At 69.6% G+C, this 110,442-nt stretch carries 114 protein-coding genes, 1 tRNA gene and 1 other RNA gene (2 of these 116 cut by a window edge); 70 read left to right on the top strand and 46 right to left on the bottom strand.

Translation table 11 applies throughout. The annotated features are described in order from the left end of the window. Positions 1-814, bottom strand: the 5' portion of a protein-coding gene (locus JX005_RS04440) for a cytochrome ubiquinol oxidase subunit I (RefSeq protein WP_214466226.1). 632 nt of this gene lie to the left of the window's left edge; only the first 814 of its 1,446 coding nucleotides appear in the window; the start codon lies at positions 812-814; its stop codon lies beyond the left edge, outside the window. A gap of 235 nt (positions 815-1,049) precedes the next feature. Here JX005_RS04440 and moaA point away from each other — a divergent pair, with 235 nt between their 5' ends. After that, positions 1,050-2,138 (top strand): GTP 3',8-cyclase MoaA, encoded by a 1,089-nt coding sequence (moaA, locus tag JX005_RS04445; protein ID WP_307858489.1) that lies wholly within the window; start codon positions 1,050-1,052, stop codon positions 2,136-2,138. A 5-nt stretch (positions 2,139-2,143) separates the two neighbouring features. Then, entirely contained in the window at positions 2,144-3,004 is an 861-nt protein-coding gene (fdhD, locus tag JX005_RS04450; protein ID WP_214466227.1) for a formate dehydrogenase accessory sulfurtransferase FdhD, read from the top strand. 4 nt (positions 3,005-3,008) lie between these two features. Here fdhD and JX005_RS04455 read toward each other — a convergent pair whose 3' ends face one another. Further along, the gene (locus JX005_RS04455; RefSeq protein WP_214466228.1) at positions 3,009-3,626 is read right to left on the bottom strand and encodes an ArsR family transcriptional regulator; all 618 of its coding nucleotides are present in this window, start codon (positions 3,624-3,626) and stop codon (positions 3,009-3,011) included. Positions 3,627-3,848: 222 nt separating this feature from the next. Then, entirely contained in the window at positions 3,849-4,214 is a 366-nt protein-coding gene (locus JX005_RS04460; RefSeq protein WP_214466229.1) for a hypothetical protein, read from the bottom strand. Positions 4,215-4,355: 141 nt separating this feature from the next. On the opposite strand from JX005_RS04460, the gene JX005_RS04465 reads away from it, so the two are divergent. After that, positions 4,356-5,594, top strand: coding sequence for an MFS transporter (locus tag JX005_RS04465; protein WP_214466230.1), 1,239 nt, complete (start codon positions 4,356-4,358; stop codon positions 5,592-5,594). A 21-nt stretch (positions 5,595-5,615) separates the two neighbouring features. On the opposite strand, the gene JX005_RS04470 is transcribed toward JX005_RS04465, so the two are convergent. From JX005_RS04470 to JX005_RS04480, 3 genes are all read right to left on the bottom strand, one after another. Further along, the gene (locus JX005_RS04470) at positions 5,616-6,563 is read right to left on the bottom strand and encodes a phosphotransferase family protein (RefSeq protein WP_214466231.1); all 948 of its coding nucleotides are present in this window, start codon (positions 6,561-6,563) and stop codon (positions 5,616-5,618) included. 86 nt (positions 6,564-6,649) lie between these two features. Continuing rightward, a complete protein-coding gene (locus tag JX005_RS04475; protein ID WP_214466232.1) occupies positions 6,650-11,014 on the bottom strand; it encodes a family 43 glycosylhydrolase in 4,365 nt (1,454 codons plus the stop codon). A gap of 188 nt (positions 11,015-11,202) precedes the next feature. Continuing rightward, entirely contained in the window at positions 11,203-11,790 is a 588-nt protein-coding gene (locus JX005_RS04480) for a Dps family protein (RefSeq protein ID WP_372447323.1), read from the bottom strand. Positions 11,791-11,962: 172 nt separating this feature from the next. Between JX005_RS04480 and JX005_RS04485 the strand changes: the two genes are divergently transcribed. Then, positions 11,963-12,523: an NYN domain-containing protein gene (locus JX005_RS04485; protein WP_307858490.1), complete on the top strand. Its 561-nt coding sequence runs from the start codon at positions 11,963-11,965 to the stop codon at positions 12,521-12,523. A gap of 82 nt (positions 12,524-12,605) precedes the next feature. Beyond that, positions 12,606-13,079, top strand: coding sequence for a VanZ family protein (locus JX005_RS04490; protein ID WP_307858491.1), 474 nt, complete (start codon positions 12,606-12,608; stop codon positions 13,077-13,079). 8 nt (positions 13,080-13,087) lie between these two features. On the opposite strand, the gene JX005_RS04495 is transcribed toward JX005_RS04490, so the two are convergent. Both JX005_RS04495 and JX005_RS04500 read right to left on the bottom strand, forming a co-directional pair. Beyond that, the gene (locus JX005_RS04495; protein WP_214466234.1) at positions 13,088-14,218 is read right to left on the bottom strand and encodes a sensor histidine kinase; all 1,131 of its coding nucleotides are present in this window, start codon (positions 14,216-14,218) and stop codon (positions 13,088-13,090) included. Beyond that, positions 14,205-14,882, bottom strand: a complete 678-nt coding sequence (locus JX005_RS04500) for a response regulator transcription factor (RefSeq protein WP_214466235.1) — start codon at positions 14,880-14,882, stop codon at positions 14,205-14,207. Before JX005_RS04500 ends, JX005_RS04495 begins: the two co-directional genes overlap by 14 nt. 87 nt (positions 14,883-14,969) lie before the next feature. On the opposite strand from JX005_RS04500, the gene JX005_RS04505 reads away from it, so the two are divergent. Beyond that, the gene (locus JX005_RS04505) at positions 14,970-15,563 is read left to right on the top strand and encodes a M15 family metallopeptidase (protein WP_214466236.1); all 594 of its coding nucleotides are present in this window, start codon (positions 14,970-14,972) and stop codon (positions 15,561-15,563) included. A gap of 24 nt (positions 15,564-15,587) precedes the next feature. Here JX005_RS04505 and JX005_RS04510 read toward each other — a convergent pair whose 3' ends face one another. Next, positions 15,588-17,102 (bottom strand): SulP family inorganic anion transporter, encoded by a 1,515-nt coding sequence (locus JX005_RS04510; protein ID WP_214466237.1) that lies wholly within the window; start codon positions 17,100-17,102, stop codon positions 15,588-15,590. 285 nt (positions 17,103-17,387) lie between these two features. Between JX005_RS04510 and JX005_RS04515 the strand changes: the two genes are divergently transcribed. Both JX005_RS04515 and JX005_RS04520 read left to right on the top strand, forming a co-directional pair. Beyond that, on the top strand, positions 17,388-18,134 hold the full coding sequence (locus JX005_RS04515) for a sulfurtransferase (RefSeq protein ID WP_214466238.1): 747 nt from the start codon (positions 17,388-17,390) through the stop codon (positions 18,132-18,134). After that, on the top strand, positions 18,131-18,541 hold the full coding sequence (locus JX005_RS04520) for a DUF3054 domain-containing protein (protein WP_246533553.1): 411 nt from the start codon (positions 18,131-18,133) through the stop codon (positions 18,539-18,541). Before JX005_RS04515 ends, JX005_RS04520 begins: the two co-directional genes overlap by 4 nt. A 63-nt stretch (positions 18,542-18,604) precedes the next feature. Here JX005_RS04520 and JX005_RS04525 read toward each other — a convergent pair whose 3' ends face one another. The 4 genes from JX005_RS04525 to JX005_RS04540 are packed head-to-tail and all read right to left on the bottom strand — an operon-like array spanning position 18,605 to position 21,770. Next, a complete protein-coding gene (locus JX005_RS04525) occupies positions 18,605-19,519 on the bottom strand; it encodes an ABC transporter substrate-binding protein (RefSeq protein WP_214466239.1) in 915 nt (304 codons plus the stop codon). Positions 19,520-19,546: 27 nt separating this feature from the next. Then, positions 19,547-20,278: an ABC transporter permease gene (locus tag JX005_RS04530; RefSeq protein ID WP_214466240.1), complete on the bottom strand. Its 732-nt coding sequence runs from the start codon at positions 20,276-20,278 to the stop codon at positions 19,547-19,549. Next, positions 20,275-20,949 (bottom strand): ABC transporter permease, encoded by a 675-nt coding sequence (locus tag JX005_RS04535; protein WP_214466241.1) that lies wholly within the window; start codon positions 20,947-20,949, stop codon positions 20,275-20,277. Before JX005_RS04535 ends, JX005_RS04530 begins: the two co-directional genes overlap by 4 nt. After that, on the bottom strand, positions 20,946-21,770 hold the full coding sequence (locus tag JX005_RS04540) for an ABC transporter ATP-binding protein (protein ID WP_214466242.1): 825 nt from the start codon (positions 21,768-21,770) through the stop codon (positions 20,946-20,948). Before JX005_RS04540 ends, JX005_RS04535 begins: the two co-directional genes overlap by 4 nt. A 178-nt stretch (positions 21,771-21,948) precedes the next feature. On the opposite strand from JX005_RS04540, the gene JX005_RS04545 reads away from it, so the two are divergent. Further along, entirely contained in the window at positions 21,949-23,388 is a 1,440-nt protein-coding gene (locus JX005_RS04545; protein WP_214466243.1) for a dihydrolipoyl dehydrogenase family protein, read from the top strand. Here the strand turns inward: JX005_RS04545 and JX005_RS04550 are convergent. Continuing rightward, the gene (locus tag JX005_RS04550; protein WP_214466244.1) at positions 23,373-23,975 is read right to left on the bottom strand and encodes a flavodoxin family protein; all 603 of its coding nucleotides are present in this window, start codon (positions 23,973-23,975) and stop codon (positions 23,373-23,375) included. The two genes, JX005_RS04545 and JX005_RS04550, sit on opposite strands and share 16 nt — an antisense overlap. A gap of 113 nt (positions 23,976-24,088) precedes the next feature. Between JX005_RS04550 and JX005_RS04555 the strand changes: the two genes are divergently transcribed. Genes JX005_RS04555 through JX005_RS04565 form a run of 3 tightly spaced genes read left to right on the top strand, consistent with a single transcriptional unit; the run spans position 24,089 to position 25,732 of the window. Next, complete coding sequence (locus tag JX005_RS04555) at positions 24,089-24,589, top strand: DUF427 domain-containing protein (protein WP_214466245.1); 501 nt, start codon at positions 24,089-24,091, stop codon at positions 24,587-24,589. 34 nt (positions 24,590-24,623) lie between these two features. Continuing rightward, positions 24,624-25,241: a GyrI-like domain-containing protein gene (locus JX005_RS04560; protein WP_214466246.1), complete on the top strand. Its 618-nt coding sequence runs from the start codon at positions 24,624-24,626 to the stop codon at positions 25,239-25,241. Next, a complete protein-coding gene (locus tag JX005_RS04565; RefSeq protein WP_214466247.1) occupies positions 25,238-25,732 on the top strand; it encodes a metallophosphoesterase family protein in 495 nt (164 codons plus the stop codon). The genes JX005_RS04560 and JX005_RS04565 overlap by 4 nt, the downstream gene beginning before the upstream one ends. Before the next feature lie 166 nt (positions 25,733-25,898). Here JX005_RS04565 and JX005_RS04570 read toward each other — a convergent pair whose 3' ends face one another. Beyond that, on the bottom strand, positions 25,899-26,432 hold the full coding sequence (locus JX005_RS04570; RefSeq protein WP_214466248.1) for a gamma-glutamylcyclotransferase family protein: 534 nt from the start codon (positions 26,430-26,432) through the stop codon (positions 25,899-25,901). Here JX005_RS04570 and JX005_RS04575 point away from each other — a divergent pair. After that, positions 26,431-28,005 carry a molybdopterin-dependent oxidoreductase gene (locus JX005_RS04575; RefSeq protein WP_214466249.1) on the top strand — a complete coding sequence of 525 codons (1,575 nt, stop codon included), beginning with the start codon at positions 26,431-26,433 and terminating at the stop codon, positions 28,003-28,005. The genes JX005_RS04570 and JX005_RS04575 overlap by 2 nt on opposite strands. A gap of 27 nt (positions 28,006-28,032) precedes the next feature. On the opposite strand, the gene JX005_RS04580 is transcribed toward JX005_RS04575, so the two are convergent. From JX005_RS04580 to JX005_RS04590, 3 genes are all read right to left on the bottom strand, one after another. After that, on the bottom strand, positions 28,033-28,506 hold the full coding sequence (locus tag JX005_RS04580) for a DUF2510 domain-containing protein (RefSeq protein ID WP_214466250.1): 474 nt from the start codon (positions 28,504-28,506) through the stop codon (positions 28,033-28,035). Between the two features lie 106 nt (positions 28,507-28,612). Continuing rightward, positions 28,613-29,692: a DNA polymerase IV gene (locus JX005_RS04585; protein WP_214466251.1), complete on the bottom strand. Its 1,080-nt coding sequence runs from the start codon at positions 29,690-29,692 to the stop codon at positions 28,613-28,615. 101 nt (positions 29,693-29,793) lie between these two features. Then, positions 29,794-29,997 carry a cold-shock protein gene (locus tag JX005_RS04590; protein WP_214466252.1) on the bottom strand — a complete coding sequence of 68 codons (204 nt, stop codon included), beginning with the start codon at positions 29,995-29,997 and terminating at the stop codon, positions 29,794-29,796. A gap of 392 nt (positions 29,998-30,389) precedes the next feature. Here JX005_RS04590 and JX005_RS04595 point away from each other — a divergent pair, with 392 nt between their 5' ends. The 4 genes from JX005_RS04595 to JX005_RS04610 all read left to right on the top strand — a co-directional run bounded on the left by JX005_RS04595 (position 30,390) and on the right by JX005_RS04610 (position 34,525). Then, positions 30,390-30,959: a PadR family transcriptional regulator gene (locus JX005_RS04595; protein ID WP_214466253.1), complete on the top strand. Its 570-nt coding sequence runs from the start codon at positions 30,390-30,392 to the stop codon at positions 30,957-30,959. Between the two features lie 52 nt (positions 30,960-31,011). Continuing rightward, positions 31,012-32,685 (top strand): ABC1 kinase family protein, encoded by a 1,674-nt coding sequence (locus tag JX005_RS04600; RefSeq protein ID WP_214466254.1) that lies wholly within the window; start codon positions 31,012-31,014, stop codon positions 32,683-32,685. 99 nt (positions 32,686-32,784) lie between these two features. Then, positions 32,785-33,930, top strand: coding sequence for a zinc-dependent alcohol dehydrogenase (locus JX005_RS04605; protein WP_214466255.1), 1,146 nt, complete (start codon positions 32,785-32,787; stop codon positions 33,928-33,930). Between the two features lie 19 nt (positions 33,931-33,949). Further along, the gene (locus JX005_RS04610; protein ID WP_214466256.1) at positions 33,950-34,525 is read left to right on the top strand and encodes a hypothetical protein; all 576 of its coding nucleotides are present in this window, start codon (positions 33,950-33,952) and stop codon (positions 34,523-34,525) included. Between the two features lie 45 nt (positions 34,526-34,570). Here the strand turns inward: JX005_RS04610 and JX005_RS04615 are convergent, their stop codons facing one another. The 4 genes from JX005_RS04615 to JX005_RS04630 form a co-directional block, all read right to left on the bottom strand. Beyond that, positions 34,571-35,389 (bottom strand): cytochrome c oxidase assembly protein, encoded by an 819-nt coding sequence (locus JX005_RS04615; RefSeq protein ID WP_214466257.1) that lies wholly within the window; start codon positions 35,387-35,389, stop codon positions 34,571-34,573. Further along, positions 35,386-35,880 (bottom strand): DUF2243 domain-containing protein, encoded by a 495-nt coding sequence (locus tag JX005_RS04620; protein ID WP_214466258.1) that lies wholly within the window; start codon positions 35,878-35,880, stop codon positions 35,386-35,388. Before JX005_RS04620 ends, JX005_RS04615 begins: the two co-directional genes overlap by 4 nt. 97 nt (positions 35,881-35,977) lie before the next feature. After that, on the bottom strand, positions 35,978-36,556 hold the full coding sequence (locus tag JX005_RS16015) for a DUF2510 domain-containing protein (protein ID WP_246533554.1): 579 nt from the start codon (positions 36,554-36,556) through the stop codon (positions 35,978-35,980). 38 nt (positions 36,557-36,594) lie between these two features. Next, positions 36,595-37,098: a winged helix-turn-helix transcriptional regulator gene (locus tag JX005_RS04630; protein ID WP_214466259.1), complete on the bottom strand. Its 504-nt coding sequence runs from the start codon at positions 37,096-37,098 to the stop codon at positions 36,595-36,597. A 75-nt stretch (positions 37,099-37,173) separates the two neighbouring features. Here JX005_RS04630 and JX005_RS04635 point away from each other — a divergent pair, with 75 nt between their 5' ends. Further along, positions 37,174-37,785, top strand: a complete 612-nt coding sequence (locus JX005_RS04635) for a dihydrofolate reductase family protein (protein WP_214466260.1) — start codon at positions 37,174-37,176, stop codon at positions 37,783-37,785. Positions 37,786-37,853: 68 nt separating this feature from the next. Here JX005_RS04635 and msrA read toward each other — a convergent pair whose 3' ends face one another. After that, positions 37,854-38,408, bottom strand: a complete 555-nt coding sequence (msrA, locus tag JX005_RS04640) for a peptide-methionine (S)-S-oxide reductase MsrA (protein WP_214466261.1) — start codon at positions 38,406-38,408, stop codon at positions 37,854-37,856. Positions 38,409-38,593: 185 nt separating this feature from the next. Between msrA and JX005_RS16355 the strand changes: the two genes are divergently transcribed. Then, positions 38,594-39,553, top strand: a complete 960-nt coding sequence (locus JX005_RS16355) for an NAD(P)-dependent alcohol dehydrogenase (RefSeq protein ID WP_214466262.1) — start codon at positions 38,594-38,596, stop codon at positions 39,551-39,553. Positions 39,554-39,588: 35 nt separating this feature from the next. Here JX005_RS16355 and msrB read toward each other — a convergent pair whose 3' ends face one another. Both msrB and JX005_RS04655 read right to left on the bottom strand, forming a co-directional pair. After that, on the bottom strand, positions 39,589-40,056 hold the full coding sequence (msrB, locus tag JX005_RS04650; RefSeq protein WP_214466263.1) for a peptide-methionine (R)-S-oxide reductase MsrB: 468 nt from the start codon (positions 40,054-40,056) through the stop codon (positions 39,589-39,591). Between the two features lie 127 nt (positions 40,057-40,183). Then, positions 40,184-40,333 (bottom strand): hypothetical protein, encoded by a 150-nt coding sequence (locus tag JX005_RS04655; RefSeq protein ID WP_214466264.1) that lies wholly within the window; start codon positions 40,331-40,333, stop codon positions 40,184-40,186. A gap of 104 nt (positions 40,334-40,437) precedes the next feature. Here JX005_RS04655 and JX005_RS04660 point away from each other — a divergent pair, with 104 nt between their 5' ends. The 3 genes from JX005_RS04660 to JX005_RS04670 all read left to right on the top strand — a co-directional run bounded on the left by JX005_RS04660 (position 40,438) and on the right by JX005_RS04670 (position 43,344). Continuing rightward, a complete protein-coding gene (locus JX005_RS04660) occupies positions 40,438-41,295 on the top strand; it encodes an SDR family NAD(P)-dependent oxidoreductase (RefSeq protein ID WP_214466265.1) in 858 nt (285 codons plus the stop codon). A 9-nt stretch (positions 41,296-41,304) separates the two neighbouring features. Further along, positions 41,305-41,778 carry a hypothetical protein gene (locus JX005_RS04665; protein ID WP_214466266.1) on the top strand — a complete coding sequence of 158 codons (474 nt, stop codon included), beginning with the start codon at positions 41,305-41,307 and terminating at the stop codon, positions 41,776-41,778. A 294-nt stretch (positions 41,779-42,072) separates the two neighbouring features. After that, a complete protein-coding gene (locus tag JX005_RS04670) occupies positions 42,073-43,344 on the top strand; it encodes an HNH endonuclease signature motif containing protein (RefSeq protein ID WP_246533555.1) in 1,272 nt (423 codons plus the stop codon). A 139-nt stretch (positions 43,345-43,483) separates the two neighbouring features. Here the strand turns inward: JX005_RS04670 and JX005_RS04675 are convergent, their stop codons facing one another. Together JX005_RS04675 and JX005_RS04680 are read right to left on the bottom strand one after the other, a co-directional pair. Beyond that, complete coding sequence (locus tag JX005_RS04675; protein ID WP_214466267.1) at positions 43,484-44,125, bottom strand: hypothetical protein; 642 nt, start codon at positions 44,123-44,125, stop codon at positions 43,484-43,486. A gap of 82 nt (positions 44,126-44,207) precedes the next feature. Then, positions 44,208-45,203: an aggregation-promoting factor C-terminal-like domain-containing protein gene (locus JX005_RS04680; RefSeq protein ID WP_214466268.1), complete on the bottom strand. Its 996-nt coding sequence runs from the start codon at positions 45,201-45,203 to the stop codon at positions 44,208-44,210. Between the two features lie 177 nt (positions 45,204-45,380). Here JX005_RS04680 and JX005_RS04685 point away from each other — a divergent pair, with 177 nt between their 5' ends. Genes JX005_RS04685 through JX005_RS04695 form a run of 3 tightly spaced genes read left to right on the top strand, consistent with a single transcriptional unit; the run spans position 45,381 to position 47,603 of the window. Further along, positions 45,381-46,130 (top strand): NUDIX hydrolase, encoded by a 750-nt coding sequence (locus JX005_RS04685; RefSeq protein WP_214466269.1) that lies wholly within the window; start codon positions 45,381-45,383, stop codon positions 46,128-46,130. 22 nt (positions 46,131-46,152) lie between these two features. After that, positions 46,153-46,503 carry a DUF2200 domain-containing protein gene (locus JX005_RS04690; protein ID WP_214466270.1) on the top strand — a complete coding sequence of 117 codons (351 nt, stop codon included), beginning with the start codon at positions 46,153-46,155 and terminating at the stop codon, positions 46,501-46,503. Next, positions 46,503-47,603 carry a DNA glycosylase AlkZ-like family protein gene (locus tag JX005_RS04695; RefSeq protein WP_214466271.1) on the top strand — a complete coding sequence of 367 codons (1,101 nt, stop codon included), beginning with the start codon at positions 46,503-46,505 and terminating at the stop codon, positions 47,601-47,603. Before JX005_RS04690 ends, JX005_RS04695 begins: the two co-directional genes overlap by 1 nt. A gap of 18 nt (positions 47,604-47,621) precedes the next feature. On the opposite strand, the gene JX005_RS04700 is transcribed toward JX005_RS04695, so the two are convergent. Next, positions 47,622-50,372 (bottom strand): ATP-binding protein, encoded by a 2,751-nt coding sequence (locus JX005_RS04700; RefSeq protein WP_214466272.1) that lies wholly within the window; start codon positions 50,370-50,372, stop codon positions 47,622-47,624. A 119-nt stretch (positions 50,373-50,491) separates the two neighbouring features. Between JX005_RS04700 and JX005_RS04705 the strand changes: the two genes are divergently transcribed. The 4 genes from JX005_RS04705 to JX005_RS04720 are packed head-to-tail and all read left to right on the top strand — an operon-like array spanning position 50,492 to position 54,113. Beyond that, positions 50,492-51,568: a class I SAM-dependent methyltransferase gene (locus JX005_RS04705; protein ID WP_214466273.1), complete on the top strand. Its 1,077-nt coding sequence runs from the start codon at positions 50,492-50,494 to the stop codon at positions 51,566-51,568. Between the two features lie 32 nt (positions 51,569-51,600). Further along, the gene (locus JX005_RS04710; protein WP_214466274.1) at positions 51,601-52,851 is read left to right on the top strand and encodes a glycosyltransferase; all 1,251 of its coding nucleotides are present in this window, start codon (positions 51,601-51,603) and stop codon (positions 52,849-52,851) included. Continuing rightward, positions 52,851-53,735 carry an alpha/beta fold hydrolase gene (locus JX005_RS04715; RefSeq protein WP_214466275.1) on the top strand — a complete coding sequence of 295 codons (885 nt, stop codon included), beginning with the start codon at positions 52,851-52,853 and terminating at the stop codon, positions 53,733-53,735. The genes JX005_RS04710 and JX005_RS04715 overlap by 1 nt, the downstream gene beginning before the upstream one ends. A gap of 9 nt (positions 53,736-53,744) precedes the next feature. Continuing rightward, the gene (locus JX005_RS04720) at positions 53,745-54,113 is read left to right on the top strand and encodes a bleomycin resistance protein (protein ID WP_214466276.1); all 369 of its coding nucleotides are present in this window, start codon (positions 53,745-53,747) and stop codon (positions 54,111-54,113) included. Here JX005_RS04720 and JX005_RS04725 read toward each other — a convergent pair. Continuing rightward, positions 54,110-55,141, bottom strand: a complete 1,032-nt coding sequence (locus tag JX005_RS04725) for an LLM class flavin-dependent oxidoreductase (RefSeq protein ID WP_214466277.1) — start codon at positions 55,139-55,141, stop codon at positions 54,110-54,112. The genes JX005_RS04720 and JX005_RS04725 overlap by 4 nt on opposite strands. 142 nt (positions 55,142-55,283) lie before the next feature. Here JX005_RS04725 and JX005_RS04730 point away from each other — a divergent pair, with 142 nt between their 5' ends. Both JX005_RS04730 and JX005_RS04735 read left to right on the top strand, forming a co-directional pair. Then, the gene (locus JX005_RS04730) at positions 55,284-55,775 is read left to right on the top strand and encodes a bifunctional nuclease family protein (protein WP_214466278.1); all 492 of its coding nucleotides are present in this window, start codon (positions 55,284-55,286) and stop codon (positions 55,773-55,775) included. 106 nt (positions 55,776-55,881) lie between these two features. After that, positions 55,882-56,295: a CBS domain-containing protein gene (locus JX005_RS04735; protein ID WP_214466279.1), complete on the top strand. Its 414-nt coding sequence runs from the start codon at positions 55,882-55,884 to the stop codon at positions 56,293-56,295. An 8-nt stretch (positions 56,296-56,303) separates the two neighbouring features. Here JX005_RS04735 and JX005_RS04740 read toward each other — a convergent pair whose 3' ends face one another. Genes JX005_RS04740 through JX005_RS04750 form a run of 3 tightly spaced genes read right to left on the bottom strand, consistent with a single transcriptional unit; the run spans position 56,304 to position 59,624 of the window. After that, the gene (locus JX005_RS04740; RefSeq protein WP_214466280.1) at positions 56,304-57,266 is read right to left on the bottom strand and encodes a carbohydrate ABC transporter permease; all 963 of its coding nucleotides are present in this window, start codon (positions 57,264-57,266) and stop codon (positions 56,304-56,306) included. Further along, the gene (locus tag JX005_RS04745; RefSeq protein ID WP_214466281.1) at positions 57,263-58,240 is read right to left on the bottom strand and encodes a carbohydrate ABC transporter permease; all 978 of its coding nucleotides are present in this window, start codon (positions 58,238-58,240) and stop codon (positions 57,263-57,265) included. Before JX005_RS04745 ends, JX005_RS04740 begins: the two co-directional genes overlap by 4 nt. Before the next feature lies 1 nt (position 58,241). Continuing rightward, on the bottom strand, positions 58,242-59,624 hold the full coding sequence (locus JX005_RS04750; protein WP_214466282.1) for an ABC transporter substrate-binding protein: 1,383 nt from the start codon (positions 59,622-59,624) through the stop codon (positions 58,242-58,244). Positions 59,625-59,938: 314 nt separating this feature from the next. On the opposite strand from JX005_RS04750, the gene JX005_RS04755 reads away from it, so the two are divergent. The 6 genes from JX005_RS04755 (at position 59,939) to JX005_RS04780 (ending at position 64,653) form a co-directional block, all read left to right on the top strand. After that, entirely contained in the window at positions 59,939-60,688 is a 750-nt protein-coding gene (locus JX005_RS04755) for a hypothetical protein (protein WP_214466283.1), read from the top strand. Beyond that, positions 60,666-61,079, top strand: coding sequence for a phage holin family protein (locus tag JX005_RS04760; RefSeq protein ID WP_214466284.1), 414 nt, complete (start codon positions 60,666-60,668; stop codon positions 61,077-61,079). Before JX005_RS04755 ends, JX005_RS04760 begins: the two co-directional genes overlap by 23 nt. After that, positions 61,076-61,651 (top strand): DUF3618 domain-containing protein, encoded by a 576-nt coding sequence (locus JX005_RS04765; protein WP_214466285.1) that lies wholly within the window; start codon positions 61,076-61,078, stop codon positions 61,649-61,651. Before JX005_RS04760 ends, JX005_RS04765 begins: the two co-directional genes overlap by 4 nt. A gap of 73 nt (positions 61,652-61,724) precedes the next feature. Next, a complete protein-coding gene (locus JX005_RS04770; protein ID WP_214466286.1) occupies positions 61,725-62,222 on the top strand; it encodes an SRPBCC family protein in 498 nt (165 codons plus the stop codon). Then, complete coding sequence (locus tag JX005_RS04775) at positions 62,219-63,703, top strand: phytoene desaturase family protein (protein WP_214466287.1); 1,485 nt, start codon at positions 62,219-62,221, stop codon at positions 63,701-63,703. Before JX005_RS04770 ends, JX005_RS04775 begins: the two co-directional genes overlap by 4 nt. Further along, positions 63,700-64,653 (top strand): SDR family NAD(P)-dependent oxidoreductase, encoded by a 954-nt coding sequence (locus JX005_RS04780; protein WP_214466288.1) that lies wholly within the window; start codon positions 63,700-63,702, stop codon positions 64,651-64,653. Before JX005_RS04775 ends, JX005_RS04780 begins: the two co-directional genes overlap by 4 nt. On the opposite strand, the gene JX005_RS04785 is transcribed toward JX005_RS04780, so the two are convergent. After that, positions 64,643-65,140, bottom strand: coding sequence for a MarR family winged helix-turn-helix transcriptional regulator (locus tag JX005_RS04785; RefSeq protein ID WP_214466289.1), 498 nt, complete (start codon positions 65,138-65,140; stop codon positions 64,643-64,645). The two genes, JX005_RS04780 and JX005_RS04785, sit on opposite strands and share 11 nt — an antisense overlap. Positions 65,141-65,249: 109 nt before the next feature. On the opposite strand from JX005_RS04785, the gene JX005_RS04790 reads away from it, so the two are divergent. The 3 genes from JX005_RS04790 (at position 65,250) to JX005_RS04800 (ending at position 67,724) form a co-directional block, all read left to right on the top strand. Next, positions 65,250-65,642, top strand: a complete 393-nt coding sequence (locus JX005_RS04790) for a DUF7882 family protein (RefSeq protein ID WP_214466290.1) — start codon at positions 65,250-65,252, stop codon at positions 65,640-65,642. A gap of 143 nt (positions 65,643-65,785) precedes the next feature. Beyond that, positions 65,786-66,961, top strand: a complete 1,176-nt coding sequence (locus JX005_RS04795; RefSeq protein ID WP_214466291.1) for an alcohol dehydrogenase catalytic domain-containing protein — start codon at positions 65,786-65,788, stop codon at positions 66,959-66,961. Between the two features lie 25 nt (positions 66,962-66,986). Then, a complete protein-coding gene (locus JX005_RS04800) occupies positions 66,987-67,724 on the top strand; it encodes a DUF72 domain-containing protein (protein WP_214466666.1) in 738 nt (245 codons plus the stop codon). Here the strand turns inward: JX005_RS04800 and JX005_RS04805 are convergent. Next, entirely contained in the window at positions 67,721-68,443 is a 723-nt protein-coding gene (locus JX005_RS04805; RefSeq protein WP_214466292.1) for a GAF and ANTAR domain-containing protein, read from the bottom strand. The genes JX005_RS04800 and JX005_RS04805 overlap by 4 nt on opposite strands. A gap of 250 nt (positions 68,444-68,693) precedes the next feature. On the opposite strand from JX005_RS04805, the gene JX005_RS16240 reads away from it, so the two are divergent. The 3 genes from JX005_RS16240 to JX005_RS04815 all read left to right on the top strand — a co-directional run bounded on the left by JX005_RS16240 (position 68,694) and on the right by JX005_RS04815 (position 69,726). Continuing rightward, positions 68,694-68,819 carry a hypothetical protein gene (locus JX005_RS16240; RefSeq protein ID WP_281422018.1) on the top strand — a complete coding sequence of 42 codons (126 nt, stop codon included), beginning with the start codon at positions 68,694-68,696 and terminating at the stop codon, positions 68,817-68,819. A 1-nt stretch (position 68,820) separates the two neighbouring features. Then, positions 68,821-69,498 (top strand): DUF6766 family protein, encoded by a 678-nt coding sequence (locus JX005_RS16020; RefSeq protein ID WP_246533556.1) that lies wholly within the window; start codon positions 68,821-68,823, stop codon positions 69,496-69,498. An 81-nt stretch (positions 69,499-69,579) separates the two neighbouring features. After that, positions 69,580-69,726, top strand: a complete 147-nt coding sequence (locus JX005_RS04815) for a hypothetical protein (RefSeq protein ID WP_214466293.1) — start codon at positions 69,580-69,582, stop codon at positions 69,724-69,726. A gap of 48 nt (positions 69,727-69,774) precedes the next feature. On the opposite strand, the gene JX005_RS04820 is transcribed toward JX005_RS04815, so the two are convergent. After that, on the bottom strand, positions 69,775-70,479 hold the full coding sequence (locus tag JX005_RS04820; RefSeq protein ID WP_214466294.1) for a spermidine synthase: 705 nt from the start codon (positions 70,477-70,479) through the stop codon (positions 69,775-69,777). Between the two features lie 79 nt (positions 70,480-70,558). Between JX005_RS04820 and JX005_RS04825 the strand changes: the two genes are divergently transcribed. Further along, entirely contained in the window at positions 70,559-70,726 is a 168-nt protein-coding gene (locus JX005_RS04825) for a hypothetical protein (RefSeq protein WP_214466295.1), read from the top strand. A 35-nt stretch (positions 70,727-70,761) separates the two neighbouring features. Here the strand turns inward: JX005_RS04825 and JX005_RS04830 are convergent, their stop codons facing one another. From JX005_RS04830 to JX005_RS04845, 4 genes are all read right to left on the bottom strand, one after another. Continuing rightward, positions 70,762-71,169, bottom strand: a complete 408-nt coding sequence (locus JX005_RS04830) for a hypothetical protein (RefSeq protein ID WP_214466296.1) — start codon at positions 71,167-71,169, stop codon at positions 70,762-70,764. A gap of 364 nt (positions 71,170-71,533) precedes the next feature. Then, the gene (locus JX005_RS04835; RefSeq protein WP_214466297.1) at positions 71,534-71,971 is read right to left on the bottom strand and encodes a PIN domain-containing protein; all 438 of its coding nucleotides are present in this window, start codon (positions 71,969-71,971) and stop codon (positions 71,534-71,536) included. Next, positions 71,972-72,832: a hypothetical protein gene (locus JX005_RS04840; RefSeq protein WP_214466298.1), complete on the bottom strand. Its 861-nt coding sequence runs from the start codon at positions 72,830-72,832 to the stop codon at positions 71,972-71,974. 779 nt (positions 72,833-73,611) lie between these two features. Continuing rightward, positions 73,612-74,289 (bottom strand): hypothetical protein, encoded by a 678-nt coding sequence (locus tag JX005_RS04845; protein ID WP_214466299.1) that lies wholly within the window; start codon positions 74,287-74,289, stop codon positions 73,612-73,614. 627 nt (positions 74,290-74,916) lie between these two features. Here JX005_RS04845 and JX005_RS04850 point away from each other — a divergent pair. The 11 genes from JX005_RS04850 (at position 74,917) to JX005_RS04900 (ending at position 84,571) form a co-directional block, all read left to right on the top strand. Next, positions 74,917-75,324 (top strand): helix-turn-helix domain-containing protein, encoded by a 408-nt coding sequence (locus tag JX005_RS04850; protein WP_214466300.1) that lies wholly within the window; start codon positions 74,917-74,919, stop codon positions 75,322-75,324. A 254-nt stretch (positions 75,325-75,578) separates the two neighbouring features. Continuing rightward, entirely contained in the window at positions 75,579-76,133 is a 555-nt protein-coding gene (locus JX005_RS04855) for a hypothetical protein (protein WP_214466301.1), read from the top strand. Positions 76,134-76,303: 170 nt separating this feature from the next. After that, on the top strand, positions 76,304-76,867 hold the full coding sequence (locus JX005_RS04860; RefSeq protein ID WP_214466302.1) for a hypothetical protein: 564 nt from the start codon (positions 76,304-76,306) through the stop codon (positions 76,865-76,867). A gap of 140 nt (positions 76,868-77,007) precedes the next feature. Next, complete coding sequence (locus JX005_RS04865) at positions 77,008-78,120, top strand: peptidoglycan-binding domain-containing protein (protein ID WP_246533557.1); 1,113 nt, start codon at positions 77,008-77,010, stop codon at positions 78,118-78,120. Further along, positions 78,117-78,857, top strand: coding sequence for an ABC transporter ATP-binding protein (locus tag JX005_RS04870; protein ID WP_307858492.1), 741 nt, complete (start codon positions 78,117-78,119; stop codon positions 78,855-78,857). The genes JX005_RS04865 and JX005_RS04870 overlap by 4 nt, the downstream gene beginning before the upstream one ends. Next, positions 78,854-79,954, top strand: a complete 1,101-nt coding sequence (locus JX005_RS04875; protein WP_307858493.1) for an ABC transporter permease — start codon at positions 78,854-78,856, stop codon at positions 79,952-79,954. The genes JX005_RS04870 and JX005_RS04875 overlap by 4 nt, the downstream gene beginning before the upstream one ends. A 520-nt stretch (positions 79,955-80,474) precedes the next feature. After that, positions 80,475-81,656, top strand: coding sequence for a S1 family peptidase (locus JX005_RS04880; RefSeq protein WP_214466303.1), 1,182 nt, complete (start codon positions 80,475-80,477; stop codon positions 81,654-81,656). A gap of 2 nt (positions 81,657-81,658) precedes the next feature. Next, positions 81,659-82,084, top strand: coding sequence for a hypothetical protein (locus tag JX005_RS04885; protein WP_214466304.1), 426 nt, complete (start codon positions 81,659-81,661; stop codon positions 82,082-82,084). Positions 82,085-82,597: 513 nt separating this feature from the next. Then, entirely contained in the window at positions 82,598-83,128 is a 531-nt protein-coding gene (locus tag JX005_RS04890) for an RNA polymerase sigma factor (protein WP_214466305.1), read from the top strand. Next, positions 83,121-84,113, top strand: coding sequence for a hypothetical protein (locus JX005_RS04895; protein WP_214466306.1), 993 nt, complete (start codon positions 83,121-83,123; stop codon positions 84,111-84,113). The genes JX005_RS04890 and JX005_RS04895 overlap by 8 nt, the downstream gene beginning before the upstream one ends. Then, positions 84,110-84,571 (top strand): hypothetical protein, encoded by a 462-nt coding sequence (locus tag JX005_RS04900; RefSeq protein ID WP_214466307.1) that lies wholly within the window; start codon positions 84,110-84,112, stop codon positions 84,569-84,571. The genes JX005_RS04895 and JX005_RS04900 overlap by 4 nt, the downstream gene beginning before the upstream one ends. A 228-nt stretch (positions 84,572-84,799) precedes the next feature. Here JX005_RS04900 and JX005_RS04905 read toward each other — a convergent pair whose 3' ends face one another. Further along, the gene (locus JX005_RS04905) at positions 84,800-84,988 is read right to left on the bottom strand and encodes a helix-turn-helix domain-containing protein (RefSeq protein WP_214466308.1); all 189 of its coding nucleotides are present in this window, start codon (positions 84,986-84,988) and stop codon (positions 84,800-84,802) included. Positions 84,989-85,116: 128 nt separating this feature from the next. On the opposite strand from JX005_RS04905, the gene JX005_RS04910 reads away from it, so the two are divergent. Then, positions 85,117-85,698 (top strand): helix-turn-helix domain-containing protein, encoded by a 582-nt coding sequence (locus JX005_RS04910; protein WP_214466309.1) that lies wholly within the window; start codon positions 85,117-85,119, stop codon positions 85,696-85,698. A 578-nt stretch (positions 85,699-86,276) separates the two neighbouring features. Then, positions 86,277-86,939, top strand: a complete 663-nt coding sequence (locus tag JX005_RS16465; protein WP_281422030.1) for a site-specific integrase — start codon at positions 86,277-86,279, stop codon at positions 86,937-86,939. A 399-nt stretch (positions 86,940-87,338) separates the two neighbouring features. Here JX005_RS16465 and JX005_RS04920 read toward each other — a convergent pair. The 4 genes from JX005_RS04920 to JX005_RS04935 form a co-directional block, all read right to left on the bottom strand. Further along, positions 87,339-87,423: transfer RNA gene (locus tag JX005_RS04920), tRNA-Ser, on the bottom strand. A gap of 26 nt (positions 87,424-87,449) precedes the next feature. Then, positions 87,450-89,723, bottom strand: a complete 2,274-nt coding sequence (locus tag JX005_RS04925; protein ID WP_214466311.1) for a transglutaminase TgpA family protein — start codon at positions 89,721-89,723, stop codon at positions 87,450-87,452. Continuing rightward, positions 89,710-90,957, bottom strand: coding sequence for a DUF58 domain-containing protein (locus tag JX005_RS04930; protein ID WP_214466312.1), 1,248 nt, complete (start codon positions 90,955-90,957; stop codon positions 89,710-89,712). Before JX005_RS04930 ends, JX005_RS04925 begins: the two co-directional genes overlap by 14 nt. A gap of 7 nt (positions 90,958-90,964) precedes the next feature. Next, entirely contained in the window at positions 90,965-91,969 is a 1,005-nt protein-coding gene (locus tag JX005_RS04935) for an AAA family ATPase (protein WP_214466313.1), read from the bottom strand. Between the two features lie 143 nt (positions 91,970-92,112). Here JX005_RS04935 and ffs point away from each other — a divergent pair. The 8 genes from ffs to JX005_RS04975 all read left to right on the top strand — a co-directional run bounded on the left by ffs (position 92,113) and on the right by JX005_RS04975 (position 102,744). Beyond that, an RNA gene (gene ffs, locus JX005_RS04940) (signal recognition particle sRNA small type) lies at positions 92,113-92,209 on the top strand. Between the two features lie 61 nt (positions 92,210-92,270). Continuing rightward, positions 92,271-94,406: a phosphate acetyltransferase gene (pta, locus tag JX005_RS04945; protein ID WP_214466314.1), complete on the top strand. Its 2,136-nt coding sequence runs from the start codon at positions 92,271-92,273 to the stop codon at positions 94,404-94,406. A 2-nt stretch (positions 94,407-94,408) separates the two neighbouring features. Then, positions 94,409-95,635, top strand: a complete 1,227-nt coding sequence (locus JX005_RS04950; protein ID WP_214466670.1) for an acetate/propionate family kinase — start codon at positions 94,409-94,411, stop codon at positions 95,633-95,635. Positions 95,636-95,655: 20 nt separating this feature from the next. Beyond that, positions 95,656-96,429 carry a beta-phosphoglucomutase family hydrolase gene (locus tag JX005_RS04955; protein WP_214466671.1) on the top strand — a complete coding sequence of 258 codons (774 nt, stop codon included), beginning with the start codon at positions 95,656-95,658 and terminating at the stop codon, positions 96,427-96,429. After that, entirely contained in the window at positions 96,426-98,942 is a 2,517-nt protein-coding gene (locus JX005_RS04960) for a glycoside hydrolase family 65 protein (RefSeq protein WP_214466315.1), read from the top strand. Before JX005_RS04955 ends, JX005_RS04960 begins: the two co-directional genes overlap by 4 nt. 43 nt (positions 98,943-98,985) lie before the next feature. After that, positions 98,986-101,115: a DNA polymerase III subunit gamma and tau gene (locus JX005_RS04965; RefSeq protein ID WP_214466316.1), complete on the top strand. Its 2,130-nt coding sequence runs from the start codon at positions 98,986-98,988 to the stop codon at positions 101,113-101,115. A gap of 3 nt (positions 101,116-101,118) precedes the next feature. Further along, positions 101,119-101,712, top strand: a complete 594-nt coding sequence (gene recR, locus JX005_RS04970; protein WP_214466317.1) for a recombination mediator RecR — start codon at positions 101,119-101,121, stop codon at positions 101,710-101,712. A 78-nt stretch (positions 101,713-101,790) separates the two neighbouring features. Beyond that, positions 101,791-102,744 carry a DMT family transporter gene (locus tag JX005_RS04975; protein ID WP_307858495.1) on the top strand — a complete coding sequence of 318 codons (954 nt, stop codon included), beginning with the start codon at positions 101,791-101,793 and terminating at the stop codon, positions 102,742-102,744. A gap of 20 nt (positions 102,745-102,764) precedes the next feature. On the opposite strand, the gene JX005_RS04980 is transcribed toward JX005_RS04975, so the two are convergent. Then, on the bottom strand, positions 102,765-103,253 hold the full coding sequence (locus tag JX005_RS04980) for a hypothetical protein (protein ID WP_214466318.1): 489 nt from the start codon (positions 103,251-103,253) through the stop codon (positions 102,765-102,767). 149 nt (positions 103,254-103,402) lie between these two features. Here JX005_RS04980 and JX005_RS04985 point away from each other — a divergent pair, with 149 nt between their 5' ends. Then, a complete protein-coding gene (locus JX005_RS04985; protein ID WP_214466319.1) occupies positions 103,403-104,689 on the top strand; it encodes an aspartate kinase in 1,287 nt (428 codons plus the stop codon). Between the two features lie 22 nt (positions 104,690-104,711). On the opposite strand, the gene JX005_RS04990 is transcribed toward JX005_RS04985, so the two are convergent. Further along, on the bottom strand, positions 104,712-105,293 hold the full coding sequence (locus JX005_RS04990; RefSeq protein WP_214466320.1) for a TetR/AcrR family transcriptional regulator: 582 nt from the start codon (positions 105,291-105,293) through the stop codon (positions 104,712-104,714). A gap of 96 nt (positions 105,294-105,389) precedes the next feature. On the opposite strand from JX005_RS04990, the gene JX005_RS04995 reads away from it, so the two are divergent. The 4 genes from JX005_RS04995 to JX005_RS05010 all read left to right on the top strand — a co-directional run. After that, positions 105,390-105,959: a dihydrofolate reductase family protein gene (locus JX005_RS04995; RefSeq protein ID WP_214466321.1), complete on the top strand. Its 570-nt coding sequence runs from the start codon at positions 105,390-105,392 to the stop codon at positions 105,957-105,959. Positions 105,960-106,063: 104 nt separating this feature from the next. Further along, positions 106,064-107,134, top strand: a complete 1,071-nt coding sequence (locus tag JX005_RS05000; RefSeq protein WP_214466322.1) for an aspartate-semialdehyde dehydrogenase — start codon at positions 106,064-106,066, stop codon at positions 107,132-107,134. Positions 107,135-107,239: 105 nt separating this feature from the next. Further along, positions 107,240-108,760, top strand: a complete 1,521-nt coding sequence (locus JX005_RS05005; RefSeq protein WP_372447318.1) for a malate:quinone oxidoreductase — start codon at positions 107,240-107,242, stop codon at positions 108,758-108,760. A gap of 49 nt (positions 108,761-108,809) precedes the next feature. Next, positions 108,810-110,442 carry the 5' portion of a DUF2207 family protein gene (locus tag JX005_RS05010; RefSeq protein WP_214466323.1) on the top strand. 407 nt of this gene lie beyond the right edge of the window, so 1,633 of the gene's 2,040 nt are visible here — the first part of the coding sequence; it begins with the start codon at positions 108,810-108,812; its stop codon lies beyond the right edge, outside the window.

Raw genomic sequence — 110,442 nt, forward strand, 5'->3', positions numbered from 1 at the left:
ACGAGGCATCCGCACCGCACGCGCTGTCGAAGATCGCCTCGGCGGCGGCCATCTTCATGGGCTGGGTCGAGACCATGACGAGGCTGAGCTGGTCGCCCGATATCGCGACGCCCGCGAAGGCGACGATCATGCCCCACAGCCCGTAGCGCAGCGAGGAGCGCATCATCTCGACGTTCTGGCCGCGCATGAGCTGCCAGGCCGAGATCGAGATGATGACGCCGGCGGTCATCATGAACGCCGCGAACAGTGTGTGGGGGAGGGCGGCCAGGGCGACCGGGTTCGTGAGCACCGCGAGGAAGTCGGTCATCTCAGCGCGTGAGCCGTCTTCGGCCATCCGGAATCCGACGGGATTCTGCATGAACGCGTTGGCCGCGAGGATGAAGTACGCCGAGAACCACGCGCCGATCGTCGCGATCCAGATGCTCGCCAGATGCAGCGCGCGCGGCAGGCGGTCCCAGCCGAAGATCCACAGGCCGATGAACGTCGCCTCGAAGAAGAACGCCATGAGCCCTTCGAAGGCGAGCGGAGCGCCGAACACATCGCCGACGAAGCGGGAGTAGGCCGACCAGTTCATGCCGAACTGGAACTCCTGCACGATGCCCGTGACCACGCCCATGGCGAAGTTGATCAGGAAGATCTTGCCGAAGAACCGCGTGAGGTGGAGCCACTTCACGGTGCCGGTGCGGTGCCAGGCGGTCTGGAAGATCGCGACGGTCAGCGCCATGCCGAGTGTCAGCGGCACGAACAGGAAGTGGTACAGCGTCGTGAGGCCGAACTGCCAGCGGGCGAGCAGCAGAGGGTCCAGCAGATCCACGAGGCGTTCTCCGATCGCTCGAGAGGATGTGTGGTCTGACCACACTAGCATGTGGTCAGACCACAAGGGCGTCGGTCCGTCGACGGCGGCCGCCCTGCGCCCAGAGTCCCAGTTCACGCCGCTCGCGCGCCGCCCCTCCCGCCGTGAAAAAACAATGACTCGCGCGGCCTCGCCGCCGCCCGGCGGGCTACCCTCGAACCATGGCGACACAGTCGGGGCGGCGGGGGATGCCGGCGTGAGCGCCATCCCCGTGACCATCGCGCCCCGCGCGCCGCAGGCCCGAACCGACGCGACGAGCACCGCCGCCGGCGGAGTCGGCGACCCGCTCGTCGACACCCACGGCCGCGTCCACCGCGACCTGCGCATCTCGCTCACCGACCGCTGCTCGCTGCGCTGCACCTACTGCATGCCCGAGCAGGGCAACGAGTGGCTCGCGCGCTCCAGCATCCTCTCGACCGACGAGATCGTGCGCATCGCGACGATCGCGGCCGCCGACGGCATCACGACGTTCCGGCTCACGGGTGGCGAGCCGCTGCTGCGCACCGACATCGTCGACGTGGTCCGCCGGCTCGCCGCGGTCGCCGCGCCCGACGGGCGCCCGGTCGACATCGCCATGACCACCAACGGCATCCGCCTCCGCGAGCTGCTCCCCGATCTCGCCGCTGCCGGCCTGCGCCGCCTCAACGTGTCGATCGACACGATCCGGCGCGATCGCTTCCACGAGCTCACCCGCCGGGACCGGCTCGACGACGTACTCGACGGGATCGCGGCGGCCGCGGCATCCGCTCTGCGTCCTCTGAAGCTCAACGCAGTGGCGATGCGCGACGTCAACGACGATGAGCTGGTCGACCTCGTCGAGTTCGCGGTCGCGCACGACGCGCAGATGCGCTTCATCGAGCAGATGCCGCTCGACGCCGGGCACACGTGGGACCGCTCGCGCATGGTCACGCAGGATGAGATCCTTGCGACGCTCGCGACGCGGTGGTCGCTGACTCCGGTGCCGGGCCGCGGCGGTGCGCCCGCGGCGCGCTGGCTGCTCGACGGCGGTCCGCACACGGTGGGCGTGATCGCCTCGGTGACGGCGCCCTTCTGCGGCGACTGCGACCGCCTGCGCCTCACCGCCGACGGCCAGCTGCGCAACTGCCTGTTTTCGGCGACGGAGTACGACCTCCTGCCGATTCTGCGCGAGGAGGCAACCGCGCCCGTCGACGACGGCATCGACCGGATGCTGCGCGCCTGCGTGCACGGAAAGCTCCCGGGTCACGCGATCAACGACCCCAGCTTCCTCCAGCCCGCGCGCGGCATGAACGCGATCGGAGGCTGACGACCGTGGGCCGCCTCACCGTCCACCGGCCGATCGTCAAGGTCGTGAGCTCCGACGACGGCATCGGCGAGCGCCGGCGCAGCGACACGCTGGCCGTCGAGGAGCCCCTCGAGATCCGCGTCGCCGGCGCACCACTCGCCATCACGATGCGCACGCCGGGTCACGACGTCGAGCTCGCGGCCGGATTCCTCGTCTCGGAGGGAGTCATCGCGCGCGGCGACCAGTTCCGCTCGGCCATCCACTGCGGCGGGCCGGGCACCGGCGCGGTCGGCGTCGCGGGCAGCGCCGAGAACACCTACAACGTGCTCGACGTCGCCCTCGCGCCGGGCGTCGCGCCTCCCGACCCCGACCTCGCGCGCAGGTTCTACACGACGAGCTCGTGTGGGCTGTGCGGCAAGGCGTCCATCGACGCGGTCGAGACCGTCTCGTCCTATGAGGTGGGGACGGATGCCGCGTCCCTCGGCGCTGAGGAGCTTCTGGAGCTTCCCGACCGTCTGCGGGAGGAGCAGGCCGTGTTCGGGACGACCGGGGGCCTGCATGCCGCGGCGCTGTTCGACGCGAGCACCGGCGAGCTGCTCGTCGTGCGCGAGGACGTGGGCCGCCACAACGCGGTCGACAAGGTCGTCGGCTGGGGCGTGCTCAACGACCGCCTGCCGCTGCGGGGAATGGTGCTCCAGGTCTCGGGCCGGGCGAGCTTCGAGCTCGTGCAGAAGGCCGTCATGGCCGGCATCCCGATCCTGTCGGCCGTCTCGGCGCCGTCGTCGCTCGCCGTCGAGCTGGCCGAGGCGTCCGGTGTCACCCTCGCGGGCTTCGTGCGGGGGTCGTCGATGAACCTCTACACGCGCGCCGACCGCGTGCGGCGCTGAGCGCTCAGGCCGAGCGCGCCTCCTGCGCCGTGAGGTGCACGACGCACTGAGCCGGATCGCACGAGGGTGCAATGCCGTCCACCTTCAGCGGGCCGCCCGCCTGCGCGAGCACGGCGTCCATGAGGCCGACGTGGACGTGGCAGAGGGTGCCTCGGTGGTCGGCGGCAGGGGAGTGCGGGCAGGGGGTGAGGTCGACGGTGAGGGCGTCCTCGTCCACGAGCGGGTCGAAGCCGGCCGCCGCCAGGTCGTCGACGAGGGCGTCGAGCTGGTGCAGCGCGTCGGGGTGGAGGCGCTCACCCGAGTTCTGCGGGTAGACGCGGCGCATCAGGTCGCCCCGGCGCGCGGCATCCTTCGCCCGCTGCGCAGCGACCGGGCTGGATGCCGCGGCCCCGCCCGTCGCCGCCGTGTACAGCACGCGCGGCCGGCCACGCGTGGTGCGACGCTCGGTCTCGGCGATGACATAACCGGCTTCGATCAGCCGCTGCAGGTGCTCGCGGACGGTGTTGGGGTGGAGTCCCGTGGCCTCGACCAGTTCGGCGATCGCCCGTCGCGGCCGCTCCTGCACGAGGTGCATGATCTCGACGCGCGAATAGCTCGAGATCGCGCTGTAGCCGGCCGCCATGATCCCATTATGACGGGGGGCTGCCGTCGCGCCCGCGGCCCGCGCCTGCGCCCGGCCCGCGCCTGCGCCCGGACTGCGCCCGAAACGTGTCGCACAACCTGCGGGCCACCCGGCGTTCCGCTGCGGCTTCTGAGACACGCCGGAGCGACGGGTCGCAGAAGTGGTGTCATACGCGAGGCGAAGCCGCAGGTCCTGCGACGCACCCCCCGCGGAGGCGGGGCGTCAGAAGACGAAGAGCTGCCCCATGATGAGGATCGCGATGAAGAAGACCGCGAGGATGGCGCCGACGATCGCGAGCGTCTTGCCCGAGAGCTTGGCGACCGCCCAGCCCACGAGGAACGGCAGCGCGAAGAGCAGGATCGCGACAGTCCACCAGAACGCCACGTAGCCGCCGGTGGTGGCCGCCTCGAGGCGGCCGCCGAAGAGCTGCTGCGAGGCCGGGTGCGTCGCGAAGCGCACGGCTGCCGAGATGGGCACGGCGACGAACGCGAAGATGATGAGTCCGAGCAGCGCGCCCCAGAGCGCGGGGCTGCCGTTTCCGCTGAGCACGCCGCCGTGCGGCTCCTGCTGGTGGTGTCCTGATGCCATGCCTCGAACACTATCGGGCGCCCCCGGGTCGCCCGCGTCATCCGAAGAGGATGACACGCGAAGAGATACGCCCGCGGTCCGTCTCGGGCGCCGGCATCCGCTCGTCTGACAGGGTGGATGCAGGAGCGAACAGGGAGATCCATGGGCGAGCGTGAGGACGGGCTCTTCGCCCGCCCGGCGTTCGTGCGGTACTTCTCCGCCGTCGCGGTCGGCGCGCTCGGAACCGCCCTGACGGCTGTCGCCCTGCCCGTGCTGGTCGTCGATGTGCTCGACGCGAGCCCGTTCGAAGTGGGTCTCGTCTCTGCCGCGCAGTTCGTCCCCTACGCGCTGCTGGGGCTCTTCGCGGGGGTATATGTCGACCGCTGGAGGCGTCAGCGCGTCCTCGTGTGGGCGAGCATCGGCCGGGCGGTCTCCTTGGGCTTGATCCCGGTGCTGTGGATGGCGGGAGCGCTCGAGCTCTGGGTGCTCATCGCGCTCCTGCTGCTCTTCGGCTCGTTCGCCGTGTTCGGCTTCGCCGCGACGCAATCCCTCCTGCCGCAGATCGTCGAGCGCCGCGCGCTCCTCGCCGCCAACGCGCGGCTCGATCAGGCCGAAGCGGCGGCGCAGACCGCGGGGCCGGCACTCGGTGGGGCGCTCGTGGGGCTGCTCGGTGCTCCGCTCGCGCTGGCGGTCGACACCGTCACCTACATCGCTGACGCCGTGCTGATCGCCGGTGCGCGCATCACGGAGACGATCGACCGGACGCGGGCGAAGCGCTCGCTGCGGCGCGAGGTGGCGGAGGGCGTGCGCTGGATCTATCGGCACGCGACCCTCGCACCCCTCGCCTGGTCGACGCACGTCTGGTTCTTCGCCAACGCCGCCGCGCTCACAGTGCTCGCGGTCTTCGCACTGCGCAGCCTCGAACTCGGACCCTTCGCCTACGGTCTCCTGTTCGCGACCGGCGGCGCGGCGACCCTGCTGGGGGCGAGCCTCGCCGCGGTCGTCGGCGGGCGCATCGGCGCCGGCCCGGCGATCATCGCTGCGCGCGGGCTGTATCCGATCGCATGGCTGGCGATCGCCCTGCTGCCCTCCGGCGACGCCGACCCCGTCGCGCTCGCCCTGCTGTTCGGCGCCTTCGCCCTGCAGGGACTCGCCGCGGGCGTCGAGAACGCGAACGAGATGAGCTACTGGCAGACGGTCACGCCCGACGCCCTGCTGGGCCGTACCAACGGCACGCGTCGCTCGGCGAATCGCACGATGGCGGTCGTGGGCGCACTGGCCGGAGGTGCGGCGGCGAGCGTCTTCGAGCTCAACGCGGTACTGCTGGGCGTGGCGGCGATCTTCGCGCTCGCGTTCCTGATCGCCCTTGCTTCGCCGCTGCGCACCGCCCGCGCCGACTGATCGCGGACCGCTGCGCCGGTGTCAGGCGAGACCGGCCTCGATCCGGATGCGGAGCCAGCGGGCGGCGACCACCCCCTGCGCGCGTTGGAAGTCTCGCAGGGCAGGCAACTGCGGGATGAAGGGGAGAACGGCTGAGCACAGGAAGTAGCTCGACATCGCCGCGAGCACCGCGGTGACGTCGGCGGCAGGAGCGGACGCGGACAGAGCGGACTCCCGGAACACCGACTCGGGTGACGGGGTGTCGGGGAACAGGCAGACGCTCGGCACGGCGAGCACCCAGTCCAGCCAAGGTGCCGCGACGCAGACCTCGGTCCAGTCGACGATCACCACGTCGTCGCCCGACAGCAGCATGTTGTCGGCGCGCAGATCGCCGTGGATGAGCGAGGCGCCGGCAGAGGCATCCCGCCACCGGGCAGCCAAGGTGCGAACCAGGTCGAGATTCCCGGCGACCCAGGGATCGATCTCGACGGCCGGATCGCCTCGTTCGACGCGGTTCCACCCGTCGAGATCAGCACCGACGGCGTCGGCGAACGTCCTCGCGGCGATCGGCGAAGGAGTGAAGGATGCCGCGGCCTCCTCGAACGCCCGGATCATCCTTCTCCGCTCGTCTCTCACGGAGGGGATCGGCGCTCTCCCCGGCACGTGCTCGAACACCACGACGACCCAATCGCCGTCATCATCGGCGGCGATCATGTGCGACGTGAAAGGGCGATTGCCGAGTCGCTCCAGGTTCTCGCGCTCGCGGCGGAGCAGATCGGCGCTGCCCGGTCCGGTCGCGGTGCCGACCGCCTTCACGAAGAGGGTGCGCCCGTCCGAGAGCGTTGCACTCGATGCGAAGCCGGGGGAGAAGCCGCCGTCGGCCGTCGTCGTCGTCGTCACCGGAGCCCCGACGAGTCGCTCGATGCGCGCGCGGATGTGGACCGGCAGGTCGGCCCAGCCGAGGCGGCTCCGGCCGCCGTGCACATCCATCGCCTCAGCGTAGCGGCGGCGGGAACGAGCGACGGGCCGGGCGCCGCCTTCGCGGCGGCACCCGGCCCGTGATCATCCGTGCGAGATCAGCCGCAGGTCTGCAGCCCGTACGACGCGTCGGTCACCGAGGTCACCGGCTCGCCGTCCCGCGTGGCGTTCGCCGTCACCGACACCGTGCCGGCCTCGACATCAGCCAGGCGTGTGGTGAAGGCCTGCGACGTCGACTTGCCCGGCTGGAGCGTGATGCTCTTGCTGCCGTACGCCGTCTGGATCGCCAGGGTCGCCGCGAGGTCGTCGACGTTCTTCGCCTGCACCACGAGCGTCACCTTTCCGCCGATGCAGCGCGAGGTCGTGGTGACCTCGATCTGCGGTCCGGTCTCGGGCAGCTCGATCGTCTGCGGACCGACGCTCTCGAGCGTCGGGACCACCGGCTTGATGAGCCCGTCGGCGCCGAACTCCAGCTTGTCGATCGTCGTCTCGCGGTGGTTGCCGTGGCCGCCGGGGATCGCGAAGCGGTGGTAGGCGATGTACCAGTCGTCGGTTCCCGGCACGTTGATGATCGAGCTGTGACCGGGCCCCTTGATGCCGAGCGAGAGGTCCTTCTGCAGGATCACCCCGCGGTACGTCCACGGCCCGTTCATGCTCGTGGCCGTCGCGTAGCCGACGCGGTAGTTCTCCGAGCCGGTGTCGTCGATCGCGTACGTCAGGTGGTACAGCCCCTCGCGGTAGTTGAAGAACACGCCCTCGCGGAAATCGGTGAGGCCGTTGATGCGCTGGTACGTCCCCGCCTTCAGCGAGATCATGTCGTCGCTCAGCTCTGCGAGCACCGCCGCGTTGCCGCCGTTGCCCCACCCGAGGTACCACTTGCCCGACACCGGGTCGTGGAAGGCGGCCGGGTCGATCGCCTGGCCGGACGTGACCTCCTCGTTGTTGAGGATCATCGCGGTCGGCTGGGCGACGAAGGGGCCCACCGGGCTGTCGGCGACGGCCACGCCGATCGTCTTGCGGTTGAGCGCGGCGTTGTGTCCGCTGAAGTAGAAGTAGTACTTCCCCTCCCGCTCGATGATCGTGGGCGCCCACGCGTTGCCCGTCGCCCACGGCACGTTGCCGTTGGCGCCGTCGAGCGTGAGGAACGGCTCGTCCGAGCGCTCCCAGTCGACGAGGTTCTTCGAGCTCCACACGTAGAAGTCCTTGCCGCCCCAGCCGGCGTAGCCGTCCGACGTGGCGTAGATGTAGTACGTGTCGCCGAAGACGGCGATGTTCGGGTCGGCGTAGAGGCCCGGCAGCACCGGGCTGTTCACGACGCGCGCCTCGATGGTCCACGACGTGGTGGAGCCGTCGGGCTCGGACAGCGTGTACGCGACCGGCTCGCTCAGGTCGACCACCGTCCCCGAGGCCGGCGACACCGTGACGCCGGGAGCCGTGCTGAAGGTCGGCGCCAGCGCGGTGACGTCGGTGCCCTTGACGACCGGCACCACGACCGTGTGAGCCGTGCTGTCGACGATCGGCGCCACCTTGAGCTTCGACGGGTCGGACAGCGACACCTCGAGCAGCTGGTCGGTGACTCCCGCGTTGGCGAGCACCTCCGCTGCCGACAGCGCGCGGTTGTAGACCCGCACGTTGTCGAACCAGCCCTGGAAGTACCCGTCGGCCGCGTACAGCGACTTGCCGAGATAGCCCACCAGGTTCGATCCGAGGTCGGTGACCGTGGCCGCCAGCGCCGAGTTCTCGCCCAGCTTCACGCCGTCGGAGTACACCGTCATCTTCGCGCCGTCGAACACCACGTCGACCCGGTGCCACTGACCGCTGCTCACCGTTCCGGTGACGGCCGACTCGTTCTGCCACGAGGTCTGCGTGATGGCGCTGCGGACGTCGCCGCCGCGGACCCGCAGGAAGTAGTACTTGTCCTGGCCGGCGCCGAACGCGAAGGTGAAGAAGTTGCCGCTCGTCTTCTCGGACTTGACGTCCATTGACACCGTCATGGTGCTGCGGCCGTCGAAGAACCCGGTCGGGAACGCGGCGAAGCCGTTGGTCGTGCCGTCGAGCTTCAGCGCCTTGCCCTGCACGGCGTCGGTGGCCACGGCCGCCGTTCCGCTGGCAGTCAGGTCGGCGCTGCCGACGGAGTCGGCGAGCGTGCCGTCGTCGAACGTGTACTCGGCGATCGGCTCCTCCTGCGGCTCCTCCGGCTCTTCGGGGTCGACCGGCGCATCGCCGTACGCCTCGAGGAGGCGCTCCTCCTCGGAGGCAGAGAGCCGCAGCACCGAGCCGTGGCGGAAGCGCTGGTCGAACGAGTACTGGTCGGGGCCGCTGCCCACGGTCAGCTGCCGGAACTCCAGGCTCTCGAGCGTGTCGGCGATGTGGGCGAAGTAGCCGCTCTGGTCGCCCATCGCCGCCCAGCGCCCGTCAGGCAGCTGGTACACCGTGAGCCCCTCCATCGAGGCCCGCAGACCGTGAGCGGATGCCTCGCCCCGAGCGATCTCGCGGGTCCACGGTCCGTCCAGACTGGGGGCGGTGTCGACGACCGTGTGCCAGTCCGACGTGGAGAAGCGGTAGTAGGTGTCGCCCTCCTTCGCGATCGTCGAGTCGATGATGTTCGGCCCGGTCAGCCCGTCGCCCTTCTCGTTGAGCGACGTCCAGATCTCGGGCTCGGTGAACGTGACGAAGTCGCGCGTCTTGGTGAGGTACATCCGCAGGGCCCAGTCGTTGGTGCCGTCGTCGGTGCGGTCACGCGCGGCCCAGTACACGTAGTACTCGCCGGTCGCCTCGTTGTACGTCGCCTCCGGGGCCCACACGCAGCCTGCCTGGTCGAAGCCGGCGAACACGATGCGCTGGTCGCTCCAGTTGACCAGGTCGGTCGACTCCCACACGACCAGGTTCTGGCTCGCGTTCAACTGGTCCCAGCCGGAGCCGCCTGCCCCGCCGCCCTCGGCGTGGAGGTCGGTGCCGATGATCCAGTACTTGTCGCCGTCGGGGGAGCGGACGAGGTGCGGGTCGCGCACGCCGAGGTCGCCGCCGAGGTTGGCGAGGATGGGCTTGTTGTCGTTGAGCTTCGACCAGTGCAGGCCGTCCTCGCTGTAGCCGTAGAAGATCTTCTCGTACCCGCCCTCGGCGGCGAAGTGGGTCCACAGGTAGCCGGCCGTGTAGTCGGTGTCGAGGCCCGCGGGAGCGGCGGTCACGGTGACCGGGATGCTGCGGGTGGCCGTGGTTCCCGGCACGGTCGCGGTGAGCGTGACCGCGGTGTCGACGGAGCCGCGCGTCACGACCCCTGCCGGCTTGCCGCCCTGCGGGCTGGTCGTGATGACGCCCGTCGGCGCAGCGGCCCAGGTGATGTCGCTTCCGTTGACCGAGCCCGCTGCGGGCAGCGTGATGTTGCCCCGCACGTCCTGTGCGCTGGGGATCGCGATCGCGTCGAGGTCGGCCTGAGCGAGCGCGTCGCCGCCGGGGAGGGGCAGCACCGTGGCGGTGAAGGCGCGGGTCGCGGATGCGGAGCCGCGCGCGAGCGTGGCGGTCAGCGTGACCTCGGCCGGCGTCTGACCGGCAGCCGGTCGGGTGACGGCGCCGGTGGCGGAGATGACCGCCGGGTCGCTGGAGCCCCACGTGATCGCGGCCCCGTTGGCGCCCTTCGCGGGGAGGCTGAGGTTGGCGGTGAGACCGCTGAGGTCGCCGAGGGAGAGGGCCGCGGCATCCCGCTGCAGTCGTGTCTCGTCGGTGGGTACCAACGCCGAGACCTCGGTGGCGCTGAGCGCGGCGTCGTAGATCCGCACGTCGCGCAGGCTGCCGGCGAGTCGCTTGTCGGCGTCGTAGACCGATCGACCCAGGTGGTTCGCCGTGGTCACGCCGCCACCGATCGACCCGGGCGTGATGGTGACAGCGGTGTTCTGCGCGACCTGCACGCCGTCGAGGTAGACGCGGGCGGTGTCGGTCGCGTCGTCGAGCGTGTACGTGATCGTCTTCCAGACGTCCCGCTCGAGGTTCGCGCTGCTGTTCGCGGTCTGCTCGGTCGACCAGTTGCCCGAGGCGATCGAGGTCTTGTACGCGTTTCCGGTGGAGTAGAGGTAGCCGTTGCCCACGCCGGCGGCGTCGGTGTTGCCGAAGCCGTAGATGAAGTACGGCGTGCCCTGGGCGGCACGCACCAGCACCTCGGCGCTGATGGTGATCGACGTCAGGCCGGCGAGCAGATTGTCGGGCAGCTTCACGTGATCGTCGGAGCCGTCGAGTCGCACTCCCTCACCGCCGGTCAGCGCGGGCGCGCCGACATACGTGCCGTCGCGGCCCGACCCGCTCGCATCGACCGCAACCGTGCCGCTGGTCTCGGTGAGGGGGAAGTGGGCCACGAGCGTCGCGGCGGCCTCGGCGGCCGCCGCCGGAGCGCTTGCGGCGATCGCACCGGTCAGGCCGAGGGCGATCGCAGTGAGGCTCGCCAGCGTGCGTCGGACAAGGGGCTGCTTCATCGCACATCCTTCGTTCGCCGCATCGGCACGGCGGTGGTGAGGGGTTCGTCTGCGATGTTAGCGCTCACGCAACGGGCGTAGCAAGGTCGGCGTTACCGCTCACACGCTGCGAGCGAGGACCGCGCCTCAACGTAGCGCTGCCCACCGTCCCGGAGGAGAGGTGGGCAGCGTCGAGCGCCTGTTGAGGGTCACCGCTTCGGCGTGCGGTTCTCCGCGCTCACCATCCACGAAAGCTGCTCCACGCGTTCAAGGATCGCGTGGAGAATGTCGGCGCTCGTGGGGTCTTCTTCGTCGACGTCGTCGTGGACGTCGCGGCAAGTCGTGGCGACGGCATCCAGTCGCTCCGTCATCAGGTCGACCACCTCGGTGGTCGCGATCTCACCCTGGGGGAACTCGGGCAGCGTGGTCGTCTGGGCGACCAGGTCGCTGCGGCCGTCGGGGAGAGCGTGCAGCGACCGCATGCGCTCGGCGACGGTGTCGGCGAACTCGCGGGCCGACTCGATGATCTCGTCGAGCTGCAGGTGGGTGTCGCGGAAATTGCGGCCGACGACGTTCCAGTGAGCCTGCTTGCCCTGGAGAGACAGCTCGATGAGGTCGACCAGAACCTTCTGCAGGTTCTCGCTCAGGGACTCGGATGCCGTGAACCCCTGCTCGGCGTTCTGCTCGTTGGTCAGCTCCGCGCCGGCTCCGCCACGTGCGGCGCGCCGCTTGCTTCCCGACGCCGTCGCGCCGGTCTTCGTCGAGGCGGGCTTCTTCGCGGTGGTCGTGGCCACGATGTCTCTCCTGTCGTCGGAACACTTCGAAACTAACCACAGCCCCCGTTCCACGCTCGGGGATTGCACAGCCCGCGACGAAGTGCTACCCCGCCCGTCGGCATGCGGCGTTCCGGTCGCGCACGTAGGATCGTGCTCGGGTGACCGACCTCTCGGGCCCGGTGAGGGGGCGTCGGTGGGCGACGACGGACGGACGACGTGGATCCTGGTCGACGGCGAGAACATCGACGCGACACTCGGCGGATCGATCCTCGGCCGCCGGCCTCAGCCCGACGAGCGCCCACGGTGGGATCGGCTGATCTCGTTCGCGTCCCGCACGTGGCGTCAGCCCGCGCAGGGACTGTTCTTTCTCAATGCGACGACCGGCATCCCGATGGCGTTCGTGCAGGCGCTCAAGGCGATGGACTACCGCGTCGTCCCGCTCTCGGGCGCGCCCGACGAGAAGGTCGTCGACATCGCCGTGCAGCGCACGCTGCAGGCTCTCGCCGGACGCGCCGACGACGTCATGCTGGTGAGCCACGACGGCGACTTCCTCGACGATGTGTCCGCCCTGATCGACGGCGAGCGACGCGTCGGCGTGCTCGCGTTCACCGAGTTCCGCAACGCCGGCTTCGCAGCGCTGCCCGGCATCGAGAAGTTCGATCTCGAGTACGACGCCCAGGTGTTCGACGCCCCGCTTCCGCGCGTCCGCGTCATCCCGATCGACGAGTTCGATCCCGCGATGTTCCTGCGCTGACGCGCACCGCGCATACGCTCCCGCAACATCGGTCCCGCTGGACTGGACCCGCCGGTCCGACAGCCGGCGGGAAGCAGGAACCGTGACGCACAGCGTCCCGACCGCGCGCAGCCGCGCCGCCAGAACGGTCGCGGCGGTGCTCGCCGTGGCCGCCGTCGCCGCTCTGACCCTGGGTCCTCGCGCGCTCGTCGCGCCGGCCCGCGGCGAGTTCATGCGGGTGATGGATGCCGCGGCCGCACCTCTCCTCGCCGCGATCCCGTACGGCGATCCCGAGCGCACGCTCAACGTGGTGATGTTCGTCCCGCTCGGCGCGACGATCGCGCTGCTCCTCCGGCGGCGGTCCTGGCCGGTCGCGATCCTCGCGGGCTTCGCGCTGTCCGCGTGCGTCGAGTACGCCCAGGGGTCGATCCCCGGTCGCGTGCCCGATCCAGCCGACATCCTCTGGAACACGGTGGGCGGCGCGATCGGGGTGGTCGTCGTCACGGTCGTGCGGCTGGTCGGCGCTGCGGTGCGCGGCCGCACGAAGGCGGGTCGGATGCCGCGACCCGCGCCGTGATCGCCCGCTCAGTCCTCGCGGGCCACGCTTCGCGGAAGCTCGACGCGCACGAGCAGCCCGCCGCCCGGTCGCGCCGAGATGTCGAGCGTGCCCGCGTGGGCGCGCACGATGGCCGCCACGATCGCGAGGCCGAGCCCCGAGCCGCCCGCCGATTCGGCGCCGCGCGCGCGTCCGCCGCCGCGGACGAACGGCTCGACGAGCGTGCCGGCGCGGGCCGGGTCGACGGCGGGTCCGGTGTTCGCGACGACGAGTTCGGCCGCGTGCGCGGTGCCGCCCGTCGTCACCGAGACCCAGCCGCCGGGTTCGTTGTGGACGACGGCGTTGTGCACGAGGTTCGCCGCCAGCCGGCCGAGCAGTGTGCGATCGCCTCGTGCGGGCGCCGCGGTGAGCGAGGTGTCGATCCGGATGCCGGCGGCCGCGGCATCCGCTCGCTCCTCGTCCACCGCCTCGGCGACGACCGCCGCGAGATCCAGCGGCTCGAGCGTCCACGTGCCGCCCCGGCCCGCGCGGGCCAGGGCGAGCAGAGCTTCGGTGATCGCGATGGCGCGGTCGTTCGTGCCGGCGATGCGCCGCAGCACCTCGTCGACGTCGCGGCCGTCGGGGTCGGCGCGAGCGACCTCGACGATCGTGCGGATGATCGCGTGCGGCGTGCGCAGCTCGTGCGAGGCGTTGGCGGCGAAGCGGCGCTCCTCGTCGAGCGTCTGCTGCACCCGGCCGAGCATCGCGTCGAACGCATCGGCCAGCTCGGTGAGCTCGTCGCGGGCACCGGGAAGCGCGATGCGGTGGTCGAGAGAGCCGTCGCGCGCGCGGCGTGCGGCGTCGGTGATGCGGTCGAGCGGCTGCAGCATCCGCCCGGCCAGCAGCCAGCCGCCCACGAGGCCGAACACGAGCAGCCCGGCGAGAGCCCACCAGGAGTACCGCACGAACACCTCGATGAGGTTCGTCCGATTCGGCGCCCAGCCGCCGCCGACGACGTACACGTTCCCCTCCGGCACGAACCTCAGCAGCAGGAAGCCGACCGCGAAGAGCGCCGCCCCTGCGACGAGGAGGAAGCCGGCGTAGCTCAGCGTGAGCTTCACCCGCACCGACAGGCCGTGCGGGCGCGCCGATGGGGGAGCGGATGCCTCAGCCCGCGGCATCCGTCACCTCGCTCACGCGATAGCCGACGCCCGCGACAGTCTCGATCGCCCACGGCTCGCCGAGGCGCTTGCGCAGCGTCGAGATCGTGATGCGCACGGCGTTGGTGAACGGGTCGGCGTTCTCGTCCCACGCACGCTCGAGAAGGTCTTCGGCGCTCACGACCCCGCCCTGCGCGGCCAGCAGCACCTCGAGCACGGCGAACTGCTTGCGGGTGAGCGCGACGTAGCGCCCGTCGCGGTACACTTCGCGGCGGAACGGGTCGAGGCGGAGCGGTCCGAACTCGAGCACCGGCGGAGCCCCGGCGGCCGGCCGGCGGCCGAGGGCCCGCAGGCGGAGCACGAGCTCGCGCAGGGCGAACGGCTTCGTGAGGTAGTCGTCGGCGCCGCTCTCGAACCCCGTCGCCTTGTCGTCGAGGCGGTCGGCCGCGGTCAGCATGAGGACGCGCGGCCCGGTCGGCTGCGTCGCGAGGCGGCGGGCGATCTCGTCGCCGTTCGGACCGGGGATGTCGCGGTCGAGCACGACCACGTCGTACTGGTTCACCGCGAGCTGCTCGAGGGCGGTGTCGCCGTCGCCCGCGAGGTCGGCGGCGATCGCCTCCAGCCGGAGTCCGTCGCGGATGGCCTCGGCGAGGTAGAGCTCGTCCTCGACGATCAGCACCCGCATGCCGAACAGCCTAGGTCGCGGCATGTATCGCCGGTGTATGCGAACGCGTGTACGCCGTCGCAACAGGCGCCCGCGTGGGATGGTCGCATGTCACTCCTCACCGCAGCCCCGGTCGGGCCGTCCCCGCGACGACGACGCGTGTCCTTCGTCGCGATCGGCGTGCTCGCCGCCGCCCTCCTCGCCGCCGGCGCCGCGACGGCGGCGTTCCTCTGGAGCCCCGCGTTCGCGCTGTCCGCGCCCTTCGTGCCCAGCGCGGCCGCCGGTGACCTCGCCGAGGCGGCCTCGATCGACGACGACTCCCTCCCCGCCATCGCGAACCTCGATCCGGCGCTGCGCGAGGCCGTGCGGGACGCCGCCGCAGCGGCCGCAGCCGACGGTGTGGTCTTCGAGATCACCGGCGGCTGGCGCAGTCGCGACTTCCAGCAGTGGCTGCTCGACGACGCGATCACGACCTACGGCAGCGAGAAGATCGCCCGCCAGTTCGTGGCGGCGCCCGACCGGTCCCATCACGTGACCGGCGACGCCGTCGACGTCGGCCCGATCGATGCGCAGTTCTGGCTCATCGAGCACGGTGCCCAGTGGGGACTGTGCCAGATCTACGCGAACGAGCGCTGGCACTTCGAGGTCGCGACAGCGCCCGGCGGGACGTGCCCCGCGCTGCTGTCCGACGCCGAGGGCTGAGTACGCGCCCGGCGGCGGGTCCGCTCAGGCGCCGGGGAGGCCGCCGCTCAGCCGTCGGTGGAAGGCGGTCGTCGCGGCGTTCATGCCCACGAGCTCGACGGCGGTGCCGCGCTGCTCGTACTTGGTGACGATCGCGTCGAGAGCGGCGACGGTCGAGGCATCCCACACATGCGAACGGGTCATGTCGATCACCACGTGAGCCGGATCGGACGCGTACTCGAACTGCGTCGTGAGGTCGTTGCTCGACGCGAAGAAGAGCTCGCCGTCGACGCGGTAGCGCGCCGTGTCATCGTCGACGGTGCGGGTGACCGTCGTGAAGTGCGCCACGCGACGCGCGAAGAGCACCATCGCGGTGAGCACGCCGGCGATGACGCCGATGGCGAGGTTGTGCGTCCAGACCGTGAGCCCAACGGTCACCAGCATCACGGCCGTCTCGCTGAGCGGCATCCGCTTGAGAGTCGAAGGCCGGATGCTGTGCCAGTCGAACGTCGCGACCGAGACGGCGATCATCACCGCGACGAGAGCCGCCATCGGGATGATCGCGACCACGTCGCCGAGCGCGACCACCAGCACGAGCACGAACACGCCCGCCATGAAGGTCGAGATGCGCGTGCGCGCGCCGGACGCCTTCACGCCGATCATCGTCTGGCCGATCATCGCGCAGCCGCCGGTTCCGCCGAAGAACGCCGACGCCAGGTTGGCCACGCCGAGGCCCCACGCCTCCCGCGTCTTGCGCGAGTGCGTGTCGGTGATCTCGTCGACGAGCTTCGCCGTCATCAGCGACTCCAGCAGGCCGACCAGCGCGACGGCGAACGCGTATGGGGCGATGATCTGCAGCGTCTCCCACGTGAGCGGGACGTTCGGGACCAGCAGCTCCGGCAGGCTGCGGGGCAGCTCGCCCTGATCTCCGACATTCGGCACCGAGATGCTGAAGACGACGACGACCGCCGTCAGCAGCACGACCGTCACGAGCGGTGCCGGCACCGCTCGAGTGATCCTCGGCCAGAGGACGAGGATGCCCAGCCCGACCGCGACGAGCACGTAGACCGCCCACGGCACGTCGATCAGCTGCGGGAGCTGCGACACGAAGATGAGGATCGCGAGCGCATTGACGAACCCGACCATCACGCTGCGGGGGATGAAGCGCATGAGCTTCGCGACGCCCAGGACGGCGAGGAGGATCTGCAGGACGCCGGCGAGCACCACGGTCGCGATGAAGTAGTCCATCCCGTACTCGCGCGCGACGGGGGCGATCACCAGGGCCACGGCGCCGGCGGCGGCGGTGATCATCGCAGGCCGGCCGCCCGTGAACGCGATGACGACGGCGAGCACGAAGGACGAGAACAGCCCGACCCGCGGATCGACGCCCGCGACGACCGAGAAGGCGATCGCCTCGGGGATGAGCGCGATCGCGACGACGAGGCCGGCGAGCACCTCGCGGGTGAGCAGGCGCGGACTGCGCAGCGCCTGGAGGACCGTCGGCTCGATGCGATAACGCGACGGACTGTCGGGAGTGGTGACGGGTGCGGCGGACGACATGGCTGTGCTCCGGGAGTCGGGGTGCGGGCGCTCACCGTTGCGCGCGTGAGCCGGGCGGATCCGGCGCGAGGGCCGCGAGCGCGGCGGGCCGAGTCTACCGGCCGCTCCTGGCCGCCCCCCTTTCGCCGTTCCTCGGCCGCGCCCTTCGTTGAGTGTCCAGGACGCGCCGTCGGGCAGGCGTGGGTCGCGGCGCGTCCTGGACACTCAACGGAGGGGGGTGGGGCGCGGGAGGGAGGGGGTGGCGCGCGGGAGGGAGGGGGTGGGGCGGAACGTAGGCTTGTGGCCGTGGCATCCGTCCTGAACATCTCGGCGTATCTGTTCACGCGGATCGATGACCGCGAGGAACTGCGGCCCGTGCTGCGCGCACGCGCCGAGTCGGCCGGGATCAAGGGCACGATCCTGCTCGCCGAGGAGGGCATCAACCTCTTCCTCGCGGGCGATCCGGCCGCCGTCCACGGCTTCGTGGACGATCTGCGCGGCGAGCCGCGCTTCGCCGCCCTCACCACCCGGGAGACCTGGTCGGACGCGCAGCCGTTCGGTCGCATGCTCGTCAGGCTCAAGCGCGAGATCATCCGCATGGATCACCCGGCCATCCGTCCGGAGGCGGGCCGTGCTCCGGCCGTCGCGCCGCGCACACTGCGCCGCTGGCTCGACCAGGGTCACGACGACGCCGGTCGCGAGGTCGTGCTCCTCGACACGCGCAATGCCTTCGAGGTCGACTACGGCACGTTCGCGGGTGCGATCGACTGGCGCATCGAGCGCTTCACGCAGTTCCCGGGCGCCGTGGCATCCCACCGCGACGACCTCGCCGGCAAGACCGTCGTGAGCTTCTGCACCGGAGGCATCCGGTGCGAGAAGGCGGCGATCCACCTGCGCGAGGAGGGCGTCGACGCCGTGCAGCTCGAGGGCGGCATCCTGGGCTACTTCGAAGAGGTGGGCGGCGCGCACTGGAACGGGGAGTGCTTCGTTTTCGATGAGCGGGAGGCGCTCACCCCAGACCTCCAGCCGCGAACCGAAGGCGTCGCATCATGACGACGGACGAGCGGATGCCGCGACCGGCGCGGCGGCTCGTCGCCGGGTCGTTCGTGCTGGACGTGGTGCTCGTCGTCGCGTTCGCCGCCGTCGGCCGCGCGAGCCACAGCGAGGCGGTGCTCGTCGGCCTGTGGATCACGGCGTGGCCGTTCCTCGCGGGACTGGTGGCGGGCTGGCTCGCGACCCGGGCGTGGCGGGCGCCGGCGGCTCCGGTCCGCACAGGTCTCGGCGTGTGGGCGGCGACGGTCGTGGGCGGGATGCTGCTGCGCGCGGCATCCGGTCAGGGAACCGCCCTCCCGTTCATCGTCGTGGCAACGGTGACGCTGTGCCTGTTCCTCGTCGGCTGGCGAGCCATCGCGTACCTGGTGTCGCGCGCGCGAGCACGTCGGCAGTCGATTCCGCGCTGAGGTCGGCCTGCGAGACGCGAAAGGACCGGGCGGAAGACCGCCCGGCCCTTTCGCGCGGTCAGATCAGTCGAGACCGTTCTCGGCGAGCCACGCCGCCGCGATGTCGTCGGACGACATCTGGTCGACCGTCGACTGCACGTTGAGCGCGACTAGGCCCTCGGGGGTCAGCGCGGCGCTCACCGCGTTGATGACGTCGGCGATCTCGTCGGCGACGTCGGCGCCCACGACCGGCACGACGTTCGACGCGAGGAAGAGGCCCTCGGGGTCTTCGAGCGTCACGAGGTCCTGCGTCTCGATGAGCGGATCGGCGCTGTACACGTTCGCGACCTGGATGTTGCCGGCGACGAGCTCGTCGACGGTGGTGTCGCCGGTGGCCTGGAAGGCGACGGTCACGCCGTAGACCTCCTCGAGTCCGGAGGGGCCGTACGGGCGCTGCTCGAGCTCGGGCGCACCGCCGAGCACCAGACCTTCGATCCCGGCCAGGTCGCCGATGGACACGAGGTCGTTCTCCTCGGCGAAGTCCGCGGTCACGTTGTACGAGTCCTGGTCGGTCGCGGAGGACTGGTCGAGCACGGTGATGCCCTCGGGGAGGGCCTCCTGGAGCGCGGCGTAGACGTCGTCGGACGTCGTCGCCGTCGTGTCGGGCTCGAAGAACTGCAGCAGGTTGCCGGTGTACTCGGGGAAGAGGTCGATCGACCCGTCCTCGATCGACGGCATGTAGGCGTCGCGCTGGCCGATGTTGAAGTTGCGCTCGACCTCGAATCCGGCGCCCTCGAGCGCCTGGGCGTAGATCTCGGCGATGATCTCGTTCGAGTAGTACGCCTGTGAGCCGATGGCGATCGGCGACGTGCCGCCGGGCTCTTCGGTGTCGCCGCCGTCACCCGTGAGGGGATCGCTCGAGGCGCAGCCGGCCAGCGCGAGGGCGGCGATCGCCGTCGCGCTGAGGGCCAGCGCGAGGCGCGTGCGTGCTGTGGACATGTGGGGAACCTCCGGTTGTGGTGAGGGTCAGGCGGGTGTGCTCGCGACGGCGCGCGTGCGCACCCCGGGGGAACGTTGAGGGGTCTGGAATCTCGCCGCGACACCGCGCGGGACGACGACGCGCTGCAGCAGCGCGAAGACGCCGTCGAGCACGAGCGCGAGGGCGATGACGACGATGGAAGCGCCGAGGATCTGCGGGAAATCGCGCAGGGGGATGCCCTGGAGGATGTAGTAGCCAAGGCCGCCCAAGCCCACGTAGGCGGCGATCGTCACCGTCGCGACGACCTGGAGCGTGGCCGTCCGCAGGCCTCCGATGAGCAGCGGCAGGCCGAGCGGCACCTCGACCTTCCACAGAATCTGCCATGGCGTCATGCCCATCGCACGGCCGGCGTCGATCACCGTGCGGTCGATCGCCTCGAACCCCGCGTACGCGCCGGCCAGCAGCGAGGGGATCGCCAGGAGCACGAACGCCGTGACCGCGGCCTCGGTCTTGAGGGAGACCCCGAACACGAGGTAGAGCAGCACGATCAGACCGAGCGAGGGCAGCGCGCGCGCGGCGCCCGACAGGAAGACCGCGAACTCCCGGCCGCGGCCGGTATGGCCGATCGCCCAGCCGGCGGGGATCGCGATGACGGACGCGATCAGCACCGAGCCGAATGTGAAGGCGAGATGCTGGACGATCGCGGTCGGAAGGGGCAGCGAGCCGCTCAGCCGCTCGGGTGAGAAGATCCAGGCGAAGGCCTCGATGAAGAAGTTCATGCCGTCACCGCCCGCAGGGCGCGCTCGGCGCGCGTCGGCCGTCGCCGGTTCCAGGGCATGAGGAGCCGGCCCGCGACGACGAGGAGCAGATCGATCACGATCGCGATCACCACGACGGCCACGACGCCGGCGAGCACCTCCGGGATGATTCGGCGCTGCGAGCCGTTCGTGAACAGGTAGCCGAGGTTCTGCACGCCGATGAGGATGCCGACGGTGGCGAGGGAGATCGTGGACGACGCGGTCACCCTCAGGCCGGCCAGCAGGACCGGGCCGGACAGCGGGAAATCGACCGTCCAGAAGCGGCGCCACGGACCGAACCCCACGGCCACCGCGGCTTCGCGCGTCACAGGGTCGACCGACGCCAGCCCGTCGGTCACCGAGCGGGTCATGATGGCGACCGCGTAGATCGTGAGCGCGACGATCAGGTTCGTCTCGGACAGCAGGGGGATGCCGAACGCGGCCGCGAGCACCGCGAAGAGTCCGAGCGACGGGATCGTGTAGAGCAGGCCGACCGTGGCCAGCGTGGGCCCGCGCACCGCGCTGTAGCGGAACGCCGCCCAGCCGATCGGCACGGCGATGGCGAAGCCGAGGACGATCGCGATGAGGCTCTGCCGGAGGTGGTCGAGCGACAGGCTCCAGATCAGGTCGATGTTGTCGAGCACCCAGCTCACGAGCCGTCCTCCACGAGCACCCCCTGCGTGCGCCCGGACTCGTCGACCACGACCGCGCCGCGCGGGGTCTCCTTGCGGCGGAGGGCCCGGGTTCCCTTCTCGGCCCCGATGAAGCTGGCCACGAAGTCGCTGGCGGGGTTCTCGATGATCTCGTCGGGAGTGCCGACCTGGGCGATCTTCGCGCCCTTCTCGAGGATGACGACCTGGTCGCCCAGCAGGAAGGCCTCATCGACGTCGTGCGTGACGAACACGATGGTCTTGTCGAGCTCGCTCTGCAGCCGCAGCGTCTCGGTCTGCAGCTCTTTGCGCACGATGGGGTCGACGGCGCCGAACGGCTCGTCCATGAGCAGGATGTTCGGGTCGACCGCGAGCCCGCGGGCGACGCCGACGCGCTGCTGCTGACCGCCCGACAGCTGGCTCGGATACCGGTCGGCCAGTGAGCGGTCGAGGCCGACGACATCCATCAGCTCGAGTGCCCGCCGGCGCGCGGCGCTGCGCGCGACACCCGAGAGCACCGGCACCGTCGCGATGTTGTCGACGACCGTGAAGTGGGGGAGCAGGCCCGCGTTCTGCAGCACGTACCCGATGCCTCGCCGCAGCTTCACGGGGTCGCGGCCCGAGATCGGCTCGTCGTCGATGGCGATCACGCCGCTCGTGGGCTCGACGAGGCGGTTGATCATGCGCAGCAGCGTCGTCTTGCCGCACCCCGAGGAGCCGACCAGGACGGTCGTCTTGTGAGCGGGCATGACGAGGCTGAAGTCGTCGACCGCGAGGGTGCCGTCGGCGAACCGCTTGGAGACGGATCGGAACTCGATCGCCATGCTGTCCTTTCGGCGGGTTTCCCAGCCAACCACAGGTCTGCGACATCGGGGCGGAACGGGCGGAACCTCGTTCCTTGCAGTACTCTCCAGTGTTCGGCGCCGCCGGGGAAGCGGATGGGTCCCGCACGAGATGCGACCGCTCTCGCCCACCGTCCCGGGGCGCCGCTAGCGTGGGCGCATGGCAGCTCGGGAATTCGATCTCATCGTCATCGGAGCAGGACCCGTCGGCGAGAACGTCGCCGATCGCGCGAAGCAGGGCGGACTCTCGGTCGTCGTCGTCGAGAGCGAGCTCGTGGGCGGAGAGTGCTCCTACTGGGCGTGCATGCCGTCGAAGACGCTGCTGCGCAGCGGCGCGGCACTGCGGGCGGCGCGCGACGTGGACGGCGCGAAGCAGGCGGTCACGCGCGGTGTCGACGTGGCTGCGGCGCTGCGCCGCCGCGATGCGATCGTCTACGACTGGAACGACACGTCGCAGGTGGAGTGGCTGCAGGGAGCCGGCATCGAGCTCGTGCGCGGCCACGGCCGCATCACCGCGGAGCGCGAAGTGACGGTGGAGGCCGCCGACGGCACCACGACCGACCTGATCGCGAAGCACGCCGTCGTCGTGTCGACCGGATCCGCCGCCCTGCTGCCGGACATCCCGGGACTCGCGGATGCCGCGCCCTGGACGAGCCGTGACGCGACCGCGGTTCGCGAGGTGCCGGCGTCGCTGGCGATCCTCGGCGGCGGAGTCGTCGGCAGCGAGATGGCGACGCTCTTCACCTCGTTCGGCACGCGGGTCACGCTCGTCGCCCGTTCGGGCCTGCTCGGCGGCATGGAGCCGTTCGCGGGCGAGACGGTCGCGGCCGCGCTGCGCGGGGCCGGCGCGGACGTGCGCACCGAGGTCGAGGTCGAGCGGGTCGAGCGCGAGGCAGGCGGTGACGTCGTGCTGAACCTCTCCGACGGCTCCGAGGTGCGCGCCGCCGAGCTGCTCGTGGCCACCGGCCGGGTGCCGCGCACCGGCGACGTCGGGCTCGAGACCGTCGGTCTCGCGCCCGGCGAGTGGCTCGACGTCGATGACACCCTGCGCGTCCGCGGCGTCGACTGGCTGTACGGGGTCGGCGATGTCAATCACCGGGCGCTCCTCACGCACCAGGGCAAGTACCAGGCGCGCGCGGCGGGTGACGTGATCGCCGCCCGAGCCCTCGGCCGCACGGTCGAGGACGCACCATGGGGGGCGCACGTCGCCACCGCGGACCACTCCGCCGTCCCGCAGGTGACCTTCACCGATCCGGAGGTGGCGTCGGTCGGCCACACCGAGGCGTCCTCGAAGCAGGCCGGCCTCGGCATCCGCGTGATCGATTACGACCTGTCGTGGATCTCCGGCGCGAGCACCTACGCCGACCACTATCGCGGCCGCGCTCGGGCAGTCATCGACACCGAGCGACGCGTGCTCGTCGGCGCGACGTTCGTCGGGCCGGACGTCGCTGAACTGCTCCACTCCGCCACCATCGCGATCGTCGGCGAGGTGCCGCTGGAGCGACTGTGGCACGCCGTCCCGTCGTACCCGACCGTGAGCGAGGTGTGGCTGCGCTGGCTCGAGGAGTACGGGCGCGCTGAGGCTCAGGGCGCCGGGTAGGGCTGATCGCGGAGCACCTTCGCCAGGTGGGCTGCGTGTCGCGCCAGCGTCTGCGTCGTGCTCGCGACCTTCTCGGGGGTCTCCGGCAGGTCCTTGTAGTCGGTCGTGTGCATCGCCTCGCCGTTCCAGTACACCCCGCCCTGCGACGGGATGCTGAAGCCGACGTCGCCGAGAGCCTGGTAGGTGTCGGCGATGATGGCGTGGGCACCGTCCTCGTTGCCGAGGACCGCCACGACGGCCACCTTGCCGGCGAGAACGGGGCGGCCCTCGTCATCGGTCGCCGAGAGCTCCGCGTCGAGGCGCTCGAGCACCCGCTGGGCGACGCTCGACATGTGGCCCATCCAGGTGGGCGTCGTGAACACGAGGATCTCTGCGGCCATGATTTTGTCGCGGATGCCGGGCCATTCGTCGCCGTCTCCCATGTCGGCCTCGACACCGGGCTTGACGTCGAAGTCGACCACGCGGACGATCTCGCCCTCGACGTCGTACGGCGCCAGGGCGTCGAGCACCTGCCGGGCCATGAGGTCGCCGCTGGATTCCGCGGGGGAGGGCTTGAGAGTGCAGTTGAGCGCGAGCGCACGGAGCATGATGGTCCCTTCGTCGATCCTCGCAGGCTATGTGCGGCGGACGCGCGGGCGGCAGGGTCTTGACGTCCTCACCGGCGACCCCTACCCCGCTCTGCCGCGCTTACGCTGAGTCGATGACCCGTCACCCCGCACCTGCTCCCGTCGCGCCCGGCCAGGAATCGGTGTGGGAATATCCGCGTCCGCCCCGGGTAGAGCGGGCCGCGCATCGTGTGGTGATCCGGTTCGGAGGCGCCACGATCGTCGACACCGACGACGTGGTGCGCGTGCTCGAGACCAGCCACCCGCCGGTTTACTACCTGCCCATCGCCGCGTTCGCCGACGGAGCGCTGGTGCCGACGTCGGGCGGCTCGTTCTGCGAGTTCAAGGGTGGCGCGCGCTACTTCGACGTGATCGGCGGCAGCGCCGCCGCGAAGCGCGCCGCCTGGAACTACCCCGACCCTGCGCCGGGCTTCGAGCTGCTCGCCGATCGGGTGGCGGTGTACGCCCGGCCGATGGACGCGTGCGAGGTCGACGGCGAGCTGGTCGAGCCGCAGCCGGGCGGCTTCTACGGCGGGTGGGTGACGTCGCGTGTCGCCGGACCCTTCAAGGGCGTCCCGGGGTCGATGGGCTGGTGACCGCGTCGGCCGCCGCGGCTACCCTGGTCGCGACATGAAGACCGACCTCAAGAAAGAGCTCGCCGCCTACTCCGCACGCCGCGGGGTGTTCGACGTGATCGACGTGCCGGCGCTCCGCTACCTCATGATCGACGGTCACGGCGATCCGAACGATCAGCCCTACGCCGACGCCGTCTCGACGCTCTTCCCCGTCGCCTACAAGCTCAAGTTCATGAGCAAGAAGGAGCTCGACCGCGACTACGTCGTGATGCCGCTCGAGGCGCTGTGGTGGTCCGACGACATGGCGTCGTACACGAGCGACCGAGACAAGTCGCGCTGGGACTGGACCGCGATGATCCTCGTCCCCGACTGGACGACGTCCGACCACTTCGACCGAGCCGTTGCGGCGGCATCCGACGCTCCCGCCATCGACCGGCTTCGGCTCGAGACGCTGGAGGAGGGGCGGTGCGTGCAGACGCTTCATCTCGGACCCTTCGACGAGGAGGGCCCCGTCCTCGAGCGCATGCACGACGAGTTCATCCCGGCGCAGGGCCTGCGCATGACCGGCCGTCATCACGAGATCTACCTGAGCGACATCCGGCGCACTGACCCGTCGAAGCTGCGCACGATCCTGCGCCAGCCCGTCGCCGACGCGGCGGGCGGCGGCGCGTGACCACGCGGCTCCTGCTCGTGTCCGACACCCATATCCCCGGCCGGGCGCGGACTCTGCCTGCCGCGCTCCTGCGCGCCGCGGACGCGGCCGACCTCGTCGTGCACGCCGGCGACTGGGTCGCGGCATCCGTCCTGGACGATCTCGAGCAGCACGGCGAGGTTCTGGGCGTCTTCGGCAACAACGACGGACCCGACCTGCGGGAGCGGCTTCCGGAGGTCGCGCGACGCGAGATCGAGGGCGTGCGGTTCGCCGTCGTGCACGAGACAGGCGACGCCCGCCGACGGGAAGTGCGCATGGACGACGCGTATCCCGACGACGACGTCCTGGTGTTCGGGCACAGCCACATCCCGTGGGACACGACGACTCCGCGCGGCCTCAGGCTGCTCAATCCGGGCTCGCCGACCGATCGCCGCCGCCAGCCGCACCACACGATGATGACGGTCGTGGTCGATGCGGGCGCCCTGCGCGACGTGCAGCTCGTCGTGCTCTGAGCCCGGGTGGTTCAACCGCGCCATTGTGCGGGCCAGTGAAGGGGCGCTGCAAGATTCGGCGCGGTTGACCAGGGGGTGGGATGCCTCGACCGCGCCGTTCCGCGATGCCTGGGTGCGCCGGGCAACCATTCGGCGCGGTCGAGCGGCGGATGCGGAGCCGCGGCGGCTAGGACCGCTCCGCGGTCGCGCGCACGAAGTCGCCGTGGGGGATCTCGGGGCCGAGCCCCGTGGCGCGGTTCCACACCAGCACGAGGGCCTCGCGCTCGCCGGCATCCGTCGCGACCGGCAGCCAGCGGGCGTCGTAGCCGTACCGCAGCTCCTCGTCGACGATCACGCGGTTCACGGCGTCACCCGGCCGCAGGGAGAGCACCTCGCCGTGCACGACACCGCCCGCATCGTCGAGCACGAGCACCGGCCATTCGCCGCCGGCGTCCCAGAACAGGCGTCCTCGCAGCGTGGCCGGGTGCGCCTCGATCACGTGCTCGCTGATCGCACCCCACAGCGCCATGTCCGGACGCAGGCTGCCGTACACGAACAGGGGCACGGCGGGCGGCGGGAACGTCATGGCACCCACCGTAGTCAGGAGAGCGGATGCCGCAGCCCGGCCACCACTCGCGATGGACGTGCCCGCGCAATCCGTCTTGCCCGTCGCGCCGAACAGTGCGTGCGGGGACGGCCCCTGCGCGTGAGGAGCAGTCATGTCGGATCGACGCCGCGCCGCAGGGCTCCTGGCGCTGAGCGCCCTCGCCGGCATCGTCGGCGCGGGCGTGTTCCTGGCGGTCGCCGAAGTCGCGGCGCTGGTCGTCGCGCGGGAGAGCAGCCCGATTCTCGCCGTGGGCTCGTTCGTCATCGACATCGTGCCTCAGCCGCTCAAGGAGCTGGCCATCTCGACGTTCGGCGAGTACGACAAGATCGCCCTGCTCCTCGGGCTGGCGCTCGCCGTCGTCGTGGCCTCCGCCGTCGCGGGCGTGCTCCAGTATCTGCGCCCGCCGCTGGGCGTCATCGCCTTCGGGGTCGCCGCAGCCCTCTCGATCGCGGCCATCGTCACGCGGCAGGGCGCCTCGGAGCTCGCGTGGCTTCCGCCGCTCCTCGGAGCGGTCGCCGGGTCGGCCGTCCTGGTGCTCGCCGTCGGCCGGCTCCGCCGCTGGGCGGCCGCAGCCCAGGCCCCCGAGACCCTCACCGACTCGTCGTCGCGGCCTGAGAGCATCGATCGGCGCCGCTTCTTCCAGATCATCGGCGTCGCCGGAGCGGGGGCACTGATCGTCGGCATCGCGGCGCGCGCGACGAACGTCGCCGTCTCGTCGATCGCCGCGGTGCGAAAGGCTCTCCGGCTGCCCGAACCGCGATCGACGGTCACGGTTCCGGAAGGCGCCGAGTTCGACATCCCAGGACTCTCGCCGCTCTACACGCCCAACGCCGACTTCTACCGGGTCGACACCGCGCTCACGGTTCCCGCCATCGACCCGTCGGCATGGCGCCTGACGATCGACGGAATGGTCGGCGAGCGGGTCGAGCTGAGTTTCGACGACCTGGTCGGGATGGGGCTGGACGAGTACTCGATCACCCTCACCTGCGTGTCGAACGAGGTCGGCGGGGACCTGCTCGGCACCGCGAAGTGGCTCGGCGTTCCCGTGCGGGACGTGCTCGCCCTCGCCGGCCCGCAGGCGGGAGCCGACATGGTCCTGTCGCGGTCGATCGACGGGTTCACGGCATCCACTCCTCTCGAAGCGCTGACCGACGCGGGACGTGACGCGATCCTGGCGGTGGCGATGAACGGCGAGCCGCTGCCGCTCGAGCACGGCTTCCCTGTGCGCATGGTCGTTCCCGGCCTCTACGGGTACGTCTCCGCGACCAAGTGGCTGACGGAGCTGAAGGTCACGACCTTCGCGGCCGACGAGGCGTACTGGACGCCCCGTGGCTACAGCGCCCAGGCTCCGATCAAGTTCTCGTCACGGCTCGACACGCCCCGCACCGGCGAACCCGTCGCTGCAGGGGCGGTCGTGCTCGCGGGCGTCGCGTGGGCGCAGACCGTGGGCATCGAACGGGTCGAGGTCAAGGTCGACGACGGCGACTGGCAGCGCGCGACGCTCTCCTCCGCGGTCAACGACGACACCTGGGTGCAATGGTTCCTCGAGTGGGACGCCGCGGAGGGCAGCCACGACATCACCGTGCGAGCCGTCGATCGCGCAGGTGAGCTGCAGGTCGAGGAGCGCGCGCCGATCGCGCCCGACGGCTCGTCCGGCTGGCAGCGCACGCTCGTGCGCGTCACATGAGACGAGCGGATGCCGCGCCCCGGCGCCTCACCCGGCGAAGCCGTCGAGCAGCCGGAAGATCAGGACGCTCAGCAGCAGTGACGAGGCGATCAGGGCGACGATGGCCACCGCCTTGCGCGTGGGTCGCTGGATCGAGATGACGAGCGCCGCAACCGAGAGGGCGAAAGCCAGCGTCACCAGAAGCCCGTTGACCACGGCGAGCACGGTGATCGCCGAGGGGTCCAGTCCGCCGGTCAGCCAGATGCCGGCCGCGAGCGCGAGCGCGCTCAGCACGACGAAGAGCATCGCCGCGGTGGCGGCGGCGTTTCTCGACGACGGTGCGCCCGAGTACGCCACCCCGCCGGCGGGCATCGGCGTGTAGGCGGGCGAGGTGCGCACGACGGGATCGAGCGGCTTCACGAGGTCGGTCCAGCGCGCGCCGTCCCACCACCGGGTCCGCCCGGTCTCGGCGTCGAAAAGCCAGCCTGGCGGAACACCCTCGGCAGAATTGCGGTCGCTCATAGTCTCCCCAGTACGAGTGATCCTTCGCGGTTCCCCAACCGCTCTGAAATGGAGAGTAGCGGATGCCGCCACCCCGCGTCTCGTCCCGCGTCGACGCGCGACGCCCTCACCAGCCGCTGCGCGTCGGCGTGTGCCCTTCTCTCGCGTCGTCCGGCATCTGCATCTCTGCGCGCACGCCGAGCAGCCGCAGCGGGCGCCCGGGTTCGATGCGCCCGACGAGCCGGAGGATCTCGGCCACGACGGTGTCGCGGTCGAACGTCGTGGGGATCTTGTGCACGAAGGTCTTCGTGAGGAACGGCGCGTAGCGGACCTTCAGGCCGACGCCCACGACGGGGCGCCCTTCGGCGACGACGTCGTCGAGGACCTGCGCGGCCAGCTCGCGTGCCGCCTGCTCGATGTCGGCGGGCTCGACGATGTTCTGCTGGAAGGTGGTCTCACGCCCGTGGCCGCGCGCCACCCAGGGGGTGTCGTCGACCACCGCGGAACCGTCGCCGCGTCCGAGCTGGCGGTACCACGGCCCCATCTTGGGACCGAACTCCGCGGCGAGCACCGCTTCGTCGGCGCGTGCGAGGTCGTCGACCGTGACGATGCCGTGGGCCGCGAGGCGCTTGGAGATCTTGCTGCCGACGCCCCAGAGCTCGATCGTGGGCCGGTGGCCCATCACCTCGAGCCAGTTGTCGGCGGTGAGACGGAAGGTGCCGCGCGGCTTGCCGAAGTCGGTGGCGTTCTTCGCGCGGACGAGGCTGTCGCCGATTCCGACGCTGCAGTGCAGCGCGGTGCGGTCGAGCACCGCGCGCTGGATGGCGGCGGCGTACGCCTCGGGGTCGTCGGTCGTGACGCCGACGAAGGCTTCATCCCAGCCCAGGACCTGAACGACCGCTCCGGGCTGTGCGCGGAGAGTCGCCATGACCTGCTCCGATGCCTCGGTGTAGGCGGGGGCGTCCACGGGCAGGATGACGGCGTCGGGGGCTTTGCGGGCGGCGACGCGCAGCGGCATCCCGGAGCCGACTCCGAACGCTCGCGCCTCATAGGACGCGGTGGACACCACGGCGCGTTCAGTGGGATCGCCCCGGCCACCGACGATGACGGGCAGGCCGGCGAGTTCGGGCCGCCGCAGGATCTCGACGGCAGCGATGAACTGGTCGAGATCGACGTGCAGCACCCACGGGTGGTGCGGGTCGCTCATGCGCTCCAGTGTGGCGCGCGGTTACGACGTTCGGCGAGCCCGAATGGATCAGGGCCGCCTGGCCGGCCGGGACGCGTGACGCGCCCCGGCTGACCGGTGGATCAGAGGGGCCGGATGTTGGCGGCCTGCATGCCCTTGGGGCCGCGCTCCGCCTCGAACTCGACCTTCTGGTTTTCGCGGAGCTCCTTGTAGCCCTCGCCGGTGATCGCGCTGAAGTGCGCGAACAGGTCGGCGCCGCCATCATCGGGAGCGATGAAGCCGAAGCCCTTTTCGGAGTTGAACCATTTCACGGTGCCAGTGGCCATCGTGTCTTTCCTTCTACTTTGCGGGCCGCCCGGAGGCGACCGGTGTGCCGCTCCGACGTGTACGGAGCGGACGGGTGGGGGTCGGGATGACTCTCGCGGAGGCGAGGAGCCGAGTGCTGAGGCGAGCGGTGAACGTTCGCGGGTGGAGGGAGGCCATCGGACGTCGGAGACGATCCGGGCGTCAGGCTGTTGCTGCTGCGCGGTGAGGCAGAGTGGAAATCGACGCATGACCCGAGTGGGCGACTCACCATAGCACGGCGAATCTCTCACATGCTGACCATACGTTCCTCTGGCCAGGTTCGGAAGCGTGCGGAGGCCTGGTCGCCGAGCGCTCAACGATATATCGTTGAGTATCGCCGGTATATCGGTGACGCCATTCCAAGGAGGTCGTCATGAGCGATTCGTTCACGGGAGATTGGTTCGGTCCGCGCGAGCGCGGCCAGGGCGGAGCCCGCTCGGGCGGGGGACTGTTCGAGGCCATGGACCAGCTGCGCGAGATGTTCGAGCAGCGCGTGGGCCCACGCATGGGGCGCGGCGACGTGCGCACTGCGGTGCTCGCCGTGCTCGCCGAACGGCCGATGCACGGCTACCAGATCATCTATGAGATCGAAGAGCGCAGCGGAGGCACGTGGAAGCCCAGTCCGGGCTCCGTCTACCCGACCCTGCAGCTCCTCGCCGACGAGGGCCTCATCACCGCCGAGGAGGCGGGCGGCAAGAAGACGTACTCCCTGACGGAGGCGGGCCGCGCCGAGGCAGCAGAGGCCGAGGGCAAGTCCGCACCGTGGGAGAGCTCGAGCCGGCGTGATGCCGCCCGCTCCACCGCGCTGCCCAAGGCGGGTGCCAAGCTCGCGCAGGCCGCCGCCCAGGTGGCGACGAGCGGGTCTCCGGAGCAGGTGAAGCAGGCGGTCGACATCCTCGACGAGGCGCGTCGTAAGCTCTACTCGATCCTCGCCCAGGACTGACCGGATGCCGACGGACCGTCGGCCCGGGTCCGTCCCGACACAGGGAGCCTCGATGGCCGACGCCGGCACTTCGCGCGCCCGCTATCGTCGCATCCTGCGCTTCGCCGCCCGCTACATGGTGCAGGCGTGGTGGTTCGAGCTGTTCCTGCCGCGGATCGGCCTCTCGCGGTTGGCCGCACGTGGCCGTGCCCAGAGACTCCGCGTGCTCGCTCGTCGCTTCCACACCCTCGCGGTGTCGCTGGGCGGCCTCATGATCAAGGTCGGCCAGTTCATGTCGTCGCGCCTCGATGTGCTGCCACCCGAGATCACGAAGGAGCTCGAGGGCCTGCAGGACGAGGTGCCGCCGGTCGACTTCGCCGCGATCCGCGCGCTCGCCGAAGCGGAGCTGGGGGCGCCGCTCGAGAGCGTGTACGCCTCGGTCGATCCGGTGCCGGTGGCCGCGGCATCCCTCGGTCAAGCACACCGCGGTCGGCTGTCGCCGGACGACGCTGCGGACACGGGGTTCGCCGACGTCGTCATCAAGGTGCAGCGTCCGGGCATCGAGGCGATCGTCGACGTCGATCTGGCAGCGCTGCGCCGCGTCGCGCGATGGCTCGACCGAGTGAAGGTCGTCGCCGACCACGTCGATCTGCCGGTGCTCATCGAGGAGTTCGCCGCGACGAGCCGCGAGGAGATCGACTACCTGCACGAAGCGCGCAATGCCGCCCGCTTCGCGGAGAACTTCGCTGACGACCCGCGCGTAGGGGTGCCCGAGATCGCGTGGGAGCGCTCGACGCGGCGCGTGCTGACCCTCGAGGACGTGACCGCCGTCAAGATCAACGACATCGACGGACTGCGCGCCGCCGGCATCGACTCCTCGGAGGTCGCGTCCGAGTTCGCGACCGTGATGCTCGATCAGCTGTTCCGCGACGGCTACTTCCACGCCGACCCGCACCCCGGCAACATCTTCGTCACCCCGACGCCGGGCGCGGATCGGCCCTGGCAGCTGACGTTCATCGATTTCGGCATGATGGGCGAGGTCCCCGACCGGCTGCGGCATGACCTCCAGGCCGTCGTGATCGCGGTCGCGTCGCGCAACGGCAAGCAGCTGATCGACAGCATCCGCGATGTCGGCATGCTGCTGCCGTCCGCCGACACGGCCGAGCTCGAGCGGGCCATGACCGCCCTGTTCGCCCGCTTCGGCGGCATGGGCTTCGCCGAGCTGCAGAAGGTGGATCCGCGCGAGTTCCAGGCGTTCGCGACGGAGTTCGGCGACGTCATCCGCTCGCTGCCGTTCCAGCTCCCCGAGAACTTCCTGCTGATCGTGCGCGCCGTCTCGCTCACGTCCGGCATGTGCAGCTCGCTCGAGCCGGAGTTCAACATGTGGGATGCCGTCGAGCCCTACGCGGCACAGCTCACCCGCGACGAGCGGGGCAACGTCGTGCGGGCCGTCGCGAGCGAGGCCGCGGCGGTGGCCGGCATCGCCGCCCGGCTTCCCCGCCGACTCGACGACGTCGTCACGCGGCTGGAGGAGGGTCGGCTGAGCGTCGATTCGCCGAAAGCCGAGCAGCGGATGCGCGCGCTCGAGCGGGTGGTGCGGCGCGCGGTGTCGGCTGTGCTGTTCGCGGGGCTGTTCATCGGCGGCGCGGTGCTGCGACCCGATGAACCGGTGGCCGGGACCGCCTTGATGGTCGTGTCGGTGCTGCCGCTCCTGCACGCGGTGTTCTCGGGCTTCGGGCGGCGGTAGCGCCTCGTCTGCCAGGTTGCCCGCTCGCGCGCAACCCCCTCGGCAGGATCTTCCCCGGGGGAGAAGGTGGCCTTTCACGATTTTCTGTGGAGGCGACGCATGAAGGCCATGACCTATCGCGGACCGTACAAGCTCCGCGTGGAGAGCAAGCCCGAGCCGGTGATCGAGCATCCGAACGATGCGATCGTGCGCGTGGAGCTCGCCGCGATCTGCGGATCGGACCTGCACCTGTACCACGGCTTGATGCCCGACACGCGAGTCGGCCATACGTTCGGCCACGAGTTCGTCGGGACGGTCGTCGAGGTGGGCGGCTCCGTGCAGAGCCTCTCGGTCGGTGATCGCGTGCTGGTCCCGTTCAACATCTACTGCGGCTCGTGCTTCTTCTGCGCGCGCGGGCTGTACTCCAACTGCCACAACGTCAACCCGAACGCGACGGCCATCGGAGGGATCTACGGCTACTCGCACTCCACCGGCGGCTACGACGGCGGCCAGGCGGAGCTCGTGCGCGTCCCGTTCGCGGACGTCGGACCCGCGGTCATCCCCGACGACATCTCCGATGAGGACGCGCTCCTGCTCACGGACGCGTTCTCGACCGGCTACTTCGGGGCACAGATCGCCGATATCGAAGAGGGTGACACCGCCGTGGTGTTCGGAGCGGGTCCGGTCGGGCTGGCCGCGGCGCGCTCGTGCTGGCTCATGGGCGCGGGACGCGTGATCGTGGTCGACCACCTCGACTATCGCCTTCGCAAGGCGGAGGAGTTCGCGTACGCCGAGACGGTCAACTTCGGACAGGTGGGGGACATCGTGCGCGACCTCAAGTTCCTCACCGAGGGGCTCGGCGCCGATGTCGCCATCGACGCCGTGGGCGCCGAGGCAGATGGCCACGTGCTCCAGCACGTGACCTCGGCGAAGCTCAAGCTGCAGGGCGGCTCGCCCGTGGCGCTCAACTGGGCGATCGACTCCGTGCGCAAGGGCGGCACGGTATCGGTCATGGGCGCCTACGGGCCGATGTTCAGCGCCGTGAAGTTCGGCGACGCCATGAACAAGGGCCTCACCCTGCGCATGAACCAGGCGCCGGTGAAGCGCCAGTGGCCGCGCCTGTTCGACCACATCCGCGCCGGCTACGTGAAGCCGAGCGACCTCATCACCCATCGCTTCCCGCTCGACGACATCGCCGAGGCGTACCACGTGTTCTCGGCGAAGCTCGACGACATCATCAAGCCGGTCGTCGTCCCGGCTTCCTGATCGGACAGAGGAGAAACCCATGCCGTACACCGCACAGAAGCCGGGCGGGCACCACGACCCGGAGGAGCTCCGCGCACGCATCCCGGGGTGGGGAGCCGACGTCGATCCCGAGGACCGGCCCGCGTTCCCGCGCGAGCAGCCGGGAATCGCCACGGGTGCCCACTGGACGATGCCGGAGCAGCAGAACTGGACCTCCGAGCGCGAGAAGTCCGTCGAGCACGAACGCCTCACGCCCGTCTTCGGCACCGCGCAGCCGCTGCGCGGCGTCTCGGGCGCGATCCGCCGCTACGCCTACGACCGCTACAGCGAGGGCCAGGCGGCTCACTGGCTGCTCCTCCTCGCCGGCGACCGCGTGGAATCCACGGGCGCCCACCTCCGGTCGTTCCTCACGACCCGCCCCGACGATCCCGTGACGCAGTCCGGCATCTTCGGCGAACGCGGTCGCCATCCCATCTCGTCGAGGCTCCGCCCCGGACGGGTCGACATGAAGCACGCGTGGCTCGACCCGATCCTCGTCGTCGGACCATGGGTGCTGGCCGCCGGCCTGGTGTTCCAGGCCGTGCGGATGGTCGCACGCCTGGGCCGGCGCTCGTAGCGACCGGAGCGCCCCCGCGGCACCCCGCCGCGCTGTTTCGACCCGTCAGCCGCGGGCCACGCCGGGCGCCGACGCGGTGACCCCGGCACGGGCGAGGCGCACACCGGCGTCGCGATACCAGCGCGCGCAGAACATCACGATGACGACGGCCTCCGCCCACGCGCCCGCGTAGTACATCAGCTGGGCGCCGGCGTGGACGTCGGCCATGTCGAATCCGGGAGGGGGAGAGGCGTAGAGGTGCTTCGCGAGGATTCCGTGCGCGGCGAGCGCCAGGACGAGCACCACCGCGGTCAGCTTCGGCGACGCCGGCCGCGGATGCGGATCCACCCTCAGCACGGCCGCGGTGAAGAGGAAGCCGGCCGCGAGCAGATGCGCGTGCACGGCAGCGTGAAGGAGCACCGACTCCTGCATGGCACCGAGCACCGGCGTCACGTAGATGAGCCACAGGCCGCCGGCGCTGATCACGAGCGCGGGTACCGGATGCGTCAGGAAACGGGCCGGGGCGCTGGTCAGCAGTCGGGACAGCCGGCGGGCGGGCGTCACCGCCAGGGCGCGGAGGGCGAGCGTGACCGGCGCCGCGCACACGAGAAGCAGCGGCGCGACCATGCCCGCGAGCAGGTGGGTGGTCATGTGCGCCACGAAGCTGTCGTGCGCGGCGTGTGCGGGCGGACCGATGACGGATGCCGCGCCCGCGCCCACTCCGGCGCACCACAGCACGGTTCGCGCCCAGGGCCACGGCCGTCCGCGGCGACGGGAGACCGTCACGCCGATGAGGTACGCCAGTACCGCTGCCACGGCGATGCCCACGAGCAGAGCGTCGAGCACCCCCGCGCCGTCGGACGTGTGGACCGAATGCGCGGTCATCCGGCCGCGACCTCCGGCGCCGGTGCGGGCGCGCTGTGGCGCGTCCGGACCGCGATCACCACTCCGGCCACGATCATCGCGACGGCGACCGCCATCCACACCACGTCGTACACGAGGAGATCATCGACGTAGCGGATCTGGTGGATGCCCAGCAGCTTGTGCTGCACCACGCCGTCGTAGAGCTGGAAGACGCCGGCGCCGAGCAGCACGCCGCCGATCCAGCGCGGCCAGTGCAGCGCGCGACGCCGACGCAGGTCGGCCAGGAGGAAGAGTCCCGCGATCGTGGCGAACCAGCTCAGCGCATGGAAGAGCCCGTCCGAGACCAGCCCGATGTCCGTCGTGGAGAGGTCGTAGAAGTGGTGCCAGTGCAGCAGCTGATGGAACACCGCCTCGTCGACGAACGCGATCGCGCCCACGCCGAACAGCACCCCCGACCACAGATTGCGCGCCGGCAGCGGCCGGGGCGCGGCATCCTTCCATCGATCTTCCATCGCACCGTCCTCTCCAGAATGATCTCGTCAGTACAGCACTCGATCAGCAGGGTCGAGATGGGCCTTGCGTGCGGGAGATGTGCACGTTAGGGCGGGGTCAGCGGTAGCGGTAGTGGTCCGACACGGTGTTGATCCAGGTCGCGAAGCGTCCGGCGGCGGCTTCCTGCCCGGCGGGCACGGTTGCGAGCCACACCTCACCAGCCGCCTGGACGACGAGGTAGAGCGCCGTCAGCGCGACGGCGCGCTTGAGGAGGCGAGGGGTGATCGGGCCGAACGGTCCGAGCAGGGTGCGAGCGGTCGCCGGCGCGGCCAGGCTTCCGCGCCTCAGCAGGTCCGCCCCCGTCGCGCATTCCGCGCGCGCGCCGGCGACGGGCTGGCTGGACGCGCCGAAGTGCATCCAGCGGCCGTCGACCACGACGCCCGCGAGCGACTCCTCGTCGCCACTGAAGCGCGCGGCATCCGTCCAGCGCGTGCCGTCCCACCAGCGGGTCCGGCCGCGCCCGTCGTCGTACCACCCGGGGGCCGACGCCGTGCTCACCGGGGGAGCGGCGTCGGTGTGCAGCTCGATGTCACGCTCGCCGAGGTCGACGAAGTGCTCCGTCCAGCGCGTGCCGTCCCACCAGCGCTGTCTGCCCGTGCCGTCGTCGTACCAGCCGGCCTCCGCCTGCGTCGCCATGGCAAGAGCGTACGTGGACCGCCCCTGCCGGGCGAGGGTCAGGCGGTCTTCGCCCGGTCCGCCTCGGCGCGGTAGGCGGCGGTCAGCTCCTCGAGCACGGAGCGGGCGCCCGGCACCGGACGAGCGCCCAGGTGCTGCACGCGCAATTCGTCCATGAAGGCATCCCACATCTCGAGACCGCCGCGCTCGAGCAGCTCGGCGCGGATCGAGAGCTCGCGGGACGCAGGGCGGTGCCGGCGACCCCACGACCCGAGCGCCGCCATCACGGGCACGAGCTGGATAGCCGGCTCCGTGAGCGAATAGACGACCTTCTGCTTGTGCGACGGGTCGGGCGTGCGCGTCACGAGCCCGGCTTCGGTGAGCCGCTGCAGACGGTCGGCGAGGATGTTCGACGCGATGCCCTCCTCGGAGCCGTTGAGCAGCTCGCGGAAGTGCCGGCGATTGCCGAACATCATGTCGCGCAGCACGAGCAGGGACCACTTGTCGCCGATCACCTCCACCGTGAGGTTGATCGGGCATCCGGAGCGCTGTGTGTCGGCCATACTGCTTGCACTCTACAACCGGATGGTCCTATGGTGGGAAAACCAGTTGCAGATCACAATCAGTCGGAGGTCGTCATGTCAACTGTCATCGGGACCATGTCCCTCTCGCTCGACGGCATCGGGGCGGGGCGCAACCAGACCGAGGAGCGCCCGTTCGGCGACGTCCCCGAGAAGGCGCTGCACCGCTGGATGTTCGAGACGCCCGAGGAGAGCCGCGCCGAGATCGACGACATCGTGTCGGCGGGGGCGTACGTCATGGGTCGCAACATGTTCGGCCCGGTCCGCGGTGAATGGGATCGCGACTGGCGCGGCTGGTGGGGGTCCAACCCGCCGTACCACACGCCTGTCTTCGTGCTCACGCACCATCCGCACCACTCCATCGAGATGGAGGGCGGCACGACGTTCCACTTCGTCACCGACGGGATCGAGAAGGCGCTCGACCGCGCGCGCGACGCCGCAGGCGATCGTACGGTCCACATCGCGGGCGGGGTGAGCACCCTGAACCAGTACCTGAGGGCCGGGCTCGTCGACGAGCTCATGCTGCAGATCTCGCCGTCCATCCTGGGCGAGGGGCTGCGCCCGCTCGAAGGGCTGTCCGGCATCGCGCTCGAGCAGATCTCGGCGCGGCCGGTCTCACTGGCCACCCACGTTCGCTATCGCGTCCTGCGCACCGGCATCGGCGGCTGACGCCGGGTCGACAAGACAGCGGATGCCGCGACCCGAGAGGGCCGCGGCATCCGCTGTTCTTCGCTCTTTTACGCCGTGGTCTCGGCGCGCTTGGGCAGCACCCATCCCGCGCGGGGGAAGTGGCAGGTGTAGCCGTTCGGGTACGTGATCAGGTAGTCCTGGTGCTCGGGCTCGGCCTCCCAGAAGGGTCCGGCGGGCTCGATCGAGGTGACGGCCTTGTCCGGCCAGAGTCCGGAGGCGTCGACGTCGGCGATCGTCTCGCGGGCGATCCGCTCCTGCTCGGGGGAGAGCGGGAAGATCGCCGAGCGGTAGCTCGAGCCGATGTCGTTGCCCTGACGGTTGAGCGTCGACGGGTCGTGGATCTGGAAGAAGAACGCCAGGATGTCGCGGTACGACGTCTCGTTCGGGTCGAAGACGATCTCCACGGCCTCGGCGTGGCCGGGGTGCTTGCGGTAGGTCGCGTGGGCGTTCTCGCCGCCGGTGTAGCCGACGCGCGTGTCGAGCACGCCCGGCTGACGGCGGATCAGGTCCTCCATGCCCCAGAAACAGCCGCCCGCGAGGACGGCGGTCTCGGCGCCGGGGGTGCGGGTGATCTCTCCCGTGTCGAAAGGTCCGCTGGTCATGTGAAGCTCCTTCGTGGAGTGGTGCGTGGGCCCGAGACAAGTGTCTCAGGGATCCGACGGACGCGGCTGGCTGCGGCGTCATAGAGGTGAACGGCCGGGTGGTCCGTTTTGGTCCCGGCAAGCTGGGAGCGGGCCGTGAGTTCCCGCGCCGCGCGCCCGCGACGGGCCCTCCGTAGAGTGGGCGCGTGCGTGCGATCGTCTACGAGCGGTACGGCGGGCCTGAGCGGCTCGAACTTCGGGACATCGCTGTGCCTGTGCCCGCGCGAGGTGAGGTTCTCGTGGAGGTCGTCGCGACGTCGATCAACCTCTCGGATTGGGAGGGCCTGCGCGGAAGCCCGGGATACGCCCGCATCGGCGGGCTGTTCCGACCCAGACGGAAGGTGCTCGGATCGGACGTCGCCGGCAGGGTCGTGGCGGTCGGCGACGGCGTCGCGGAGTTCGCGGTCGGCGACGAGGTCTTCGGCGACAACCTCTCGAAGATGGGCGGGTTCGCCGAGTACGTGGCGGCCCCCGAGTCGGCGCTCGCGCGGAAGCCGCCCGAGTTGTCGTTCGCGGAGGCGTCGACCGTGCCCCAGGCCGGGGCGATCGCCGCCCAGGCGGCAGCGCTCGCCGCGCGCGGTTCGCGCATGCTCATCAACGGGGCCGGCGGAGGCTCGGGATCGTTCATGGTTCAGCTCGCGAAGACCGAGGGCGTGCATGTCACGGCCGTCGACAACGCCGGGAAGCTGTCGTTCCTGCGTGCGCTGGGAGCCGACGAGGTGCTCGACTACCGGCAGGTCGACTTCACTCGCACCGGCCCCTACGACCTCATCGTCGATCTCGTCGCGCACCGGTCGGTGTTCGCCTACCGCCGGGCTCTCGCCGAGGGCGGGCGATGCGTCGTGGTCGGTGGGACGAGCCGCACGGTCCTGCGAATGGTGACGATCGGCGCGCTCCTCGGCAGGTTCACCCGCCGGCACCTCGGGCTGCTCATCGTGCATGAGGGGCCGGCGGGCTTCGCGCGGGTGGCCGAGCTCGCCGCCGCCGGTGCGATCGACATCCACATCGATCGCGCGTTCCCGCTCGAGCGCGTCCCGGAGGCGCTCGCGTGGCACGGCGAGGGTCACGCGATGGGCAAGGTCGTCGTAGCGGTCCGCGGCGAGTGAGGGCCGCCCCGCTGGGCGGGACGGCCCGGGATCGGCTACGCCTGCGGGCTCGAGGTCTCCTCGAAGAGCGTGAGGTACGCGCCGTACCCCTGCTCGGAAAGCTCGGCCACCGGGACGAATCGGAGGGCGGCGGAGTTCATGCAATAGCGCAGGCCTCCGGCATCCCTCGGCCCGTCGTCGAAGACGTGCCCCAGGTGGCTGTCGGCGCCTGAGGAGCGTGCCTCGGTGCGGGTCATCCACAGCGTCCGGTCCGTCTTGGTCGTCACGGCGTCGGGCTCGATGGGCCGGGTGAAGCTCGGCCAGCCGGTGCCGCTGTCGTACTTGTCGAGAGACGAGAACAGCGGCTGACCCGAGACGACGTCGACGTAGATGCCGGGCTCGTGGTTGTTCCAGTAGGCGTTGCGGAAGGGCGGCTCGGTGGCGTCGCTCTGCGTCACGCGGTACTGGGTGTCGGTGAGGCCGCTCAGGGCCTCGGGGGTCTTGCGGTAGTCGTGGGCGTCCATGGGTCCGCTCCCTTCGGTTTCGGCGTCGCTGGCTGCGGCGTCAGTGAAGAGAACCGCTGGAGGGGCGGGTTTGGTCCCGTGAAGCTGGGAGCCGGCTAGGAGTTCGGGCGGATGGTCGAGGGGGCCGTCAGGCGGGGGTGTCCTCCACCCGGTCCTCCTCGATCATGACCGGGGCGTCCTCGGGATCGAGTTCGTCGTCGATGTCGTCCGCCTCGGCGGCGTCGGTCGTGTCGGGCTCCGGGTCGGGTTCGTTGGGTGGCAGCGTCGCGTCGGTCATGACTCCATCCGACGCGAGCCGCGGAGTGCTGTGAAGGGGGTTGACCGGCTCGCGCCGCCCGCCACGACGCGGGACTAGCCTGAACGGACGAGCGAGGAGGCCATGTGCCACGCACCATCGTCATCACCGGAGCCAGCGACGGGATCGGCGCCGCGGCTGCGCGGCAGTTGCATGAGGCGGGGGAGCGCGTGGTCGTGGTCGGCCGCAGCTCCGAGAAGACCGGGGCGATGGCGAGCGAGCTGGGAGTGGACGGACTCGTCGCCGACTTCGCCGAGCTCGCCCAGGTGCGCGCGCTCGCCGCGACCCTGCTCGCCCGCTATCCGCGGATCGATGTGCTCGCCAACAACGCGGGCGGCATCATGGGTGAGCGCCGGGTGACCGTCGACGGGTTCGAGCAGACGTTCCAGGTCAACCACCTCGCGGGGTTCCTGCTCACGAACCTGCTGCTGGACCGCCTCAGCGAGAGCGGCGCATCGGTGATCCAGACCTCGAGCGAGGCGTCGCGCTCCTTCGCGCGATTCGACATCGACGACCTGCAGGGGGAACGCCGGTACTCGGCCGGCGGAGCGTACGGCAACGCCAAGCTCGCCAACCTGCTCTTCACGAAAGAGCTCCACCGCCGCCGCTCGCGTGCGGGGGTGAATGCTGTCGCGTTTCACCCGGGGGTGATCGGCAGCGGGTTCGCGGGCACGTCTCGCGGCGTCATCCGCTGGTTCTACACCAGCCGGCTGACGCGGCCGCTGCTCGACTCCCACGAGGTCGGCGGTTCGCGCCTGACCTGGCTGGCGCTCGGCACACCCGGAGTCGACTGGGAGCCGGGGGCGTACTACGCGAAGAACCGCATCGCGCGCACGACGGCCGCGGCATCCGATCCGGTGCTGGCCAAGCGCTTGTGGGACGAGAGCGCGGCCATGGTCGGGTTGTCGGGCGCGAGCGGCCCGAGGCCGGATGCGTCTGGGTAGGGTCGGCGCATGGAAGCGGCATCCGATCCGACTGGTGAAGGCGTCATCATGGGTTGGAACCCCGGCCTATGGGATGAGTGGCCGGGATCGTACGCGGCGGTCGTGGAGCGCGTTGCCCGTGGCGAGCCCTTCGTCACGCAGTGGTCGGTGGGAGCGCGGCGCACCGTCGCGCCGGGAACGGATGCCTGGCTGCTGCGCCAAGGCGGCTCCTACGGGATCATCGGCCACGGCACGGTGCTGACGGACACCTACGAAGACGTGCACTTCGCCGATCCCCGGCGCACCGCGAACTTCGTCGACGTGTCGTTCGACGCGCTCGTCGTCGAGGAGGACCGGATTCCGCGCGAGCTGCTCGAGGTGGTGGTGCCGGAGATCGCCTGGAGGTTCCAGTTCCGCTCGGGCAACCGTGTCTCGCGCGACGCGAACGCGCGACTGCACGACCTGTGGGCTCACGCGATGGGCGGGCCGGCCCCCGGTCGTTGAGCGGAAACCCGATTCCCGGGGTCGTCCAGTTCGGGTCGTTGAGCGAGGGAGCGCAGCGACCGAGACGAAACGCGTCTCCCGTGTGAGGGGCGTTTCGTCTCGCTTCGCTCGCTCAACGACCCGGGGGTTCAGGTCCTGCGGGACTTTCGGGTCGTTGAGCGAGGGGGCGCAGCGACCGAGACGAAACGCGTTCTCACAGGGCTCAGCCAGGGGGGAACAGATCTACGACGCTGCCCGTTCAACAGCGCTCATCAGTTTCGTTCGAATGTCGGGGGTTCGCGATAGCTTCTAACCATGGACGACGACCTCGACGGCTTCTACGCTCCGATCCCGGATGCCGTCGATCGGGTCGTCGAGGTCGCCGGCATGATGGACGTCTTCGCCGCCCAGCGTCTGTGGAGAGTTGAGGCGATGCGCCAGGAAGCGCTCGAAGACGCGCATCGGCACGGTCGTGCGCTCACCGACGTGATCGAGCGCGGGGTGCGCCTCGAGTTGGCGGCGGCGCTGCGCATCACCGAGCGGGCAGCCGGCGAGATGATCGCTCGAGCAGCCGCCATGGTGCAGCGGTACCCGGCGGTCCTGGATTCACTCGGTCGCGCTCGAATGACGGAGCGGCACGCCGAGATCCTCGTGGACCTCGTCGATGAGGCCGAATCCGAATTGCGCGGTGCGCTCGTGCCGCAGGCGATCCAGCTCGCCGAGCAGCATCCGGTCGGCTCGTTCCGTCGAATGCTCCGGCGCCTGATCGATTCAGTCCGATCGGTGACCCTCGCCGAGCGGCACGAGGCGGCGCTCGGGCGGCGTCGCATGGCGGTCGAACCGGACGAAGACACCATGGCATGGCTGCATGTGTATCTTCCGGGGGTCGAGGCGCAAGCCATCTTCGGCCGTACGACGGCCATGGCGAAAGTGATCGTCGCCAGCGAGGGTGAGACGCGCACGCTCGACCAGGTGAGGGTCGACGTGCTGTGCGATCTGCTCATCGAAGGTGACACCGCATCGCTTCCCGCCGATGCACGAGGCATTCGCGCCAGCGTGGTCGTGACGGTGCCGGCTCTGGCCTTGCTCACAGCCGGCGAGAAGGAGCGCCACGACGCGGGTCTGGCCCCCGCGACCGTGGAAGGCGTCGGTCCGGTTCCGCTGGCTCGCGCACGCGAACTGTGCGGAGGCGATGGCGGGTGGATGCGAGTCCTCACGCACCCCGACTCCGGTGCCGTGCTCTCGGTGGGGCGCGAGCTGTACCGTCCTCCGGCCGCACTCGCGAGGCTGGTCAAGTGGCGCGGCGACCGCTGTATGGCTCCCGGCTGCGGCATGCCGGCCTCACGATGCGAGATCGATCACACTCTGGCCTGGGAGGACGGCGGGACCACCGGCCTCGACAACCTGGCCCCGATCTGCCGTGGTCACCATCGCGTGAAACACCACGGGGGCTGGCGAGTCAGACAAGTCCCCGACAGCGGCGGTGAGATCGAATGGACGTCGCCCTCGGGCCGTGAGTACACCGTGAAGCCAGAGCGCCGGTATCCGATGTTCCATCCGTCGTCGGCGGCTGACGCACCGTTCTGACAGGGCTGCGCGGCGGCGAGCCATCTCCGCAGGTTTCAAGGCAGAGGGCGTGGCGGACGGGAATCTGCGACCGTGGTGCGGTTCGCGCGCGCCGCGGTCGAAGGCGGATCTGACCTGACCGTTCGACCGCGGATCGCCGTCAGTCATCCGGCAATTGTCCGGCCCGGACGAACTCGCGCAGGACTGAAGGGACCTGCCACGCGCCGTCGTCGGCCCGGTCTAGACCGAACACCGACATCAGTTCGTACCAGTCGTTCAGCGCGGCTGTGAACGCCGCTCCATTGAGCGGGTCGCGTTCGAGTTCCTGCGTCGTCCGGCGGGGCGGTGTCAGCGCAAGCCACGGCTCGCTCTGATGGTCGGCTAGCCGCCCCGACTCGGGGACGCCGTCTGCGTTCTCCCAGCCGGAGAGCGTCGCCGAGCCGTCGCGGCAGTTCGACACCGCGACGTCGCGGGCCGCCTTCGCGATCACGTCGTGCCAGCTCATGCCCTCGATCGACGGACAGCTGCATTCGCGCACGCACCGCGCTCCGCCCGGGTACTCGGTGTCGTAGTCCGGATAGTCGTCGTAGCCCCGATAGCCCGTGCATGAGTCCCACGGCCTCAGCTCCGTTGCGCGGATCAGGGCGCTCGCGTCGGCCGCGCGCTGCAGACCCGCGGGACCGTCGGCAAGACTTCCGTCGGCGATGGCGAGCAGGAGCAGGTCGAATGCGGCGCCGGTGCTGCTTCCGGCCACGCCGTGGGCGAGCATCGACCAGACGTCCTCGCACCCCTGGTCGCGCACGGCTCGAACGCAGTCCGCCCCCTCCACCCGGTTGGGGAGGAGAGGGCGGTCCGCGAAGCGCTACAGGCCGTTTGGGCGCGGGTCAGTACCAGCCCACGGACTGGGAGTGACCCCACGCGCCGCAGGGGGTGCCGTAGCGACCGGAGATGTAGCCGAGGCCCCACGCGATCTGGGTCCGGGGGTTGGTCTGCCAGTCGGCGCCGGCGCTCGCCATCTTGCCGCCGGGCAGGGCCTGCGGAATCCCGAAGGCGCCGCTGGAGCTGTTGTAGGCGCGGTAGTTCCAGCCGGACTCCTTGTTCCACAGCGAGACGAGGCAGCCGAACTGATCATCGCCCCAGCCGTAGCCGCCGAGCATGGCGCGAGCGGTGGCCTGCGCATCGGCCGGGCTGGTGCCGCCCACGGCGCCGCCCGAGGCGAACACCGGAGCCGGCGCGGAGGACTGCTGGGGGCTGGCGGACTGCGCGGCGGCGGCAGCGGCGGCGGCTTCAGCCTCGGCCTTCGCCCGGGCCTCGGCTTCTGCCTTCGCCTTGGCTTCCGCCTCCTGCTTGGCCTTGAGCGCCTTGGCGGCGTCGAGCTTGCCGCGCAGCTCCGCGACGCGCTCGTCGACCGCATCGGCCAGGACAGTGACGTCCTCGACGATCGAGGGCAGCAGCAGCGTCGGAAGCGCGTTCGCGCCGTCGAGGCGGTCGACGGCGGCCGCGAGCTCAGCGGTGTCGACCGTCGTCTCGGGATCGCCGATGTCGAGCTTCGACGCCGTGATGTCGGAGGTGACCGTCGCGGCGGCGTCGATCGAGGCATCCGCTGACTCGACGGTGGCGCGCGCAGCGGACAGGGCCTTCGACTCAGCCGTGGTCGGCGCAGCGGCCAGAGGCTGCGGAGCGGTGAAGGAAGCCAGTGCGAACGTCGGAGTCGAGCCGGATGCCTCGGCCACGCTGGCCGGCGTCGTCGCGGTCATCCCGGCGGCGACGATCAGGCCGAGCGACAGGCCGGCGACGGCCAGAACGGGGCGGCGGCGGAGTCGTCGCGCGGCGGCGCGGCTGTTGCGGCGGGCAGGATGGGCAGACGTTATCGAGCGCATAGAACCGGTTTCGTATGGGGCAGAGGCGCCGACAGCGCGACGCGAGAGGTCCGTTCGGGCGGACACAAGTCCCCGAGTCTGCCCAGGTGCCCTGGACGGTTCCGGTGCGTTACCTGAACGTTACATGGGAGCCCACCCGGCGCCGACGACGTCGCCGCCCCCGCGTAACCTGGACGGATGCCTGCCGAGTCGACCACCGAGAGCGCCCGCGCGCAGCTCGCCGCACTGGTCGAACAGGTCGCCGCAGCGGGCCCCGATCATCAGGGATTCCGCCAGTTCGCCGGCCTCACCGCGACGCCGGATGCGCGCCCAGCGGCCGTCCTCATCCTCTTCGGAATCCTCGACGGCCTGCCCAGTGACCACGACGCCGCGGCGCGGGCGGTCTCGCGCGACCTCGACGTCCTTCTCCTCTCGCGCGCGTCCACCCTGCGGTCGCACGCCGGCCAGGTCGCCTTTCCCGGAGGTCGCGTCGACGCCGCCGACGACGACGCCGTCGCGGCCGCGCTCCGGGAGGCGTATGAGGAAACCGGGCTGGACCCGGCCGGGGTCGAGGTGCTGGGCACCCTCGAGAACATCCCGCTCGTGTACTCGCAGCACCTCGTGACACCGGTGCTGGGCTGGTGGCGGCATCCATCGCCCGTCCGAGTGGTCGACGAGGCCGAGTCCTCGGCGGTGTTCCGTGCCCCCGTCGCCGATCTGCTCGATCCCGCCAACCGTGGCTCGACGGTCATCCGCCGCGACGGACAGGAATGGCGCGGGCCGGGATTCCTCGTACCGCACCCCGGCGGCCATCACCTGGTGTGGGGCTTCACCGGAATGGTGCTCGAGGGGCTGTTCGACCGGCTCGGGTGGACCGAGCCATGGGACGCCGACCGCGAGCTGCCGCTCGCCGGCGCCGGGCTCGCCGAATCCGAGGCGACGGCGTGACGCGAGGGTTACGCTGGCCCTCGTGCACCGGATCTACAGCCTGAGCTTCGCGAAGCTCTACTCCCTCTACGTCGCGAAGGTCGAGAGGAAGGGGCGGACGACCGCCGAGCTCGACGAGGTCATCGAGTGGCTGACGGGCTTCGACGACGCCGAACTCCGACATCACCGCGAGTCCGAGACGACGCTGCAGGACTTCTTCGCCGACGCGCGCCTCAATCCCAGCGCCTCGCTCATCACGGGGGTCATCTGCGGCATGCGCGTCGAGAACATCGAAGACCCGCTCATGCAGAAGATCCGCTACCTCGACAAGGTCGTCGACGAACTGGCCCGCGGCAAGGCGATGGAGAAGATCCTCCGGCAACCGGTCGCGTGATGACGGCGCGCGTCCTCTCGAAAGACGAAGCGCGCCGCATCATCGTCCGCGCTCAGCTCCTCGACGCCGATCGGCCCGGCGATGTCGTCGAGGTCGCCGAGCAGCTCGGCTACATCAAGATCGATCCGACGGCGGTGATCGCCCCCTGCGAGCACACCGTGCTGTGGTCCAGGATCGGGTGGTCGTACGAGGCGACGCAGCTGCGCAAGGCCGTCGAGGACGACCGGCTGCTGTTCGAGTTCGACGGGGCCTTCCGGCCCGTCAGCCTGCTGCCGCTCATGCTGCCCGACATGCGCACCTGGCCGCGGCGCGAGAGCAGCCGGCAGTGGCTCGATGCGAACGCGAAGTTCCGTGCGGACATCCTCGCGCGCCTGCGCAGCGAAGGACCGCTGCTCACCAGCGACATCCCCGACACCGCGCAGGTCGATCGCGCACCCGACGGCTGGTACGGCCGCAACCAGGTGCCGCACATGCTCGACTTCCTCACCCGGCAGGGCGAGGTGGCGATCATCGGACGCGAGGGACGCCACCGCCGCTGGGACCTCGCAGAGCGCGTCTACCCCGCCGACATGCCCGAGTACGGCGAGGAGGAGGCGGCCGAGCTCCTCGCGGAACGCCGGCTTCAGGCCGCAGGCCTCGCGAAGCAGAACTCGCCGTGGTCGCGCACGGGCATGGCGGGCGAGCCCGTGAGCGTCGAGGGCAGCAAGTGGCGGTTCCGCGTCGACCCGGCGGCGCTCGCCGCCCTCGATGACACCGGCGGCATCGACGACGCCGGCCGCGTCGCGTTCCTCAACCCCTACGACAGCCTGCTGTTCGACCGCCCGCGGCTGACCGAGGTGTTCGGGTTCGACTACGTCCTCGAGCAGTTCAAGCCCGCCGCGCAGCGCCGCTACGGCTACTTCGCGCACCCTATCCTGATGGGTGATCGCTTCGCCGGGATGCTCGACGCCGAGGTCGACAAGAAGAACGACGTGCTGCAGGTCAACGCGATCCACGAGCTCCTCCCGTTCGAGGCCGAGGAGCACGAGATCGTGCGGGCTGAGCTGGACGAACTCGCGGAATGGCTCGGGATGCCGCTCACCGGCGTTCCCGAGCGCTGAGCGCCTGCTCCACCGGCGTCAGGTCGCCGGCTCGCCGCCCGCCAGCGCCTCCGCCAGTTCAGCCCGTGAGCCGATGCCGAGCTTCGCGTACACCTTGCGGAGGTGGTACTCGACGGTCTTCGGACTCAGGAACAGGGCGGCCGCAGCCTCGCGGGTGGTGCGCCCCTCCACGAGCTGCAGGCACACCTGCAGTTCCTGCGGCGTGAGCGCGCGCATCGGATCCTCACCCGGCGGGTGCACGTGCTCGCCGGTCGCCGCCAGCTCGGTGCCCGCGAGGTCGCGCCACCGCGCGGCGCCGAGCTCGGAGAAGGTCTCGAACGCCTCGCGCAGTCGTGGCCGGGCATCCACGCGGCGTCCTGCCCGACGCAGCCGTGACCCGTACGCGAGCCGTGTGCGTGCGTCCTCGAACCGGTCGAGCGTCTGCGCGTGCCACCGCAGGGCGGATTCGAACCACGCCTCGCAACCGTCCCCGACGACCAGGCCGACGGCACGGTCTGCGCGGGCCCGGGCCCAAGGCTGTCCCTTCACCGCCGCGCGTGCGTGGAAGTCCTGCGCGACTGCCGTCGCCTCATCGCTGCGCCCCATGCGCACGAGCGCGTCGACGAGCTCCGGCGCAGGCGAGAGATCCGCGTCGTCGAGATCCAGGCCGTCGAGCAGCGCGATCAGCACCGCGAATCGCTCCGCCGCCTCCGCGGCACCGCCGAGCGACAGCTCGAGGTCGCCGACGGCGTGAGCCACCCAGACCTCGCCGACATGGATGTCGCGCGCCGAGCAGAGGGCCAGGGCCTCCTCGCCATGTGCTCGGCAGGCCTCGGCCCTGCCGGCCCGCGAGTCGAGACGCGTGAGTCCTGCGAGTGACATCGCGCGCTCGGTCTCCTGCCCCGTCTCGGACGCGAGGCGGATCGCCTCGGCGAAGTCCGCCTCCGCCCGCGGCCAGGACGCGCCGGTCGTCGCCTCGTCCACGGCGACATGGAAGAGCACGGCGGGAAGCGCGCCGACATCGGCGGCCCCGCGGACTTCGTCGACGAGGGCGCGCAGACGCTGTCCGCTGGAGGAGTCGCGAAGGTACAGCGGCGCCAGCAGCAGCCACGAGAGTCGCCGGGGATCGCGGCGCAGTTCGGCATCCGACTCGAGCAGCGGCACGGCGGCACGGATGTCATCGGCGCCACCCCGGCCCGCCAGGGTGCACGCCATGCCCGACGCCATGAGCCCCAGCGCTCGGGCCGTCGGGGTGACGGCCGCGGGCAGGAGGGCGGCGATCCGATCGGCGAGCTCCGATGCGGTGCGCGCATCGCCCAGGTAGTAGGTCGCGTGCACGGCGTCGGCCAGGGAGACCAGCGTCTCGTCGGCCGTACGCCTGCTGTCCGCCGCCGTCAGCAGCAGCTCGAGAGCGGTCCGGACCGACCCCGTGCGCGCGGCGATCGATGCCCGCAGCTCGAGATCCTGTGCATCGGCGGGGTCAGGACCGCTCCGCGCGCGCTCGTCCAGCAGGCCGACGGCGCGCCGGCCGTCGCCGGCCGACCACGCCGTGTCGGCGGCGCGGAGCAGCAGCTCACTGCGAGCACCCTCATCGGGGGAGAGATGCGCCGACCGCTCGAAGGCGCGCGAGCCCACGCCGTGGGCGCCCCGGGACACCGCGTTGCCTGCGGCCACGGCGAGGAGCCCGGCGACCTCCGCATCGGGATGCCACGTCGCCTCCGCCAGGTGCCACGCGCGCCGGTCGACGTCGCCCGGTCGTGTGGCCGACGCCGCGGCGCGATGCGCGGCGTGACGATCTTGGGCGGTCGCCTCCGAGTACACGGCGGCGCGCAGCAGCGGATGCCGGAACTCGACGCGCCCTCCGTGCACCGCGACGAAGCCGCGGTCCTCGGATTGCCCGAGCAGAGCCGCGTCGACGCCGAGCCTCACGCACGCATCGGTGATGAGCCGCAGATCGACGCCGCAGACGGCGGCCGCCAGCAGGGCCGTGCGGGATCCGGCATCCAACTCCTCCAGCTGCCGGCCGAAGGCGCGCGTCACCGCTCGCGGCACCCGAAGCGGCAGCCCCGTCTCGACGCTCTCGGCCACATCGATATCGGCGGTGTGCAGCTCGAGCAGGGCGAGCGGGTTGCCGGCCGTGGCGCGGTGCAGCGCGCTGAGCTGATCGTCGGCGATGTCGGCGCCGCCGGCCGCGTACAGAAGCTCCCGCGCCGATGCGAGATCGAGCCCTCCGATCCGCATGGCGGGCAGACCCGCGACGGCGTCGTCGCCCTCCGGTGACCGAACTCCGAGGAGCACGACGACCGGGTCGGCGGCGAGGCGGCGCGCCGCGAACACCAGGGCTTTCGCCGAGGCCGCATCGACGAGGTGCAGGTCGTCGACGACCGCGGCGACGGGGCCGTCCTCGGCGAAGCGGCACAGAAGACTCAGCACGGCGGCTCCCACCGTGAACCGGTCGCCGGCGTCGCCGCGTTGATCGCTCCTGGGCCTGCGCGGGAGGGCGAGCGCACCGGCCAGCGCGTCGGCCTGTCGTGGGGGGATCCCGTCGAGCACCCCCAGGGCGGGTCGCAGCAGCTGGAGCAGCCCGGCGTACGGCACCTCCCGCTCCGACTCGTGCCCGATCGCGCGCAGGAGGCGTGCCTCGGTCAGCCGAGAAACCGCGTCATCGAGCAGCGCGGTCTTGCCCACCCCGGCCTCACCGCTGATCGCGAGCACGCCGCTCGTTCCCAGGCGTGCGGCTGCCGCGAGCCGATCCAGCGCCTGCTGCTCGGCCACCCGACCCACCAGCATGCCCCGATCCTACGAGCCGCGGAACGACTAGGGGGGTCCCCGGATGCGATCGCCGTGCGCCGGTTCCTACGGTCGAGGCATCCGCTGATCCTCCAGCGCGAGACCGAAGGAGAAGGACCATGTCCACCATCACCGAACCGGCCGCGATCGACACCGACAAGCTCATGAGCTTCGTGTTCCGCGCCGTCGACGAAGTCGGAGCGACTCTCAACGCCGCGCTCGTCGTCATGGGCGACAAGCTCGGCTACTATCGCGACCTCGCCGACCACGGGCCGACCACTCCCGCGCAGCTCGCCGAGCGCACCGAGACGGCAGAGCCGTACGCCCGCGAGTGGCTCAATGCCCAGGCGGCAGGTGGCTACGTCACCTACGACCCCGCCACCAAGCGGTACACCCTCCCGCCGGAGCATGCGCTGGCGATGACCGATCCCGACAGCGCCGCCTTCCTGCCGGGGTTCTTCCAGATCGCGCTCGGGACTGTGCACGACACCGGTCACATCATCGACGCGGCCCGCAGCGGCGCCGGGTACGGCTGGCACGAGCACGACACCGACGTGCACATCGGCTGCGAGCGGTTCTTCCGCCCGAGCTATCACGCCAATCTCGTCGACGCCTGGATCCCGGCGCTCGACGGGGTGCGCGAGAAGCTCGAGACCGGCGCGCTCGTGGCCGACGTCGGCTGCGGCCACGGGGCATCCACCATCCTGCTCGCGCAGGCCTTCCCGAACTCGACGTTCGTCGGCTCCGACTACCACGCCGAGTCCATCGAGACCGCCCGGGCCCGCGCCGCCGAGGCGGGCGTGGCCAACGTGCGCTTCGAGGTCGCGTCGGCGCAGGACTTCGCGGGCGAGGGCTACGACCTCGTGGCGATGTTCGACAGCCTCCACGACATGGGCGACCCGGTGGGCGCGGCCCGCCACGTGCGCGACGTGATCGCCGACGACGGCACCTGGATGATCGTGGAGCCGATGGCGGGCGACCACGTCGAGGACAACTTCAACCCGGTCGGTCGCGCCTATTACGGATTCTCGACCCTCCTCTGCACGCCGTCGTCGCTGTCGCAGGACGTGGGCCTGGCGCTCGGCACGCAGGCGGGGCCTGCGCGCATCCGCGACGTCGCCTCGGCGGGCGGGTTCACCCGGTTCCGCAGCGTCGCCGAAACGCCGTTCAACCGCGTCATCGAGGCGCGGCCCTGACGACCGGGGACGGGCAGGAGCAGACTGGGGGCATGGCAATGCCGGGTCGCAGCCACACCTGGGTCCGGGCGCAGCGGCGTCCGAGGCGGGCGCTGTTCCTGTCCTCCCCGATCGGGCTCGGGCACGCGCGGCGGGACGTCGCGATCGCACAGGAGCTGCGCCGGCTCCATCCCGACCTGCAGATCGACTGGCTGGCGCAGCATCCCGTCACGCGTGTCCTCGCTGATGCCGGAGAGACCGTGCACCCGGCATCCGCATTCCTCGCCAACGAGTCGGCCCACATCGAGGACGAGTCCGCCGATCACGACCTGCACGCGTTCCAGGCGATCCGCCGGATGGACGAGATCCTCGTGAACAACTTCATGGTCTTCAACGACGTGGTCGACGACACCTACTACGACCTGGTCATCGGGGACGAGGCATGGGACGTCGACTACTTCCTCCACGAGAATCCCGAGCTCAAGCGATTCGCCTTCGCGTGGATGACCGACTTCGTGGGCTGGCTGCCGATGCCGCAGGGAGGGGATGCCGAGGCCGCGCTCACCGCGGACTACAACGCCGAGATGCTCGAGCAGCGGGCCCGCTATCGGCGGATGCGCGACCGATCGATCTTCGTCGGCAACCCCGACGACGTCGTCGACGAGTCGTTCGGCGAGGGACTGCCCGGGATCCGCGAGTGGACGCAGACGCATTTCGACTTCGCCGGGTACGTCACGGGGTTCGAGCCGCCGTCGGCCGAGCAGCGCGCCGACGCGCGGCGACGGCTCGGAGTGGGTCAGGACGAGCTCCTGTGCGTCGTGACCGTGGGCGGCTCCGGCGTCGGGCGTGCCCTGCTGCGGCGCGTCATGGACGCGATCCCTCTCGTCCGGCGGCTGCGCCCGGAGCTCCGGTTCCTCGTCGTGACCGGGCCGCGGATCGATCCCGCCGAGCTGCCCCGCCGCCGCGGGGCATCCGTGCGCGGCTTCGTGCCCGACCTCTACCTCGCGCTCGCCGCGTGCGACGTCGCCGTGGTGCAGGGCGGTCTGACGACGTGCATGGAGCTGACCGCCGCACACCGGCCCTTCGTCTACGTCCCGCTCGAGAACCACTTCGAGCAGAACCTCCATGTGCGCCGCCGGCTCGACAACTACGGCGCGGGCCGCTGCGTCCGGTACGCGGAGGCGAGTGACCCGGACGTCCTCGCCGCGGCGATCGTCGACGAGATCGCGCGGGACGTCGCCTACCGGCCCGTCGAGACCGACGGCGCCGAACGCGCGGCGGCCATGCTCGCGGAGCTGATCTGATGCGCGCGCTCGAGGCCACGACGACCGGATCGGTCGACGTCGACGGCCTGGCGGTCCACTACGAGGTGTACGGCGACGGCTCGCCGACCGTCTACCTGCTGATGCCCGACGTCATCGTGCACAGCCGGGCCTGGAAGGCGCAGATCCCGTTCCTCGCCCGGCACTTCCGGGTGGTGGTGAGCGACCCGCCGGGCAACGGGCGCAGCGGAGTACCGACGTCGCCACGGCAGATGGACGACTCGGCGCAGATCGCGGGCCAGTGGGCGGTGCTGGACGCGATCGGCGCCGACCAGGCCGTCCTGGTCGGCGTCTGCACCGGCGCCGGCCACTCGCTGATCATGGCCGGCGAGCGACCGGAGCGGGTGCTGGGCGCTTGCGCGATCAACCCCGGCCTGCGCCTGACCGAGCCGCTGCCGCATCGGGTGGAGTTCGACTTCGACGAGATCCGCGACTCATACGACGGATGGCGGAAGCAGAACCGCCACTACTGGAAACAGGACTGGCGAGGTTGGTCCGAGTTCTTCTTCGGCGAGATGTTCCCCGAACCGCACTCGACCAAGCAGGTCGAGGACTGCGTTGAGTGGTCGATGGGGGCCGGCGCAGACATGCTCATCCTCGAGTACGGCTCGACGTATCGGGCGCGCGATGTGCCGACGTCGCGCGCGATCTGCGAGGCCGTGCGGTGTCCAGTCCTGGTGATCACCGGATCGCTCGACATGTGCCAGAACCCGCTGCGCGGACCGATCGCCGCTGAACTCACCGGAGGCGAGCTCGTGGTCATCGAGGGCGGCGGGCACCTGCCGCAGGCGCGCGACCCGGTCCGAGTCAACCTGCTGCTGCGCGACTTCGTGCGAAGGGTGGGCGGGGCCGCGGTGAGGTCGTAGGGTCGGCATATGGACAGGGCTGTTCCCAACCTCCCCTCGCGCGACTTCGACGCCACAGCCGCGTTCTACGGCGGCTTCGGCTTCGAGGTGACCTACCGCGACGGTGGCTGGATGATCCTCGGACGTGACGGCATCGTCCTCGAGTTCTTCCTCGCCCCCGAGCACGACCCGTACGAGAGCTGGTTCATGACGAGCATCCGGGTGCGCGAACTCGACCGCCTCTACGCCGACGTCCGCGCGAGCGGCGTCCCCGAGAAGACAGTCGGCATCCCGCGCCTCATCCCGGTCGCACTGCAGGAGTGGGGACAGCGCGCCGGCTACCTGATCGATCCCGACGGCACGCAGCTGCACCTCATCGAGGACGACGGCTCCCGCTAGACGCGCGTGCCCGTCCAGCCGAGGGCCGGTGCGACCTGAGTCGCGAACGTCTCGATCACGCGCAGGTTGAACTCGACGCCCAGCTGGCTCGGGATGGTGAGCATCAGCGTGTCGGCGGCCTGGATGGCGGCGTCGTCGCGCAGCTGCTCGATGAGCACGTCGGGCTCGGCGGCGTACGTCTTTCCGAACGTGGACCGGATGCCGTCGATGACGCCGATCTGATCGCCGTCCTGGCGCCCGCCGAAGTAGAGGTGATCCTCTGCGGTCACGAGCGGGAAGATCGAGCGGCTCACCGACACGCGCGGCTCGCCGTCATGACCGGCCTCGCGCCACGCGGCGCGGAACGCGTCGATCTGCTCGGCCTGCAGGATGTCGAACGGGCGTCCGTCGGCAGACGTCAGCAGCGTCGACGACATGAGGTTGACGCCGATGCGGCCCGCCCACTCCGCGGAATCCCGGTTCCCGGCGCCCCACCACACCCGCGAGCGCAGCCCAGGGGAATGCGGCTCGATGCGCTGCAGCCCCGTCGCTCCGGTGCCGAACGGGGACGAGGCATCCCGCTCCGCCAGTCCTTCGCCGTCGATCGCGCGCAGGAACAGGTCGAAATGGTCGCGCGCGATGTCGGCCCCGCGCGGATCCTGCGATCCCGTGTAGCCGAACGTCTCGTAGCCGCGCACGACGGTCTCGGGTGACCCGCGGCTCACGCCGAGGGCGAGTCGACCGCCCGAGAGGAGATCGACGGATGCCGCTTCCTCGGCGAGATGGAGCGGATTCTCGTACCTCATGTCGATGACGCCGGTGCCGACCTCTATCCGCTCGGTGCGCGCGGCGATGGCGGCGAGCAGGGGCATGGGAGAGGACTGCTGGCGTGCGAAGTGGTGCACACGGAAGTACGTGCCGTCGACCCCGAGGTCGTCCATCCCCTGGGCGAGGTCGATCGCCTGGAGCATCGAGTCGGCCGCGGTGAGCTGACGGCCGCCGCCGAGCGGGCCGTAGTGACCGAACGAGAGGGTTCCGAAGCGCTGCATACCTGCCTGCAACCGTACGCCCGCGGCATCCATTCCGGTGAATAGGTGCTCGCAGCGCCGGGCTGACCCGTTCGGCCGACACCGACCCTGGCCGCCGTGTCGTGCCTACGATGGAGGAGCGGACGGGAACGGAGGCGAGGCGATGGTGCAGGTTCGTGTGGCAGGCGTCGCCCTCGATGCGTCCGGACAGCATGTCGTGCTGCTCAAGCCCATCGATGAGATCCCGGGCGACGGGCAGGTGCTCCCGATCTGGATCGGGCAGCTCGAGGCGACCTCGATCCTCGTCGCGCTCGAGCAGGCTCCCGTGCCGCGTCCGCTCGCACACGACCTCATGCGGACCCTCATCGAGGCGCTCGGCGCCGAGGTCACGCGCGTCGAGGTCACGCGGATCGACGAAGGCACCTTCTATGCCGAGATCACGCTGTCGACGGCGCTCGGCGACCGGGTGGTCGACGCGCGGCCGTCCGACGCCGTGGCTCTCGCCGCGCGCGTCGGCGCGGGCATGTGGGTGGCCGACCCGGTCATGGAGGAGGCGGGCGTGCCCGATGTCCTGACCGAGACCGACGCCGCCGAGAGCCTCGACGAGTTCAAGCGCTTCCTCGACGAGGTCGAGCCCGAGGACTTCGAGGGCTGAGGGCCCCGAGCGGCCACGCTCCGGGAGATCCGCTCCGGACGCCGTGTCAAGCCCCTGCGTGCGGGGTGCTGTCTCGCATACCTTCTCCCCGGGAGAGGAGTCTCACATGACTACTGCACGAGACATCATGACGCCGGACCCGCGCTGCATCGGGGAGTCCGAGAGCCTGCAGGAGGCGGCACGCCTGATGGCCGAGCTGGATGTCGGCGCCCTGCCGATCTGCGGCGCGGATGGCAAGCTCAAGGGGATGCTGACGGATCGCGACATCGTCGTGAAGTGCATCGCCCGCGGCGGCCGACCGGCCATCGAGACCGCCGGACTGCTCGCCGAAGGGACGCTGGTGCTCGCCCGCGCGGACGAGGACATCCGCGACGTCCTCACGACCATGGAGCGCCACCAGGTGCGTCGCGTGCCGGTCCTGGACGGCCAGGACCTCGTGGGGATCATCAGCCAGGCCGACATCGCCCTGTCACTGTCGGCCACGCAGACCGGCGAGGCCGTCGAAGCCATCTCGGAGTGACGGCGGGCTCAGCCCTTCAGGCTTCCGGCGCTGATGCCGTGGATGATCTGCTTCTGCGCGAAGAAGAAGATGAGGATCATCGGGATCGTGGCGATGACGCTGGCGGTGACGATGATCTCCCAGTGCCATTCACCGCCGAACCCGAAGGCGTCGACGAGCGACTTCAGGCCGCGCGGCACCGTGAAGGTGGCTGAGTCGCGCAGATAGATCAGCGCGCGCATCAGGTCGGTCCACACCGCCTGCACTTCGAAGACGAACGTGACGGCCAGTGCCGGCTTGCTCAGCGGGACCGCGATCCGCCAGAACACCGCCCACTGCGACGCGCCGTCGACCCGGGCGGCGTCGAAGAGATCCCGTGGGAGGCCGAGCATGAACTGGCGGAGCAGGAAGACGTAGAAGGCGCTCGCGAACAGGTTCTGAGCCCAGAGGGGCACCAGCGTGCCGACGAACCCGAGCGAGTTCCAGATGAGGAAGGTCGGGATCATCGTGACGGCGCCGGGCAGCATCATGCTGGCCAGCACCAGGCCGAACAGCGCGTTGCGTCCGCGGAACCGGTAGTGGGCGAACCCCCACGCCACCATGGCGCTCGACAGCGTCACGGCGGTTGCCGCCAGCAGCGTCACCAGGACCGTGTTCCACAGCCAGAGAGCGAGCGGCGCCTCCTGCCAGACCGCGATGTAGTTGTCGAACGTGAAGGTCTCGGGGATGAGCTTGTTGTCGAACACCTCGCCGCGCGGCTTGAATGAGGCGCTGACCAGCCAGACGAACGGGTACACGAAGACGACGCCCAGGAGCGACAGCGCGGCGATGGCGAGCCCCCGGACCACTCGCCGCCGCCCCCGGCGGCTGTCGCGACCGATCTCCGCTCCGGGCCGGTCGACGGTCACCTGGGTCGCGGTCGACGCGCCCCGCCGCTCCGGCTCGGGGTCGACCGGTTCCGGCTCGATCCGCGGCGGCAGCACCCGGCTCATCGGCGGTCCTCGCCTTCGTAGTAGACCAGTCGCCGTGAGACGACGATCTGGATCACCGTGACGATCATGATGAGGAGGAAGAGCAGCCAGGCCATGGCCGAGGCGTAGCCCATGTGCAGGAACTGGAACGCCTGCTGGAACAGATAGATGACATAGAAGAGCGCGGCGTCGTTGCTGTAGGTCGTGTTGCCCGCGCCGAAGAACGCCGTATACGCCTCATCGAAGGTCTGCAGCCCCGCGATCGTGTTGACGACGATGACGAAGAACAGCGCGGGGCTGATCATCGGCAGCGTCACCGACCACGCCTGGCGCCAGAAACCCGCACCGTCGAGGCGGGCTGACTCGTACAGTTCGGTCGGCACGGCCTGCAGAGCCGCGAGAAGGATGATGACGGATGCCCCGACCGTCCACAGACTCATGATGATGAGGCCGGGCTTCACCCAGGCCGGGTCCGTCGTCCAGGACGGGCCGTCGATCCCGAACCAGCCCAGGACGGTGTTGAAGAGCCCGTTCTGCCCGTTGAAGAGGAGCAGGAAGAGGATGCCGACGGCAACCGGCGGGGTCATCTTGGGCAGGAAGAAGACGGTGCGGAAGAAGCCGGCGGTGCGGCCCGCGCGGTCGAGGAGAAGGGCGAGCAGGAGTGACAGCACGACGTAGAGGGGAACCTGGACGGCGGTGAACAGCAGGGTGTTGGACAGTGCGAGGGCGATCTTCGGATCCGCGAAGAGCTCGGCGTAGTTCTCCACGCCGACGAACTCGGGGTCGTTGATGACGTCGTAGTCCGTCAGCGACAGGTACACGCTGTAGATCAGGGGCCACGCCGTGAAGACGAGGAATCCGATGAGCCACGGGCTCAGGAAGAGCAGGGCAGAGGCGACGTTCCGGCGCTTCGCCCGGCGCCGGCTGCGCTCCCTCGCGGGATCGACCGCGTACTCGCCAGGCCGGCCGAGCGGGGGTGCGGATGCCGTAGCCATGTCAGTCTTCCTCGAGCTCAGCCCATCCGTTGTCCAGCGCGGTCTGCGCGGTCGTCTGCGCTTCGGCCAGCGCTTCTTCGGGCGTCGCCTCGCCGTTGAGGACGGAGTTGACGGCGTCGAACATCGCGGCCTTGAACTCGGCGTCCGCAGGGTTGGCCGGCAGCGCGAACGTCATCTCGTTGGATTCGTACATGGCCGTCACGGCGGCGTCCCACGTCTCGCCGCCCGACGTGGTCATGTCGCGGATCATCGCGTCGGCCTCGGCGTTGCCCGTGAGCAGGCCGGTGAAGGGCTTGCCCTCTTCCTCGCGGACCGCGAGACGCGCCTCCGCCGCCGCCTGCCAGGCGTCCATCGATGTCATCGCCCGCGCGAACCGGCACGCCGCCTCGGGGTTCTCGCCGCCCGCGGGGATCGCCCATGCGAGCCCCGAGGCGTAGGCGAGCGGCTCGCCGGAGCGGTCGCGCACCGTGTCGAAGGCCATGGGAGCGTCGGGGGAGACGTCGTTGAGCACGTTGACGTACCACTGCTCCATGGGCATCGCGCCCAGGACGTTCGTCGCGAACTGGTTGCCCTCGCCGAAGAAGTCCGCGGAGTCGCGGTAGGCCTTCACGGCGCTGAACCCGCCCTGGGCGTCGTAGATCCCGACCGCCCAGGTGAGCGCCTCGACCACCGCGGGGTCGTCGAGCTGCGCGGTGCGCCCGTCCTCCGAGATGAGGTCGGCGCCGTTCGCCTTGGCCCACAGCGGCAGGAACTCGGGCAGCTTGCTGTCGACGCCGATGACCTGCAGCTTCCCGCCGTCCTGGACGACGAGACTCTCGGCCGCGGCCGACATGGCCTCCCAATCGGATCCGTTCACGTCGTCGAGCGTCAGCCCGGCATCGGCGAGGAGGTCCGCGTTGGCCATCGTGAGCTGGACGGTGTTGAACTCCGGGATGCCGTAGACGACGTCGTTGAGCGTGACCTGTTCGATCGCTGCGGGCACGAACTCGTCCACGGGAATGCTCTCGCCCTCGATGCAGTCGTCGAGCGGGACGACGGCGCCGCGTGCGGCGAGCGAGCCGATCTGATCGCGGTTCGCGTACACGAGGTCCGGGGGCGAGCCGGTTGCGACGGCGGACAGGAACTGCTGGAGGTCGAGGTCGCCCTCCGCCAACTGGACATCGACGTCGCCGAGCTGCTCCTCGGCGTACTCCACGCGGGACGTGGCCACCTCGTCGACGCCGGAGAAGCCCATAACGGCGAGCTCGCCGCTCAGTTCGGCACCCGAGTCGTACTCGGCGTCGGAGTCGCCGGCGCCCCCCGTCCCGACCGCGCACGCCGATAGGGCGAGGGCGGCGGTCGCGACGCCGCTGATTGCGGCGATCAGTCGGGTCGATGTGCGCATGATGGCCTCCTGCACCCTGGGGGACGAAGTGGGTGGTGGGCGAAAACTACGACTCGAGCGCCGATCACCCGAGGGGATTGACTATCCGTCCTCGACGCCGTACAAGCGTCGAATAGGGGTCTTCACGCGCGGCCAGAGCCTCACGCGAAAGCACACGGTGCCCCTTCGCACAACCCCCTCCTTCCTTCACCCGAGGGTGTTTTCAATGGAAACCCCACCGGCCCCGCGGTGGGGTCAAGGAAGGAGAACCCATGTCACAGGGTTATGCAGCCGGAGGTTCCGACGCTTACGTCGCACCCGGTGAAGAGTCGAACATGGCGGACACTGCGAGACACGAGGCGGGTGAGGTGAAGGATGCCGCAGCCGGCGCCGTGAAGGACGTCGCGGCCACCGCCAAGGATGAGGCGGGCGGGGTCGCCCGCGAGACGAAGTACCAGGCTCGCGCGCTCCTCCAGCAGGGTCGACAGGAGCTGCGCGACCAGGCCTCGAAGCAGCAGCACCGTCTCGCCACGGGTCTCAGCTCCGTAGGCGACGAGCTGGGCTCGATGGCCAACGGGTCAGAGTCCTCCGGCGTCGCGAGCGACCTCGTGCGGCAGGCTTCCGCACGGGTCGGCGCGGCGGGCTCGTGGCTCGCAGACCGCGACCCGGCCATGGTCTTCGACGAGGTCAAGGCGTTCGCCCGGCGCCGTCCCGGCGTCTTCATCGCCGCGGGTGTGCTCGCGGGAGTCGTCGTCGGCCGTCTGACGCGAGCCCTCGCCTCCAACGCCGGCGAGTCGTCCGGCGGCACGAGCGGCACGGGCTTCTCGGGTGGCACCGCGGGCGCACCGCCCGCCCTGCCGGCATCCGGCGGCTACGCAGGCACCGGCGCGACCGGTATGACCGGCGCCGCCGGCACCGCCGGGAGCACGGGAATCGGCACCGCCGGCACCGGACTCGACGGCACCGGATCAGAGGGTGCCATGGCCGAGGGGACCGGGGCGGACGCCCCGATCTACTCGCAGTCCGCCGCGCGGTACGACGGCACGGGAATGGAGACCGCAGATGAGCGATCAGACTCCCTCTGAGCAGCGCGCAGCGACAGCGTCGCTCGGCGAGCTGCTCGGCGAGGTGACGCGTGATCTCTCCACGCTCATGCGTCAGGAGATCGCGCTCGCCAAGGCGGAGCTGAAGGAGACCGTGACGACGACCGCCAAAGGCGCCGGCCTTCTCGGCGGCGCCGGGTATGCGGCATCCATGGCGGTGCTGTTCCTCTCCATCGCCGCCTGGGCGGGTCTTGCGAACCTGATCGGCGCGGGCTGGTCGGGCGTCGTTGTGGCAGTCGTGTGGGCGATCATCGCCGCCGTGCTCTACGGCGTAGGCCGGACGCAGATGAAGAAGGTCAAGGGCGTTCCGCAGACCGTCGAGACGCTCGAGGAGATTCCGTCGACATTCAAGAGAAATGAGGAGAACCGATGACTGACTCACCCGATGTGATCCGCGCCGACATCGAGCGGACACGCGAAGAGCTGGGCGCCGACGTCGACGCGCTCGCCGACAAGGTGACCCCCTCCAAGATCGTGGGCCGGCAGACCGACAAGGTCCGCGGTGCGATGGGGTCGTTGCGCGACCGGGTGATGGGCGTCGCCGACGACGCCGGCACGGCCGCATCCGACGCCGCGCACGGCGCGGCACGCGGTGCAGCCGACGTCGCGCGCGACGTGAAGGCGAAGGCCGAGGGCAACCCGCTCGCCGTGGGCTTGATCGCCTTCGGCGTCGGCCTGGTCGTGGCCTCGCTGATTCCCGCGTCCGACAAGGAGAAGCGCCTGGCCGAATCGGTGAAGCAGCAGGCGGAGCCGCTCGTCGACCAGGTGACCTCGGTCGCCAAGGAGGTCGCGTCCGACATGAAGGAGCCGGCACGTGAGGCCGCCACCGCCGTGAAGGACAGCGCCCAGGGCGCCTTCGAGAACGTGAAGGGTGAAGCGACCGACCAGGCAGGCACGGTCGCCGACCGCGCCAAGGACGCTCGCGAGAACGTCGCGGGCGGCTGACACTGCCGAGGGGTGCGGGGCGGACGTGTCACGTCCGCTCCGCACCCATGACCGATTTCGGGGGAGGAGCAAGATGTCTCGGAACGTGAGGGAGCTGCGCTGCACGCCGGAGGATGTGTTCCGCGTCCTCAGCGACGGCTGGCTGTATCCGTCGTGGGTGGTGGGCGCCTCCCGCATGCGCGACGTCGACGAGGCGTGGCCGTCCGCCGGCGCCGAGCTGCACCACTCGTTCGGCGCCTGGCCGATGCTCCTCGACGACAAGACCGTCGTCGAGGAATGCGACCCGCCCCGCCGGCTCGTGCTCCGCGCGCGCGGATGGCCGATCGGCGAGGCGCGCGTGACGATCGACGTCAAGGCTCGCGGCGAGCAGAGCGTGGTTCGAATCCAGGAAGAAGCGGTGGCGGGTCCAGGCCGGTACGTGCCGGACGTCCTGCTGGACGTCCTCCTGCACTGGCGCAACACCGAGACCCTCCACCGCCTGGCGTACCTCGCCGAGGGGATGGCTGTCCCCACCCCCGGCGACACCACCGCCGAGCAGGAGATCGGCGCCGCCGACGCGGGATCGATATGAGCCGAGCAGCCGGCGACCGCGCGGACTGGGACGTCGTCGTCGTCGGCGCCGGGCCGAACGGTCTCGCTGCGGCTGTCACGCTCGCCCGGGCCGGTCTCAGCGTCCGCGTGTACGAGCGTGCCGATCAGGCGGGCGGCGGGGCGGCGACGCGCGCTCTGACCCTGCCCGGATACCGGCACGATGTGTGCTCCGCGGTGCACCCGATGGCCTTCGAGTCCCGGTTCTTCCGCGAGTTCGGGCTGCGGTCGCGCGTGCCCTTCGTGACACCGGATCTCTCGTTCGGGCACCCGCTCGATGGAGGTCGCGCTGCGCTGGCGTACCGTGACCTTGCTCGTACCCGTGATGAACTCGGTCGCGACGGCGCCGCCTACGAGCGACTCGTGGGTCCACTCGCGGCACAGGCGACCGCCGTTGCGGAGTTCACCGGCTCGTCCCTCCTCGGCATCCCGGCCGATCCTCCGACCGCGATCCGCTTCGGCGTGCGTGCGCTCGAGCAGGGCACCGCTGCTTGGCGTGCCCGATTTCGGGAGGAAGGTGCGCCTGCCATGCTCACCGGCGTCGCGGCGCACACGATCCTGCCGCAGCCGAGCATCGCTGCGGCGGGGGCGGGCCTGGCGCTGACGGCGTACGCCCACGCGCAGGGGTGGCCGATCCCGGTCGGAGGAAGCCAGGCGATCGTCGATGCGATGGTGGCAGACCTGCGCGAGCACGGCGGCGAGGTCGTCCTCGACCATGAGGTGAGATCGCTGCGCGAGCTGCCGGCGGCACGCGCCACGCTGCTCGACGTCACGCCTCGGGCATTCCTCCGCCTGGCAGGCGAGGCGATGCCCACCGGCTATCGTCACGCCCTCGAAGGATTCCGCTACGGCGGCGGAGTCGCCAAGATCGACTTCGCGCTGAGCGATCCGGTGCCGTGGGCTCATCCGGAACTGCGCCGGGCCGGGACGGTGCACGTGGGGGGCACGCGCGCCGAAGTGGCGGATGCCGAGAACGCGGTCAACGCCGGACGTCTGCCCGAGCGTCCCTATGTGCTCGTCTCCCAGCCGTCGCTGTTCGACCCGGGTCGCGCACCGGATGGCCGCCACACGCTGTGGGCGTACACGCACGTGCCGGCCGGCAGCGTCGCCGATCGGAGGGAAGCGGTGATCGCCCAGATCGAGCGGTTCGCTCCCGGATTCCGCGACACGATCCTCGCGACGTGCTCGCGCACGGCCCTCGACGTGGAGCGCCACAATCCGAACTACCCCGGCGGTGACATCGCCGCGGGCGCCCCGACGATGTGGCAGATCATCCGTCGCCCTGTTCTCACGCCCGATCCGTGGCGAACTCCGCTCGCGGGCGTCTACCTGGCCGGGGCATCCGCCGTCCCCGGCCCGGGGGTGCACGGGCTCGCGGGCTGGTTCGCCGCACGCAGCGCGCTGCGCCACGAGTTCGGCACGCGTGTGCTGCCCGACCTCAGCCCGAAGGAGACGAGTCGATGAAGATCCGAGGCCAGGTCGTCGTGATCACCGGAGCTTCGAGCGGGATCGGACGCGCGACCGCCTATGCGTACGCGCGCCGGGGTGCGCGGCTGGTGCTCGCGTCGCGAAGCCGCGCTGCGCTGGAGACCGTCGCGGACGAGTGCCGCGCGCTCGGGGCGCAGGCGCTCGTGGTCCCCACCGACGTGTCGGCCGAGGGGGAGGTGCGGGCGCTGGCTGCGGCCGCCGTAGGCGAGTTCGGCCGCATCGACGTCTGGGTGGGCAACGCCGGCACCTTCAGCTACGGCGCCTTCGAGCAGACGCCGGCCGCCGTGTTCCGTCAGGTGCTCGAGACGAACCTCATGGGACAGGTCCACGGCGCGCGTGCAGCGCTGCCGTACTTCCGGCGACAGGGCAGTGGCGCCCTCGTCCTGGTCGCGTCCCTGTATTCGCGGGTGAGCTCACCGCTCGTCGCCCCGTACGTCACGAGCAAATGGGGCCTGCTCGGGTTCGCGGAGGTGCTCCGTGCGGAACTGCGAGGCACCGGCATCCGGGTCAAAGTGATCCTGCCGTCGACGATCGACACTCCCATCTACCAGCACGCCGCGAACGTCACGGGGCGGGCGGTCCACGCGCTGCCACCGGCGGCGTCGCCCGGGCGCGTGGCGCGCTCCATCGTGCGTGCGCCGGCGCGGCGTCGCTTCGCCACCTCGGTCGGTCACCTGCAGCGCGCCGTCGTGCCGCTGCACCGGACCTCGCCGCGGGCGTACGACACCGTGACGCGGTTCTCGAAGAAGCACCTCGAACTCCGCGGCGAGGCGCCGTTGTCGGACGGCACCGTCTTCGAGGCACCCGCTGCGGCGTCACCCGTCGACGGCGGATGGCGGTCGGGCGTGGTGCGTCTGATCCTTTGGGCCAGCGCGGCCGGCGTCGCGGCGGCGATGTGGGCGCGGCGGAGTCGCCTCAGGGCCTGACGGCTGCGGGGGCTTTCGGAGGCGTCGTCTCGGTCACGGCCGCGCGCACGCTCTCGAGGAAGGACGCGATCACGCGCGCGTCGTGATGCGTGAGGCGCGCCGTGATCGATCTCAGGCGCGAGGTCAGCGGATCGAGGTGGTCGGGGTCGATCGTGCTGTCTACGGGTCTGATGAGCTTCTTGCGGCGGTCGTGCGGATGCGGCTCGACGACGACCATGTCGCGCGCGACGAGCCTGTCGATGAGCGCGGTGCCCGACGCGGGGGAGAGGTGCAGCCCGCGGGCGACCATGGTGGGCGTGACTTCCTGGGTGTCTGCACGCTCGAGGAGGTACCGCATCGCCGCCCGGTCGGTCGGGGTCAGGCCGAGCTCCTGCCGTCGCCCACGGGTGAGACGCGCCTCCGCCAGCCGGAGCTGCTGGAGGATGGCCGCGACATCGGGCAGCTCGCCGGGCGTGGCCGGTGTGATCGATTCGTCCCGAGCATTCATCTGCGCCCCAATCGCCGTTCGTTCGATCGAGTATCCCTCACGGCTGGACATAATTCAGTGAGAACACTCTCATTACCTGAATATTCGATATCGAAGTACAATGGGGGCAATGACAGCGGGGATGGTCGGACCAATGGCGAAGCTCTATTACGGCAATCAGGACGATCCCATCGACATCCCCGATGATCTGCTCGCCCACGTGAAGATCGTCGTGACGACCAAGCTTCGCCGCGGCGAGAGCTTCCTGATGTCGTGGTCTCATGCCGACGGCAACGGCCGCTCTTCGATCTGGATCCAGCCTTCCATCGCGATGCGGTTCGTCTTCGACACGGTTCACGCGCCGGAGATCGATCGCGCTCTCCTGGCATCGCTCGCGGTCGCTGCGAACTCGAACTCCGGGCTGGTGGTCCGCCTCGCCGAGGCTGGCCGACACGACGATGGTCATGAGCGGATGCCGGTACCTCCGGTCGAGCAGACGGTCGGCGAGCTGACCCTGGCCTGATCAGGCAGACGCAGCGTCGCCTTCCCGGGCGGGCGCATCGTTGTCAAGCCCCGCGCGTCCCCGCGCGCCCGCGTCGAGAATCGATGGAGCCCCTCCGGGGGAAGCCGAGCGACGCCCGCGCGGACGGGCCGAGAGGACGGACCATGAAGGCGCTCACGTGGCAAGGACATCGGAAGGTCACCGTCGAGGAGGTCCCCGATCCGCGGATCGAACAGCCCACCGACGCGATCATCCGCGTCACCTCGACGGCGATCTGCGGATCGGATCTCCATCTCTACGAGCTCTTCGGTCCCTTCATCGACCGGGGAGACGTACTGGGGCATGAGCCGATGGGAATCGTCGAGGAGGTGGGCGCCGACGTCACCCAGCTCGCGGTCGGTGACCGCGTCGTCATCCCCTTCAACATCGCCTGCGGACACTGCTTCATGTGCCGCCGCGGACTGCAGTCCCAATGCGAGACGACTCAGGTGCGCGAGTACGGCAGCGGCGCCGCCCTCTTCGGGTACACCAAGCTGTACGGCCAGGTGCCCGGCGGTCAGGCGGAGTACCTCCGCGTTCCGCTCGCCGACTACAACCACATCCGTGTGGGCGCCGACCTCCCCGACGACCGGTACCTCTTCCTGAGCGACATTCTCCCGACGGCGTGGCAGGGGCTCCAGTACGCCCACGTCCCCGACGGCGGGACGGTGGTGGTCATGGGCCTCGGCCCGGTGGGTCAGTTCGTCGCCCGTGCAGGCGTGCATCTGGGCTATCGCGTGCTCGCCGTCGACCCGGTGGCCGAGCGGCGCGCGCTGGCCGACCGCCACGGCGCATCGACTTTCGACCTGACCGACGACATCGTCGACCAGCTACGCGACCTCACTGAAGGGCGGGGCGCCGACGCGGTCGTGGATGCCGTCGGCCTCGAGGCCCACGGCGACCCCGTGATCGCCTTCGCGCAGCGCGCGGCCGGCATGCTGCCCGACCCGGTCGCGCGGCGTGTGATGGACACCGCGGGGATGGACCGGCTCGCCGCCCTCTACGCCTCGATCGACGTCGCCCGCCGTGGCGGAACCGTCTCGATCAGCGGTGTCTACGCGGGAGATGCCGACATCCTTCCCATGAAGACCATGTTCGACAAGCAGATCTCGCTGCGCATGGGTCAGTGCAACGTGAAGCGCTGGATCGACACGCTCCTGCCCCTGGTCGAAGACCCGGCCGACCCCCTCGGCGTCATGGACCTCACCACGCACCGCGTGCCGCTGACGGACGCACCCCAGCTGTACGAGACCTTCCAGAAGAAGGCCGACGGCTGCATCAAGGTCGTGCTGCAGCCGTGAGCAGGCACGCGGCATCCGATCCGGGCTGATGGCACGCGTCGGCACGTCGGGATGGAGCTACAACCACTGGAAGGGCGTGCTCTATCCTCCCGGGCTGCCCGCAGGAGCCCGGCTCGAGCGGTACCTCGAGGAGTTCGACACGGTGGAGCTGAACGCCAGCTTCTACCGGTGGCCGCCGCCCGCCAGGTTCGCGGCCTGGCGCGATCGTCTGCCTGCGGGATTCGAGATGACGGTCAAGGCGCCGCGGGGGCTGACGCATGCGCGCCGATTGCTGCACCCGGAAGCGTGGATCGACCGGGTCGAGGCGGGTCTCCACGAACTCGACGGGCGGCGCGGACCGCTCCTGATCCAGTTGCACCCGTCCCACGAGCGCGACGATGAGCGCCTCGATTGGTTCCTCCGCCGTCTGCCGGCATGGGTGCGTCCCGTCGTGGAGTTCCGGCACGACTCGTGGGCCACCGAGGATGTCTTCCGGCTCCTCGAGCACCGAGGTGCGGCGTACTGCGTGATGAGCGGAGCACGGCTCCCGTGCATCCTGCGCGCGACCGCGCCCATCGTGTACGTCAGGCTCCACGGTCCCGATCCGGACCATCTCTACGGTGGTTCGTACTCCGACGATGACCTGGCGTGGTGGGCGCAGCGGATCCGCGAGTGGGAAGGCGCCGGGCACTCCGTCTACGCGTACTTCAACAACGACGGCGAAGGCCACGCGGTGCGCAATGCCCGGACGCTGCGGGCGCTGCTGGCCGACGGAACCGGTTAGATCGAGAGCTGCCGATTCACCACCTGCTCGGCGACGTCGCGGATGCGGGCATCCGCCTCTCGGGCATACCGGCGCAGGAGGGCGAAGGCGCGGTCGACGGACACACTGTGCCGGAACGCGAGCACACCCTTCGCCTGCTCGATCACCACTCTGCCGTCCAGCACGTGCTGCAGCTGCGCAGCGCGGTCGGCGTGGCTCTGCCGTTCCCGCCGGACGACGATCCCGGCCGTCGCGAACTGCGCGAGCGCCTGTGCGACGGCGGCGTCGAGGTCGGTGCGGGCGTCCTCCACGTCGAAGAAGAGGTTCAGCGCGCCCAGGCACTGCCCGCGCATTGTCAGCGGGATGGCATAGCCCGAGAGGAATCCGCGCGACTCGGCGACCTCCGTGAACGCCGGCCAGCGCTCTCGGACGGCACGCACGTCACGCGTCTCCACGACCTCCGCGGATCGATAGCTCTCCAGGCAGGGGCCCTGGCGAGTGCCCAGCTGGGCCTCCTCCACGTCGGTCGTCCGTTCGCTCGTCGAGCCGACCACGTGCAGTACGCCCCCCGCGTCGGCCAGGACGATGCCTGCCTCGACGGCCGCGGTCTGGTCGACGGCGGCGTGGACCAGCGCGTCCCTCGTGTCGATGACGTCGTGACGGGCGTCGAGCGAGCCCGCCAATCGCGTGAACGCCGCGACGAGGTCGTCCGTCGGCGGCAGCTCATCGTGAGCGGTCACGATCGAGCACCGCCCTCGACGAGACCTCGATGACACGCGACCTCGCACCTGAGCCTCACTCCTGCACCGTACGCCGGTGTCCCCGTGTCCGGCGGGTGTCTTGACAAACTACGGCGTGACCCGAGACGGCCCTGTCCCGGCAGGGCGACCCGGCCGCAGCGCCGTTGTCAAGCCACTGCACCGTCCACGCGGCCTGCGCCAGAGTCTTCTGTGCACGGGGCGTTCGCCCCGACGGAGCGAGGAGCGTGAGATGGCGGATTTCACGCCCGAAGAGTCCGGACCACGGGCAGGTGAGGTGGTCGTGTTCTGGACCTGGATGGTCGTGATAGCGGGCGGCCTCGCCGTGATGATCACGATCCCGCTCCTGGGGCGCTGACATGCTCCGCCCAGTGCGCGACAACGCGCTCAGCATCCTCTTCTTCGCTCTGTTCGTCCTGGCGCTGATCGGCCAGTCGATCGCGGGCTACCTCGAGAACAACGAGCGGCTGGTGCAGCACTCGCAGCCGCCCGAGGCGTTCCTCGAGTTTCTGACCTCCTCGGAGTTCGTGGTCGACGTAGCCGAGAACTGGCAGTCCGAGTTCCTGCAGTTCTTCCTCTTCATTGCGGCGACGATCTGGCTGGTGCAGCGCGGATCGCCGGAGTCCAAGAAGCCGGGTGACGAGGGCGTGGGCAGTGACAAGGAGCAGAAGGTGGGCCGGTACGCGGATCCGGAGTCCCCCGACTGGGCGAAGCGACCCGGTCTGCCGCGGCTGGTGTTCTCCAACTCGCTGCTGCTCGTGATGGGAGCCATCTTCACGCTGTCGTGGCTGGCGCAGTCGCTCGCGGGAACCGTCGTGTTCAACTCGGAGCAGGCTCAGCACGGGCAGCCGCCGATCGCGTGGGCCGAGTATCTCGTGACCTCCGACTTCTGGAACCGCACTCTCCAGAACTGGCAATCCGAGTTCCTCGCGGTGGGCGCGATGATCGCGTTCTCGATCTTCCTGCGCCAGCGGGGCTCCAGCGAGTCCAAGCCGGTCGGTGTGCCCCATCACGTCAGCGCCGAGGAGTCGCAGTAGAGGCTTCTCTCCCACCTTCTCCGCGCCTGACGTGTAGCGTCAGGCCTACAGGGTCACCGTGGCTCTCGAAGGAGCACGACCATGGGTGAGAAGTCCGCACGGAAAGAGGGCGGCAAGACCGCCCCATCCAAGACCCTCAAAGAGAAGCGCGCCGCAAAGGCCGACAAGCGAGCCGCCAGCAGTCGCGTCGAGAACACCGACGCTGTGACGAGGGTCAAGAACCGCTAGCACTCCCGCGCCGCCTCGGGTCCAACGCGAGGCGGCTTCCCGGGAGGCCTAGCGTCGGATGGCGACGTAGACGGTGTTCGACGAGGTCCCGCCCGTCAGGTGGTTGTCGAAGTCCACGACGTGCGCCGCGCCCGCATCGAAGATCGACGAGAGCACAGCCATGAACTCGGCGTCGGGCGGGTCGTCCGACCATAGCGCGAAAACGCCTCGATCCTTGAGGTGCCGAGCGAGCGATGCGAGCCCGGCAGCGGTGTAGAGGTCGGCGTGACTCGGGTCGAGGGTGTGGCGCGGCGAGTGGTCCACGTCCAGCAGGATGGCGTCATAGAGCGGGTCGCCGGGCTCAGGCGTCCGGCGCATCACGGCGAAGAAGTCATCGTGCACCAGGGACGTGCGGGAATCCCGGACGAGCTGCGCCGACATCGGTAGAAGCTCCCGCTCATGCCAGCCGATCACGGCGGGGAGCGCGTCGATGACGTCGAGCCGCCGCACCCGCCCGTCGCGCAGCGCGGTCGCGGCCGTGTAGCCGAGGCCCAGGCCGCCCACGACCACGTCGAGTACGGCGCCCTCCGCGGCGGCGAGGCCGAGGGTCGCGAGCTCCTCCTCGGCGACGGTGAACAGGCTCGACATCAGGTATTCGTCCTTCAGCCTGACCTCGTAGATCAGCTCGCCTGTCGCAGGATCGGCACGCCGGCGGAGGGTCAGCTCGCCCATGGGCGTCTCTTGCCAGTCGAGTTCCTCGAATCGGGCGATCATGCGGATTCCTCGTTCTCCGGACTCCGACGCCCGGTTCGTCGTACGCGACTGCCGTAGACCGACATGGTGTCACGTCGCGATGGAGATCACGCAGGCCGAGGCATCCGCTCGCCTGCTCGGCGCAAGCCGAACCCCCTCGATCCCGGTGCGATTTCAGGTGATCGAACGCACCGTCGAGGAGCTGGAGCACCTCGAGACCGAGCCGCCCCCGCTCGACGAGGCGCACTGGCTCGAGCACAGCCTCTGACCCGAGCACGAGGCCTCAGCGGTGGGTTCGCCTTCTCATCCGTCGCGGCGGCGTGCAGGAATCAGCAGCAGGATGCCGAGGAGCAGGCTCACACCGAGCGCGACCATCTCCCCGATGGCGTCCACGAGCGGCATGTGATGCAGATGGAGTGCGTGGTAGGCGAAGTGCAGAGCGCCGAAGATCGTCCACGCGATACCGAGGATCCGGAACGCGATGTCGTTGCGCCAGATGAGGCTTCCGACGCTGGCACCTCCGAGCGCGAGGTACATGGCGCCGACGTCGCGGATCAGGTGCTCGTTGAAGGGACCGTCGACCGACACCCAGCTGCCGAGAATGCCGGGGAACGAGTCGTAGAACGCGAGCGGGAAGAAGTACGCCCAGACGCCGACGAAGCTTGCGAGGACAGCGGAGAGCGCGGCGGCCGCGAAGTGGATTCGTCTCATACCCACACGACGAGGCAGCCCGGCCGAATGTATGCAGCGAGACGCGGGAGTGGCGGAGGATAGGGGATTCGAACTCTCATTTGGTGGGGTGCGAATGATCGCTTTTGCCGCGTAATTCCGCGGTTTTCGGTATGCCGAATTAGTGGCACACCAGCATCCCCATGCACTTAGATACACGGCGTGTCGCAGTTAACTGTGCCAGTAGATGTGTCACGCGGCGGGATCGGTGAGCCAGAGATGCGTCGCTGGCTCCTGTTCCACAAGTGGCCTGCGAACCCTCCGGAACGGGGGCGATCAAATCTGGTCTTCGGCCCGACCTACCGGGAGGATGTCGAGATCCATTGGTGAAGTGGGCGCTGGAGGCTCACAGCAAGGTCAGCCGGGGAGCATTGGCGAAGTGCTTACGATTGCCCGTCAACAGCGGCAACCCTTTGGCGATTGCACACGATGCGATCCACCGGTCTCCGACGTGGCGGGATTTGTCTCCGAATGGGTGGCCAACACCCCTTGCGGACGCCAGAAGTCTTGCGTACGCCTCGATGACCTCACGGTCTTCGTCGATCGTCGGCATCGCATCGAGCTTGTCGGTCAGAGCCTCAACTCGTTGCTCGCCCCACCCCGCAAGGTAGGCGCCGGAAAGGACCTCAGCCCTCGTCTGAAAGGAAATCAAGGGGCGATACCCGGTGAGGGTCGCAGTCCACGCTGCGACCGGGTGCCCCTGCTTCTCCACGACGTGGGCAGGGGTGACGTAGAGGGCGCTGAACACATCGGTATCCAGCAGTGCGGCCTGAACGGTCGCCACTCAGAGGCCAATCGCCTTCAGGTACAGCTCGGCTTCGTCTTCTGTAAGCCCGGGGACGGCCCCGAGCTCGGCGCCTGGCGCGCTCGCCAGGATGTCGTTCAGCGACACAGCCCCACGCACCCCGATGTCTGCTGGAATCGGCGAAGCCGCCTCGATCGTTGCCGCGTGGATCTGCGCCAGGCGACCTTTCACGTCCCGTTCAGGTGTGCCGACGATTGCGACGTGACGGCCGAGAAGACTTCCTACGTCCGCGTCGTTCACCACGTTCGGGAGCGCAACCTTGTTTCCGAGGTCGTCTGTCACCTGCAGGCGGTGGGTGTCAAGGTTCACCGCGCGGAGGCGCCCGACGAACGTGACCGTATCGACACCTGTGTCGATCTCGGCAACTCTCCACGTCTCTTTGTGCGTCGCAGAGGTCGCGAAGGTGCGTCGAACCTGACCGCCGACTTTGAATTCCACTTTCGGCGCAGCTTTCTCGAGCGCGTTGCGCAAGTCGCCGGCGGCGGCGGCCAGCGTGTCCGTTACCCAATCGGGACGCTCATCGACCGCAATGGACTCAACGATCGCCTGAAACTTCTCGTCGAATACCCGCTCTTCTTGAAGGTCGAACTCAAGTGCGTCTTCGTCGTCGGTTCGCCGGGCGAGAAGCCTCGTGCTCCCAGGGGCCAAGCCGATGGTGAGTTTGGCGACTCTTTGCGTGCGCTTCGGCGGGCGCCCGAATGCCTCAGCGTCGGTCTCAGCACGACCGAGCTTGGTCGCGACCTCCTTGAGGCTCTGCACGATCGCGATCAGGTGGTCGGCTTCGAGCTCGCCCTCTGGGGCACTTCCGTCGATTAGCCGGAACTCAAACTGTGTTGCCACTGGGATCACCTCCACCCCTTGAAGCGCTGTCCCTGCGACACCTCAAACTACTCCCGGTGTCTGACATGGATCGCGCTCCAGACTAGCGGCGCGAGATCGGACGCGCCTCTCATTCAGATGAGATCTGCCGGCGTGCGGGTTGAGGCTTGCCAGAGCACTTGTTTGGAGGCTGACAGCGCGGAGCATGCGCGTCCGGTGCTCCGAGCGCGCCTCGAGCGTTCGCTATTCGGGCGAAGCATGTGAGGCGTTGACCCGCTTCATTAGTGCTTGCCGACTCAACTTCGTCCGCGCGCTCAACGCGGCCCAGCTCTGCCCGCTGCGACGGAGCATCTGAACCAGAGCGTCGCGCTCCCGAAGCATCCGGGACTCTTCCCGATGGAGCTTCTCCAGGTCTCTCGACAGGGCGCTCAGGCGATCCAGCGCAGCGCGTTCGGATCCCCATTTGCGAGCAAGGCGACGCTCGAAGGCCGCCCTCGCTTCCGCCTCCCGGCGTTCCGCTTCGGCTCGCTCCAGTGCCTCGATCTCGCGCGCCTGAGCGAACTCACGCTTGGCATTCCGGCGTCCTCGAGCCATGTAACCAGGTTGTCACGCGATCCCAGTGTTGCCAAGGGATCTGAGGGCCCCACTGAAGAGTGCCTGCGTGCATCGCCGCTCCTGTCATCCGTTGCTGTTCGTGACGCGCGCTCCTTCTGTGGTGTCGGACCCGAGGTCTTCGTGATAACAGCGGTACTCGGCGCGCGAAGGGGTAGCCCGGAAGGCCCGCTACGCGCCGATGACAGTCATCCCAGATCCATAGGCGGGTACACTTCTTCGCTGATCGTCGGACAATTCCGATACAACTCGTTGAGCGGCTCCGCTCCGTCGTCAGGAAGCATTTGCTCGGCGGCCAGCGCGAAGGGATCCCACGCGGAGCCGGTCGAATAGTAGTCGTCGAGCCAAACCTGCAGTGAGGGTGGGTCCGATAACGAGTAGCCCTGTTCTTGCACGCACGCTGCGACGGTTTCGGTGAGGAACCGGTACTGTGCCTCGGCTCGCAAGCGCGGGAGTTGCATGTTGAAGCGAGGGTCGAGCGGATACATCGCCTCACACCGCGCGAGCGCCTCGTTCAGCGCACTCTCCTGGCCGGCCGGGGCAGGGTCGATGGAGACTCCGCCCTGATCGTTCGGCTGCACTGAGAACCCAGCCTCGCCGGCACAGCTGGAGATCACCTGCGCGATCTCGGTGGCCGTCACGTAGCGAACGAGCTGGGCGTCCACTGGGTGGTCGAGACTGTAGGCCTGCTCGAGGTTCGCCAGTTTCGCGTTATACAGCCGTTCGACTTGCGCGGGCGTGACCTCCCAGTCGTCGGGAACTGCTGCCGCTGTTTCGCCCGGCTGTGGCGATTCGCCGTCGCTGCTGCACCCCGTGAGAAGTGCGATGGCGAGAAATGCCAGGCATGCAGTCTCGATGGCCCGCATCTCTTAGGACCCGCACGAAACGCCACCCGGGCAGTAGCAGGAAGCGGTGTGGGCCGAGATCGTTCCTGAAGTCCATACTCTTGCGGTGTGTGACCCGGCGGAGATCGCGCCCGTCCATTGGTAGGAGCCACCGTAGAACCAGACGCTCTTCTGGACTCCGTCGACGTAGTATCTCGTCTCATTGGTCGTGGTCGACGTGATCCGGCAGTTGTAGTTCACGAGGCAACTGAGCGTCTTGTCCCAGGACTCGGCGGCGTTCGCAGCCGGGGCGGCCACTACGGTGCCCGCTACCAGCAAGCACGTGGCTGCCGCCGCCAGAACTGCCCTTCTGATCCGGCTGGAACCGTTCGGTTGATTACGCATGGGGTTGCTCCACTTCTTCGTCAGGCGGGATAGCCGCATTTGCGGTGTCCTCGCGCAAGATAGTGAGCGCTGCGACGAAAGGCCGTCAACTTGTCTCGAAGGATCGGGCACAGATTGCCGGATTTCACTTCAGGCACCCGTACGAATGCTCATGCGCCGCGCCTGGTCAGCGGCCAAGCGGCCGCAAATGGTGTTGTAAGGATCCGGTGGCAGCGGCGACTTCCTGGGTGAGGGCCCCCGATCGGGCTCCGCAAGGAGGGAACCATGACCAACACCACTGAACGCCTGGTTCCGGTCCGCCTGGCGGATGCGTCCTCCGCATTGGGCGCCCTGCTCATCGAAGCGATGCAGATGATCGACCAGAGCTACGCCGATCCCCAGCTCTCGCCCGACACACTCGCCGAACGACTGCACGTGTCGCGCCGACAGCTCTATCGGGCCTTCCGGACGCGCGGGGTCGGAGTCGCTCAAGTGATTGCCGAAGCCCGCATCAGCGCGGCGTGCACGTGGCTCGCAGAGGACCATCGGTTGCCGTTGCCCGAGGTGGCCCTCAGATCGGGCTTCTCCGATTGCGACTCTTTGAGGAGACACTTGCGGCGGCGGTTCAGATGCTCGCCGTCGCAGTTTCGCGCCAGGATGGCACCACGGATCGAGTCTGAGCGCCGATCGTGATGGTACGGCGGCGTGAGGATGAAGGAATGCCACGAGGAAGTCGAGCGGCAGGTCGCGGCATCCCGCTTGCTCGAACTCTGCGATCCCGCCAGTCCGTGTGTGCACCCCGACCTGAAGAATTGACGGTATGTCCGCCTTCAACAGCCGCGTCAGCTTCTGGCCTGACCGCGGTAAGGCGGAGGAACGCGGCCGGGCTGCTTGCTCTTGCGATTGCCCTCGCAACCGCCGGTTGTGCTCCGAGCACGCAAGCAGAGGTGACTGCATCGATCTCGGAGTCATCACAGCCCACCGCAACAACTGGCTACGACCAGATGCTCGATGAACGTTGGGCTCAGGTGATCGCCGTCTTCCCCGACGCCGTGCGGGCCGAAACGACGAAGGTGCGCGAGATCAAGCCGGAAGCCTGGGCATTGACAATCGCGGGTTGCCTGGAGGAACAGGGATTTCAGACCATCGTTCGCGTGGACGGAGGGATCGAGAGCCCCGGGGTGCCGGCCGCGCAGCAGGAGGCACTGGCCGTGGCTCAATTCGTGTGCGGGGCCGCTTACCCGTTCGCGGAGAAGTACTCGCTGCCTCTCACGGACGCCCAGCTTTCACAGCTCTACGCGTTCTGGCTCGAGGAGTCAGTCCCGTGCTTGCAGTCTTTCGGCCTCGACACGCCGCCAGCGCCGACGCTCGCCGTATTCCTGGAAACGTACGAGTCTCCGGACATGTGGCAGCCGTTCGTGGGACTCGGATCGCTCACCGGGGATCGATATGAGGAGGTTGTCGCTGCATGCCCGCAAGCACCCGACGATCTCTGGGACTGAACCGACCAGCTCGAGGGCCCTCACATCAGACAGCGCGCATGAGGCCAGATCGACATCGCGACCGACTGGGCCGAAGCGCGGTTACGGTCGGCTTACTGTGCGTCATCGTTCTCCTCACCGGATGCACGGATTCCGATCGGGGGGTGGGATCCGCGTCGACACCTGCGCCCGTGGCCGGTTCTGGAACCGTGCTGGGGGACGGAACGGCGGCCGAAACGGAGATCTATCGCGAGTCGCTCGACGCAAGGTGGGCATCGATCGCAAGCTTGGATCCGAAGGCTGTGCGACCCGAGACGGCGATCGTGCGGTACGTGACAATGGAGGAGCATTTTGGCCTCGTCGCGGACTGTGTGAACGAGCAGGGTTTCGCCGCGGACCTGGGTGCCGACGGCGGCATCAGATTCGGCGAGGTGCCCAAGGCGCAGGGGACCGCGTTGAATGTCGCGGTGTACGTCTGCCAGGCGTCGTACCCGCTGGAAGACAAATACACGCTTCCGCCGACCGAGGACCAGCTCCGACGGCTGTACGAGTATCAAGCCAACGACAGCGTGGCGTGCCTCACCGCGCTTGGATACACGGTCAGCCCTCCGCCGTCGCTGCAGGAGTTTCTTGACACGTTCAACACGCAGGACGCATGGTCACCCTTTGCGGAAGCGCTCGCGACGGCGACCGAAGAGGAGTCCATCGAGGCCAACGCCGCGTGTCCGCAGCAACCGGATGATTGGTGGGGATGAGCGCCCACGCGCGAGGTGACGGGTCGAGAAGACCTGGCACAGATTGCGATGACGTGGGTGAACGAGGTCGCATACGCTCGATCCATGGCGTCGAGGCACCCAGTTCACCACCGCGCGCAGCGACGTAGGGGGAGGCGCCCTTGAGTGACGCCACCGATCAAGCGCCCAAGACCACGACGGCGCAGCGCCGCCGGTGGTGGCCGATGGTCATCGCGATTGTCCTCGCTGCAGTTGTCGTGGGAGCCGCCGGTTGGGCCGCGGCCACGGTGCTGCGGCCCGCCGACGACCCGCTCGACGCCACCGCCTTCACGTACGTCACGGTCGAGCCGGGATCGGTCGGGTCGAGCATCAACCTGAACACCGTGGCGGAGTGGACTCCGACGCCGGTGGGGTCGAACCAGGCAGCGGGAGTGGTCACCGGGGCTGCGGTGCAGCCCGGCGATCAGGTGTCGCAGGGCTCGGTGCTGTATACGGTGAACTTGCATCCCGTGGTCGTGGCGCAGGGCGAGGTGCCGGCGTTCCGTGCGATAGGCCTCGATGCGCAGGGCGCTGATGTCGCCCAGCTTCAGGGGATGCTCCAGTCCTTGGGTCTATACAACGGCGCCGTGGACGGCAAGGCGGGATCGGGAACCGTGCAGGCGATCAAGGCCTGGCAGAAGTCGCTGGGTGTGCCGCAGACCGGCACCGCCGAGCTCGGCGACGTGATCTTCGTGCCGTCGCTGCCCACCCGGGTCTCGCTCGACTCGAAGGTGATCGCGCGAGGGAAGAGCGTGTCGGGAGGCGAGGAGGTCCTTCTGGGGCTCCCCTCCGCACCCACGTTCGTCTTGCCCGTCACTGAAGCTCAAGCCGGGATGATCCCGACAGGCACGCAGGTGCAGGTCACGTCTCCCGACGGGTCGATATGGGATGCCGTGTCGACCGATCAGGTGGCCGACGCCGAGACGCAGACGATCACTGTGGGGCTGGCGGGTCCCGACGGCGGTGTCATCTGCGGCGACTCGTGCGGGCTCGTTCCGGTGACGGGCGAGGCGATGCTGTCGTCCGTCATCGTTACGGTACCCACCGCCGGCGGGCTCGTCGTCCCGTCGGCGGCGCTGGTGACGGATGCCGGGGGCGAGGTCGCGGTGGTCGACGAGGCCGGCGCGCGCTTGCCAGTGACTGTGGTGACTTCGGCCAGGGGAATGTCGGTCGTTGAGGGCGTCGAGGGGGGTACCCGTGTGCGCGTCCCCGCGGTCGAGGGAGGCGGCGGGTGAGCGCACACGCGGACCCTGATGCGTCGGGGCGTTTCGTCTCGCTTCGCTCGCTCAACGACCGGGGAGAGGCGTTCGACGAGCGGGATGGTGATCCTGGCACGCCGCGGCTGGAAGCGCGTGACATCGTCTTCGAGTACACCGCCGGCACCCGGGTGCTCGACGGTTGGTCGGCGGAGTTCCCGGCGGGATCGATGAGCGCGCTGACCGGGCCATCGGGGCGAGGCAAGTCGACATTGCTGTACCTGCTCGGCCTAATGCTGCATCCCGCCTCAGGCGCGATCCTGGTCGATGGCGAATCCGTGGCCGGGATGCGCGACGCGCAGCGGGCTCGGTTGCGAGCGAGCCGTTTCGGGTTCGTGTTCCAGGACGCCGCGCTCGACCAGACCCGCACGGTGATCGACAATGTGACTGAGACCGCGCTGTACCGTGGCGAGGCCAAGCGGGACATCCGAGACAGGGCCCTCGAGCTACTCGACCGGTTCGGCGTCGACGTGCCGCCCGACCGCAAACCCGGCCAGGTGTCCGGCGGACAGGCTCAGCGCATCGCACTCTGCCGAGCGTTGCTGAATGCTCCCGCCGTACTGCTCGCAGACGAACCCACGGGAAACCTCGACCCCGCGACATCCGTTCTCGTCGTCGAAGCGATGCGCGACCATGCCCGCACCGGCGCTGCCGTGATCGTCGTCACCCACTCGCCCGAGGTCGCCGCTGCGTGCGACGCGGAGATCCGACTGTGACGCGCCCCGGTGAGCTGATCCGCGAGGCGATCGCGACCGCCAGGTCGCAGCCGGTGGCATCGGCACTCACCGTCTTCATGGTCGCAGGGATGATCCTCGCGGTCATGCTCACTACTGGGCGTACCGTCGGCGCCGAACAGGAGGTGCTCGGCTCAATCGACTCGGCCGGCACTCGGTCGATCACGATCCGGGCCGAGGAGGCCGCGGGAGTCACGAGCGACGTCCTCGAGCGGATCGCGCACATCGACGGCATCGAGTGGGCGGGCGCGTTCTCCACCGCGATCGACGCGACCAACACCCTCGTCTCCGACGGCACCCGCGTACCTGTGCGCTTCGCCTATGGGAACGACTTGGAGCGGCTCGGCGTCCCCGCGGACTCGCCGCTGCCTGGCCAGCTCGCCTATGCCGCCCCAGGCGCCCTCGACCAGCTCGGACTCGTCGACGATGTCGGCGCCCTCACCCTCACGACCGGCGCCGACTTCGCGGTGGCCGGCACGTTGGCCAGTCCGGAGTTCCTCGCGGCGCTGCAGCCTTTGACGCTCATTCCCCGTCCAGACGCGACGGGTGAGGAGGCGGTGGGCGTGCTAGTGGTGATTGCCGATCGTCCCGACCTCGTGGCCCCCGTCAGCGATGCGGTGCTCTCGGTGCTCGCTCCCGCCGACCCGAGCAAGATCACGGTCGAGACGAGCGAAGCCCTCGCGCAGCTCCGGGCCCTCATCCAGGGTCAGCTGGGGAGCTTCTCGCGCGGGCTGGTCCTCGGACTACTCGCGCTCACAGGAGCCCTCGTGGCCGTCCTCCTCTACGGCCTCGTGATGATGCGTCGCAAGGATTACGGCCGCCGCCGCGCGCTCGGCGCCACCCGCGGCCTGATCGTCGCCCTCCTCATGACTCAGACCGCTGTGCTCGCCGCGGCGGGCATCGCCGTCGGCACGGTGGCAAGCGCAGTGATCCTCTTCGCCTCGGGCGACCCGCTCCCTGGAGTCGCCTTCACCACCTCCCTCGCCGTCCTCGCCCTCTGCACGGCGATCGTGGCGGCGCTCCTCCCGGCGATCGTCGCCAGCCGACGCGAACCTATCCGGGAATTGCGCGTCCCGTAGAAGCGCCATGGGCCCTCCGGTGAGCGGATTCGCGATCAGATTCGTCGCCGCATTCGCATTGGCGATCGCGGTCGGGGAACTAATGCCGAGAACGCTGTTACCGCCGCCTCGGGAATATGGCGCTCGCGACGGCCAGCATCGCGGCGTTGCGGCCGGCTCTCTTCGCAGGGCGCCAGTAACTCGTTGGCGAACTGCGAGTCCCGTGGAGACACCTTGTGATGAACCCAGGGCACTCGATTTACGCGCGATCTGCGTCAACGAACTTGTCGATCCATGTCCGGATTCCCATCGGAATCTCTTCGATCGCGCTCACCGCATCGGCTGCGCCTGTACGGAGTCCGAGTGCACCCCATCGACAGTCAACTGTGTGGCGTGAGCAGCGCCCTATTGTTGCGCGAACGGCGAGTTCCTTACATTTCACTATTGGCAAGTTCGCGCCATTGTTGGGGCTATCGCAGCATGCAAGTATGAGCGCGCAACGACGCAGTCGACAGCTGCGCGAAGACGGAAAGGTCGATACATGAAGCAATGGCGCTTGCGGGTCGGGGTCGGACTTATCACAGTAGGTGCGCTGGCTCTGGTCAATCCCGCCGCGTCGCTGGCCGCCCAGAATCCAGATGACGTACCCGCGCCGGAGCTCAATTCCGTGTACCCGATCACCCCCGAGCAGATGCAGGACTATCAATCCTTCGCTGCGAGCGAGGGAATCTCTGTTGACGAGGTCATCCAGCGTTTCAGCGGGCAGCACGAGTTCTTGGCTGCGGTTGACCAGGTACGGTCAGCCCCCGGGGATGTGGTGGTACGGGCTGCGTGGGGCAACGGGTCGGGAAGCATTCACGTGAAACCCGGTGGTGCAAACGCCGCGCAAGCTGCTGCAGTTACCGCGGGCGCGGACATGGACGTGCTGGTTGCAGATCTCCGCGGCGAGGTAGCGCAGGCCGCTGTGGTGGACCAGTACGCGGGTACGCTTCAGGCCGCCGGCCAGTCGGGGTTTCAGGTGAGCTACGACGTCTTTACGAACACAGTAAATGTCACGACGTTCAGCGAGCCCGATGCGGCGGCTGCCGAATCCGTCCTCGCGGCGGAGGCGAGTGCACTCCTCGATGCCGAGGTTGGCACCGTGAACGTCGTGGTGGCAGCCGCTGACGAATCACAAACCCCCGCGCCCGATGCGCGTGGTGGGATGGGCTACGCCGGTTGCACAGGCGCTTTCATCGTGCGCCAGTCGACCAACTACTTCATCTCCACTGCGAGGCATTGCTTGACAACTCCGTCCACGTACGACGGTGCGTCGGTGAGCACGAGCATGAGCGCGATCGCGTCCGGCCATGACCTTCGAAGGACTCGACTGTCGGGCAGCCACCCAGCGACCTTTCGTTGGAGCTGGGGCAGCTACCGAACCGTCAAGTCATACGGCAACCCGACGATAGGAATCCTTGCGTGCAAGTTCGGTGTGACGACTGGGAACGGGTGCGCCACAGTAGTGGGCGTTGATTGGTGTGCTGTGTACGAGAACTTTCCGAGATTCTGCGGTCTGGCTGCGATGTCCGGGATCCTCACCAAGCCTGGCGACTCGGGCGGTCCGTGGTTCACGGGTTCGAAGGCGCTTGGCATCCACTCAGGACGCAGTGGGGCAAGTTCCGTTTTCACGAAGATTGGGCTCCTTCCCGGCCTTCTCGGCGTAACGGTGGTCACTGGTTGAACATGAAGCCGCAACGCCTCGTTTTTACCGCGGTCGTCGCAGCGTTCGGTCTGCTCCTAGTGGCGTGCCAACAACCACAAGGCGGCGGATCCCTCTCTGTCGAGCATTCGGGGGGCATCACCTTCCTACGCTCCGATGGCCACAGTGACGCCCCTGACATCTATTACCAGGGCACCGTGACAATTGGTCCAGGCGACTGCCTCTACGTCGAATTCCCGGGTGAGGCGCAGGAACTCGTGATCCTCGACGACGACACTGAAGTCACAGCCGACGGTCTCATCACGCCGGAAGGCTTCGAAGTGGCCTACGGCGAGCAAGTCAACGTTGTCCGCACGAACGCGGGCCACTACGACATGGAGATCGAGGGCGTCGAGGGTTGCGACGACAGCGGCCGGTCGGGTATCGCCTTCGTCGGAGATCCTCGGTAGAGCACATTTCCCGCCCGTCGTGGTTCCCGCGTCTGTCGCTGGGGCGGGGTGACGTGATGCAGCGCCGCATTCGCGGACGCGAGTCGTTGATGCGACTCCGTAAGGAACCGCAGGCTCGAAGCGACTACCGAGTGACGGCGCGTGGCCGTCATCACCCGAAGGAGTCCGCGATGCGTGTCTCGCCTTACTACTCAATCAACCCCACCGACCCCGATGTTCACCACGTCCACGATGATTGCCCGAGCGGCCAGCAGATCCCGGACCTCAACAAGCGGTCGGGGACGAACAACTGGCCGCTGTGCAAGCACTGTCGAGACATGTGACAGAACGACTCGCGTGGGCCGGCAGGGTGTTCTATTGCCGGCCCAGCGGGTCGCTGCCGGAGTTCAAGGGGCGGTGCTTCCTCTGTTGTGGCCGCCGGAGCCACTTCCTTACGACCTGTGGATAAGCGGTGGGCGGGTCGAGACACGCGGTTACTGTTGGACTGACCTTCGCTGCAAGTCCGGAGCAACTGTGAACAGGAAGACACCTTTCGAGGAGCACCTGTTCCGAGACGCTGTGTTTCGTGAAATGTTCGCATCTAACTTTTCACGGGTCGTCCGGTACGTGGAGGGACAGACCTCCAATCGTGCCGTTGCCGAGGACATCGCGGCTGAGGTGTTTCGTGTGGCTTGGCAGAAGCTCGACCCGGAGGAGCCCTTCGGGCTCCCGTGGCTCATCCGGACCGCGATTCACAAGACCCGGGACTATCAGCGGCGGGAGTACCGCGGTGCAAGGGTGATGGCCACCCTGTCGTTGCTGACAGCGGTGTCTGGCACCGGGGTCAGCAACCTCGACCGCCTGGCCCTACACGAGGCGATGTCGAAGCTGAGCGAAAATGACCTTCAGATTGTTCGACTCACATACTGGGACGGCTTGACTGCAGGAGAAGTAGCCCTAGTCCTGAGGATGAAGGAAGGCGCCATCTGGACGCGATTGCACCGAGCGCGGGCGCAACTTCGGGCAGCTCTCTTGGAGCCGGTGAAGGCAGGCAGCCATGAATGACGACGAACTCGAGCGCCTCCTTCGAGAGAGCAATCCAGCGAGCACCCCATCGGAGGTGGGACTCAGCGCAAACCATCGCGCAATCCTCGAACGCATCGTCGCTGAGCCCGTCGGGCGAAGGCGCTCGCCTGCCCGACTCACGCTCATGGTCACGGCACCGCTAGCAGCGGTGCTGGCCATATTCGTTGTCGTCATTTCGGTCTTCCAGCCTTTCGCCCCAGCGCCCGCCGCCGCCTTTGGGCCCCCGCCACTCGAATACCAGCCGACAGGTCGCAGCGCGGAGGAGGCGATTCGCTTGGCCCAGGGACGCCTTGAACAGCAGCAGAGTGTGACCGAACCTCTGCGGCAGGCCGTAACCACTGCATGGAACCTGACGATCGCCGAGGATGGGCAAGCCGAGCCCACCGTCGTTATTTCGCCTTCGGTGACCGAGCTCGAATGGGCAGCGGACCTGTCTGGCTCGTTGAAGGTCGTTGCCGGCGAGCCATACTTCGCGGACGGCAACGACGTCGCCGTCGCCACCGACGAGGCTAACGAGGCTGGAACGGTCCTCGACGAGCGCACGTTCGCACCCGGTGAGTTCCCCGCGCAGATTCCGGACGCCGCCAGCCTCGAGCCGGCCGCTCTCGATGCTCTGCTCGCCGCGTTCGCGCCCGACCGGTCACTCGCGGGCGATGCGTTCCTCGCAATGCATGCGGTTTTGAACGAGTGGACGCTGACGAACGCCCAGCACTCTGCGCTGCTCCATGGTCTGTCCGACTACGAGAACATTACGGTCCTCGGAACCACCACAGACCGTGCGGGCAGGGATGTGGTCGGGTTGAAGGCGGCGACGAGCAGACCTGGGCAAGATGCGGTGCTCCTCGTCTCAGCCTCGTCCGGACGCATCGTTGGACTCGAGAGCAGCGTCACCTCGAACGACAACTCTCTCGAGGTGCCGGAAGGCACAGTTATCTCGTACACCCTTTGGAAGGACCAAGAATGAAACGCACCCTCGTCACCGTTGCCCTCGTGACGGCGCTCGTCGTAGGCGCGCCGACATCGGTTGTTGCAGCAGAGGAGTCCGGGCAAGACGTGCATCCGTCCGTCGCGTTTGCTCTCGACGCCGAGCCTGGCGGGGTCGCGACTGGTTACGGCTCGGCGGAGTGGCCGGAGCTCGGAATGACGCTCGAGGTGTCTCTCGTTCGTGCCGTTGGCACATGCGCGACGGGCAGCATCTGCGCGTACTCCGAAGGCGGCATGGCCGGGACGAAACTCACCTGGACCACATGCGGTTCGAAGTCGACGAGCGCTCTGAGCACAGTTGGCTCGATCGCCAACGCGCGCTCGAGCGGAACGCTCAGTGCGCGCGAGGGTACGACCGTGCGCGCGAGCGCTGCCGCCAACACCTACGCCAACGTTCCGTTGGCCTATCGCACAGCCATTACCAACGTGTACTGCTAGGCGGACTCGTCGTCGGCGTCCACCGGCTTGGATGCGGGTAATCTCCTCGTCGATGAGATGCCGTGTAAACAGGACCCGTTAGAACGTTGAGCCACGGAGTGTCTGTCGGGGCGGTGTCTTGGGTGCATGTCCGTGGGTGATAACGCTCGATGAGCGCCTCGCCGACGACGATCACCGGCACGGTTGAGTACGTCCGCAGACGTGTTCGAAAACAGTCGCGCAATGCCGCTAACGTGGTGAGGCTTCGACGGCGAAGATCCGCAGCAGCGCCGCGCGGGGGATCATGCGCCGTGGGCCAAGCTGAACGCTGGGGATTGTCCCGCGGTCGACGCCCGCCTTGATGGTGCGGTAGTCGACGCCGACGAGGATCGCGGCATCCTTGAATGTGAGTGCGAGGGAAGTATCTGACCGGTTCATTTCCTGTCCAATCTCTGAGCCACCTATGTCAGCACGCGCCCACACTGTACACCAGTCTGAGCCAGATGTGTCATGAATGCTTCGTGACAAACCTTGTTCATCGTTTTCCGGCCTGAGATACTGCCCTCATGGTGAAGCTCGCGACAGCGGATATCAGCGACGATCGTGTCGAGGTGGGCAACGGCGTGAGCATCCCTCGGGCATGGACGGCGATTCTCCAAGGAGAGCCGGATGTCCCCGGAACGATTCGCGTGGACATCACGTTCGATCGCAAGCTCGGGCGCAGTGCCGCGGCACTCGTCAGCGTCGGGCGCAAAGCGGAAGGTGATGAGGTGACGAGCCTGACGCTCCGCGAGGTGCGAGTCCAGTGGGCGGTGCAGGCAACCGGCCTGACGGTTTCCACAGTTTCCACCGGCACGGACCACTCGGAGTCTGGCGCGGCGTACCTTATGCGCATGCGCGACCGGAAAGAGCGGACGACGGAAGAGACCATCGCCGACGCGGCGACCATCTACCGTCTCGCGGCGGCGGTGAGCATGCCGCCGTTGAAGGCTGTCGCCGACAATTTGAGCGTGAGCCAGAGCACCGCGACTCGGCTAATGAATCGCGCCCGCGTCGATGGACTCGCGGAAGGCATCAGGCTGCCGAGGGCCGATGCCACCGGACCGGTCGTCGGCGCACCGGGGCCGACGGGGCCGTCGATCAGCTGAGGAGAAGCATCATGGCTCGACGGGTGAACCACGAGGGCACACTCTCGCCGTACACGACGCCCTCGGGTGAGATCCGCTACCGGATCGCGTACTGGATCGTTCGCCCGGACGGTGAGTACGTGCGCCGCTTCCGCCGTGGCTTCGAAACCGAGCGGTTTGCGCGCGAGACGCTGGCCGACCTCCAGGTTGACATCCGCCGTGGCACTCATATCGAGGAGACCCGCGAGACGCTGAACGCCTACTCAGCGAAGTACTTCGACGGGCTGCGGGTGCGTCCGACGACGCTCGCCGGCTACCGAAAGCACTACCGCGTCCATGTCGAGAGCTCGTCGCTAGGGCGCACGCCGCTGAGCGACATCTCGAAAGATCAGCTCAACCGGCTCTATCGGCAGCTTGAGCGCGACGGGCGAAAGGACCGCGGACACATCGGTGAGCCGCTGGGGCCGGCGACCATCCGGCACATTCACGTGCTGCTGTCGCAGATCCTGCAGCACGCACTCGAGGATGGTCTCATCCGGCTGAACCCCGCCAAGCGGGCATCGCCTCCCACCAAGATCGATGCGGCGCCGCCCGAGATGATGACCTGGTCGGCCGAGGATGCGCGACTCTTCCTCGAGTGGTCCGAGTCCACTGGCGACTACCTCTGGCTGGCGTGGCTGACGCTGCTCGGCACCGGCATGCGCCGCGGCGAGATCCTTGGCGTGCGATGGAAGGACGTCGACCTCGATAACAACGTGATCACGATCGCGCGCGCGATGTCGTACGTGAAGGAAGCCGGCAAGAAGCCGGTCATCGACTTCCGTCAGACCAAGAGCGGCCGCGTGCGGAACGTCGACATCGACGCTCGGCTGGCGCACGCGCTGCGCACGAAGCGGGATCTGCTGCGGGCGGTCGCGCCTGAACTCGCGCGCGGCGAGCAGTTGATCTTCTGTAACCGGTTCGGCCGGCCGCACAACCCGACGCAGTTCTCGCGGCAGTGGCGCGAGCGGGTGAACAAGGCCGCGGACGCGCATCCCGATCTCGACCGGCTTCATCTCCACGAGCTTCGGCACACGCACGCGACGCTGCTGCTGCGCGCCGGCGTTCATCCGAAGATCGTCTCGGAGCGGCTCGGGCACGCTGACATCCAGACAACGCTCAATACGTACTCACACGCGGTGCGCACTTTGCAGCGGGGCGCTGCGGACCTTGTGGGGGAGCTGCTGGCTCCCGTCCGGGCCGACGCGCTCACGACGAGTTAGTCCTCAGGAACTCTCAGACACGGCGCTTCTCCGACATCAGCGAATCAGCGATCGGGCGGGGCGGAGTCCCGGGACCGTGGAATACCGGAGGCGCGAAGCGCCGAGGATATGCCGTCGAAAGCCCGGGACGCAGCCTCGCGCGGTCGCTACACTCTCGCGGCGGAGAAGAGCCGGCACATTCCGAGCGACACAACAGATGCCTCAGAAGCGTGTCCGAAAACCGCTAGCTCCGCCCATGACATGAGCCAGCCATGTCGCAACAGGCCAGTTCCACACGATCAGCGAACCGCGGAAAATCAGGCCTCTGGAGGGGTCGAAATCGGCCTTAACTGTGCCAGTAGGTGTGTCACGCGACCTGGACGGACGAAAAATCCCTTGAAAACACTGGGATCGGAGCGGCGGAGGATAGGGGATTCGAACCCCTGAGAGCTTTCACTCAACACGCTTTCCAAGCGTGCGCCATAGGCCACTAGGCGAATCCTCCGTGGCCCCGGAGGGCCGCAGACCATCCTACCTGGTCGCGGGGGCCGCCCCTGCGTATACGCTGCCCGGCCTCACGATGAGCGAGCGCGGTGCGATGACGGCGAGGATGCGGCGCGCTGGTGGTGCCGCGGCGAGCAGCTGAGCGCGCACCGCGGTCGCGGCATCCATCGCCGCATCGCCCATCCAGTAGTCCCGGCCACCGGACGGCGCATACGAGGCCCTCTCGATCGCCGTCGTCAGCGTGTACATGTCGTCGGGCGAGACTCCGTGGAAGTCGATGAGCCGCTGGGCGAATGCCCGGGGACTCTCGCTCGCGGGCACGGCGATGCCGGTGTCGATCGCGGCATCCTGCACGATCATCCATGCGGATGCGGCGTCCCCGCCGCGCGCCGCGAGCGTCAGCTGCCGGCGGCGCAGCTCGCGCACGAGGAAAGGCAGCGCGAGCACGAAGAGGATGAGCACGACGACGCCCAGCATCGGCAGCGGGTTGCCGGTGCCGAGCGGGGTTCCGGGCAGGGCCTCGTCGCGCGGATCGAGGGGACCGTTCGGACCCTGTTCGGCGCTCGTCGTGGGCGACGGGGTCGCGCCGGGTGTGGCGCCGTTCGGATCGTCGGTCTCACCGGGGAGCGTGGCGGCGGGGGAGAAGGATGTCGGCACCCCGAGCCCCGCGGTGGGCTCGAACGCGATCCACCCGGCGTTGTCGAAATACACCTCGGGCCAGGCGTGCAGAAGGGAGCTCGAGACCGTGTAGACGGTCTGATCCTCGACCGAGTCCGTGGTCCCCACACCGGGCAGGTAGCCGATCACGATGCGCGACGGCATGTGCAGGGTGCGCGCCATCAGCGCGAACGCCGACGCGAAGTGGATGCAGTAGCCCTCACGCTGTTCGAGGAATTGCGCGACGGCCTCCGCGCCGCTGCCGTCGAAGTCGTCCTCGACGGGCGCCTCGAGCGAGTACCGGAACTCGCCGCCGCGGAACCAGCGCTGCATCGCGATGAGCCGGTCGTAGTCGTTCGTCGCGTTCGCCGTCACCTCGGCGGCGAGCTGCGTGATGATCTCCGGGGTTCCGGCAGGAACCTGGGTGGTCTCGTCGCGCAGCTCGGGGCCGCCGGCGTTGTACGACCGGATCTGCTCGAGGGTCGGGCGGACCTGGTTCGACACCACCTCGTACGACTGACCCTGCGTGGTGCCCGACTGCGAGATCACCGTGCGGTTGTAGGGGACGGCTGCCCACCGGCCGTCGAGACCCGAGACCTGGACCGCCGGGTAGGGGACCGGCAGCCACACCGACGCGAGGTTCACCACCTCGACATCGGTCGTGTACTCCGACAGCCGGATGTCCTCGGCGACGGTGACCGAGCCGAGGCCGAACTCGCTGTCGAGGGGAACGGTGCGCACGCGGTCCGGCTCCCACACCCCGCCCTCGAAGCGCGACAGCGTGGTCGCACGCAGGTACGGCGGCGACGGCGCATCGGAGCGCACCCGCAGCACCTCCACCTGCTCCGGCCTGCGGAGGTCGTCACCGAGCTGCAGCGTGGCATCGATGCCCGGGCCGCCACCGAGACCGGCGCCGGCACGGACGAGCGGCTGCGGCAGGAGCGGCGTGGCGACGACCGCGACGATCACGGCGATCGCCCCGATGCCGAGCGCCGTCGCGGGCACTCCCGCGGTCCGCTCCGCGGCGCGTTCCAACGGGCGCTCGCGCGACCGGGTCTCGACGCGGATGAGAGACAGGATCGCCACCGCGAGGAAGACGAAGGCCATCACGTCGACCTCCCGCGGCACGGCGATCGCCGGGATCAGCGAGACCGCGACGATCCCGATGGACGCGAGCAGCGGCATCCGCGCGGTGAGCACGACGTGATCGACGATGATCGCGAGAAGTCCCATGGCGCCGACGATGAGGAACGCGAGCGGGATGCTGTCCTCGAGCGGAGCCGCGCCGAGGATGATCTCGTCCATCGCGTCGTCGACGAGCGGCGGCACCGCGCGGATCGTCTCGGGTGTCGGGATGATCCACAGCAGCGCCGTGTCGCGCAGGAACACGGCGGTCATCATGGCCACCCAGACGCCGGCCTCGATGAGGCTGACGGCGACGGCGGGAAGCCGCAGGCGTCGGGCGCCGTAGCCGGCGGCGAGCACGAGCGTGGCGATGACGACTGAGCCCAGCAGCCAGCCGCCCGGCTTCACCACCCCCATGACCGGCAGGAGCGCGGCCAGCAGCGCGGTGAGGAGCACCAGGGTCAGCAGCCACTCGCCGCCGCGGCGGGTGCGCTGCTCCACCGACTCAGACGTTGACATGGCTCACCCCCCGCCCGACCGCGTTGCCCCACGCGACGGCGAGATCCCCATCGGGATCGATCGCCGCGACCCGCCAGCCGTGGTCGGCGGCGCGGTCGAGCGCGTCTCCGACGGGTCCGACGGCGAGCACCATCGGCAGCGTGCTGTGATGGGCGACCGGGGCGATCGCCTCGGCGTCGGACGGATCGAACCTGCCCACGATGAGGATGACGGGTCCGGTCATCACACCCGCGAACAGCCGCGTGAGCCGGGCCAGGCTGTCATCGCGTCGAGCGGTGAGCTTCGCGAAGTGGGAGAGGAGCGCCTCGACCTCGACCATGTCGCCGCCGTCGATGCGCTCGGCGAGGATCGTGCCGTCGGAGTCGAGCACCTCGACCGCGTACCCGTCGTGCACGAGGCGGGCGACGGCGGACACGCAGGCCGACACCGCGGCCTCGAACCCCGGGTCGGCGCCGGGCGCCTGCATCGCCTCGGCCGCCCAGCGCAGCACGCCGCGGTCGAGCACGACGCTGGCCTCGGGCGTGGACTCCTGCTCCTCCTGGCGCACCATCAGCTCGTCGCGATGGGCGGTCGCGCGCCAGTGGATTCGGCGCATCGAGTCGCCGGGGAGGTACGGCCGGGCGACGAGGTTGTCCGCGCCCTGGCCGAGCTGGTTCGTCGTGGTGTGCAGCGTGCCGCCGGTCTCGCCGGCGAAGTCGGTGAGCGGCGGCAGGTCGACCAGCGCGGGAGCGACGGTCACCGGCGTGCGCTCGCCGAACAGGGTGCGCCGCCGCGCCAGTCCGAACGGGTCGGTCGAGCGCACCGAGAGAGGACCGATGGAGTGGATGCCGCGCCTGACGCCCGTCACCGTGTACGAGAGGTCGACCACACGCTCGCCGCCGCGCAGCCCCGACCCGAGGGCCGGGAACACCCCCTCGGACCGGCCGCGCAGTCCTTTCGGAAGGGCGTCGTGCCACGTGCCGGGCGGCGTGGGCACGGCGGTGCGCACTCCCACCCGCACGGCGACGATCGACGAGCGACCGACGGTCGCGACATCCGGGGTGAACGATCTCGTCACGACGTCCGTGCGACGCGTGAGGTAGAGCGATGCGACGCTCGCGCCCAGTACGGCCAGCAGCAGGATGCCGAAGTACATCAGCTCGCTGATGCCGAACTCGTTCGCCATCACGAAGCAGGTGATCGCCAGGATGAGCGCGCCGGTGCCTCGCACCGTCAGCGGCCACAGGCGTCTCATCACGGGCTCACTGACGCGGGGCGATGGGGACGCGCACGCTCGAGGCGATGCGGTCCAGGATCGAGATGATGGCGTCGGCCGCTCCGCGCGCTCGCGCGCCGCCGGCCGAGCGGGTGGGGATGAGGCGGTGGGCGAACACCGGCGCGAGCAGCGCCGTGATGTCGTCGGGGATGACGAAGCCGCGGCCGTCGAGTGCGGCCCAGACCTTCGCCGCACGCACGAGCTGCAAGGTGGCGCGCGGGCTCGCGCCCAGCCGCAGGTCGGTGTGGGTGCGGGTGGCGTGCGCCAGGGCGACCGCGTAGTCCTCGATGGGCGGCGCCACGTGGACCGCGCGGGCCCACGCGATGAGCTCGGTCACCTGATCGGCCGAGACCACCGCGGCCAGCTGGTCGAGCGGGTTCAGGGTGTCGCGCTGACGCAGCATCAGCGCCTCCGAGCGCTGGTCGGGATAGCCCATCGAGATGCGCATCATGAAGCGGTCCCGCTGCGCTTCGGGCAGCGCGTACGTGCCCTCCATCTCGAGCGGATTCTGGGTGGCGACGACGAGGAACGGCTCGGGGACGAAGTGCGTGCGACCGTCGACGGTCACCTGGCGCTCCTCCATCGCCTCGAGCAGTGCCGACTGCGTCTTGGGGGAGGAGCGGTTTATCTCGTCGGCGATGACGATGTTGGCGAAGATCGCGCCCTGCTTGAACTCGAACTCCCGATCGACCGGGTTGAAGACGCTCACGCCCGTCACGTCGCCGGGGAGGAGGTCGGGCGTGAACTGGATGCGGCGGACCGTCGCGTCGACGGAGGCGGCGAGCGCCCGCGCGAGCATCGTCTTGCCCACGCCCGGGACGTCTTCGATGAGCAGGTGTCCTTCGGCGAGGAGGCACACCAGCGCGCTGCGCACCGCTTCCGGCTTGCCGTCGATCACGCTGCCCACGGCGCCGAGGATCGCGTCGGTCGTGCGGGCGAAATCCTCCGCGGTGAGTGCAGTGGTGGCGTCGGTCGTCGCGGTATCGGTCATCGCGCCCTCTCCTCGGACGCCCGTTCGGGCGGGTGAGCCGAAATGCACGGGCTCCAGCGCCCGCTCACTCGTTGATCGTAACAACGCACGGGCCTTCGCGGGCCTGGGAGAACACTGCGACTCCCACGCCGGGTTAGACTGGTGTCAGCTCTCCGCGAGGCGGCATCCAGGCCAACTCCCCCAGGACGGAAACGTAGCAAGGGTAACCAGGCTCTGCCGGGTTCGCGGAGAGTCTTACTTTTGCCGGGGGGTTCCCGCCGACGGGCCCCTGCGGAGCCGGCGCCGCCCGTAGGCTGGGCACGTGGCGCAGAGCATCTTCATCACGTCGGCCGAAGGCCACTCGGGCAAGTCGACGGTCGCGCTGGGCGTGCTCGACGCCCTCAGCCACGCCACCCCGCGTGTCGGGGTGTTCCGGGCGATCGCCCGCTCGACGGCCGAGCCCGACTACGTCCTCGAGATGCTGCTCGACCACGACGGCGTCCATCTGCCCTACGACGAGTGCATCGGCGTCACCTACGACGATGTGCGTCGCGATGCGGATGCCGCGCTCGCGGCGATCGTCGAGCGCTACAAGTCCGTCGAGGCGCAGTGCGACGCGGTCGTGATCCTGGGCAGCGACTTCACCGACGTCGGCAGCCCGGCCGAACTGGGCTACAACGCGCGCATCGCAGCGAACCTCGGCGCCCCGGTGCTCCTCGTCCTGGGCGGGCGCTCGGCGCAGAACCAGACGCGGCCCGAGCAGCTCGGATCCTCACTCCCGCGCACGGCCGCTGAGATGGGCCAGATCGCCGACCTGGCCCTCACCGAGCTCGCGCACGAGCGCGCCGAGCTGTTCGCCGTCGTGGCCAACCGCTCGGAGCCGTCGGAGGCGGCGGCCACGATCGCCGCGATCACGCGTTCCGTCGAGACGGCCCTCGGTCCCCGCACGGACACCGTGCCGGTGTGGGCCATTCCCGAGGATCGGTACCTCGTCGCCCCGTCCATGCGCGGCATCATGCGCTCGGTCGGCGGCGAGCTGCTCTCGGGCGACCCCGACCGACTCACCCGCGAAGCGCTCGCGGTCGTCGTCGCGGGCATGTCGATGGTCAACGTGCTGCCGCGCCTGCTCGAGGGTGCGGTCGTGGTCATCGCCGCCGACCGCTCCGAGGTGCTCCTCGCCACGATGCTCGCGAATGCCGCGGGCACGTTCCCCTCGATCTCGGGGATCGTGCTCAACGGCGGATTCCCGCTGCCCGAGCCGGTGACGCGCCTGCTGGACGGCCTGGGCTCGAACGTCCCGATCGTGACGACCGACCTCGGCACGTACGAGACCGCCGCCCGCATCATGGGCACGCGCGGCCGGCTGGCAGCCGACTCGCAACGGCGCTACGACACCGCCCTGTCGCTGTTCGAGCAGAGCGTCGACACGGAGGAGCTGCTTCGCGCCTTCGGCGTCGCACGCGCGACGGTCGTCACGCCGCTCATGTTCGAGTTCCAGCTCATCGAGCGCGCCCGTTCCCAGCGCAAGCGCATCGTCCTGCCCGAGGGCGGTGACGACCGGGTGCTGCGCGCCGCCGCGACGGTGCTCAAGCGCGGCATCGCCGACCTCACGATCCTCGGCCAGCCCGACGAGGTGCGCGCCCGTGCCGTCGAGCTCGGCATCGACCTCCGGGCGGCGGAGGTGCTCTCGCCGCTGGACGCAGACCACGTGCGCAGGTTCGCCGAGGAGTACGCGCGGCTGCGCGCCCACAAGGGCGTCACCCTCGCGCAGGCGGCCGACACGGTGACGGATGTCTCGTACTTCGGCACGCTCATGGTCCACCTCGGACTCGCCGACGGGATGGTCTCGGGTGCGATGCACACCACCGCCCACACCATCCGGCCGGCGTTCGAGATCATCAAGACCAGGCCCGGCGTCTCGGTCGTCTCGAGCGTCTTCCTCATGGCCCTCGCCGACCGCGTGCTCGTCTACGGCGACTGCGCGGTGATCCCCGATCCGACCTCCGAGCAGCTGGCCGACATCGCCATCTCGTCCGCCGCCACGGCGGCGCAGTTCGGCATCGACCCGCGGGTCGCGATGCTGTCCTACTCGACGGGGGAGTCCGGTTCGGGTGCCGACGTCGAGAAGGTGCGGGATGCCACGGCCCTGGTGCGCTCGCGTGCGCCCGAGCTCCTCGTGGAAGGCCCCATCCAGTACGACGCGGCGGCCGACGCCGCCGTCGCGGCGGCCAAGATGCCGGGGTCCGACGTGGCCGGGCGGGCCACGGTGTTCGTCTTCCCCGACCTCAACACCGGCAACAACACGTACAAGGCCGTGCAGCGCTCGGCCGGCGCCGTGGCGATCGGGCCCGTTCTGCAGGGACTCAACAAGCCCATCAACGACCTGTCGCGGGGCGCCCTCGTCGACGACATCGTCAACACGATCGCCATCACGGCGATCCAGGCGCAGGGGGAGTGAGCATGTCACCGGTGCTGGTCGTCAACTCCGGCTCGTCGTCGTTCAAGTACCAGCTGATCGACGTCGACACCGAGTCGACGCTCGCCTCGGGTCTCGTGGAGCGCATCGGCGAGGCATCCGGTCACGCCACCCACACCGTGATGGCGCCGCCGGCCGACGGACCCGCGCCCACGATGCTCAATGCGACGCACACGCTCGAGCTGCCGATCCCCGACCACGGGGTGGGCTTCCAGGTCATGCTCGATGCGTTCGCGTCCGCCGGCCCGTCGCTCGACGAGCATTCGCCGATCGCCGTCGGACACCGCGTCGTGCACGGCGGGGCCCGGTTCTTCGAGCCGACGCTCATCACGCCGCTCGTCGAGATCAACATCGACGAGCTCTCGGTGCTGGCGCCGCTCCACAACCCGGCCAACCTCGCGGGAATCCGGGCGGCGAAGGCCGCCTTCCCCGACGTGCCCCACGTCGCCGTCTTCGACACCGCGTTCCACCAGACCCTCGAGCCGCACGTCTACACGTACGCGATCGACGCCGAGCTCGCGGCATCCCACCGCATCCGGCGCTACGGGTTCCACGGCACGTCGCACAAGTTCGTGGCCGAGGCGGCGGCGGCCTTCGTCGGCAGGCCGCTCGCCGACCTGCGGCAGATCGTCTTCCACCTGGGCAATGGCGCGTCCGTGACCGCGATCGACGGCGGGCGCTCGGTCGAGACCTCGATGGGCTTCACGCCGCTCGAGGGGCTCGTGATGGGCACGCGCTCGGGCGACATCGACCCGGCGGTGCTGTTCCACCTCGCCCGCCGCGACGCCCTGTCGATCGACGACCTCGACGACCTGCTCAACAAGCGCAGCGGCATGCTGGGGCTCGCCGGATCCTCCGATCTGCGCGACATCCGCGCCGCCATCGAGCGCGGCGAACCGCAGGCGATCCTCGCGTACGAGGTGTACGTGCACCGCCTGCGCGCGTACGCCGGGGCGTACCTCGCCCAGCTGGGCGGCGTCGACGTCATCTCCTTCACCGCCGGGGTGGGCGAGAACGCCCCGCTGGTGCGCGCGGCGGCGCTGGCGACGCTCGGGTTCGCGGGGGTGGAGGTCGACCCGGAGCGCAACCTCGCCCAGGCTCGCGGCATCCGGAGGATATCGACGGATGCCTCGGCCGTCGCCGTCCTCGTCGTGCCCACCGACGAGGAGCTCGAGATCGCCCGGCAGACGGTCGGCGTCGCGCGGCGGTGAGCCGCTCTCGCTACCCTTGTCTGGTGTCCACCGAAGCCCTGCCCGACCTGTCCGCCTACGACGCCGTGCTCTTCGATCTGGACGGCGTGCTGACCCCCACCGCCGAGGTGCACATGCACGCCTGGCAGACGATGTTCGAGGCGCTCTTCGCCGCCTGGGACATCACGCCCGCGTACACCGAGCGCGACTACTTCGACCACCTCGACGGCAAGAAGCGCTACGACGGCGTCGCGAGCCTGCTGCGCTCGCGCGACGTCGAGGTGCCCTGGGGTGACCCGTCCGACCCCGTGACGGCCGACACCGTGTGCGGCATCGGCAATCGCAAGAACGTGGTCTTCGAGTCCGTCCTGCGCGACGAGGGCATCGCCGCGTACCCGGGATCCCTCGCGCTGCTCGACGCGCTCGCCGCAGCCGGCACTCGGGTCGCGGTGGTCTCGAGCTCGAAGAACGCCGAGGAGGTCCTCGACGTCGCCGGAATCCGTGACCGGTTCGACGTCGTGATGGACGGCGTGATCGCCGAGCGCGACCACCTCGCCTCCAAGCCCGCGCCCGACGTCTTCGTCGAGGCGGCGCGGATGCTCGGCGTCGACCCTGCCCGCAGCGCCGCCGTCGAAGACGCCCTCAGCGGCGTCGCCTCGGCCGCGGCGGGCGCGTTCGCGCTCGTCGTCGGCGTCGATCGCGGCGCAGGGGTGCAGGCGCTGACGGATGCCGGCGCCCACGTCGTCGTCGACGATCTCGCCGAGCTCGTGCCCGCCGTCACCGCCCCGACCAGCACCGAGGAGAGCACCGCATGATGGATCGCGACCGGTTCCCCGTCGACCCCTGGCGTCTCGTCGAGACGTCGTTCGATCCCGAGGACGGCGGTGTCACCGAGACGCTGTTCGCGGTCGGGAACGGCTACCTCGGGATGCGCGGCAACCACCCCGAGGGCCGCCAGTCGCACGAGCACGGCACGTTCATCAACGGCTTCCACGAGACATTCCCGATCCGCCACGCCGAGCAGGCGTACGGCTTCGCCGAGGTCGGGCAGACGATCGTCAATGCGCCCGACGCGAAGGTGATGCGCGTCTACGTCGACGACGAGCCGCTGTCGCTCGACGTCGCCGACGTGCGCGAGTACGAGCGTGTGCTCGACATGCGCGAGGGCGTGCAGACCCGCCACGTGCTGTGGACGACGCCGTCCGGCAAGGACGTGCGCATCGAGTACTCCCGGCTGGTGTCGTTCGAGGAGAAGCACCTGTCGGTCATGACGGTCGACGTCACCGTCCTGAACGCCGACGCGCCCGTCACGGTCAGCTGCCAGCTCATCAACCGCCAGGACGGCGAGGACGTCTACGGCGGCACGCCCAAGGCGCCCAAGAAGGCCGGCTTCGACCCGCGCAAGGCGGAGCGCATGCAGGAGCGCGTGCTGCAGCCGGAGGAGTACTGGCAGGACGGGCTGCGGTCGGCGCTGTCGTACCGCGTGACCGACTCGGGCATGACGATCGCCCTCGTCGCCGACCACCTCGTCGAGACCGAGAACGCGTACTCGGCGCGCACGCTCATCGAGCCCGACATCGCCAAGAACGTGTTCCGCGTGCAGGCGAAGGCCGGGGTTCCGATCCGCGTGACCAAGCTCGTGAGCTACCACACGTCGCGCGGCGTCCCTGCCCGTGAGCTGGTGGACCGCTGCCGGCGCTCGCTGGATCGCGCGCTCACCGTCGGCGTCGACGCGGTGATCGCGCAGCAGCGCGAGTGGCTCGACGGCTTCTGGGAGCGCTCGGACGTGCGGATCGGCGGTCACGACGATCTGCAGCAGGCCACGCGCTGGTGCCTGTTCCAGCTCGCGCAGGCGTCGGCGCGCGCCGACGGCCAGGGCGTGCCCGCGAAGGGCATGACGGGCTCCGGCTACAGCGGCCACTATTTCTGGGACACCGAGATCTACGTCCTGCCGTTCCTCGCGTACACGACGCCGCTCTGGGCGCGCAACGCCCTGCGGATGCGATACCTCATGCTGCCCGCCGCCCGCCGGCGCGCGTTCCAGCTCAACGAGCACGGCGCGCTGTTCCCGTGGCGCACGATCAACGGCGAGGAGGCCTCCGCCTACTACGCCGCCGGCACGGCGCAGTACCACATCAACGCCGACGTCTCCTTCGCGCTGGCCAAGTACATCCGCGCCACGGGCGACACGGAGTTCCTCTACCGCGAGGGTGTCGACATCGCCGTCGAGACGGCGCGGCTGTGGGCCACGCTCGGGTTCTGGCGCACGGTCGAGGGGGCGGGCGAGGAGACGTTCCACATCCACGGCGTCACCGGTCCGGACGAGTACACGACGGTCGTCAACGACAACCTCTTCACGAACGTGATGGCCCGCTTCAACCTGCGGTTCGCCGCGCGCACCGTGCGCGAGATGGCCGAGGTCGACGGCGAGGTGTACCGCAGGATGGTCGACCGGCTCGGGCTCGACCCCGCCGAGCCCGAGGGCTGGGAGCGTGCCGCCGAGGCGATGCACATCCCGTTCAGCCCCGACCTCGGCATCCACCCTCAGGACCACGTCTTCCTCGAGCGCGAGATCTGGGATCTCGAGAACACCCCGCCCGACAAGCGGCCGCTGCTGCTGCACTTCCACCCGCTGGTCATCTACCGCTACCAGGTGCTCAAGCAGGCCGACGTGGTGCTGGCGCTGTTCCTGCAGGGCAACCACTTCTCCGACGAGGACAAGCTCGCCGACTTCGAGTACTACGACCCGCTGACCACGGGCGACTCGACGCTCTCTGCGGTGGTGCAGGCGATCCTCGCCGCCGAGGTCGGATACCAGGACCTCGCCCTCGAGTACTTCCGGCAGTCGATCTTCGTCGACCTCGCCGACCTGCACCACAACGCGTCTGACGGCGTGCACGTGGCATCGGCCGGCGGGGTGTGGACGGCGCTGGTGTCGGGCTTCGGAGGCATGCGCGACCACTTCGGCGAGCTGTCGTTCGACCCGCGCCTGCCCGCCGCCTGGCCCGAGCTGTCCTTCGTGCTGCACTGGCACGGCACCCGCCTGCAGATCACGATCACGCGTGACGAGCTCCGGATCGCCGCGTCGGACGGCGACCCCGTCGGCTTCAGCGTGCGGGGTACCGGCTACGTCGTCGGTGCGGGCGAAGAGGTCTCCGTCCCCCTTGAAGGACAGGGCCCGGTGATCCCCGGACGCCCGACCCTCGGCGAGCTGACCGAGGTGCAGCGCGAGGACGGCTCGTACCTCTCGGCGTCCGTGCCGACGGTGACGGCATCCATCCCGATCATCATGGGAGCGGCGGATGTCGAGCACGGCGCAGACGCGTGAGGGGGGCCGCTGCGATGTCACCGGCACGCCGTAGGCTGTCCTGGTGACCACCGCCCTCTATCGCCGCTACCGACCCGAGTCGTTCGGCGAGATGATCGGCCAGTCGCAGGTCACCGAGCCGCTCATGACCGCGCTGCGCGGTGACCGCGTCGGGCACGCCTATCTCTTCTCGGGTCCGCGCGGGTGCGGAAAGACCACCTCGGCCCGCATCCTGGCGCGGTGCCTCAACTGCGCGGCCGGTCCGACCGACACCCCGTGCGGCACGTGCGACAGCTGCGTCGAGCTCGGCCGCGGCGGCGGCGGGTCGCTCGACGTCGTCGAGATCGACGCGGCGAGCCACAACGGCGTCGACGACGCCCGCGACCTCCGTGAGCGCGCCGTCTTCGCCCCGGCGCGCGACCGCTTCAAGATCTTCATCCTCGACGAGGCGCACATGGTGACGCCGCAGGGCTTCAACGCGCTGCTCAAGCTCGTCGAAGAGCCGCCCGACCACGTCAAGTTCATCTTCGCGACGACCGAGCCCGAGAAGGTCATCGGCACGATCCGCTCGCGCACCCACCACTACCCGTTCCGGCTCGTCCCACCAGGAGCCATGCTCTCGTACGTCGAAGAGCTCTGCACGCAGGAGGGCGTCGAGGTCGAGCTGGGCGTCCTGCCGCTCGTCGTGCGCGCCGGCGGCGGCTCGCCGCGTGACACGCTCTCGCTGCTCGATCAGCTGATCGCGGGCTCCGAAGCGGGCAAGGTCCGCTATGAGCGGGCCGTGGCGCTCCTCGGGTACACGCACGCCGAGCTCCTCGATGAGGTGGTCGACGCCTTCGCAGCGAACGACGCCCAGGCCGCGTTCGCCGCCGTCGACCGCGTCGTGCAGACGGGGCAGGATCCCCGCCGGTTCGTCGACGACCTCCTCGAGCGCCTGCGCGACCTCATCGTCGTCGCCGCCACCGGCGACGGCGCCGCGGCGGTCCTGCGCGGCGTGTCGGCCGAAGACCTCGAGCGCATGGGCCGCCAGGCCGACGCGTTCGGCTCGGTGCGCCTGTCGCGCACCGCCGACCTCGTCATCGCGACGCTCGACGACATGACCGGCGCCACCTCGCCCCGCCTGCAGCTCGAGCTCATGGTCGCCCGCGTGCTGGCGAGGGGAGCGGATGCCGCGGCCCCGGCCGCCCCCGCCGCACCCCCGGTCGTCGAGCGAGCGCAGCCCACCCCGGTCGTTGAGCGAGCGCAGCCCACCCCGGTCGTTGAGCGAGCGCAGCCCACCCCGGTCGTTGAGCGAGCGCAGCGAGACGAAACGCCCACCCCGCCGCCCGCCGCTACGCCCGCCGCACCACCGGTCGTCGAGCGAGCCCAGCGAGACGAAACGCCCACCCCGCCACCCGCACCCGAGCCCGCACCCGCGCCCGAAGGGCCTGTCACGCTCGACCGCATGCGCGCCGCGTGGACCGAGGTGCTGAGCCGGCTCGAGAACATCAGCCGCACATCGTGGCTGCTCGCCTCGAACGCCGAGGTCGCCGGCCTCGACGACGACGTGCTCACCCTCGCGTTCGCCAGCCAGGCCGACGTGACCAAGTTCAAGCAGCGCGCCGCAGGCGGCGGCCCGAGCGAAGACCTGCGCCAGGCGATCCTGGCCGTCCTCGGCATCCGCGTGAAGTACCTCGCGAAGCACGACGGCGGAGGTTCCGCACCGTCCGGCCCCGGCTCGGCGCCCGCCGCCCCGCCCGTCTCGAGCCGCCCTGCGCCCGCGCGGGCTGCGGCCCCCGCGGCGGCCGCACCGGTCACCGAGTGGGCCGTGGCGCCGATCCCCACCGATGCCGACGCGCCGCCGCCCGACCCGGGCCCGCCCGCGTCGCTTCCCTCCGCCCAGTTCGCGGTGGACGACGAGCCAGAAGACGCCGCGGCGCGGTCGCGCGTCGCCACGCTGGCCCCCGCCCGTGAGGGCGAGGTGCTGCGCACCGTCGACGTCGAGCCCTCCATCGAGCCCGACGACGACGACGGCGATGCGCCCGAGCCCGCGGCCGACCTCCCGGTTCCGCCGGTCGTCGCGCCGCCGCTGCCTCCCGTCGTCACCACGCGCAACGACGGCGTCCAGCGCTACGGCGAGGCGGTGGTGCGCCAGATGCTCGGGGCGAGGTTCGTGCGCGAGGAGCCCTACGAGCCGCCGACGAGGTTCAGCTAGGCCATGTACGACGGGATCGTCCAAGACCTCATCGACGAATTCGGCCGCTTGCCCGGCATCGGCCCGAAGTCGGCGCAGCGCATCGCGTTCCACATCCTGCAGACGCCGAACTTCGACGTCACGCATCTCGCCCAGCTGCTCGCCGAGGTGCGCGACAAGGTGCGCTTCTGCGAAGTGTGCGGCAACGTCACCGAGCAGGAGCGCTGCTCGATCTGCCGCGACCCGCGCCGCAACATGAGCCTGATCTGCGTGGTCGAAGACGCCAAGGACGTCGCCGCCATCGAGCGCACGCGCGAGTTCCGCGGCCGGTACCACGTGCTCGGCGGCGCCATCAGCCCGATCGCCGGCATCGGTCCCGACGACCTGCGCATCACGCAGCTCATGCAGCGACTCGCCGACGGCACCGTGCAGGAGGTGATCCTCGCCACGAACCCGAACCTCGAGGGCGAGGCCACCGCGACCTACCTCAGCCGGCTGCTGAACACGCTCGAGATCTCCGTCACCCGACTGGCGTCCGGCCTTCCCGTCGGAGGCGACCTGGAGTACGCCGACGAGGTGACGCTCGGCCGCGCCTTCGAGGGTCGGCGCTCTGTCTGACGTCCGCCGTACATTGGCAGTCGTGCGCGTCGCGACGATCTCCGGCGCTGGGCATCCTTGAGCGATGGAAGAGACGACGTGAACGGCATCATCCAGCGGTTCGACGCCCGGGCGTGGGTGCTGTTCGCGATCATGGCGCTGGTGTGGGGCATCCCCTACCTCTTCATCAAGGTGGCCGTCGACTCCTACTCGCCCGCCGCCGTCGTGGCGGGGCGCACGCTCATCGGGGCTGTCATCCTGCTCCCGTTCGCCCTGCGCCAGAAGGCGCTGCGCCCCGCGATGTCGAGGATCGGCTGGGTGCTCGCGTTCGGGGCGATCGAGATGGCGGGGCCGTTCCTCCTGCTCGGGCACGCCGAGCAGACCCTGCCCTCGGGGCTGACCGGCCTGCTGGTGGCGACGGTGCCGCTCTTCGCCGCGGTGATCGCGCTCGGCGGAGGCGACCGATCGGTGCTGCGTCCTCTCCGGGCGGTCGGCCTGTTCGTGGGGTTCATCGGCGTCGCCGTCGTCGTCATGGGGCCCGGACTCGCCGTCGAAGGCGGGGGAGGGCTGATCGCGATCGGCGAGGTGCTCCTCGTGGCGCTCCTCTATGCGATCGCGCCGTTCATCATCGCGCGCAAGCTGCACGACGTCCCCTCGCTCGGCACGATCACGCTCTCACTCCTCGCGGTCGGCATCTTCTACCTGCCGATCGGGCTGCTCACCCAGCACGAGGTGCCGACGCTCGACAGCACGATGGCACTCATCGCCCTCGGCGTCGTGTGCACGGCCGTCGCGTTCATCGTGTTCTTCGCGCTCATCGCCCGTGTCGGCCCCGTCCGCGCGCCGCTGTTCACGTACGTCAATCCCGTCGTTGCGATCATCCTCGGCACGATCATCCTCGGGGAGAGCCTCACCATCGGGCTGCTCATCGGCTTCCCGCTCGTCATCCTGGGGTGCTGGCTCGCGGCCACCGGCGGAACCGTCCGTCCGCCGCGCCAGGTCGAGCGCGAGCCCGAGGTCGAGGCCGAACTGCCGCCCGTCGCTCCCGGCTGATCGTCACCGAGTCGACCGCGTCAGCGCAGCACTTCGACGAGGGCCACCCACGAGACCATGATCGCCGACACGATGGCGAGCAATGAAGCGACCGCCGCGACCAACAGGCCGCCGGAGGCGCCCAGCACGATCATCGTCGCCGCGACGGCGTAAGCCACCACCGGCGCGAACCCCAGCGCCGACTTGAAGAACCGGCCCACGTGCTCGGGCGCGGGGTCGCGCGCGATCGTGATGGCGGCGTGCACCTGGAAAGCGGCCGCCGCGATCGCGCCGGCCGCGATGGTGACGCCGTACCAGATTGTCGCCATATCGGGCACGAGGCCCAGACCGGTGACGACGATCGCCAGCACGAGAGCGGCGATCGCGGCTCCCAGTCGGGAGGTGAGGGTGTTGGACTTGATGATCTCTGCGATGTTGACGCTCGATGCGACGATCACGAGACCGGCCAGGGCGGCGGTGGCGCCCACCATCGCGACGTTGAACTCCGACCACGCCTCCAGTTGGTCCATGCCCGGATGCTATCGCCCGCGGGCGGCGCGGTGACTCGTCACATGGCGGGGGAGGAATCAGCGCGTCCGTAAGATGGAGGCTCGGGTGCGGCATCCGATCGCTCCTGTCAGTCTTGCGTGCCGCACCGCGGCATTTCGGGGAGTTCCACGTGGCGCTGATCGTCCAGAAGTACGGCGGGTCGTCGGTCGCGGATGCCGAGAGCATCAAGCGCGTCGCCAAGCGCATCGTCGATGCGCGCCGTGCCGGGCACGACGTCGTCGTCGCCGTGAGCGCCATGGGCGACACGACCGACGAGCTGCTCGACCTCGCCGCGCAGGTCGCGCCGATCCCGGCTCCGCGCGAGCTGGACATGCTCCTCTCGAGCGGTGAGCGCATCTCGATGGCGCTGCTGGCGATGGCGATCCACTCGATGGGCTTCGAGGCGCGCTCGTTCACGGGCTCGCAGGCGGGCATGATCACGGATGCCACGCACGGCGCGGCCCGGATCGTCGACGTGACCCCGATCCGGCTGCGCGAGGCGCTCGACGAGGGCGCGATCGTCATCGTCGCCGGCTTCCAGGGCTTCAATCGCGACACCCGCGACATCACCACGCTGGGTCGCGGCGGCTCCGACACGACCGCCGTCGCCCTCGCGGCGGCGCTCCAGGCCGACGTGTGCGAGATCTACAGCGATGTCGACGGCATCTTCACGGCAGACCCGCGCGTCGTGCAGAAGGCCCGCAAGCTCGGCGTCGTCTCGGCGGAGGAGATGCTCGAGCTCGCCGCCAACGGCGCGAAGGTGCTGTACATCCGCGCCGTGGAGTACGCGCGCCGGCACGGTGTGCTCATCCACGCCCGATCGACGTTCAGCTCGAGCGTCGGCACCTACGTTCTCGGCCCGGGGATGACGCTCCCCGACGGCGCAAAGGGAGAAGACATGGAAGAGCCGATCGTCGCGGGAGTCGCGACCGACCTCAGCCAGGCCAAGATCACGGTCATCGGCGTGCCCGACGTGCCCGGCAAGGCTGCCGAGATCTTCAAGGTCGTGGCCAAGTCCGGCGCCAACGTCGACATGATCGTCCAGAACGTGTCGGCGGCCGCGACAGGGCGCACCGACATCTCGTTCACCCTGCCCAAGACCGACGCCGCCACGGCCCTCAAGGCGCTCGCCGGCGACCAGGCCGAGATCGGCTTCCAGAGCCTCGTGCACGACGACCAGATCGGCAAGCTCTCGGTGGTCGGCGCGGGCATGCGCACCCACTCGGGCGTCTCTGCGACGCTCTTCGAGGCGCTGAGCGTGTCGGGCATCAACATCGAGATGATCTCCACCTCCGAGATCCGGATCTCGGTCGTGGTGCGCGGCGACGATCTCGCCGAGGCCGCTCGCGTCGTGCACACCGCCTACGGCCTCGACGGCGACGGCGACGCCGTCGTGCACGCCGGCACCGGCCGCTGACTCCGGCTTCGGCCCTACGACCTCACGGCGACATCCGGTCGCGGAGAAGCCCCGCGACGAAGGCGTCGACGACCGTGTCGGTGGAGGTCTCGGCGTCGATCGGCAACGTGAGCCGGTCGAGGATCAATCCGTCGATCGCGTAGTGGAACAGTGCGATGTCGAAGGCGTCCCCGGGGAGGCCAGCGTTGCGGTTGAAGGCGACGTCGGCCTCGAAGCCCGCACGTATCCACTGACCCAGGCGGTCGGCGACCATGGGATTGCGTGCCGCTTCGAGACGCAGCGTGAACAGTGCGAGTGTGACCTGCCGGTCGCCCAGCAGTCGGCGCACGATGTCGCGCAGGTAGTCCGCGAAGAGCGCGGTCCCGGGGGTGCGCGCAGCCAATTCCTGGTGCACTTCCGCGGACGGGGTGAGCCTTTGGCCGATCTGCGCGACGATCGCGTCGATCAGGGCGTCTCGCGACCGGAAGTAATTGGACGCCGTGCCCAGAGGTGCACCCGCGCGCACATCGACGGCGCGGTGTGTCAAGCCACGCATCCCTTCGTCGGCGACGACCGCGATGGCAGCGTCAGCCAACTGTTCACGGCGGGCATTGTTCCGGGCCATGCGTGCACTGTATCCGATTCACGACAAGTGTTGTGAATGCCGTCGCAGTTCGCTACGGTGATCGGATAACCACAACATCTGTCGTGAAAGAGAATCATGCGAGAACTCGTCTACTACGTCGCCGTCAGCCTGGACGGCCGGATCGCTTCGCCCACGCACGGCTTCGAGTCCTTCCTGGCGGAGGGCGACCATGCGGCGGTCCTCACCCCCGAGTGGGGCGACACCATCCCGGAGCCGATCCATCGGGCTCTCGGGCTCGACGTTCGTCGGGGCTCCCTCTCCACCGTGCTGATGGGCTGGAACACCTATGCAGTGGGTCTTCCCGAGATGCCGAGCCCGTACTCGCACCTCGAGCAGATCGTGTTCTCGCGCACGCGAACGGCGGCGGCGGGAGCAGGCGGCGTCCGGATCACCGACGACGACCCCCGGGAGGTCGTCACCGCGCTCAAGCAGCAGAGCGGCGGCGACATCTGGCTGTGCGGAGGAGGCGTGCTGGCGGCACAGCTCGTGGATCACATAGATCGCCTGGTGCTGAAGGTGAACCCGTTCGTCTTCGGAGACGGCATCCCCCTGTTCGCGGGGGAGTACCTGCCCACCAGGTTCGCGCTGGAACGCTCCCGAGCGTTCGAGTCGGGCGTCGTCGTGAACGAGTACCGCAGACGGTAACGGCGGAGCTCGCCGCTTCGGCGGGGCGGTAGAATCGGGCAACCCCGCGCGTCCGATGGTGCCCGCGCGCCCGCTTCACGCTCGTGCCCACGCTGAGGAACACCATGACCCGCATCTCCGATTCAGGACTCTCCGTCGCCGTCGTCGGCGCCACCGGCCAGGTCGGCACCGTCATGCGCGAGATCCTCGCCGAGCGCAACTTCCCGATCCGCGACCTGCGCCTCTTCGCCACCGCGCGCTCGGCCGGCACGGCCGTCGAGTTCGCCGGGCGCACGATCGTCATCGAGGATGTCGCCACGGCCGACCCCGCGGGGATCGACATCGCCCTGTTCTCCGCAGGCGCCACGGGCAGCCGCGCGCACGCTCCGCGATTCGCCGAGGCCGGCGCGCTAGTCATCGACAACTCGAGCGCGTGGCGCATGGATCCCGAGGTGCCGCTCGTCGTCAGCGAGGTGAACCCCCACGCCATCGCCGAGGCGAAGAAGGGCATCGTCGCCAACCCCAACTGCACGACGATGGCCGCCATGCCGGTACTCAAGGTGCTCGACGCCGAGGCCGGCCTCGAGCGCCTCATCGTGTCGACCTACCAGGCCGTCAGCGGCTCGGGGCTCGCCGGTGCGCAGGAGCTCCTCGGTCAGGTCGAGGGCGTCCTGGCCCAGGGCAACACGCTCGACCTGGTGCACGACGGCTCGGCCGTCGACTTCCCGCAGCCGGAGAAGTACGTCGCCCCCATCGCGTTCGACGTCATCCCGCTTGCCGGCAACCTCGTCGACGACGGGCTCAACGAGACGGACGAGGAGAAGAAGCTCCGCAACGAGAGCCGCAAGATCCTCGAGCTGCCTGACCTGCGGGTGGCGGGCACGTGCGTGCGCGTGCCGGTGTTCACCGGTCACTCGCTCAGCATCCACGCAGAGTTCGCCCGCGACATCACGCCCGAGCGTGCGCGCGACCTTCTCGCTTCCGCCCCCGGCGTCTCGCTCGAGGAAGTGCCCACGCCGCTGCAGGCCGCAGGCAACGACCCGACCTATGTCGGCCGGATCCGCGCCGACCAGTCGGCGCCGGAGGGCAAGGGCCTCGTGCTGTTCATCTCGAACGACAACCTGCGCAAGGGTGCGGCGCTCAACGCCGTGCAGATCGCCGAGGTCGTTGCGGCCTCGCTCGGCGCGCACGCCTGAGGAGCGGCATCCGCTCCCTTGATCGGTCTGCAAGAAGTGGCATTCTTTCACGATGAGACGCCGCCCACGGTCGGAGGCGGTGTCGTCCCGAACTAGACTCGTCGGGTGACCGAAACGCACGACGCCCTGCCCAACCCCGACGACAGCGACCTGCCCGACGGCACCGTCGATGTCCTGCTCATCGGCGGCGGGATCATGAGCGCGACGCTCGGCACCCTGCTGCAGGAGCTGCAGCCGACGTGGAAGATCGCCGTCTTCGAGCGGCTCCACGACGTCGCGCTCGAGAGCTCGAACGCCTGGAACAACGCGGGCACCGGCCACGCCGCACTGTGCGAGCTCAACTACACGCCCGAGGGCAAGGACGGCTCCGTCGACCCCGCGAAGGCCATCTCGATCAACGAGCAGTTCCAGCAGAGCCGGCAGTTCTGGTCGTCCCTCGTCGAGGAGGGCGTGCTCGACGCCCCGTCGACATTCATCAACTCGGCGCCGCACATGACGTTCGTGCGAGGCGAGAAGGACGTCGCCTTCCTCAAGAAGCGCTACGAGGCGCTCCGCGAGCAGCCGCTCTTCGCCGGCATCGAGTACAGCGAGGACTCGCGCGTCATCAACAAGTGGGCGCCGCTGCTCATGCAGAAGCGCCGCAAAGGTGAGCCGTTCGCGGCGACCCGGGTGCCCGCCGGCACCGACGTCGACTTCGGCGCCCTGACCCGCCAGCTGTTCGATCATCTCGCCGAGAACGGCGCCGACGTGCGCACGAACACCGAGGCGCGTCGCCTCAAGCGCCTCCCCGACGGCTCGTGGCGGGTGAAGTTCCGCCGCACGATCGGCCGCACGCCGGGCGAGATCCGCGCGAAGTTCGTCTTCGTCGGTGCGGGCGGCTGGGCGCTCAAGCTGCTGCAGCGCTCGGGCATTCCCGAGATCTCCGGCTACGGCGTCTTCCCGATCGGCGGCCAGTTCCTCAAGACGACCAATCCCGCCCTGGTCGCCCAGCACAAGGCCAAGGTGTACTCGCAGGCCTCGGTGGGCGCTCCGCCCATGTCGGTGCCGCATCTCGACACGCGCGTCGTCGACGGCGAGGCATCCCTCCTCTTCGGGCCCTTCGCGACGTTCAGCCCGAAGTTCCTCAAGAACGGATCGCTGTTCGACATCGTCGGACAGGTGCGCCCGGGCAACCTCGGCCCGATGCTGAAGGTCGCCTGGGACAACCCGTCGCTCATCACCTACCTCGTCGGCGAGCTGGTGAAGAACCACGCCAAGAAGGTCGACAGTCTCCGCACCTTCATGCCGACCGCCAAGGACGAGGACTGGGAGCTCATCCAGGCCGGTCAGCGTGCGCAGGTGATGAAGAAGGACCCGGAGAAGGGCGGCATCCTGCAGTTCGGCACGGAGGTCGTCACCGGCGCCGACGGCACGATCGCCGGACTCCTGGGCGCCTCACCCGGAGCCTCGACCGCGGTGTCGATCATGCTGGGCCTGCTGAAGACGTGCTTCCCGGAGCAGGTCGGCGATTGGGAGCCGCGCCTGCGCGAGCTGATCCCGAGCTACGGCGACACGCTGAACGCGCGTCCCGACGCTGCCGAAGAGGTGCTCAGCGAGACCGCCGAGACCCTCGCTCTCACGGCGTAGGGGCGTCACCGCCGCGGTTCGCGATCCGGCTGGCCCTATCGTGGGGAGCATGCGGCTCGGGGAACGCCTGACCTGGCGCACGGCTGCGCTGGCTGTCGTCGTCGTCGGCGCGATCCTCGCTGCGCTCCTCGCCCTCGCCGTCACGCACCCGCGAAGCGACCCCGCCGCGCTCGCGGGGCGCGGCGCCGAGCGCGGTGCCCAGGCGGCCCTCGGCGCCCAGGCGGCGGGCTCCGTCGACGACTTCACCTTCGACTCCTTCTCGGCGGACTACTGGCTGGCTCGCGCCGCCGACGGCGGCAGCCGGCTCGTCACGACCGAGACGATCGTGGCCCGGTTCCCCGAGTTCGACCATAACAAGGGCATCGTGCGGGCTCTGCCCCGCATCGACAGCGGCCTCGACCTCAGCACCCAGGTCCTCGACGTGACGGGCGCCGACGGGGCACCCATCCCGTGGTGGACCGAGCGCGACGAGGACTGGGTCTACGTCCTCACCGGCGATGACGACTACGTCCGCGGTGCGCAGACCTACGTGATCACCTATCTGCAGCGCGACGTCGTGCTCCGCTACGACGACACCGACGCGGACGAGTTCTACTGGGACACCGTCGGCACCGATCACGCGCAGCCCTTCGGCGAGGTGAGGGCGCGGGTCCACGTCGCCGGGGACGCGGCATCCGGTCTGCTCGAGGGCCGTGCGTTCTGCTACACCGGTCTTGCCGGGTCGACCGAGCAATGTGCGATGGAGGGTCCTGCCCCCGACACGGCCTGGCCCGCCGTCGCCTCGCTCTGGCTGGGTCTGCCGACGCCGGAGGTGCGGGATGCCGGGGCCGTCGTCTTCACCGCAGGTGACGAGTCGCTCGGACCGCACGAGAACGTCACCCTCGCCCTCGGATTCGCGCAGGGCACGTTCGCGGCGCCGTCGCCGCCGCCGCCGCCGCCGTACCCGTGGTGGCAGTGGATCCTCCCGGTCCTCCCGCTGTCGGCCGGAGTCGGGGGCCTGGTCTTCGTCCTGGTCGTCAGAGCCGCCGCGCGCCGCAATCCCGACGACTCACCGGTGCTGGTGCAGTACACCCCGCCCGCGGACGAGTCGGTCACGCTGTCGGCCGGCGTCCTCGATGTGCCCGAGCGGGCTCTCGCCGCGCACGTGGTCGACCTGGCGGTGCGCGACAAGATCGAGATCCGTGCGGCGGGGGAGCGCGACGAGCCCGAGGACTTCCACCTGGTGCTGGTCCATCGCGGCGGGCTGCAGCACGACGATCGTCGTGTGGTCGACACGCTGTTCGGGAAGGATGCCGCACCCGGCGCGGATCTCGATCTGGGCGCCTTCGCGCGCAAGCCGCCGAGCCGCGCGGTCACCTACGTGCGCCGCATCGACACCTTCACCACTCAGCGCGGCTACCGCTCGCCACTGCCGTCGTGGATCGCCTCGGTGCGCGGTGCCGTGCAGTACAGCGGCATGGTCCTGTCGCTCCTGCTGATCTTCGTCGGCGACGGATCATGGGAGGTGCTGGCACCCCTCGGGGCGGCAGGCAGCCTGCTGTACATCGTCGCGATCGCGAGCGGCTTCTTCGCTTCCTTCGCCCTGCCGCTGATCTCGACACCGACGACCGTGCTCACCCGCGCCGGCGGGATACACCGCACGTACCTCGAGGGAATCCGCGCCTACCTCCGCCTGGCGGAGG

This window comes from Microbacterium flavescens (genome assembly GCF_018588945.1).
GTDB classification, from domain to species: domain Bacteria; phylum Actinomycetota; class Actinomycetes; order Actinomycetales; family Microbacteriaceae; genus Microbacterium; species Microbacterium flavescens.

Coding starts and splice junctions, on each gene's coding strand:
- JX005_RS04455 (WP_214466228.1), bottom strand. CDS start 3,626: ATGGCGGCCGGCTACAGCGCGATCTCGAGCTATTCGCGCGTCGAGATC.
- JX005_RS04460 (WP_214466229.1), bottom strand. CDS start 4,214: ATGGCATCAGGACACCACCAGCAGGAGCCGCACGGCGGCGTGCTCAGC.
- JX005_RS04465 (WP_214466230.1), top strand. CDS start 4,356: ATGGGCGAGCGTGAGGACGGGCTCTTCGCCCGCCCGGCGTTCGTGCGG.
- JX005_RS04470 (WP_214466231.1), bottom strand. CDS start 6,563: ATGGATGTGCACGGCGGCCGGAGCCGCCTCGGCTGGGCCGACCTGCCG.
- JX005_RS04475 (WP_214466232.1), bottom strand. CDS start 11,014: ATGAAGCAGCCCCTTGTCCGACGCACGCTGGCGAGCCTCACTGCGATC.
- JX005_RS04495 (WP_214466234.1), bottom strand. CDS start 14,218: ATGCCGCGGGCTGAGGCATCCGCTCCCCCATCGGCGCGCCCGCACGGC.
- JX005_RS04500 (WP_214466235.1), bottom strand. CDS start 14,882: ATGCGGGTGCTGATCGTCGAGGACGAGCTCTACCTCGCCGAGGCCATC.
- JX005_RS04505 (WP_214466236.1), top strand. CDS start 14,970: ATGTCACTCCTCACCGCAGCCCCGGTCGGGCCGTCCCCGCGACGACGA.
- JX005_RS04510 (WP_214466237.1), bottom strand. CDS start 17,102: ATGTCGTCCGCCGCACCCGTCACCACTCCCGACAGTCCGTCGCGTTAT.
- JX005_RS04520 (WP_246533553.1), top strand. CDS start 18,131: ATGACGACGGACGAGCGGATGCCGCGACCGGCGCGGCGGCTCGTCGCC.
- JX005_RS04525 (WP_214466239.1), bottom strand. CDS start 19,519: ATGTCCACAGCACGCACGCGCCTCGCGCTGGCCCTCAGCGCGACGGCG.
- JX005_RS04530 (WP_214466240.1), bottom strand. CDS start 20,278: ATGAACTTCTTCATCGAGGCCTTCGCCTGGATCTTCTCACCCGAGCGG.
- JX005_RS04540 (WP_214466242.1), bottom strand. CDS start 21,770: ATGGCGATCGAGTTCCGATCCGTCTCCAAGCGGTTCGCCGACGGCACC.
- JX005_RS04545 (WP_214466243.1), top strand. CDS start 21,949: ATGGCAGCTCGGGAATTCGATCTCATCGTCATCGGAGCAGGACCCGTC.
- JX005_RS04550 (WP_214466244.1), bottom strand. CDS start 23,975: ATGCTCCGTGCGCTCGCGCTCAACTGCACTCTCAAGCCCTCCCCCGCG.
- JX005_RS04555 (WP_214466245.1), top strand. CDS start 24,089: ATGACCCGTCACCCCGCACCTGCTCCCGTCGCGCCCGGCCAGGAATCG.
- JX005_RS04560 (WP_214466246.1), top strand. CDS start 24,624: ATGAAGACCGACCTCAAGAAAGAGCTCGCCGCCTACTCCGCACGCCGC.
- JX005_RS04575 (WP_214466249.1), top strand. CDS start 26,431: ATGTCGGATCGACGCCGCGCCGCAGGGCTCCTGGCGCTGAGCGCCCTC.
- JX005_RS04570 (WP_214466248.1), bottom strand. CDS start 26,432: ATGACTGCTCCTCACGCGCAGGGGCCGTCCCCGCACGCACTGTTCGGC.
- JX005_RS04580 (WP_214466250.1), bottom strand. CDS start 28,506: ATGAGCGACCGCAATTCTGCCGAGGGTGTTCCGCCAGGCTGGCTTTTC.
- JX005_RS04585 (WP_214466251.1), bottom strand. CDS start 29,692: ATGAGCGACCCGCACCACCCGTGGGTGCTGCACGTCGATCTCGACCAG.
- JX005_RS04590 (WP_214466252.1), bottom strand. CDS start 29,997: ATGGCCACTGGCACCGTGAAATGGTTCAACTCCGAAAAGGGCTTCGGC.
- JX005_RS04595 (WP_214466253.1), top strand. CDS start 30,390: ATGAGCGATTCGTTCACGGGAGATTGGTTCGGTCCGCGCGAGCGCGGC.
- JX005_RS04600 (WP_214466254.1), top strand. CDS start 31,012: ATGGCCGACGCCGGCACTTCGCGCGCCCGCTATCGTCGCATCCTGCGC.
- JX005_RS04605 (WP_214466255.1), top strand. CDS start 32,785: ATGAAGGCCATGACCTATCGCGGACCGTACAAGCTCCGCGTGGAGAGC.
- JX005_RS04610 (WP_214466256.1), top strand. CDS start 33,950: ATGCCGTACACCGCACAGAAGCCGGGCGGGCACCACGACCCGGAGGAG.
- JX005_RS04615 (WP_214466257.1), bottom strand. CDS start 35,389: ATGACCGCGCATTCGGTCCACACGTCCGACGGCGCGGGGGTGCTCGAC.
- JX005_RS04620 (WP_214466258.1), bottom strand. CDS start 35,880: ATGGAAGATCGATGGAAGGATGCCGCGCCCCGGCCGCTGCCGGCGCGC.
- JX005_RS16015 (WP_246533554.1), bottom strand. CDS start 36,556: ATGGCGACGCAGGCGGAGGCCGGCTGGTACGACGACGGCACGGGCAGA.
- JX005_RS04630 (WP_214466259.1), bottom strand. CDS start 37,098: ATGGCCGACACACAGCGCTCCGGATGCCCGATCAACCTCACGGTGGAG.
- JX005_RS04635 (WP_214466260.1), top strand. CDS start 37,174: ATGTCAACTGTCATCGGGACCATGTCCCTCTCGCTCGACGGCATCGGG.
- msrA (WP_214466261.1), bottom strand. CDS start 38,408: ATGACCAGCGGACCTTTCGACACGGGAGAGATCACCCGCACCCCCGGC.
- msrB (WP_214466263.1), bottom strand. CDS start 40,056: ATGGACGCCCACGACTACCGCAAGACCCCCGAGGCCCTGAGCGGCCTC.
- JX005_RS04655 (WP_214466264.1), bottom strand. CDS start 40,333: ATGACCGACGCGACGCTGCCACCCAACGAACCCGACCCGGAGCCCGAC.
- JX005_RS04665 (WP_214466266.1), top strand. CDS start 41,305: ATGGAAGCGGCATCCGATCCGACTGGTGAAGGCGTCATCATGGGTTGG.
- JX005_RS04670 (WP_246533555.1), top strand. CDS start 42,073: ATGGACGACGACCTCGACGGCTTCTACGCTCCGATCCCGGATGCCGTC.
- JX005_RS04680 (WP_214466268.1), bottom strand. CDS start 45,203: ATGCGCTCGATAACGTCTGCCCATCCTGCCCGCCGCAACAGCCGCGCC.
- JX005_RS04685 (WP_214466269.1), top strand. CDS start 45,381: ATGCCTGCCGAGTCGACCACCGAGAGCGCCCGCGCGCAGCTCGCCGCA.
- JX005_RS04695 (WP_214466271.1), top strand. CDS start 46,503: ATGACGGCGCGCGTCCTCTCGAAAGACGAAGCGCGCCGCATCATCGTC.
- JX005_RS04700 (WP_214466272.1), bottom strand. CDS start 50,372: ATGCTGGTGGGTCGGGTGGCCGAGCAGCAGGCGCTGGATCGGCTCGCG.
- JX005_RS04705 (WP_214466273.1), top strand. CDS start 50,492: ATGTCCACCATCACCGAACCGGCCGCGATCGACACCGACAAGCTCATG.
- JX005_RS04710 (WP_214466274.1), top strand. CDS start 51,601: ATGGCAATGCCGGGTCGCAGCCACACCTGGGTCCGGGCGCAGCGGCGT.
- JX005_RS04715 (WP_214466275.1), top strand. CDS start 52,851: ATGCGCGCGCTCGAGGCCACGACGACCGGATCGGTCGACGTCGACGGC.
- JX005_RS04720 (WP_214466276.1), top strand. CDS start 53,745: ATGGACAGGGCTGTTCCCAACCTCCCCTCGCGCGACTTCGACGCCACA.
- JX005_RS04725 (WP_214466277.1), bottom strand. CDS start 55,141: ATGCAGCGCTTCGGAACCCTCTCGTTCGGTCACTACGGCCCGCTCGGC.
- JX005_RS04730 (WP_214466278.1), top strand. CDS start 55,284: ATGGTGCAGGTTCGTGTGGCAGGCGTCGCCCTCGATGCGTCCGGACAG.
- JX005_RS04735 (WP_214466279.1), top strand. CDS start 55,882: ATGACTACTGCACGAGACATCATGACGCCGGACCCGCGCTGCATCGGG.
- JX005_RS04740 (WP_214466280.1), bottom strand. CDS start 57,266: ATGAGCCGGGTGCTGCCGCCGCGGATCGAGCCGGAACCGGTCGACCCC.
- JX005_RS04745 (WP_214466281.1), bottom strand. CDS start 58,240: ATGGCTACGGCATCCGCACCCCCGCTCGGCCGGCCTGGCGAGTACGCG.
- JX005_RS04750 (WP_214466282.1), bottom strand. CDS start 59,624: ATGCGCACATCGACCCGACTGATCGCCGCAATCAGCGGCGTCGCGACC.
- JX005_RS04755 (WP_214466283.1), top strand. CDS start 59,939: ATGGCGGACACTGCGAGACACGAGGCGGGTGAGGTGAAGGATGCCGCA.
- JX005_RS04760 (WP_214466284.1), top strand. CDS start 60,666: ATGAGCGATCAGACTCCCTCTGAGCAGCGCGCAGCGACAGCGTCGCTC.
- JX005_RS04765 (WP_214466285.1), top strand. CDS start 61,076: ATGACTGACTCACCCGATGTGATCCGCGCCGACATCGAGCGGACACGC.
- JX005_RS04770 (WP_214466286.1), top strand. CDS start 61,725: ATGTCTCGGAACGTGAGGGAGCTGCGCTGCACGCCGGAGGATGTGTTC.
- JX005_RS04775 (WP_214466287.1), top strand. CDS start 62,219: ATGAGCCGAGCAGCCGGCGACCGCGCGGACTGGGACGTCGTCGTCGTC.
- JX005_RS04780 (WP_214466288.1), top strand. CDS start 63,700: ATGAAGATCCGAGGCCAGGTCGTCGTGATCACCGGAGCTTCGAGCGGG.
- JX005_RS04785 (WP_214466289.1), bottom strand. CDS start 65,140: ATGAATGCTCGGGACGAATCGATCACACCGGCCACGCCCGGCGAGCTG.
- JX005_RS04790 (WP_214466290.1), top strand. CDS start 65,250: ATGACAGCGGGGATGGTCGGACCAATGGCGAAGCTCTATTACGGCAAT.
- JX005_RS04795 (WP_214466291.1), top strand. CDS start 65,786: ATGAAGGCGCTCACGTGGCAAGGACATCGGAAGGTCACCGTCGAGGAG.
- JX005_RS16240 (WP_281422018.1), top strand. CDS start 68,694: ATGGCGGATTTCACGCCCGAAGAGTCCGGACCACGGGCAGGTGAGGTG.
- JX005_RS16020 (WP_246533556.1), top strand. CDS start 68,821: ATGCTCCGCCCAGTGCGCGACAACGCGCTCAGCATCCTCTTCTTCGCT.
- JX005_RS04815 (WP_214466293.1), top strand. CDS start 69,580: ATGGGTGAGAAGTCCGCACGGAAAGAGGGCGGCAAGACCGCCCCATCC.
- JX005_RS04820 (WP_214466294.1), bottom strand. CDS start 70,479: ATGATCGCCCGATTCGAGGAACTCGACTGGCAAGAGACGCCCATGGGC.
- JX005_RS04825 (WP_214466295.1), top strand. CDS start 70,559: ATGGAGATCACGCAGGCCGAGGCATCCGCTCGCCTGCTCGGCGCAAGC.
- JX005_RS04830 (WP_214466296.1), bottom strand. CDS start 71,169: ATGAGACGAATCCACTTCGCGGCCGCCGCGCTCTCCGCTGTCCTCGCA.
- JX005_RS04845 (WP_214466299.1), bottom strand. CDS start 74,289: ATGCGGGCCATCGAGACTGCATGCCTGGCATTTCTCGCCATCGCACTT.
- JX005_RS04850 (WP_214466300.1), top strand. CDS start 74,917: ATGACCAACACCACTGAACGCCTGGTTCCGGTCCGCCTGGCGGATGCG.
- JX005_RS04880 (WP_214466303.1), top strand. CDS start 80,475: ATGAAGCAATGGCGCTTGCGGGTCGGGGTCGGACTTATCACAGTAGGT.
- JX005_RS04885 (WP_214466304.1), top strand. CDS start 81,659: ATGAAGCCGCAACGCCTCGTTTTTACCGCGGTCGTCGCAGCGTTCGGT.
- JX005_RS04895 (WP_214466306.1), top strand. CDS start 83,121: ATGAATGACGACGAACTCGAGCGCCTCCTTCGAGAGAGCAATCCAGCG.
- JX005_RS04900 (WP_214466307.1), top strand. CDS start 84,110: ATGAAACGCACCCTCGTCACCGTTGCCCTCGTGACGGCGCTCGTCGTA.
- JX005_RS04905 (WP_214466308.1), bottom strand. CDS start 84,988: ATGAACCGGTCAGATACTTCCCTCGCACTCACATTCAAGGATGCCGCG.
- JX005_RS04910 (WP_214466309.1), top strand. CDS start 85,117: ATGGTGAAGCTCGCGACAGCGGATATCAGCGACGATCGTGTCGAGGTG.
- JX005_RS16465 (WP_281422030.1), top strand. CDS start 86,277: ATGACCTGGTCGGCCGAGGATGCGCGACTCTTCCTCGAGTGGTCCGAG.
- JX005_RS04925 (WP_214466311.1), bottom strand. CDS start 89,723: ATGTCAACGTCTGAGTCGGTGGAGCAGCGCACCCGCCGCGGCGGCGAG.
- JX005_RS04930 (WP_214466312.1), bottom strand. CDS start 90,957: ATGAGACGCCTGTGGCCGCTGACGGTGCGAGGCACCGGCGCGCTCATC.
- JX005_RS04935 (WP_214466313.1), bottom strand. CDS start 91,969: ATGACCGATACCGCGACGACCGACGCCACCACTGCACTCACCGCGGAG.
- JX005_RS04950 (WP_214466670.1), top strand. CDS start 94,409: ATGTCACCGGTGCTGGTCGTCAACTCCGGCTCGTCGTCGTTCAAGTAC.
- JX005_RS04960 (WP_214466315.1), top strand. CDS start 96,426: ATGATGGATCGCGACCGGTTCCCCGTCGACCCCTGGCGTCTCGTCGAG.
- recR (WP_214466317.1), top strand. CDS start 101,119: ATGTACGACGGGATCGTCCAAGACCTCATCGACGAATTCGGCCGCTTG.
- JX005_RS04980 (WP_214466318.1), bottom strand. CDS start 103,253: ATGGACCAACTGGAGGCGTGGTCGGAGTTCAACGTCGCGATGGTGGGC.
- JX005_RS04990 (WP_214466320.1), bottom strand. CDS start 105,293: ATGGCCCGGAACAATGCCCGCCGTGAACAGTTGGCTGACGCTGCCATC.
- JX005_RS04995 (WP_214466321.1), top strand. CDS start 105,390: ATGCGAGAACTCGTCTACTACGTCGCCGTCAGCCTGGACGGCCGGATC.
- JX005_RS05000 (WP_214466322.1), top strand. CDS start 106,064: ATGACCCGCATCTCCGATTCAGGACTCTCCGTCGCCGTCGTCGGCGCC.